Genomic DNA, 113944 nt, shown 5'->3' on the forward strand with positions numbered 1-113944 from the left:
TCGTTCGCACGGAAACTTCCATGCGAATTGGCAAGATTCCCGCGAAGTCACCGGACGGGTGGCAAAGCTAGTCCCCCGCCGAACCACTCACGCGCAACGCATTGATGATCGCCGGAATGGACGCAATCAGCATGATCAGCGCCCACACGAGGGCAACCACCACAGTGATCAACGCCCAGAACTGATCTCCAATGGACACCAGCGGCCCTGGGAGAAAACCATGGATCAGCCCCAGGATCACCTGAAGCAGCACGGATACCACCAGCAGCACCACCAGCCCTGTGACTTTGAGGAACTTCGGCTGACTGAGAATCAGCAACACCGCGAACACGATTTTCAGGACCAACAGCAAACCCAGGATTGCCGCCGCCTGTCCTTTCGGAAAGCTCCCCCACAGCGCCAGATACGCAATGGTTCCAAACGGGGTGGCCACGAACAACCCGATCATCAGGAACAACTTCGCCAAGGCCAACATTGCGGTGAGGAAGGCCGCGATAACCCACAGCAGCGTCACGATGAACGTCGTGAGGCCCTGGATCCGACCATAGGTTCGCAGGTCGATGATCAGGCTGAGTCCCAGCATCACCACCGTGAACAGCAGCAACCCATCCAGGAATGCCAGGAATCCAATGCCCGCGCCTGGCGGTTCGGCATCGGCGCGCTGGGTCTTGAGGAAGACATCCAGCGGAACGCCCAGGTTGTTGGCACCGCTTGCGGAGACGGGGTCGACGGCGGTCTGCCCCAGCAAGAGCGACATACCCACCTCGGCCAGGACTACCAGGGCAAAGACAACGACGGCCGCAATGAAGAAGGGGCGGCGCAGGGCATCAGGGTCAGGCCCGCTGCGGAACCCCTCACGAATTGACCACGCTGCGGCCATGGCTCAATTGTGGCACCGGGGGTTTCAAATACAAGCGCCCCACCAACAGTGCCGCAGCACCCAGCACGGTCGGGACCAGCAGGGTCCAGCCGCTGAAGAGCAACACCACGAGCATCACGACGGCGGCCAGGATGACTCCGTACCAGGCCGCGGTTCCACGGGGCAACAGGAGCACGCCGGCGGCCAGGCCAAAAGCGGTCACGGCCGTGAAGCACGCCGAGGCGGCGCCGATCTGGTATTCCATGCTGAGGAACCCCACAGCTGCGAGGGCAAAGGAAAGTGACGTCATGACAGCGAGTGCCGCCAGGCTCACGGAAGGCACCTCCCCGGCACCCACGCCACGTGCCAAGGGTCGCGGCAGCACGCCGTCGGACGCCAACCTGGCGCCAAGCTTGCTGGCCCCGGCCACGAACGTATTGAGTGGTCCGAACGTCAACACGGCTGCCGCAACAGCCGTCACGGGAGCCGCCGCCGGTCCCAGTCCTTTCGCCAGCAGTTCGGCCACCGGGACGCTGCTGCCCGCGAGTCCTGGACCAAGGACGGCGACGCATGCCGCCACCAATCCGATGTAAACAACGCCGACGACGACGAGCGTCAGCCAAGTGGCCCGCTTCAGGTCGCGTTCGGGGTGGCGGAACTCCCCGGCCAGATGCGTTACGGCCTCCCACCCGGCGAAACAGAAGAAGAGCAGGCTCGCTGCACCGCCCACTGCCCAGTAGCCATTCGGGGCGAAGGGCACGAAGTTTTCTACCTTGGCGGAGGGCGCTGCCACGGCTACGGCCAGTGCCAGCAACGCCACGAGCAACACCATGAGGAGGAGTTGGAGTTTGCTCGAGACGCGGATCCCCACCGCGTTGCTCAGGAAACCTGCCGCAAGGATCAGCCCCGCCGCGATCAGGGCCGTTTCACGCCCACCGCCCATGGCGTGCGCGATGTACTCCCCGCCGATCACCGCGGTGGCGGGCGCCCCGAACGGGATGGCGAAGTAGAAGAGGTAGCCGGCCACAACCGAGGCTCGCTGCCCGAAAGCGCGGGTCACGAACGTGGCGATCCCACCGGCGTCGGGCTGTTGCCTGGACATTTCAGCAAAACTGAACGCCACCGGGGTGCAGAAGACCAACAGCAACGCCCACGCTAATAACGACGCCGGTCCGGCAACTTGGGCGGCGATGGCCGGCAGGACCAGCACACCCGAGCCCAGAATGGCACCTACATAAATCCCCGTGGCCCTGAAGAGTCCAAGGCCCGAATTACTGACAGCTCTACTCACCCCTCTACTGAACAGTGTTCGGGGCAGGTGCAACAAGCGGGAAAACTGCCTGCTCGAGGCAATATCCTGCCGAATTCTTGCTGGGCGTTTTGCTTCCTGACCCTCTTTGGATTCTTTGGCGGGCACTGCGCAACTCAAGAGGGCTGATTACCGGCTTAGCTGGCGCCGAAGAAGGTCAGGAAGCAGCGGCCATTTGTACCCGACGCCGCAGCCGTGCCACCAAGGTAGCGGCGAGTAGCGCCGTCGTGATTTCCAGTCCGATCACCAGCAGCAACCCGGCAGCGCCGGAAGTATCAACAACGCTCGACGCCCGTCCCTCACCGTGCGCGTGTCCGGCACCTCCCGCTCCCAACAGCAAGACCGAATGAAGGGCAATCATTGCCACAGCGGAGACCGTCACTTGGTGGAGAGCTCCGACGCGGCTGTGGCGCCAGATGTGAATAGTGCAGGGGACGCAGATGGCCGCCACAGCAATCATGAGGACGCCGAGCCATGCGCCGTGGTGTCCCCACGCCGCGACCCCAAGGTGGACCAGGCACGAGACAGCCGTGAGGGCTGCGCAAATCCTGGGATGGAGGACGGGCCCGGCTGACCGGATCCGTCCCGTCGTCGTGGTCATGTGCCTGGGTGTCCGTTTAGTGGCAGTGTCCGTGCTCATGGTGGCTTTCGCCGTGTTCATCCGTAGCGGCGGTGGCCGGGCTGTGGCAGCTCGAACCTGAAGAGTTGGCGGGCACATCCAATACGGGGCTGCGGTCGAAGAAGCCCTCGGGGCGCAGCTTGAAGCCGACCGTGTCCACCGGCATGATCGGCCAGTCCTCCACGCGGGGGAAGTGGGTGAGGCCGAAAGTGTGCCAGAGAACGATGTCCTGGCCGTCGATGTCGCGATCCTGGGCAACGTAGGCCGGTAAGCCTGCTCCGCCGGAGTGCTGGTTCACGAAGTCGCCGGTCGGATAGCGCTCCTCGTCGGAGTATCGCGTAACCCAAAGGTCCTTCGTGGCGAATGCGGCGCGCTTGGCGATTGAGGAACCTGGATCGGCCAGCAGCGTGGGCTGGTTTTCGGCGTGGAGCTTGTAGCCAACCGGCTCGCCGAGTCGGTTCCGGGACTCGGGGTTGGAGATGATCCATGTCCGGCCTGCACGCGCGTCGGCTTCCCGGACGGCTTCGGACTCTTTAGTGAGGAGCGTCCGCTTGCGGGAGAAGGCGTTGCCGCGCTCATTCCCCGCACCCATGGCTTGACGGACTACGTCCTCTTCCTCCACGCGGTTGGTAAAGCCGTCGATTGCCATGTCCAGGCGAGCGCTGAAGAGGTGCTGGTGGAACGGGGCTCCGAGTCCTGGAGCCAACTGCGAGATGTTGTCAGAGCCACCCTCGGGGAAGGCGCTGGTGAACACGATGCCGGTGGCCTTGGCTTCGAACTCGATGGTGCCGTCGAGGTAGAGGTACCAGTAGAAGCCGTAGTCGTAGTTGCCGATGGTGGTGAAGAAGGAGATCACCAGGCGGCGGTTGCGTCGCGTGTAGTTGATCCCGGTCCAGAGGTCCGAGTGCTTGGAGAGGATGCCCCAGTCTTCCTCATGCATGCAGATGCCGTTGCGGATTTCCCGGGGGTTGCCGAAGGCGTCGCTGATGACGGGGCTGAGGTAGGTGATGTCACCAAGGCAATCGCAACCGAGTTCCAGGGAGTTTGCATACTGGCCCACGAGGTATTCGCCGGTGTCGAAGTAGTTCTGCCAGGACCGGATGGGCGAGGGATCACCGTAGGGCACCACCATTTCGGCGATGGAGGCCCGGTTGATGATGGGCCTAAGGCGGTCTCCGTCCTTGAAGGCCAGGTTGTGGAGGACCACTCCTTCACGGACATCGAAGCCGACATCCACACTCCATTTTTCCCATTCCACATGGTTGCCGCCGGTGACTGTGAAGCTCGGGCCTTCGGGTTGGGTAATGCTGATGGGCTTTTGAGTGGTCCGGAGCGGGCCTGTGAGTTGGGGATCGGTGTAGTTTCCGTGCTCTTCCGGAATCGGCATGACGCCAAGATCGATCACCTGGGTGACTTCCTTGTTGACCACATCCACATACGCCACCAGCCCATCCACCGGGTGCGCCCATGCGCTGTCTTCAGGGAAATCCTGCACAAATGCCAGTCCACGGAGGATGCGGCGGCCCCTCTCGTCGTCGTACTCAAACACGCCGGCGGAGAGGGGAGCGACCCGCACTTTGGCCACATCCAAGTCCCGGGCTGCCAGAGCGGCGAGCCACCGCTCATCCGTGGCAAGCAGCGTCTCAACAACTTCGAACTCTTCCTCCAGCACGGGAAGTTCGCCGGAGACTTTGGTGTCCAGTTCTGTTGCGGACAGGATCTGGCCGTGGGTCACGGACACCAGGACGTCAGTAGGAGCCCCGCCGGAGACGTCGTGGATGAACACACGGAACCGGCGGTCTTCTATTTCTTGCCCGCGGGACGGATCCACAAGGCCAAGGTAGGCGATCCGCTTGGTGTCTCCGAGGTGACCGGCGGCTTGCAGAACACGCTTCACCTCGGAAATTTCAGCGCCCGTGGCCAGGCGGTACTGGGTTTCCTCGACGGCGGCTGCGTCAGTTGCTGTCTGGGTTGCTGTGGGCGTCATGGCTGCCTCTTGTCCGGGACCTGTGATGGGTCAGGATTTATTTTCTATAGGTGTAGAGAATAACTTACGTGTTAGCTCAGTCACAAGGCCTGGTCCACATATTGTTTCTAAGAAACTGCAGCACTCCCCGCCGTCGCCGACGTCCCCAGATCACTCGTTTCCAGTGCCCGCCCGGCTTGGAGTGCCTCTGCCCATACATCCGTCGATGCAACAGCGGCCCAGTTGGAGTTCAACAGCGCCATCAGTGTGGTGTGCACGGTTTTCGCGTCCGCCGCACCTGCATCATTGACGAGGTTGATGGCGCCAGTGGCATCCGAGAGGACTTCAGTGGTGAAGCCAAGGAACTCCGCTTCAACGGCCGAGGCAAGGATGCAGTTGTTCGTCATGTAACCCACCAAGGTGACGGTATCGACGTCGTGCTCCCGCAGCCAGCCAGCAACGTCCGTGCCAGCGTAAACCGAGCCGTAACGTTTGATGACCTCTTTCCATGAAGCAGTCCGGCGCGCTTCGACGTCCGGGTGGAGATCAAATTCAGGCGTTCCAGGGGCGAAGACTGGCGCGCCTTCTCCTTCGCTGTGCTGTATCGCCAGGATGGGAATTCCTGCGGCGGCCGCGGCATCGATGGCCTTCACGATCATCGGAAGTGATTCCTGGTGCTTCGGGTACTGGATCTCAAGGGGTCCGCTGAAGTACTGCTGCTGGACATCGACAAGGACAAGGGCGCGGCGGGGTGTGCTCATACTTTTCTCCCAAATAGCGGATCGTTGCTCGCCAACCGGCGACCCTTCCATCATTGGCGCCCCAGCGAGTAACCACCAGTGGCACAAATGCCCATATACGATGGATTCAGGCCAAAAGCATAGAGGAGGGCCGTGTGCGGATCGCTGTCTACGCATTCGATGACGTCACGATGTTTCATCTGGCGGTTCCGCAGATGGTTTTCGACGAGGTCACGCGGCAAGGCCTGGCTGAGTGGACCACAGTGCTCTTCTCAGACGAGGCTGGCCATATTCGAACCACCGAGGGCTATCAACTAGGGGAAATCCAAGGCCCGGATGCCGCAGAGCAGGCAGACGTCGTGGTGGTGCCGTCGTGGTTCGCGGACGGACGTGAAACCAGCGAGGCTCTACGCAAGATCCTTCAACAGGCTCACGAGCGCGGCGTAACTATCCTGGGGCTTTGCCTTGGCACGATCCCCGTCGCGGATGCCGGCCTCCTCAGCGGACGTTCTGCCGTCACACATTGGCAGGCCTTTGACACCCTCGCCAACCGGCACCCAGATGTCTTCCTCGATCAAAGAGTGCTCTACATCGATCACGGAGACGTGTTGACTTCCGCGGGGACAGCATCCGGACTGGATGCTTGCCTCCACCTGGTTCGGGGCCGGCTGGGGGCGGAGGCAGCGAACCGAATTGCGCGCAGCCTGGTCATCGCTCCACACCGTGAGGGCGGACAGGCGCAGTACATTGAGCACCCCCTTCCACCTCGCTCCTCGGATGATCCTATGGCGCGCCTGCTGGAGTGGGCCTTGGGCCGACTCGGCGAGGACCTCAGCATCGATCGCCTCGCAGCCCAGGCCCACATGAGTCGCCGAACCTTCGTCCGCACTTTCCGTGCGTCAACAGGAACGACACCGTCGGCATGGATCCGCACACGACGACTCGATGCTGCCCGGCGATTACTGGAAACCACAGACTTGTCCGTAGATCAGATTGCGGCTGACTGCGGATTTGGCAGCCCCGTGACGCTCCGACAGAACTTCGCCAGCGCGTTTGCCATCACACCCACCGAATACAGACGCACCTTTGACGCTCAGTCAGCGCCCGCCTGAAACGTAAGATGAGACCCAAGACCTGTCTGCCATATATTTCTCCGGGAGCCCCCTAAAGTGCCAAAGATTGTGGACCACGATCAACGACGCCTCGAACTGGTGGACGCTACCTGGCGGATCATTGCAAGGCTGGGCATTGAAGGCGCCACCATGCGGGAAATCGCCGAAGAAGCCGGCTTTGCCAACGGCGCCCTTAAGCCCTACTTTCCCACGAAGGATCTGCTGCTGACGTCAGCTTTCGGGCACGTTTTCAACCGCACCAACCAGCGCATTGCCGCCGTGACGTCTGGTCTGGCCGGCATCGCTGCCCTCCGCGCCTTCTGCGCCGAAGTCCTGCCACTGGACGAGGAACGCGTCAACGAAGCCCGCATCGTTATCCCGTTTTGGCAGAAGGCACTCAACGACGCAGAGATGGCGGCCTTGCACAGCGAGTCGATGAACCAGTGGCACAACACCATCGCTGCCCATTCGGCAGCAGCCCGCGCGGCTGGCGAGATTGCCGCCCCCATTGGGGACGCCGCCGTCGCCGATCATCTGCTCAACATGATGCTGGGCGCCCAGATCGTGGCGGCACTTTCCCCCGCAGAGCACTTTGCCCAGGACCTTGAAGGGCAACTGGACAACTATCTGAGGTTGCTGGCTGGCTAACTAACTGGTGGCGCCTGATGCCACCACGCCGACGCCCAGTCCGGCGATAACCCCGCTGCTGACACGCTCGACGACGGTACTCACGTTGGGGCGCTTGAGCCACCGCATCGCCTTGAACGCCACCACTGCGATCATCGAGAGGTAGGCAAAGGCAATGACGGCAACCACGATGCCCAGGATGAGTGACGTGCCCATGGTGTCGCCGCCGTGCGGGATGAACTGCGGGACCACAGCCAGGTAGAACAGGCCCACCTTGGGGTTGAGCAGGGTGGAAAGGGCTCCTGCCCCCAGTGCCGCGAGCCGGCTGTACGGGAGGGGCGCCTCCTCAGATGGTCCGCCTGCCGTGGCAGCTTTACGGGACTTGATGAACGAAGAAACGCCGAGGTACAGCAAGTACAGGCCGCCCGCGATCTTCAGCCATCGGAAGAGCTCAGCCGACTGTTCCAACAGCGCGGCCAATCCGATGCCCACCAAAGCAGCCCACACAATTGCGGCACCTGCCGATCCTGCCGCCGCAGCGATTCCGGCGCTGGGCCGGTTCAGGGCAATACGCAGGACCAGGAACGTATCCGGGCCCGGGGTCACGGAAAGGACCAGGCAGAGACCGGCGAAGGCGGCGAGGGAAGCAAGAGTCACCCGCCAAATTATCCGGCACGCAGGGGCCCGCTGGAAAGCGTTCGCTTCCCGTCAAGGGCTGTTCGTGCATAGACAAGGCAACCGCCCGTGACGCCCACCACACTGGAAACATCGCCGCGTGCCTCACTGGCCGCCAAGACTTACTACCCGAGCGGAGTACCAATGGAGACTTACGACGCCCTCCTGGCCTCGATCACCCCGGCCCCCGGCCAGAACAGCCGCACGATTCTTGACCCCGCAACGGGTGAGGCTGTCGGTGAAGCCCCCGTCCACACTGTTGAAGATCTTGACGCCGCTGTTGCGGCTGCCGCAGCTGCACAGCCGGCCTGGGCTGCCTTGGGCCACGACGCGCGCTCCGCTGCGCTCATGAAGGCCGCCGACGCCGTCGAACGCTCTGCTGAAGAGCTCGCCCAGCTGCTCTCCCGCGAGCAAGGCAAGCCGCTGAATGGCCCGAACGCCCGCTTCGAAGTCGGCGCTTGCGCCGCCTGGCTCCGTGCCACGGCCGCCACGCCGCTGGACCCTGAAACCGTGGTGGACGATGGCGAAACCCACGCCGAACTGCACTACCGGCCCATCGGCGTCGTGGGCGCGATCGGCCCCTGGAACTGGCCCATGATGATCACGGTGTGGCAGATCGCCCCTGCCCTCCGGATGGGCAACGCAGTGGTGGTCAAGCCCTCCGAATACACTCCGCTGTCCGTGCTGGCATTGGCCACAATCATCAACCAGGAACTGCCCGAGGGTTTGCTGTCGGTGGTGTCCGGTGGCCGCGACGTCGGCGCCCGGCTGGCTGAACATCCGGCCATTGGCAAGGTCATGTTCACCGGCTCCACCGCCACAGGCAAGGCGATCATCCGTTCCTCGGCGGATACGGTCAAGCGCCTCACGCTGGAACTCGGCGGCAACGACGCCGGCATCGTCCTCCCGGACGCTGACCCGAAAGCTATTGCTGAAGGGTTGTTCTGGGGTGCGTTCATCAACACCGGCCAGACCTGCGCCGCGCTGAAGCGCCTCTACGTCCACGACTCGCTGTACGAGGCAGTGTGCACGGAACTGGCAGCTGTTGCTGCTTCGATGCCGATGGGCAACGGCCTGGACGAGAACAACGTCCTTGGCCCGCTGCAGAACCGCCAGCAGTACGACATCGTGGCCCGTCTGGTGGAGGCTGCCCGCGCATCCGGTGCACGCGTCCTCCTCGGTGGCAACCCCGACGCCGATCAGCCCGGCAACTTCTACCCCACGACCCTGGTGGCCGACATCGACAACGACAACCCGCTGGTGGCCGAGGAACAGTTCGGCCCTGCCCTGCCGATCATCCGGTACAGCACCGTTGACGAGGCCGTCGCCAAGGCAAACGCGCTCGACGTCGGACTGGGCGCCTCAGTCTGGTCCTCCGACGTGGCTGCCGCCCGCGAGGTTGCCTCCCGTATCCAAGCCGGAACCGTATGGATCAACAAGCACGGCGCAGTGGACCCCCGCATCCCGTTCGGTGGCGCAAAGCAGTCCGGCTATGGCTTGGAGTTCGGCGCGGAAGGCCTCAAGGCCCTGGGTGTTCCGCAGATCATCAACGGCTAGTCCCGGCCCGTGGCCCAACTGGGGGACAGATAACGTCGCTCTGAACCGTCATAGCGCCGTTATCTGTCCCCTAGTTGGGTTTGAGGGTGCTCCGCGTGAAAGCATGAGCACCATGGCCCAGAAGATTGCGTATCAAGGTGAACCGGGAGCCAATTCGGATCTCGCGTGCAAGGAAATGTTCCCCGAACTCGAAAGCGTGCCGTGTGCCAGCTTTGAGGACGCGTTTGAACTGGTTTCCACGGGCGAAGTCGAGCTGGCGATGATCCCGATTGAGAACTCCATCGCCGGACGCGTGGCTGACATTCACGTGCTGCTCCCGCAGTCCAAGCTGCAAATCGTGGGCGAGTATTTCCTGCCAATCCGGTTCGACCTCTTGGGCATTCCAGGCAGCACGATTGAAGGCGCAACCGAGGTTCACAGCCATATCCATGCTTTGGGGCAGTGCCGCAAGATCATCCGTGAAGCAGGCCTCAAGCCAGTTATCGCCGGAGACACGGCGGGATCAGCCAGGGAAGTGCGCGACTGGAACGATCCCCGCAAGCTTTCCCTCGCTCCTCCATTGGCCGCAGGCTTGTACGGTCTGGATGTCCTGGCCTCCGGCGTCGAGGATGACCCCACCAACACCACTCGCTTTGTGGTTCTGGCGCGGGAACGCGAAATCCCTACCAAAGAGGAGCTCCCGGGTCCCGCGATCACGAGCTTCGTGTTCCGTGTGCGCAACGTCCCCTCAGCGCTCTACAAAGCGTTGGGCGGTTTTGCGACCAACGGCCTGAACATGACCAGGCTTGAGAGCTACATGGTGGGCAACGAGTTCGCGGCCACCATGTTCATCTCCGACGTCGAAGGGCATCCTGGGGACGCACGTCTCCGCCGGGCGCTGGAGGAGCTGGAATTCTTCACCACGGAAGTGCGGATTCTGGGCGTCTACGCCGCCGACGGTTATCGCGAACGGAACACCGTCAACGCCTAGCTGCTAATTCCCGGAGCGGCCGTGCGCGAGTCCAGTCGGGAAGCCGAGGAAAGCTGGTTCGGGCAAAGCACAGCAGCCCGACTCCGCTTCTTCGTTGATGGCCTCGATCGGAACATCGCAGCTGGTTCCGGCGTCCGTGGAGCAGACTCCGGTTTCCGGCAATTCCAGATGCACCAAGTCCGCTGCTTGGTGGTCACCAGCCAGTGCAGCAGCGACGGAACGGACCTGCTCATAGCCCGTGGCCAGCAGGAAGGTCGGGGCACGGCCATAGGACTTCATGCCTACGATGTAGAAGTCTTTTTCCGGATGTGCCAACACCCTGGCACCGTGTGGAGGGACAGTGCCGCAGGAGTGGAATTCGGGGTCAATCAGTGGGCCGAGTTCAGTGGGTGCTTCAACGGCAGGATCGAGGTTGAGGCGGAGTTCGCGCAGGATCTCCAGATCCGGGCGGAAGCCGGTGCAGGGAACGATGACATCGACATCCAGCGTGCGTCCGTCAACGGATTCAACGCTCACTCCGGAATCGAGCGTTTTCAGGCCAACTATGCCGAAACGTGTGTGCAGTTGGATGTTGCCGGTTTGGACGAGCCTGCGGAGCCTCGCGCCGAGCTGGCCCCGGGCGGGCAGTCCATCGGCGTCTCCGCCACCGTACACCTTCTCTGCGGAGCCGCTTCGCACGGCCCACAGGATCCGGGTGTTGGGTTCGTCCTTGGCGAGGTCGGCCACATTGATCAGGGTGTTCGCAGCCGAGTGTCCAGCGCCCACGACGAGGACGCGACGGCCGGCAAAGCTGGTCCGGTCCCGCCCCGTGACGTCAGGAAGGGGCGAGGATATGCGGTCCGCCGCCGTGTCTTCGCCAATGGCGGGCAGACCTGAGGTGCCCAGTGGGTTACGGGTTGACCACGTTCCGGAGGCGTCGATGACGGCAGCCACTACGTGATCGCGCGTTTCGCCGTCTGCGTGCTCCACCCTCACCAGGAAAGGAGTGGTGTCCCGGTCACGGACGTGGGTCTTATCCAGTCCTACGCGGGTAACTGCGATAACGCGGGCGCCAGTCTGCAACCGAGACGCCATGACGGGCATAGCTGCCAGCGGGGTGAGGTAGTTGTCGATGAGTTCCCGGCCATAAGGCAGTGCCGTGGGGCGGGGAGATTCCCAGCCTGATTGTTCCAAGAGGCGGACGGCGGCGGCATCGATGTTGAACCGCCAAGGCGAGAAGAGCCGGATGTGGCGCCATTGTTCGATGGCGGCACCTGCAGCAGGTCCAGCTTCAAAGATGACTGGCTCGAGGCCACGTTCGAGCAAGTGCGCTGCTGCGGCCAAACCGACCGGGCCGGCACCGATCACCGCGACGGGAAGCTTCTTCGCTGGCTCCATGGTGTCCTCTTTCATCGTTGAAGATCCTCAGGCGCTTAAAGATCCTCAGGCGTGGGTGGGTTCTTCCACCAGTGCCGTAGCTATGCTGTCTGCGTCCTCAAGTGCCGCCAGAAATCGTTCAGCATCCAGCGCTGCAGCACACCCCGTTCCGGCGGCGGTGATCGCCTGGCGGTACCGGTGATCCACTGCATCCCCGCATGCGAAGACCCCGGAGAGATTGGTGCAGGTGGTGGGCGAATCGACTTTGATGTAACCCTCGGCGTCGAGGTCTACCTGCCCGGCGACAAGTTCGGTGCGGGGCAAATGACCGATGGCAACGAAGATCCCTGTGGCAGCCTGTTCCCGGGTTTCTCCAGTGCGGGTATCAGTGAGAGTCACTCCGGTGACTTTGGTGTCGCCGTGGATCTTGGTGACGGCGGAGTTCCAGGCGAAGCTGATCTTGGGATTGTCCTTGGCGCGCTGGGCCATGATGCGCGAAGCACGAAGTTCGTCCTTCCGGACCACGACAGTGACGGACTTGCCGAAACGTGTCAGGAACGTGGCTTCTTCCATGGCAGAGTCTCCACCGCCGACCACGATGATGTCCTGCTCCCGGAAGAAGAAACCGTCGCACGTGGCGCACCAGGATACGCCGTGCCCGCTGAGCTTTTTCTCCTCCGGCAGTCCGAGTTCTTTGTAGGCCGAGCCAGTAGCGAGGATGACAGCGGGCGCTTCGTGCGTCTCCCCCGCGCCGGTGACCACCCGCTTGAGGTGATGTTTCAGATCGACTTCTGTGACGTCGTCGAACACGATGCGGGCGCCGAACTTCTCGGCCTGCTCCTGGAGTCCGTCCATCAACTCGGGACCCTGGATACCGGCGGGGAAGCCGGGGAAGTTTTCGACCTCGGTGGTATTCATCAAAGCGCCACCCGCAGTGACCGAACCGGCCAGGACGAGCGGTTTGAGCCCTGCCCGGGCGGCGTAGATGGCCGCGGTGTAGCCAGCCGGACCCGAGCCGATGATGATCAGTTGTTCGGCGCTGATGTCATTACTCACGAGAATCTCTCCTATGGGGGAAGCCGGATTACCTGGAGGCAGGGATGAGGGAGTCGATCAGGCCCTCGATACGTGTCTTTATTTCATCCCGAATAGGCCGGACCGCGTCAACACCCTGGCCAGCTGGGTCTTCCAGGACCCAGTCTTCATACCGCTTGCCAGGGAAGTACGGGCATTCGTCGCCGCAGCCCATGGTGATGACGACGTCGGATTCCTTGACGGCTTCGGTGGTGAGTACCTTGGGGATTTCGGCCGACATGTCGATGCCCAGCTCGGCCATGGCCTCGACGGCGGCCGGGTTGACCTTGTCGGCGGGCTGGGAACCGGCGGAGCGGACCTCGATCTCGCCCTTGGCAAGAGTGGTCAGGAACGCGGCAGCCATCTGGGATCGGCCGGCATTGTGGACGCAGACGAACAGGACGGAGGGCTTCTTGCTGGTTTCAGTGGTGGTCATGCTTCTCCTCCAAGGGTGGGGCAGCGATCATCGCGGGGGTGAAATAGCGCTTGCGCGCCCAGAGGGCTACATACACAAGTGCAACAAGGACGGGCACTTCAATCAAGGGCCCAACGACGCCGGCAAGTGCCTGACCCGACGTGACCCCGAAAGTGCCAATGGCCACTGCGATGGCCAATTCAAAGTTATTGCCGGCGGCAGTGAAGGCGAGTGTGACGGTTTTGGCGTAACCGAGGTTCAGCCATTTGCCTATCGCGATTCCCGCCCCGAACACCACGAGGAAGTAGACCAGCAGTGGCAGCGCGATCCGGAGGACATCCAGGGGCCGGGCCATGATGGTTCCACCCTGCATGGCGAAAAGCAGCGTGATGGTGAACAACAACCCGTACAGCGCCCAGGGCCCGATCCTTGGAAGCATGTGGCCCTCGTACCAGTCGCGGCCCTTCGCCCGTTCACCCAGCCCCCGGGTGAGGAAGCCAGCTAGCAGTGGAATGCCCAGGAAGACCACTACCGATGCCGTGATCGCCAAGAAAGAGAAGTTCGCGCTGGTGGTGGGCAGGCCCAGGAGTGCCGGAAGCCACTGGAGGTAGAACCAGCCAAGGCCTCCGAATGCGATCACTTGGAACACCGAGTTAACGAATACCAGCACGGCGCCGGATTCGCGATCACCGCAAGCGAGATCGTTCCAGATCATCACCATGGCGATACAGCGGGCCAAGCCGACGATGATGAGTCCTGTGCGGTATTCGGGCAGGTCAGGAAGGAAAATCCATGCCAACGCGAACATGAATGCTGGGGCCAAAAACCAGTTGATAACCAAGGAAGTAACCATCAGCCGACGATCCGTCAGCACGCTGCCTGCTTGGTCGTATCGCACTTTCGCTAGAACCGGATACATCATGACCAATAGCCCAACGGCAATTGGCAAGGACACCTCGCCAACTTTCACCGCTTCCAACCACGAATTGAGGCCCGGGACGAGACCTCCCAAAAGCAGGCCGAGCGCCATGGCGGCGATGATCCACACCGGCAGCAAACGGTCCACTGCCGAAAGCCGTCCTACGACGGCGGCGCCGCCCTCAGGCTTACGGGCTGCGGTCTGCGTCGACGTGCTCACTAGGCTCCTGGAATTCTGCCCGGCAACAGCCAAGGCATTAGATTGATGAAGTTCGATATAAGTATCAGCATCCATATCGATGATTGTCAATCTATGTGCATAATGGGTGTATGGACTCCCCGCAAACCCTTCAGCTGCTACACGCGGACGAACTCCCAGCTGTGGATAGGCCGGCAAGTACTGGCGATGAAGCTTGCTGCGAGCCTTCAGCCCAGCCCTCCCTCGATGCTTATGAAGCCCAGGTCCGCGCCTCTGTGTTTAAGGCACTCGCTGATCCCAACCGGCTCCGCCTGTTGTCCATCGTCAAAAGCGCACACGGCGGCGAAGCGTGCGTCTGCGATCTCACCGAGCCCCTGGACCTCGGCCAGCCGACGGTCTCACATCATTTGAAGATCTTGGTGGATGCCGGCCTTCTGCACCGCGAAAAGCGGGGCACATGGGCGTACTACTCCTTGGTCCCGGGTGCCATTGAGCGGACTTCCGGCCTGCTGGAGACCCTGTGAGAAGCGAGACAACAGGGGCAAGGGAGACGACACCCAACATCCCGTCAATGCGCAACAGCGAGGTCCGGATCCGCAAAATGACCCCGCCCGATTGGCCGGTGGTCCGGGAGATCTTCACTGAAGGCATCGAGTCCGGGAACGCCACGTTCGAGCCCGCTGCTCCTGAGTGGGAGCAATTCGACGCTACAAGGCTCAAGGATCACCGGCTGGTCGCGGAAGCAGAAGGCCGGATCCTCGGTTGGGCAGCCGTATCAGCCATCTCCTCGCGTGCAGCGTATGCGGGCGTCGTGGAGCATTCCATTTATGTGGCCGGGGAAGCCCGTGGTTTAGGTGTAGGCAAGGCCCTTCTCCGCGCCCTGATCACATCCACGGAAGAAGCAGGAATCTGGACGATCCAGGCCAGCGTCTTTCCCGAGAATGAAGCGAGCCTCCGGCTGCACGTCGCGGAGGGCTTTACGGTTGTCGGCCGACGGAATCGAATCGCACGAATGCCTCTTGGCCCACTCGCGGGACAATGGCGCGACACCATAATGATCGAAAGACGCTCCGCGACTGTCTGAAACCGCCACTGTCTGAAACCGGAAGTGTCTGCGAAAAGGGAGAGCCATGGCTATGAGCGAGTTTCCGCAGCTTGGCTCTGCGAGCGCGGACCGCACGGTGCTGGGCAGCAAAGCAGCCACTCTTTCCGAACTCACGGCAGAGGGTTTCAAGGTGCCAGCGGGGTTCGTCGTCACATCGGAGGCGGTGGGGCAGGTCGGCAACAGTCTCCCCGGCGCTCTGAAAGTCGCTGCCGGCAGGATAGGCCCGGGGCCGTACGCTGTCAGGTCCTCTTCCGCCGCCGAGGACCTCGCCGGCGCTTCTTATGCAGGTCTCTACGAAACCTTTCTGAACGTTGAGCAGGATGACCTCGAGCATGCTGTGCGGCAATGCTTGGCTTCGGCAGGAGAACATAGAGTTGCAGCGTATGAGTCTGCGCTCGGAGCAGCGGACCCCAGCGATGCGGCAAGCCATTCCATGGCGGTACTCGTTCAGCAGATGGTTCAGCCCCATGCCGCAGGCGTTGCCTTTACTGCCAACCCATTGACAGGCGACGCCGAAGAAACCATTGTCACCGGAGTCGCCGGTCTTGGGGAGTCGCTGGTGTCGGGTGAAGCAGTCGGAGAGCAATGGACAGTCCGCGCAAGCGGGATCAAGTGCAACAGGGACGGCAACATCCTCACCTCGGACCAAGCACAGCAAGTAGCAGCGCTAGCCCGTCGGATCCAGGACCGAGCCGGGGTGCCGCAAGACATCGAGTGGGCGCTGGACCATGACGGTGCGCTATTCCTCCTTCAGGCCCGCCCCATGACGGCGCTTCCCACGCCAGCAGTGTGGACAGCTCCGGGCGAAGGCCTATGGGCAAGGAACTTCAGGCTCGGTGAATGGCTTCCAGATCCCATGACGCCCCTGTTCGAGGACTGGCTTCTGCGCCGGATCGAGTCCGGGTATCTCGACGGCATGGAAGACGATATTCAGGTGCGGGTGCCGTTTCGTTATGGCTCCGTCAATGGCTGGTACTACAACGCCCCGCCGATTCCGTCCCCACGGATTGTGGCGCCGTTGATAATTCGAAGCCGTGGTCGTCTGCCGTGGTTCCTTTTCAACGTCCTTCTCCGGGTCTCCCACAATCCGGCTGCGGCACACCGGGCTGTTCTCCATGCGCTGGAGTTGAAATGGCGCCACCAGCTGCTGCCGGAATATCGGGAACTCGTGCGCAGTGCCGAGCAGGAAGTGGACACCGCATCCCCGGCAAAGCTCATCGAGCTTGTGGATGCTATCGCCCGACATGCGGGAATCTACCTGTGGTCACTGGCCGTGGTGGGCGGATCTGCTTGGAAAATCGAAGGGGCCCTGGCCAGTTTCTGGAAAAAGCACCTGGCCGCTCCCATGGGCGACAAACCCGCCGGGCTGCTCGGTCATCAGGCACTCCTCCGCGGCCTCAGCGGCAGCACTGGCCTCAGCGACGGGACGACGACACCTCCGGACTCGGCCGTTTACTCCCTCGACTGGTACCACCCGACCTTCGGCGAGGCCGGCATCCGCAACCAAGAAGCGGATTCAACCACCGCAGGAAAGGATGCGCTTGACGCACAACGAAAGGCAGCCGAAGCCGCGGCGAGGGAAGTGCTGCTTGATAGTCCCAGGGCCTTGACCCGCTTTGATTCCCTCCTGACGATGGCCCAGTACTACGCCGCCCTACGGGAAGAACAGTCCCTTTACCTCACCTTGGGATGGCCGGTCTTGCGTCGTTGCGCCCAACGGCTGGGAGAAAACCTCGCCACCGCAGGAGCCATCGAGGACCCGCAGGACATCCATTTCCTCCACCTGAGTGAGGTGATGAACGCCTCGACGGACCAAAGCGAGCTGGTAGGAAACCGCCGCGCAACCTGGCAGATGCAACGGCGGCTGGACGCACCACTCATTATTGGCGAACCGGGCAGGTTCGGAGCTGATCCGGTGGCAAGCGCAGTTGACGCAGCCAGGACAACCCACGAGATACCCGCCGGTGCAATCGTCGGCCACCCGGCCAGCACTGGACGCGCCACGGGCAGGGTGCGGGTTATGTCAGACCTGGAGGAATTCGACAGCTTCCTCGATGGCGAGATTCTCGTAGCGCGATCCACCGCACCAGCATGGACGCCCCTTTTCGCTCGGGCCGCCGCGGTGGTCACTGACGGCGGAACCCTCGCCGCGCACGCGTCGCTGGTTGCCCGGGAGTACGGCATACCTGCAGTCGTGGGAACCGGCAACGCCACCAAGCTGCTCAAGACGGGCCAACGAGTCACCGTGGACGGAGGCGCGGGCTACGTCGTCGTGGACGAATGATTAACTGCCGCCATCGGCTCCTCCTCACGGCGACGCGTAAGCGCATGAGGCTGACGGCCAAGCTTCCGTGGCCACCAAATCCGGTCTCCGATGTCGTACGCGAGTGCGGGCACCAGTAGAGAGCGGACCAGAATCGTGTCCAACAGCACCCCGAAGGCCACGATGAACGCCAACTGCACCAGGAACATGATGGGAATGACTCCGAGCGCGGCAAAGGTAGCGGCCAACACAACACCCGCGGACGTAATTACTCCACCCGTTACGCCCAAGCCCCGCAGGATTCCAGGCCGTGTCCCGTGCTTCAGCGATTCCTCGCGCACCCTGCTCATCAGGAATATGTTGTAGTCCACACCCAATGCCACCAGGAACACGAAGCCGAAGAGGGGAACTGTGGCATCGGCGCCCGAGAAACCGAAGACCCCGTTGAAGACCCACGCTGAAACACCCATGGCTGCCGCATAGGACAGGACCACGGACAACACCAGCAGTACAGGCGCCACAACAGAGCGCAGCAGGAGAATCAGTATGAAAAGGATGACCACCAGGACGATGGGGATGATGACCACCAAGTCGCGCTGCGCGGTGGTGTTGGTGTCCAGCGCAGTGGCAGTGACCCCACCTACCAAGGCGCCGGCGTCGACCTCTTTGACCGCCACCCGCAATGACTTCACCGTTTCTTCTGCCTCCATCGAGTCGGCGGCAGAGTCGAGCGTCGCATTGATTAGCACCTTGCCCTCACGAACGGCAGGATCGGCCGGAGTCCCCGGAGCGCCGGTGATGGGCACATTTCCGTCGGCCAGGAGATAGGCGTCACCCACACCGTCGGCAGCTTTGACCTTGTCCAGCACTTCCTGCACGGCATCTTCGGAGGCGACCACGACGGCGGGGCTGCCGCTGCCGGCGTCGAAATGCCGCGCCAGCGCGTCCTGGCCGTCCACGGCGTCGGAGGCCGAGAGGATAACGTCCGTTTGAGGGACGCCGTTGGCCTTCAACTGCAGGACGCCTGCTGAGGCCACCAGGAGCAGCAGAACTGAAACCACCCATACGGTGCGCGGCCGGCGGGAAACCAGGGAAGCAGTTGCGCGCCACAGACCCTTTTGCCCCTCAAGTCCAGTAACCAGCTCGGGTTCGCGTTCGTCGTCGGGCAGGAGCTTAGGACGGAAGGGCCAGAAGGCTGCGCGGCCCAACAGTGCCATGAGCGCCGGCAGGAGGGTGAGCGCGGCGAAGAGCGAGCAAAGGATTCCGGCAGCTGCCACAGGGCCCAGCGCCTTGTTGGAGTTCAGGTCGGAGAAGAGCAGGCAAAGCAGGGCGATGATGACGGTCGCGCCGGACGCGAGGATCGGCTCGAAGGAGGCCTTCCATGCCGTGAGTACTGCCCTCGTACGGTTAGTGGTGTGGGTCAGGGCCTCGCGGAATCGGGCCACATACAGCAGCGCATAGTCGGTGGCCGCGCCAATCACCAGGATGGACAGGATGCCTTGGCTCTGGCCGTTCAGCTGGATCCAGCCCAGTTTGGCCATCGCGAACACCAGGAGAATGGCCGCGCAAAGCGCAAAAACCGATGTCAGGAGGACCGCCAGTGGCAGCACGAGTGAGCGGTACACGAGCAGCAAAATGACAAACACGGCGCCGAGCGCGACGAGGAGGAGGATGCCGTCGATGCCACCGAACGCGTTCACGAGATCAGCGGTCAGGCCCGCGGGACCCGTGACAAACGCTCGCATTCCCTCCGGGGCACCCGGCTGAACGACGTCCCGGAGCTCCTGGATCTTGTCGCGCAGTTCATCCGAAGACGCTATTGGCACAATGAATTGGACCGCTTTGCCGTCCTCCGAGGGAAGAGGCCCGACGACGGTGTCCCCCAGTTTGAGTGCCTCAATGTCGGCTTTCAGCTGGGCTGCTTCGCTGAGCTGGGCCGGGCTGAAAGCAGTCCCGTTCTCGACAATGACCACTGCAGGGATCTCCTTGGAGTCCCGGAACTTCGCCTGCCAGTTGCCTGCTTCCGTCGCTTCGGCGCCTGCTGGGAGGAACGAAGCCTGGTCATTGGAGGAGTCCTCGTCCAACCGCCCGAACGTTGGGCCGCCAATGCCGGCAATGCCAAGCCACGTGATGACAAGCGCCACAGGCACCAGCCAACGAAGCCAGAAAGGTACCTTCTGCGGGTTCATGAGTCCTTCTTCCGAGACGTGGGGAAGTCTTTATTCCATCACAGAATATCTCTACGATGGAACTATTCCAAGAGTGAACCATTTTACTGATGCCGGGTTCCTGTTTGGCGGGGAGTAATATCCGACAGGGCAGTTATTAAAAGCAATCGGGAGGGCAGGATGTCTGAGTTTCCAGACCCGCAGCCCGGTGTCGAACGCCCGGAAACAGCGGCACCCCAGGACTTGGTGCGGCTCCTTCAGGACTTCACTCTGGAAGCCAACCACTATGTCGACGCAGCCGGCGGCCGGAACGACATGCACCGGACGGATCTCAACGCCCTGGCAGTGATCATGCGACATTCTGCCGCGGGTCGTGTTGTCACACCTGGCGTCCTGCGCAACGAACTACGTCTGAGTTCTCCAGCCACTACCGCGTTGGTGGACCGGCTTCACGCGTCGGGACACGTAGTGCGCGAACGTGTCGGCACGGACCGGCGCCAGATCCAGTTGGTCATGACGCCGAAGGCCTACCGGGATGGAAGTGCCATGTTCATGCCACTGGCCATCCGCATGGGCCAGGCCATGGGCGCGTACAGTGCTGACGAACTGGATGTTGTCCGACGCTTCATGTCCGACATGATCGAGGCCACCGTAGCGGCCCGCACGGAAACCGCGGAGAACGGCAACTAACCGCATTCCGCCGAAATCCACCGGCGAAGTTGTAGCGTTTCCCTATGAACGCGCAGCAGCCTGAAGATGTCTACACCCACGGGCACCACGAGTCGGTTGTCCGGGCCCACGCCTCACGGACGGCCGAGAATTCGGCCGCGTTTGTCATTCCGCATCTCACCCCGGGGACGTCGGTCCTCGACGTCGGGTGCGGACCAGGCAGCATCACGTGCGATTTCGCGGGGCTGGTCGCGCCAGCTCAGGTCATCGGCCTGGACCGCTCGGCGGACATCGTCGCCCAGGCAACGGAACTGGCGAAGGACCGTGGCGTGAACAACGTAGAGTTCCGCACGGGCAATATCTACGATCTCGAGTTTGAGGACGAGACCTTCGATCTCGTCCATGCCCATCAAGTCCTGCAGCACCTCACCGATCCCGTCGCCGCCCTGCGTGAGATGCGCCGCGTGGCCAAACCGGGCGCGATCGTGGCAGTCCGAGACGCCGATTTCCACGGCATGAGCTGGTACCCGGAAGTCCCCGAGCTCGATGACTGGATGGAGCTCTACCAGAAGATCGCACGGCGCAACGGTGCCGAACCGGATGCCGGCCGTCGATTGGTCTCGTGGGCACAGCAGGCAGGCTTCGCCCAGGTGGCGCCCAGCAGCAGCAACTGGCTCTATGCCACAGCCCAACAGCGGGCATGGCAGTCCCGCGTGTGGAGCGAACGTGTCCTCCACTCCGCCTTTGCCGAGCAAGCCCTCGAGTACGGGTTCGCCAATGAGGCCGATCTCGCCCGGATCGCTGCGGGCTGGCACCGCTGGGGAGCCACGGACGATGGCTACTTCCTGATTCCCAACGGCGAGGTGATCGCCCGGGCCTAGGTTGCACGTGAAGGAACTTTCCAAAAAAACTTTGCCGAACCATGTAGAAAAGCGCCCCGCAGTTCCGACCCATGAGTGAAAGCACCCAAACAGGGCGCCACTTCATAAGGAGTTTGAGATGAAATACATGATCATGATGTTCGGGTCCGCCGAGGGCATGATGGAAACCGCCGATCCGGAGTGGATCAAGGAAATGATCGGGTTCATGATCCAGATCGACAAGGATCTCCGCGATTCCGGTGAACTCGTCTTTAATGCAGGCTTGGCCGATCCCGGCACAGCGAAGCTCGTCAAGCAAACCCCGGACGGCATCATCACCACCGACGGCCCGTACGTCGAATCCAAGGAATCGCTGATCGGGTACTGGGTGGTGGACGTGGCCAGCGAGGAACGCGCCGTGGAAATCTGCTCGAGCATCGTCAAGTACTCGCAGGTAGTGGAGCTGCGCGCTATCCCGGACGGTCCCCCGGAGGTCTAATTTGGCCGTTGCCCCACGCGAGGTTCCCCCACGCGACATTGAGGACCTGCTGCGCACCTTGGCGCCGCAGGTCCTCGGCGTGCTGGCGCGCAACCACGGACAGTTCGACGCCTGCGAGGACGCGGTGCAAGAAGCCCTCATTGAGGCCGCACTCCAATGGCCATCCGAGCTGCCTGCAAATCCGAAGGGATGGCTGCTGGCTGTCGCATCGCGCCGGCTGGTTGATGTGTGGCGCAGTGAAAGCGCGCGCCGCGCCCGGGAGGAACGCGTCGCCGCAATGGAGGTCAATTTCCAGGACGGCGCCGCGTCTGAAGCCGACGACACCCTGACCCTGATGTTCCTGTGTTGCCACCCCTCGATCAGCGCACCGTCGCAACTCGCCTTGACGCTCCGGGCCGTAGGAGGACTCACGACGGCGGAAATCGCCTCTGCTTTCCTCGTCCCCGAGGCGACCATGGGCCAGCGCATCAGCCGTGCGAAACAAGGGATCCAGAAGGCAGGCGCCCGGTTCGACATGCCGCCGGAGTCCGAGCGGAAGGCGAGGCTCGGCGTCGTACTTCACGTCCTGTACCTGATCTTCAACGAAGGCTACGCCGCAAGCTCGGGCGACTCACTGCAGCGCGAAGACCTCACCACCGAAGCGATCCGCTTGGCACGCCTGTTGGTGAGCGCGGCGCCGGGAGAGCTCGAGGCCACCGGTTTGCTCGCTCTGATGCTGCTGACGGACTCCCGTCGTGCCGCGCGCACCCTGGCTGATGGGATGCCCGTGCCGCTGTCCGAACAGGATCGGAGTTTATGGAACCGCGGGCAGATAGAGGAAGGCATCGCACTCCTGTCTTCCGTGCTTGGACGTGGCGCGGCTGGGCCGTACCAACTCCAGGCCGCGATCGCTGCGGTGCATGCGGAGGCGCCGTCTGATGCCGAGACGGACTGGCCGCAGATTCTCGCCTTGTACACAGTCCTTGAAGCCGTAGCGCCGAGTCCTGTGGTGACGCTGAATCGCGCCGTGGCTGTGGCCATGGTGAATGGGCCAGCCGCTGGGCTTGAGCTGCTGGCCGGGCTGGATTCGGCAATTGGTCGGTCGCACCGCCTGGATGCGGTGCGGGGCCACCTGCATGAAATGGCAGGCTCGCATGGGGAAGCTCGTGCCGCCTACCTCGCCGCCGCCAAGAAAACGGGCAGCCTGCAGGAGCGGCGGTACCTGATGGGGAAAGTTGCGCGAATGGACGAGCATTGACCCCATATAGTCGAACCCATGGAACAGCGCATACTTGGTAAGACCGGCAGGTCGGTGTCCACCGTTGGACTAGGCACGTGGCAACTCGGAGCGGACTGGGGCGATGTCACAGAGGAAGACGCACTTGCCGTCCTGGAAGCCTCGGTTGACGGCGGCGTCAGTTTCTTCGACACAGCCGATGTCTACGGCGATGGTCGAAGCGAGCAGCTGATCGGACGCTTCCTCCGCGCCAATCCCGGGCTGGACCTGATGGTTGCCACCAAGATGGGCCGGCGCGTGGACCAAGTGCCCGAAAACTACACCCTCGCCAACTTCCGCGAATGGACTGACCGTTCGCGCCGGAACTTGCAGCAGGACACCTTGGACCTCGTCCAATTACATTGCCCGCCCACCGCCGTCTACACGCGGGATGAGGTGTACGACGCCTTGGACACCCTCGTCAGCGAAGGCGTTATCCGCAACTACGGCGTCAGTGTCGAGCGGACTGACGAAGCCCTTGAAGCCATCAACCGCGGGAACACTGCGTCCGTGCAGATCATCCTGAACGCGTTCCGGCTCAAGCCGCTCGATGAAGTCCTCCCGGCAGCAAAGCAGGCCGGAGTCGGCATCATCGCCAGAGTGCCGCTGGCCTCCGGACTGCTGTCCGGAAAGTACACGCCGGAAACCGAGTTCGCGGAGAACGACCACCGCAACTACAACCGCGATGGGTCCTCGTTCGACGTCGGCGAGACCTTCTCGGGTGTCGATTTCGCCACCGGGGTAAAAGCCGCCCAAGAGTTCAGCGCATTAGTGCCCGACGGCGTCAGCACCGCCCAAGCGGCCCTCGCCTGGGTCATCGCCCAGGACGGCGTCAGCACGGTCATCCCCGGTGCCCGTTCTTCAGTCCAAGCACATGCGAACGCGGAGGCGGGAGCGATGCAGTCCGTAGGTTCAGGGCTCACCGCTGGGGTCCAGGACATCTATGATCGGTATTTCCGCGAAGCGATCCACCCGCGCTGGTAGCCGGCCTATCGCCGTCGGGCATGTACACAGGCGCCGCTGTCACCATCCACTGCGGGTGGGGGTGTGTCCTCTTCGGGCGTCATCGGGCATCGACATTTCAGCGCGTAGTCCCAGAAGCCGGATGGGACGGTCGGGCTCGATCCGCGCCGTAACGTCCAAGGCTTGCGCGAGGACTTCGTCCCGATCGAAGGTCTCTGGAATCTTCCTTGCGTAGGTCTTGGTGAAGAACGGGGCGTACCGGACTTTGAGGGTCAGCCCCACCACCGGCCGCCCCTCGGCCGCCACGTCTTCAAGGACCCGCGCTGTCAGCTCCTTGATGGCGTCGCTGATCTGGGAGGGCTCGGTGAGGTCCTGCTGGAACGTGGTCTCGCGGCCGTGTGCCCGGGCAACCCACGGGGTGTCGTCCACTTCGTTGGCACCCTCGCCTCGTCCGAGCTGCGCATACCAAGGGCCCATCTTGGGGCCGAACTCCGGGACCAAGTCCTGGGGATCGGACGCAGCAAGCTCGGCGACTGTGGTGATGTGGTGCTTTGCCAGCCGTTGCGACACCTTGGGTCCGACGCCCCACAGCTCCTTGGTGGGCTTACTGCCCATGACGTCGAGCCAGTTCTCTTTGGTAAGCCGAAAAATGCCAGCTGGTTTACCGAAATCCGTCGCATTCTTTGCCCGGACCAACGTGTCGCCGATGCCCACGCTGCAGTGCAACTGGGTTTGTTCCAGGACGGCAGCTTGGATCTGCCGGGCATACGCTTCCGGGTCCTCGGTCTCGATGCCAACAAAGGCCTCATCCCAACCGAGCACCTGAACCGTGGCTCCCGGCTGTGCGCGCAAGGTGGCCATCACTACGTGCGAGGCCGCCAGGTAGGCGTCCTGGTCGACAGGCAGAATGATGGCATCCGGTACTTTGCGTGCCGCTATCCGCAGAGGCATTCCGGAGCCGACGCCGAATGCCCTGGCTTCGTAGGATGCCGTGGATACCACGGCACGTTCCGTCGGATCCCCGCGACCACCCACAATGATCGGTTTGCCTGCGAGCTCGGGGCGCCGGAGGACCTCGACAGCCGCAATGAATTGGTCGAGGTCAACGTGCAGTACCCACGGGATTCCGCTCACGGCACCAGTTTGCCCTAAGCCGCGGCCTCCTGACCCTCTTTGGGCTCAGGGTGCGCTGAAATCAACCCGTTTGGGCTTCAATTGGCACTCTGGACGGCCAAACAAGGTCAGGAAGCAACGCGTCCAGACCACCCACCTCACCGGCATAAGCTGACATGGTGCAGTTTTCACTTTGGCTGGCCCTGGTTGGTGCCGGCACCCTGATCAGTTTCACTCCCGGCGCCGGTGCCATTTTCACGATGAGCAACTCGCTCAATTCCGGATTCCGTCGCTCCATCTGGGGCATACTCGGCCAGCAATTGGCCTTGGTTATCCACATCGTCATCGTGGCCCTGGGCGTTGGCGTGCTGGTTTCCAACTCGCCTGTGATCTTCAACATCATCCGGTACGCGGGCGCGGCTTACCTCGTATACCTGGGCATCCGGCAGTTCCTGCACAAGCCCGACCTGGACAAAGAGCAAGTCGACAGCCGCAAGAACGAGTCCGGGCTGTCCATGTTCCAACGCGGCATTTGGGTGAACCTGCTGAATCCCAAGGCAATTGTGTTCTTCCTTGCCTTCATGCCTCAGTTCATCAGGCCGGAGCAGCCGCTGCTTCAGCAATACGCAGTGCTAACCGCCACGATTCTGTTCATCGACATCATGGTCATGTGGTTCTTCTTCGCTTTGGCAGCACGTTCTTTCCAGCGGTTCACCCATGATGAGCGCGGCCAGAAGGTCCTCAACCGTGTCTTCGGCTGCCTGTTCGTCCTCGTGGGCATCTTGCTCGCCGTCATCCACTAGCCAGAACGACCCCAAGCGGATGCGGTGCTACCGTCAAGGGCATGGGACCGGACTGGATCGAACACCGACGCGCGGAGGACGGCGAGCACGTTGGATGGGTGAAGCCCGTCAATGATGGCTTCGTCGCCATGGACTTATTGGGCCGTCCGCGGACCGACGTTGTGGACTGGTTGAGCGCTGAAGAAATTCTCGATGATTTGGGGCTGCGCTACCTCGCTGACCCGCACGAATTACGGCTCGACGACGGCGACTGGCTGAGGGTCCGAATAGCCGAAGTCACTCCATCTGTGGTGCGAGTGAAAAAGGAAGATTGGGGCGATATGACGGCGCCCCAGGTCTATTTCACGGTGTCTCTGCCCGTCACCGAGGACCAGCTCCGCCCGCTATTGCCTAACCCAGCGTCGTAGACCCTCGAATCACCAGCGAGCTCTCCAGCGTCACGTGCGGCTCCTCCAAATCCCGGCCTTCCATGAGCCCGCGGAGTTGCTCTCCGGCCCTTCGTCCAAGCGGGGTGGCCGGCAGGTGCACGCTCGTGAGGCTCGGATTGCTGGTGGCTGAATACGGGAGGTCATCGAAGCCAGCCACAGCCAGTTCGGCAGGAATCCGGACGCCTGCCACACGCGCTTCCTGCAGCACGCCATAGGCATGGGTATCGGTACCGCAGACGACGGCGGTCACCCCCTCGCGCTGCCACGCCGGCCAGGCGCCGGCGAACGCGGCAGCGGCAGCACCGACGTCGATCGCGGTGCTGATGACATGCCCCTCGGCAACCAAAAGCCCGCAGGTGGCTGCTTCTTCAAGGAAGGCTTCCCTGCGGAGGTGGAAAGTGGTGGTGCCGGTGATCCCGTCCATGTAGGCGGCGCGGGTATGCCCGGACGCTGCGAGGTGACGCGCCAACTCACGCGCGCCTTGGGCGACGTCGAGGTTTACGGATGGTGCGTACGACTCGAGGCCGGGCGCGTCGAGGAGCACAAGCGGTCCTGCCGCGGACAGGTCCTCCAGAAACTCAGCACTGGGGGCGCCAACCAACAAGCCAGCCGGACGGAGTGCCAACAATCTGCGGACATCCTCAGCTTGCGGCGACTCCCCGGCATCGGTCACCGAGAGCAGCAATTGGTATTCCGGGCCAAGGGATTCCCGGACGCCCGCGATCACGTTGGCGAAAAACGGGTTGGACACGTCCGGCGTCACGAGGATGACGATGGAGCTGACCCCGCGAGCCAGCGAACTCCCAATGCTGTCCACTACATAGCCAAGTTCGGCGATCGCCGAGCGGACGCGTGAAATGTTGTCCTCGGATACGCGTCCTTGCGTCTTGCCGTTGGCCACCAAGGAAACGGTTGCAGTGGAAACCCCGGCCCGGGCGGCCACCATCGCAGCCGTTACACGGGGCGAGCGGGGGTTCCGCCGATCCAAGGTATCCATGCATCGATCGTAGCGTCGTTGGAGTGTGAACAGGGGCCCAAGGCATCAAGCGCTTAACGTGATGCACGTTAAGCGCTTGACGTAACCCTTGAAGCAGTGCCAGAATTCCCATGAATGCTTACTGCCCTGCTTTGGTTAGAACCTGGCAGGCCCCAATGACGTGGAGACAAAACGTGGACCCCAATCCGATGACAGCACGCAAGAAGATCATTCTTGACTGCGACCCCGGCCATGACGACGCAGTGGCATTGCTGCTGGCCCACGGCAACCCGGACATCGAGCTGCTTGCAGTGACAACGGTGGTGGGCAACCAGACCCTCGAAAAAGTCACGCGCAACGCCCTCTCGGTAGCCACCATCGCTGGCATCACCGGCGTTCCGTTCGCCGCCGGCTGTGACCGCCCCTTGGTCCGCACCATCAAAACCGCCCCCACCATCCACGGCGATTCAGGCATGGATGGCCCGGAACAGCCTGAGCCTGCTATCGAGCTGGACCCGCGCCACGCCGTCGACCTCATCATTGAAACCGTCATGGCACACGAACCGGGCACCATCACCCTGGTACCTACCGCGGGCCTGACCAACATCGCCATGGCCGCCCGCAAGGAGCCGCGAATCGTTGAGCGCGTCAAGGAAGTTGTCCTCATGGGCGGCGGCTACCACGTGGGCAACTGGAGTGCCGTGGCGGAGTTCAACATCATCATTGACCCCGAAGCCGCACACATTGTTTTCAACGAAAAGTGGCCGCTGGTGATGGTTGGCCTGGACCTCACGCACCAGGCGCTGGCCACGGACGAGGTGGTGGACCGCATAGCAAAAATCGGCACCAAGCCGGCCAAGTTCGTCATGGAACTCATGGACTTCTTCCAGAAGACCTACAAGGACGCGCAAGGGTTCGACTTCCCCCCGGTCCACGACCCCTGCGCAGTTGCCTACGTCATCGACCCCACCGTAATGACAATCCGCAAGGTGCCCGTGGACATCGAACTGCAGGGCAAGCTCACCCTCGGCATGACCGTGGCCGACTTCCGCGCACCCGCCCCGGAGGACTGCCACACGTCCGTGGCCGTGGATCTGGATCACAAGAAGTTCTGGGATCTTGTCACCGATGCGATCGAACGGATCGGCGAACCAACGCTCGACGGCGCCGCTGACGCCACCGCGGGTGCGAAAACCCCCGACAAGCAAGCCACCCTCGCAGTTGGAGAGGCAAAGTAATGTCTGTCCTCGCACCGGAAACCAAGTCCACCCGGGGTAACGTCACTGCACTCACGGTGGCCTTGCTGGCAGCCTGTGTTGCCTTCCAGCTCAACGCCTCCATGCTCAGCCCCGCTTTGGTCACCATCGGCAATGAGCTTCATACCGACCAAGCCACCATCGGCCTGTCCCAGACCTGGTTCTTCACGGCCGCAGCACTGTTCTCCCTCTTCCTCCCCCGCCTCAGCGACATCGTGGGCCGCAAGAAGATCCTTGTGGGCATGATGCTGCTGATGGCTGTCGGTTCGGTCATCGCGGCACTCGCACCGGATGTCACCTGGCTCTTCGTAGGCCGCATCATCCAGGGCGTCAGTGGTCCCACCGTGCCGCTCTGCCTCATCATGCTCCGCTCAGCCGTGAGCAACCCACGCAAATACGGCACCCTGATGGGCCTTATCACCGCGGTCAACGGTGGCGTGGCTGGTGTCGACTCGTTCGTGGGCGGCTACTTCGCCGAGAACTTGGGATTCCGCAGCATCTTCTGGCTCATGGTTGCCCTGGCCCTGGTGGCGACGGTCCTGATCGCCGTGCTGGCGGGAGAGAGCAAACCTGCTGCCGGAACCACCATGGACTGGCTGGGCGTGTTCTTCATCGTGATCGCGGTGGGCGCCCTCCTGACAGCCTTGAACGAAGGCTCCAAACTGGCCACGGCCTTCGACGCGGGGACGCTAACGTTGGCCATCGGCCTGATCCTGGTTGCCGGCGTCGCGTTCTTCGCTTTCTGGACTGTTGAAAAGCGCGCCAAGCAGCCCATGGTGGAAACCGTGCACCTGCGGCAGCGTTCCACGTGGGCGCCGCTTTTGACCACCACGCTGACCATGACGGGTATCTTCGCGGTCATCAATGGGATCGTCCCGGCATTCGTTCAGGCGGCCGAACCCGGTTTCGGCGTGGGCCCGACCGAAATGTCGCTCATGATCCTCACGCCGTACGCATTGCTGGGTTGGCTCTTCGGCCCGATCAGCGGCAGGCTCGCCCCTGTCCTCGGCTACACGAAGGTCCTTCGCATCGGCCTGCTGGGCAGCCTTGTGGCCCTGGCTATCATCGCGTTCTTCGGCTTGAACAACCTGCCGATGATGATCGTGGGCACGGCCTTGCTGGGCATCATGTACGCCGGTACCGTCAACATCATGCTGAACGGACTGGGCGTGGTCCTCTCGCCCCAAGGCAACCCTGGCTTCCTCCCCGGAATGAACGCGGGCGCCTTCAACCTCGGCGCCGGTCTGAGCTTCCTGGTCCTGCCTGCGGTCCTCGTTGCGACGTCCGCACTGGGCGACGCCAAGGCGTCGTACCTCACCGTCGTGGTGGTGGGTCTCGCCATCACCCTGGCCGCCTTCGCAGCCTCGCTGTTGATCCCGAAACCTCTGGATGCAGAAGTCGCCGAGGTTCCAGAAGTTGCCGAGGCAGAAGCCGTCGAAGCCGAGGCAAGCAAATGAGCACCGACACCAGCGCGCCCACGGCGGGGATCGTCGTCCTCGGGTCCCTGAACGCTGATCTGACCATCTACTGCGACCGCCTTCCCAAGCCCGGCGAGACGGTCCACGGCAATGGTTTCGCCGTCAACCCTGGCGGCAAGAGCGCCAATCAGGCGGTGGCGGCCAGCAAGCTCGGCGGCCAGGTCAGCCTGGTTGGCGCGGTGGGCGACGACGCCAACGGCACGATGCTCCTGGACTCCACCGCCAACGCCGGTGTGGACGTCACCCGCGTCCGGCGCTCGGACGCCGCGACGGGCGTCGCGGTCATCTCGGTGGATGCCAGCGGCGAGAACAGCATCATCATTTCGGCCGGGGCAAACGGGACTCTGACCCCGGCAGACGTGCGCGCGGCAGCGGACGCCATCAACAATGCTGCCGTTGTTTGCCTCTGCCTTGAGGTCGCGATCGATACCGTGATCGCCGCTGCACAAGCAGGGCACGACGCCGGCGCTACCGTCATCTTGAACCTCTCGCCTTACGCGGAGGTACCCGAGGTTCTGGCCGGGTTGAGCGACGTGCTGCTGGTCAATGCGCACGAGGCCTCACTGTTCCTGGGCGGCGAAGCCGACGTTCCTGACGCCGACGCGGAGGCCGAAGCATGGGAACCTGTTCGCAGCCAGTTTGCCGACAGGGGTTTGCAGCGCGTGCTGGTAACGCTGGGCGCCCACGGCTCTGTTGTGCTGGATTCGTTGGCCCGGGGTACCCAGGACCAGATCACCCGTATTGCCCCTACCCGCGTTTCGGCCGTAGACACCACCGGTGCGGGTGACGCATTCACGGGAGCTGTCGCGGCACGACTGGCTGCCGGGGAATCCCTCGCCGACGCCGCTGGCTTTGCCTCAGTGGCTGCCGCGTTGGCCGCCACGAAGAAGGGCACCCAGGCCGCTTACCCGACCATTGCCCAGGTAGAGCAGCTGCGGGGCGTTTAGTCCCAGCGCTCCCACCCAACTGACTGGCAGTTGTGGTTGTTCTCAACGCTCAGAGCAACCACAAATGCCAGTCAGTTGGTCTTTAAGCAGACTTACGGGCGGCGCGCTCCACTGCCCTGCGCGTCAGTGCACCGTGGCCGGCAAACAGCCGTGGGACCACAAAATAGACGGCAGCCGGGACCACCAGGGCTGTCAGCAAGAGTGCCCGCAGAATCGGGTGCCACGGCTCCATGATCGGCCCGAGCAACAGCATGCCGATGGAAACCAAGGGGAAGATCGCCATCCAGGTGATGAGGGCCCGCATGTGCACGGACGGCGCTTTCGGCTGGGCCGGTGGAGCGATTTCAGCAGCGTCCGTTTGGGCAGTAGCTTGAGGGGTCATGGCATTCTCCAACCAGATAGTTGTAATTAGCTTGGTCTCACAATAACCACACTTGCCAATAATTACAACTACTTAGTTGGGAAATGGTAATCTGATACTTATGGCATGGGACACAGAGCGCACCAAGTCACTCCTGCTCGAGGCGGCGACCTCGGAGTTTTGCACCCGAGGACTTGCCGGGGCGCGGATCGATCGAATCGCCGCAGAGGCCGGCGTCAACAAAGAACGCATCTACCAGTACTTCGGCAACAAGAACGGCCTTTTTGATGCGGTTATCGTCGCTGCGCTCAGCTCCCTCATGGATGAAGTACCCATCCACGGCGAGGGCCCAGCGGCCATGGCGGACTACGCCGGCCGCCTGTTCGATCATCATCAAGAGGACGCCACCGCGCCACGCCTCCTCTTCTGGGAAGGCCTGGAACGCGGCACGGAAGTTGTGGGCCTGCCCAAACGAATGGCCAACTGCGCCTCCAAGGTCAACAGCACCATTGCAGCCCTCCCCGGAATCTCAAGGGAAGACGCCGGCGATCTCCTCATCACCATCGTGAGTCTTTGCGATACCGCCCCGGTGTTGCCTGCACTTGATGGACTCATGGCCGGGAACGACCCCGGCCGCCTCGAGAGGCGACGCGCCGCCGTCGTACGCACCGTCTATCTGGCCGCCTCCGCGCTGGTTGCCGAAGCAGCGTCGGACGGGTCAGCAACCACAGAAACGGTGCCCACCCCCTACACCCTGTGACAGCTTTGACAGGAAAAGTGACTCCGTTGTGAAGTGGCCCCTAGCCAAGAAGGGGTGCCATCAACCATGCTTGCTGCATGTACTCAACGACGAGCCCATACCGCATCATCACGGTCTGCACTGGCAACATCTGCCGCTCGCCCATGGCAGCGCTCATGCTTACCGAAGCCTTCGAAGCGGAAGGGCTCGGCAAGCTGATAGTGGTGGACTCAGCGGGCACCACCGGGTACGAGGTGGGGCACCCCATCGATCCCCGGGCAGCCCGCAAACTGGCCGCCCACCACATCGCTTCGGAGGACCACGTCGCACGCCACTGGAGGCGCGAGTGGTTCGCTGAGCGGGATCTCATCCTGGCACTGGACGTCGATCATTTCGGCTGGCTTCAGGAGGGCGCCCCGGATCGCGACTCCTTGGCCAAAGTCCGGATGCTGCGCAGCTTCGATCCCGTGATGGTTGGGCGCAGCTCCCTGGATCAGGGCATCGAGGATCCCTGGTACGGCGGTCATACCGACTTCGACAACACCTGGACCCTTATCAAAGCCGCTATTCCAGGCATCGTGCGCTACGTGAGCGCCGCAATTACAGAACAGGCAACAGGAGACTCCGGACGTAGCGCCGGCGATGCCCGAAACGAAGCCAGCGAGCACCAGCAGGTAACCTCTATGTCATGACCCCTGCACCCGTGATCATCGCCGTGGACGGGCGGTCCGGCGCGGGCAAGACCACGCTGGCCGTTGAACTGGCGGCCCGCCTTCGGGAGCACCACAAGGTTTCCCTTTTCCATCTGGAAGACATCTATCCCGGATGGAACGGCCTTGCCACAGGCATCGAAAGATACGTCGCAACGGTCCTGACACCTTTGAGCCAAGGCGACGCGGCGGAGTGGGTCAGCTGGGATTGGGAACGGCATTACGACGGCGCGCTTCACGTAACGTTGCCAGCCGAAATCGTGATCGTGGAGGGCGTTGGCTCCGCAGCGAACGCGGCACGCCCCATGCTGGACGCCGTCGTCTGGGTCGAATCCCCCGGTGACGATCGCCGTCGTCGGGCTTTGGCTCGTGACGGAAATACCTACGAACCTTATTGGGACAGCTGGGCTGCCCAAGAGGATATTTGGCTGGAAGCTGACGAGGTAATCGGCGCAGCAGACATCCGGGTCCAGAACCTCGCGGATGGCAACGCCCCGGACGACGTCCTGCAGGCAATGCGGTACTTGCCGTCGTTGTCAGCGATCCTCTCGCCGGAACTCAGCGCGCGTCGAGGCCTGCAGCTCCGGTCCGAAAAGATCAGCGCAGTTCCTGACGCCGAGGCGCTCTTTCAGAACCTCTACGGTTCCTCGACCAATGCTGTTTGGCTGGATTCCTCCAACGCTTCCGCGGTTTCAGGGACGTCCCAGGCGGCTGCCCGCAGCCGCTTCAGCATTCTGGCGGACGACGGCGGCACGTTCGGCCAGTCCGTCCAGCACCGTCAAGGAATCACCAAAGTGACCGCCGGAACAGCCACTGTGGAAACTTCCGGACCGTTCTTCCGCTGGCTCGATTCTGTTTGGGGACGCCGGGCCGTGCGGGCACCCCGCGGCTACGATGGCCAGTTCACGCTCGGCTGGCTGGGCTATCTGGGCTACGAGCTCAAGCGGGAAACCGGTGGCAACGACGTCCAACCCGACACTCCCGACGCAGCTCTGCTCTTCGCTGGGCGGGCCGTGGTGCTGGATCATCGCGAGCACACTGTGTGGCTGCTCGCCCTGGAAGCGCCCGACGCCGATGAGTGGTTGCGCCAGGCACGAACCGCCGTCGGGGCTGCTTCAGCCGCCCCGGCTGCCGCCGTCGTGTCCGCTCAAGGGGCGGCTCCGGAATTTACCTGCCGGGATAGCGCGACGGACTATAAGAGCAAGATCGCCGACGCCCAGCATGAAATCAGCGAAGGCAACTCGTACGAGATTTGCTTGACCACCATGCTTGAAGCCCCTGCCGGCGGGCTTGATCCGTGGCAGAGCTATCGGGCGTTGCGCCGCCGCAATCCGGCACCATTTGCCAGCTACCTTCGGTTCGGCGAGCTGGTTGTCGCGAGCACCTCGCCCGAGCGCTTCCTGCGGATTCTCTCCGACGGCGGCATGCGGGCCGAGCCGATCAAGGGCACGCGTGGGCGTTCCGCCGACCCCACGGAGGACGCCGAGCTGCGCCGCGACCTGGAGACCTCGCTGAAGGACCGCGCGGAAAACATCATGATCGTGGACTTGCTGCGCAATGACTTGAGCCACTTCGCGATTCCAGGCTCGGTGACGGTCAGCAGGCTGTGCGCGATCGAAAGCTACGCCACGGTCCATCAAATGGTCAGCACCGTGGACGCGCACCTTCGACCGGGCGCTCCGCGGGCAGAGGCTTTGGCTGCCGCCTTCCCGGCTGGGTCAATGACCGGTGCGCCGAAGATCAGCACCATGGACATTCTTGACCAGCTTGAGGCGGGCCCCCGCGGTATCTATTCAGGAGCGATCGGCTACTTCTCCCTGAACGCTGCCACGGACCTCGCCGTCGTGATACGCACCCTGGTGGTCAATCCGGACGATGACGGTGTGCGAACACTCAGCCTTGGCGTCGGCGGGGCAATTACTGCAGATTCTGTGGCAGATGACGAGTACGAAGAGATCCGGACCAAGGCGTTTGGCGTGATGTCGACGCTGGGGGCTGACTTCCCAGGCTGAGCAGCCTATTGGAGCGTCGCCGTCAATCTCGCGACGTTATCCACATACTTGGCCAACGGGGGTCTATCCATCCAGTCATCCAACGTAAGCTCACGGGATACCTCGCGATACGTGGATTCCACGGCCCGCATGAGGTTCACGGTTTCGGCGCCCAGGAGCATCACCGAAACCTCCATGTTCAGGGAGAAGGAGCGCATGTCCATATTGCTGGAGCCGAGAACCGCAACTTCGTCGTCGATGGTGAAGTGCTTGGCGTGGAGTACGTACGGAGCGCGGTACAGGTAGATGCGAACACCTGCTCCGAGGAGAGCCTCGTAATAGGACCGCTGGGCGTGGTGGACCAGGAATTGATCGCCCTTTTCGGAGACAAAGAGCTCCACATCAACGCCACGCTGAGCCGCAGTGGTGATCGCATAGAGCAGGGAGTCATCAGGCACAAAGTATGGGCTGCAAATGGAGATCCTGTGCTGCGCCGAGTAGATCAGCGTATTGAACAGGCGAAGGTTGTTTTCCGTGGCGAACCCCGGCCCGCTCGGGACCACCTGGGCCGTGACACGTCCCGGGGACGGTTGGGATGGAAGACGAAGCTGGCTTTCGAGTGACTCGTCGGTCTCGCTGAGCCAGTCCGTGGCGAAAACTACGTTCAGGGTGGCCACAATCGGGCCCTCAAGCCGGGCCATGAGCTCCACCCATTGGCGGCCGGCGCGGCGATGCTTGGGGTTGTTGTAGGACGGTTCAATCAGGTTCTGCGAGCCCGTGAACGCCAAGGTACCGTCGATGACCAGGATCTTGCGATGGTTCCTGAGGTCCGGGCGGCGCCATTGGCCGTGGATCGGAAGCAGGGGCAACATTCGCTTCCACTGGATCTGGCCTGCCTTGAGCCGGCGGACCAGCCGACGGTAGCCCTTGATGCGCAACGTTCCGATGTGGTCGAAGAGCAACCTGACGGTGACACCGCGCTCGGCGGCCTTCTCCAGTTCGGTGAGCAACTCGTCCGTCACGAAGTCGCTGCTCATGATGTAGAACTCCGCGTTGATATAGTCCGTAGCTTCCCGCACGGCCTCGGCCATGGCTTTGATGGACTCCTCATAACCAGGAATAAGCTCCACCTTGTTGCCGTCAACCATGGGCAGCGAGCCAAGGCGGTGGTTCAGCTCACCTGCGGACTTCACCCACTCCGGGCCGGAATAGGTACTCACGGGGTCGGACAGGTCAGAGGTCACCGCCCGAACGCGATGATTAACTTGTTCCTGCTGCTGACGCCGCCGCTTGGACAAGCGGAAATTTCCAAAAAGCAGGAAGAGCACGAATCCTACGGTCGGGACGAGGAAAACAGCCAGAAGCCAGGCCATGGCCGTAGTGGGGCGACGGTTACCGGGGATGATGCCCAGCAGAACGATGCGCATGATGACTTCCGCAATGGCCCAAGCACCCAGAAGCCACGTCCACTCCAGGCCAATCGGAAAAGGAAAAAGCACTCCACAACCCCCACGGTCCAAGAACTAACGGTAACCACAGCCTATCCGCCCGGCCCTTTGGAGGGCCGCACTAAGCTTGGAGCATGACTTCTCCTGCCCCTACGGTCCTCGTTTTCCTGGACCCGGCCTTCGAAAACGGCCGCATTGCCGATTCCAGCCAGCCCCAGCTCATGGCCACTGACCTCGGCGCTACCCGTGGCGATGGCGTGTTCGAGTCGCTGCTCGCCGTCCAGGGACGCGCACGCAAAGTGCAGGCACATCTGAACCGTCTGAGCAGTTCTGCGGCGGCTTTGGACTTGGCGATCCCGGAGCAGGATGCCTGGCGACGAGCAATTGACACGGCGATTACAGAGTTCCGCGGTAATTACCCGGCACCCACGCCCGAAGAGGACGAAGTCGTCGTCAAGCTGATCGTCACCCGCGGAATTGAAGGCGCGGCGAGCCCCACATGCTGGGTACAGGCTTCACCCTCACCCGCAGGCAGCCGCCGACAGCGCGAGACGGGTATCGACGTCGTGCTTCTGGACCGTGGCTTTGACACCGAAGCCGGCGAGCGCGCGCCGTGGCTGCTGCTGGGAGCAAAGACACTGTCCTACGCGGTGAACATGGCGGCGCTGCGCTACGCGCACAAGCAGGGTGCCGATGACGCCATCTTCACCTCCACGGATGGTCGTGTCCTCGAGGGGCCGACGTCCACCGTGTTGCTTGCCCACCTGGACACAGTCGACGACGGCGACGGTTCCGTCAGGACGGTTCGCCGGCTCATCACGCCGCAGCACGATAGTGGAATCCTTCCGGGCACATCGCAGGGCGCACTGTTCGCCGCCGCGAAGGCTGCAGGGTGGGAGCTCGGCTATGGTCCGCTGGTGCCGCAGGACCTGTTCGATGCCGACGCCGTTTGGCTCATATCGAGCATCCGCTTGATCGCGCCGGTGAATCACATTAACGGCCAGGAGATCGGTACGCCCGCTGTCCGGAAGCAGCTCACAGAAGAACTGAATGAGTTGTTTGCCGGAATCGAGTAATTCCGGCCGGCCAGACTGAGGCCTACTTTGCTCCGCTTGGAACTTAGCAGATCACAAGTAGAGTAATTGCTCGCATGACTCATTGATAAGGAATTCTTTGCCTCAGCATTGAGCTTCACAGAGGTTCAATCGCGTTCCTTATCCTCCTTGAAATGGGTGTCCGTCGTGTGATGAATCTTGTTCTCGTGTTAGTTGGATCACGTCCGCCTGACACCACTTCAGACTTTGCTGGCTAACTTCCCGGAGGGAATATGGGACACAGCTCCCCCACAACAGCCGAGGCATCGGCACCCGAGGCCCAGTCGGAGACTGGCGCCTCACAGACAGGACTTCGCCGGTCCATGGAGGCCCGGCACCTGGTGATGATTGCCATGGGTGGCGTCATTGGCTCAGGCCTGTTCGTCAGCTCGGGATACACCATTGCCACCGCGGGCCCCTTGGGCGCCGTTCTCGCGTTCCTCATCGGAGCCGTGGTGGTCTACCTGGTGATGGCATGCCTCGGGGAACTCGCCGTTGCGTTCCCCGTTTCAGGCGCCTTCCACATCTATGCCGCCCGAACCATCGGACCTGCCACCGGCTTCGCCACGGCCTGGCTGTACTGGCTTTGCTGGGCCGTAGCGTTGGGTTCGGAATTCACTGCCGCCGGCCTGCTCATGCAACGCTGGTTCCCGGGCGTCGACGTCTGGATCTGGTGCTTTATTTTCGCCACCGTCCTGTTCACCCTGAATGCCATCTCATCGCGCGTCTTTGGTGAATCAGAGTTCTGGTTCGCGCTCATCAAGGTTGCCGCCGTCGTCGGCCTGATTCTCCTGGGCGGCGCCGCTTTGATGGGCTTCCACCCGCTCGCCGCTGGCGAATACCCCTCGCTCACGAGCAACTTCAGCACGCCCGAAGGGCTTTTCCCCAACGGCTTCACGGGCGTGTTCGTGACCTGCCTGGCAGTGTTCTACGCCTTCTCGGGCTCCGAACTGATCGGTGTGGCCGCCGGCGAAACATCCAATCCCGGCGCCAACATCCCCAAGGCCATGCGGACCACGGTCATCCGTCTCATGATCTTCTTTGTCGGGGCCATTACCGTCATCGCAGCGACCATCCCGTATGAGAAGGTCAGCGTGGACGAAAGCCCGTTCGTCACCGTCTTCTCCATGCTCGGCATTCCGTTCGCCGCGGACATCATGAACTTCGTGATCATCACTGCGCTGCTGTCGGCGGGAAACTGTGGACTCTACTCCTGCGCCCGCATGCTCTTCTCGCTGGCCGACGAAGGACACGCACCCAAGGCGTTCAGGAAGCTGACCAAGCGTGGGATCCCGATGATTGCCCTGTGCGTCAGCATGCTCGGCGGCTTGGCCTCGCTGATCAGCAGCATCGTTGCGCCGGCAACCGTGTACCTGGTGCTTGTCTCGATTGCCGGCTTCGCCACTGTGGGCGTGTGGATGTCCATCGTTGCCTCGCACTTCGTGTACAGGCGCACGTTTATCAAGAACGGCGGCGACCTCAGCACGCTCCCGTACAAGGCGCCGCTCTTTCCCTTGGTTCCGATCCTGGCGTTCGCGCTATGCGTAGTTTCCTTGATCGGCATCGCGTTCGACCCCAACCAGGTGGCGGCACTGCTCTTCGGCGTCCCATTCGTAGGCGCCTGCTACGCGTTCTTCTACTTCAAGTACGGACGACGCCGGTCGCTCAAGAAGGCTGTCGGCGTCTAGCAGCCGTGGCTTCCTGACCTTCTTTGACGGCAGATCAGCCCCTGCGCAACCATTTCGGGTTGCCCAGGGGCTGATGTTCTTTGAAAGTAGGTCAGGCCGCCACACGGCCTGCTGAATTCAGGACTTCGGCTTGACCGTCCTGACCGGGTGCTCGCTCAGGATGGACAGTCGGTTGAAGGCATTGATCCCAATGGCTGCCATGCAGAGGACACTGATTTGCTCGTCGCTGTAGTGTTCACGGGCCCGCTCGAAGAGTTCCGTGCTCGGCCGTGACGTGCTCATCCGGGTGATCTGCTCCGTGATTTCCATGGCCAGCCGTTCGGCCGGCTCAAACAGCGCCACTTCCTTGTAGACAGCTACCAAAGACAGACGCTGTTCCGTTTCGCCGTACCCCAACGCCCTGCGATGGTGCAGGTCCAGGCAGAATGCGCATCCATTGATCTGCGAGGCAAGGTAGTTCAGAAGTTCGATGGTCCGGCGTGGGACACCTGTCCGGTCGGCTTCCCCAATCACCTGCTGGGCATAGTGGCTCAGTGTTGCGTAAAGCTCGGGCTGTTGCTTATCCAGATAGCCGGCGAGACGTGCTTTTGTTTCCTGTTCAGGCATGCTTGGAGCCTAGCGCAACAGGCAGGGAGTGCTGGTCCGCCCAGGGAGCATCCCCGCTTTGGAATGCCAGCCTCATCCAGTGCAAACGCGTCCCACCAGCCCGCATTATTGACTAATTTATGACCACTTCATCACATACTGAAAATGATACTTGACTACTAATCATGGCAAATGACGCACGCACCCAACGACGCAAATAAATACGCTCCCAGTATCTATTGCGTGCCCCTTCCAACAGTGGTTCACTGAGGCGCAGTGATCCCTGCTGGGGCGGGAGAACTCCCTCTCTGTCCGGCAGGACACACTGTTTTCACTACGCCGTGAGAACAGAATGTTGATGGAGGGCATCATTGTGAGTGCAGTTTCTTCGTCCCAGAATTTCAATCACGGATTTCCCACGCCCGGACCCCAGGACCCGTCTCCGCAGAAGGTCATGGATCACGTATTCTTCCTCAGCCAGGAAGAATGGAAAGACGTCCGCGAAACGGAACAATTCGACCATATAGTCATCGGCAGCGGGTTCTGCGGGTACGCGTTCGCAGAGAGGACCCTGACGATTAACCCGCAAGCCAGGATCCTGGTTATTGAGCGGGGCCCGTTCTTCTTGCCCCAGCATTTCCAAAACCTTCCGTTGCCCTACCGCGAAACCCTTGGCGGGCTTTCTGAAACATTCCCCTGGACGCTGGCTGCAGCCACGGCCAACCAACCCGCTGGCAAGATCTCCTGGCAGCACGGCATGGTCCCCTTCTATGGTGGCCGCTCCATTATGTGGAGTGCCTGGTGTCCGCGCCCTGAGGAGGATGAGATGCGTGGATGGCCACGCGCGGTCATGGATGCCGCAAAAGCGCATTTCACCACTGCAGAGGACCTGCTGAATGTGGTCAGCGCCGACCAAATCGACGCCGGGGCGTCTGCCGACGTCGTGGATCTCATCAACAACGTGCGTCCCGTTTACGGGATCATGCAGAAGGCACTTCAGGATCGGCTGGCGGTCGGTTTGCACAAGATCGATTCCGCCACACGATCCATGCCAGCACCGCTGGCTGCAGCTTCGGGCGCAACCTCAGGCATTGACTTCGCCAAATTCTCCACGCCGTCGGTCCTGCTTGAGCTGTCGGACAAGCAGCAACGGTTGGCAGCGGCGGGCAAGGGATCGCCGCTCCGCATCATTACCGACTGCACGGTGAACACCATCATCCAGCAGGACGGCCGGGCCACTGCGCTGGATACCACCCGGGGCGTGGTGAACATCGGGAACGCAAATCTGGTACTTGCCATGGGCACGTTGCCACCTGCCACTCTGATCCTCAATTCCTTCCCGGAAGTACCTGGAGTTGGCGAGCAGTTCAGCGCCCACTTCATCACGTCCATCGTGGCCAGGGTCCCCCGCAAGGACTTCGACTTCAGCGAGGCCCTGGGCGAGTTGGAACTGGCCGCCATCTACCTGGCAGGCATGAGCCCCGCTGGGATGCAGTACCACGTGCAGCTTTCAGTGCTTTCGGACCGGAGCCCGGACAAGAACGCCCAGAAGTCTGAGCGTTACGCACCAGACGTCGTTGCCACCGCATCGTTGGCCCAGCTGCAGTCGTCAGAGGATTACTTGGTGTTTGTATGCGCCGTACTGGGCGAACTGGACATCGATAACCCGGAAAACCACCTGCGCTACTCCGGCGGATCCGACCCCACCAACAACGTGACTCTTCAAGTCCTGGCCAACTCCACGGACGATGCCACATGGGACACCATGGACGAAGGCACCTTCCAGATGTTGGAGCGCGTCTTGTCACCCGATGGCGCGGATCATGTGGAGTATTGGCACGGCGACCCGGACACCGGAACCTGGGGATCGGACCGGCCCGGCATTCCCGAGCGCCGCGTTCCGGGACTGGTGCACGAGAGCTCCAGCCTTCCAATTGGGGAGGAAGAGGACTCCACCGTCGGCACCGACTACCGCCTCAACGGCGTCGAAAATGTCTACGTAGCGGGTGGTTCACTATGGCCGACCGGCGGGTCCTGGAACCCAACCATGACAATGGTTGCGTTGACGCAGGACCTGGCCGAGCGGTTGGAGGCCGACGGCGGCACGGGACTTGCGCTGTGACCGCGGTTCCGGCTCTGGATCCGGCAGTCCTGCCCACCTTGCCCCCGATGACAGTCGCGGACGTCCTGGACAGGCAAGACGGCGTGTACTGGGTAGTCAAGGACGCGAACTCCGTTTTCCTGTGGGTGAACCAGAACTTCGCCGACCTCGTGGGGATGACCAAGGACCAACTGATCGGGCATCAGGACTCACGGGCGGCCCATGTTGCCCATGACAAGGAGGTGATGGCCAGCGGCAAACCGTTGCTCAACTTCCATGAGGTCATTGAAGTCCCGCTGAAGGATGGCGGGACCGTGAATGTGGACATCGTGACCCAGAAGGGGCTCCTTCGGTCGCTGGACACGGGCGCGATCATCGGGATCACCGTCTGCTTCTCACTGGCGGATCCTCCCAATGACTGACGTGGATCTGGCAGGCGGAAGCCCCGGCATCCACTCCGCCAGCCCGGACGCAGCCAGCCCGGATTCAGCCAGCCCCGACTCCACCAGCCCCGACGCGAAGGAGTGGATCAAGCGTTTGGACATGACGCCGTCGGGCGTTGGCGGCTGGTTCGCGCCGGCAATGGTGAGCGACGAGTTGATCGCTGGCCCGGCCTTGCCACCTCGTTTCGGCAGTGACCATCCGCTGTACAGCTCCAACTGGTACTTGCTGCAGGCGGGCGAAGTCCTTCAGTTGCACACCTTGAAGCAGGACGAGTTGTGGTTCTTCCATCTGGGTGCATCAATACGGCTGCACGTCTTTTCGCAGACGGAGGGGTACTCATCAACGGTCTTCGGTCCGGATCCGGAGGCTGGTGAGATTCTGCATGGTGCGGCACCGCATTCCACCTGGTTCGGGGCTGAGTTGGCTGGGGACGGCTTTGTCCTGGTCAGTTGCAGCCTGTCGCCCGGCTACGAACCGAGCGATTCCGCGAAGCCCACGAGTGAAGATGTGGAGGCACTCGTGGCGCAGTTCCCTGGTCAGTCGGAGTTGATCAGGAGGCTGGCGGCCGGCTAAGCGCCGCTCGGGGTGCGCCTGTTGGAGGGCGGGTGCACCCCGTGGCGGTGCGGACGTGAGAGAGCATCCGTCGGAAAGCCGCGTGATGTGAGAGAGGGACCGTCCGAAAGCCGGTGGATGTGAGAGAGGAACCGTCCGAAAGCCGGTGGATGTGAGAGAGGAACCGTCGGAAAGCCGTTGGATGTGAGAGAGGGTGCTATTCGGTGGCGTCGCGGGCCAGGTGGATTCCGTTCTCTGCCAGCCACACCGGGTTGAAAGCCTTGCTCAGGTAGTTCGTTCCGGCGTCGGGCGCTATGGCCACCACCACTGAACCGTGGGGTGCGGCCCGCGCCACCCTCAGGGCAGCGGCCACGGCGAGCCCGGATGATGGGCCCAGCGCAAGCCCTTCTTCGTCGAGGAGCCGATGCACGGTGGAGTAGACCTCGTCGTTGGGAATGCGCAGGAAGCGGTCAACAATGGGGCGGTCAAAGGCCTTGGGCCACTCAGCCTGGGGCCAGGAGTTACCCACCCCGTCCACCAGGATCTCGCCGGGGTGTCCCCCACTGTAGGCGGAGCCGTAGGGGTCGGCGCCCACAACTTCAAGATGCCCGCCCGGCCGCGATGCCGCAACCTTCTCCTTCAGGAACCTGCCATTGCCGCTGATGGTCCCGCCAGTTCCGATTCCGGCCACGAAATGCGTCACCAGGCCGTTGGTCTGCTCCCAGATCTCCGGCCCGGTGGTTTGATAGTGGGCCGCGGGATTGGCAGGGTTGTCGAATTGCATGGGCCGCCAAGCACCGGGCGTCCCGGCCGTGATGCGCGCCGCCACGGCGCGGGCGTTCTCCGGGGATTCGGAGGGCGCGCTCCAGTCCGTCAGGACCACGCGCGCACCGTAGCTGTGGAGCGCGGCGAGCTTCTCCTGGGAGATGGTGTCGCCGGTAACCACCACCACGGGATGCCCCGTCAGCCGCCCAATGAGCGCCAGACCGATGCCGGTATTGCCGGAGGTGCTTTCCACAATGGTTGCGCCGGGCTGTAACTCTCCGGAGCGCTCGGCCGCCCGGACCATGCTCAGCGCAGTACGGTCCTTAATGGATCCGCCAGGGTTCTCCGACTCAAGCTTGATGTGGATGGTGCTCCCCAATCCACGGCCCAGCGCCTCCAATTTCACCAGCGGAGTGTTGCCCACTTTGTCCAGGACGGAGGCATCCAGCCCATCAGGCAGCCCCGCCGCCAAGTGGGCGCCATGTCTGCGGATTGCGGTACTCACGTTGTTCCCTTCCCTTCAGCGGTCGCCAATTCCTGCGCCACCACATCGTGCAACTCACGTCGCGCACGCTCCACCAGGTCCGAAGCCGACGGCCGGTCCGCCAGCACATCAGCCAGCCGACCCACTACGGCGCCAGTCCCCTTTCCGAGCGGTTGCGCGGCTCCCGTTTCGAGCAGCAGATATGACGCCGTCAGAGCCTCAATAGCAAGCAATTTCTCCAAAGCGTCCAACGACTTTTCGAGTTGCTGCAACGCCAGCGGCGCCAAGGTGGAGTGGTCCTCGACGTCGGCCGAGAGGGTGGGTGCCCCGAGCGTCGCCGGCGCTGCCAGGAACTTCAGTTCGGACAGCAGTCCCGCTGCTGAGTACCAGAGCAGCCCAGGCAACTCCTCCTGCACAAGGCCTGCGGCCGGTCCGGACTCAGAAACCGCATCCTCCAGGTGCCTGGCGGCAGCTTCCAGATGCCTCGCCCGGATCACCCGTTGTGGCGGATACAACTTGGCGATGCGCCGCTCGCTGGAAATCCCCACATGCGCCAAGGCAAGCCGCAGGCCCTCAAAGGAAAGCGCCAGCTGCATCGGTTGAAAGTTCCCTCCGGACACCATTTGCCCCGTTTCGATATCAACCAACGGATTGTCGCCGCGTCCGTTCAGCTCCACGTTCAACGCAGCGCCGAGCTGTGAAACCAAGGATCGAAAAGCGCCATGCGTCTGTGGTGCAGAACGGAATGACAAAGCATCCTGCACGGATACTTCGGGGCGAACGTCCTCCAACCATCCGCCGCGCAACAGGTAACGTACTTCGGCCGCCGAGTCCTTCTGCCCGTCCACCGCCTTGCCCGCCTGAATAGCGGGCGAAAACGGGCTGAGGTTCCCGCCGGCGTCGTATCTCGCAATGGTTTCCAAGGACAGCGAAAGCGCGACGTCGGCAAGTTCCGCCAGCTGCTGCAGGCGCACCAAGGCGAGGGTGCCGGCCCCCACCGAGTAGGCGTTTGCGCTGACCAGGGCCAGGGCCTCGCCGGGCGCGAGCCGCAGCGGCTGGAGACCGGCGTCGGCGAGCGCTTTCGCCCCGGGCACCAAGGTGCCGTTCGCATCGATCGCTTCACCTTCACCGATGGCGACGGCGGCGACGGCTGCGAGCTGGGTGAGGTCCGACGAGCCGACCGAGCCTTCGCGCGGGATGGCGGGAAGAACTCCACGGTTGAGCATTTCGGCATAGAACCTGGCCGTCTCGGGCCGGACACCGGAGCCGCCACGGCTGAAACCGACGAGGCGGGTGAGAATCACTGCGCGGGAGGAGGGCCGGTCCAGATAGTCGCCCACACCACTGTTGTGGTACCTGACTACCTGAATTTGATAGGCAAGAATCGACTTCTCCTCTACAGCCGTATCGCGGCCCGACCCAAGGAGGGTGTTGAGGCCATAGATTCTCTGCCCGGACGTTGAAGCGCGCTCCAGCACTTCCCGCGACAGGCCAATCAAAGACAACGCATCTTGGTTGAGTTTCACGTGAAACCCCGGATCCAGGGCAGCCTGCGCCACGCTTTCAGGGTCCACCGGCGATGTGCCGATCAGCAGGGTTCTGGACTCGGAGGAAATGGGCTCGGAGGACATCAGAAGTCCAGAAGATTCTGGCGGAAGCCGCCGTTGCCGTAACTCTTCCTCAACAGGCCACGGCGTCGCAGTTCTGGAGTGAGCTTGTCCAGCACTCCGTGCACGGTGACGGGGTCCACGAACCCCGAGAAGAGGAAGCCGTCCCCACCCACGGCCTCGCCGGTCTCCTCGAAGTAGTCCACGATTTCACCAACCGTGCCGATGATCGAATCGCCGGCACCACCGCTGCGTGCCTGAAGGATCTGGCGCAGGGTAGACCCCGGAGGCGCTGCCTTGGCGAAGTGCTCCAACGTGCCTTGGTTGCTGTTGGTGCTCAATTCGGGCAACGGCGCATCGAGGTCGAACTGCTTAAAGTCGATAACGGACAGATAGGAGATCGAGTTGAGCTGGCTGTCGATATCACGCTGGGTGAGCTCCCGGCGCTGCGCCCGCAACTCCTCGGCCTCGGCTGATGAGCCAACCACGGTGGGCTTGAGCACGAAAAGGACCTTGACGTCGTCGGGGTTCCTGCCAGCCTTGGCAGCCTCGGCACGGATGGAATCCCGGTAGGCCTTCATGCCGTCAGCGCCACGCGCCAACGCGATCGCGACGTCGGCGTGCCCACCTGCGAACGCTTTGCCCCGAGGAGAAGCACCCGCCTGCACCAGTACGGGCTCCTCCGGCAGAGGTGCGGTGTTAAGGGGACCGCGGACCTTGAAGAAGTCGCCCTGGTGGTTAATAGGGTGCACTTTGGTGTGGTCGGCGAATCTGCCGGCCTCAACGTCCTCGAGCACCGCGTCAGGTTCCCAGCTCCGCCAAAGCCTCCGTACGACGTCGACGAATTCCTCCGCCTTCTCATACCGAAGGTCGTGTTCAATCTGCTGGTCCAAACCGTAATTCTGTGCTGCCAGGTCACTGCCGGAAGTGACAACGTTCCAGCCCAGCTGCCCCTCGGAGAAGTGCTGCAGCGTGGCCAGCAGCCGGGCGGCTGTGAAGGGCGGATAGAAGGATGCGCTGACGGTCGGCACAATCCCAAGGTGCTTGGTGGCGGACAGAAGGTACGGGACCAGCGCCAAAGGATCATGCTTAGGCGCAAAGGAGGCGTGTGCCAGCGAGACCTCGGCAGTGCCGCCATAAGTATCAGGAACAGTAAGGGAATCCTCGATGATGAAAAGGTCAAGGCCGGATTGCTCGAACGCGCGCACGGCGTCTTGATACAGGGCAGGTTTCTTCCAGTCGTAGCCCAGGCTGTAGGCGGGAGTTCCCCAGCCCTGGACACCGAAACCGTGCCCCACGAACCATCCAAAATGCAGCATGGGCTTGAGTGTAGGGCTGCCTTGTCCGTTCACCGCTACCTGATTTCTTGCGAAGTTACAGGGGGTCGTACTGCGTCAATTATGCTCCCGGGACGTCACATTTAGGCTGCTACTCCAGCATGGGCCGGTTACGCAACATGACGACCGCGTAACCGCTTGCAAGTGCGGGCCGCCGCCGCGGGATGTTACGTTTTTCTTGAGTAATGAGCACCAGCGCCAAGCCCTGACTTGCTGGTCGGCAACCCTCTCTCCGGCGGGGTGCCTCAGGTGACTACTCGGCGTATCGACACTTCGAACTGCAAGCGTGACTGAGGAGCACCAGCCAATGCCTGAACCCACTGAAGAAAAACTCTCCTACCGCCTGATTACAGGTCCGGATACCCGTGAATTCTGTGAGCGGATCACCACGGCCCTCGCCGACGGCTACGTGCTCCACGGCAGCCCGGCAGCCACGTTCAATGGCACGGATGTCATCGTGGCGCAGGCCGTCGTACTGCCCGTGGCCATCGCCAACGCAGACGCCGCCGTCGCGAATGCAGTTGACCAGTTGGAGAACGACGACGACGAAGAAGCATTCGAGGGACACGCATGAGTTACGCAGGTGACCTGACCCCGCAGGACGCGTGGGCCAAGCTTGAAGATGGCGCCATCCTGGTAGACGTCCGCACCGAGGCCGAGTGGGCACACATCGGCATTCCGGACACCAAAGCCACAGAGAACGATCCCCTGTTCATTCAGTGGAACCTCGCCGGCGGCATTCCCAACTCCCGCTTCCTCGAGGACCTGCAGCAGCAGGCACCTGAGGGCGAGGGCGTGGAACTCGTTTTCATCTGCCGCTCAGGCCAGCGCTCCATCTCTGCTGCCATCGCCGCGACGCAGGCCGGATTCACCGCCTACAACGTCCTCGAGGGCTTCGAAGGTGACCCGGACCGGTATGGCGAACGCACCATCAACGGCTGGAAGAACCGTGGCCTGCCGACCAACCTGGGGAACGACTAAGTGACTTTCAATCCCGATGCCGCCAGCTGGAGCCCTGACACCCAGGCAGTACGCGGTGGCCTTGACCGTACCAACTTCCAGGAGACGTCCGAACCCGTTTTCCTGAACTCCGGCTTCGTCTACGAATCCGCTGCCGCCGCCGAACGCGCCTTCACTGGCGAGGACGAACGCTTCGTTTACTCCCGCTACGGCAACCCGTCCGTGGCCACGTTCCAGGAGCGGTTGCGGTTGCTCGAAGGAACCGAGGCTTGCTTTGCGACGGCGTCCGGCATGTCCGCGGTGTTCACCGCCTTGGGTGCCCTGTTGGCTGCCGGTGATCGCGTGGTTGCCGCCCGCTCCCTGTTCGGCTCGTGCTTCGTGATCCTCAATGAGATCCTGCCGCGCTGGGGCGTAGAGACCGTGTTTGTCGATGGTCCCGACCTCGATCAGTGGCGTGCTGCCCTCTCCGAACCCACCACCGCTGTGTTCTTCGAGTCGCCGTCCAACCCGATGCAGGAAATCGTGGACATCGCCGCCGTCAGCGAGCTCGCGCATGCAGCGGGAGCGACCGTCGTCGTCGACAACGTCTTTGCCACTCCCCTGCTGCAGCGTTGCGGCGACTTGGGCGCAGACGTCATTGTTTACTCCGGCACCAAGCACATCGATGGCCAGGGGCGCGTCCTCGGCGGCGCGATCATGGGCACCAAGGAATTCATCGATGGCCCGGTCAAGCAGCTGATGCGGCACACCGGACCGTCGCTCTCCGCGTTCAACGCGTGGGTATTGACCAAGGGCCTGGAGACCATGGGGCTGCGCGTGAACCACAGTTCGGCCTCCGCTTTGAAAATCGCGGAATGGCTCGAGCAGCAACCTGCCATTAGCTGGGTCAAGTACCCCTTGTTGAAATCGCACCCGCAGTACGAACTGGCGGCGAAGCAGATGAAGGCCGGCGGTACTGTGCTGACGTTCGAGCTGCTGCCCTCTTCCGGGCGGTCCGCCAAAGACGCCGCGTTCGCGTTGCTGGACGGTCTGCGCGTCATCGACATCTCCAACAACCTGGGCGACTCCAAGTCCCTCATCACGCATCCGGCCACCACCACCCACCGGGCCATGGGGCCTGAAGGTCGCGGGGCCATTGGGTTGAGCGACGGCGTGGTCCGTTTGTCCGTGGGCCTGGAAGATGTAGACGATCTCATTCTGGATCTGGAGAAGGCCCTCAAACAGGTCTAACCTGTCTCGCATGAGCGGGAATCATCCCTATCGCCGTGCCGGAGCGGTCATCGTTGCCGGCACGGCGATCTGGTTTGCAGGTATTTCGCCGGTGTCGCGCGTTTACATCACCCCCGACGCCGCCGAACGTCTTCGTATGCTTGAGGCCGGCCAGCGTGGCTGGGTTATTGGGCAGCACCTCGCAGCGGCTGGAACCGTCGCGGTGCCGGTGGGATTCGCAGCCTTTGCCGGTCGTCTTCCGGGCGGACGGGCGAAGCGGTGGGCTGTTGCAGCCGCGGCCGCTTTGCTGGCAGGGGCCCCGCTCTTTGTGCCGAGTTTGTCCCGCCGGGCCTCGGACATGGAACGCTTTGCCTACGGCCGGGGATCCAATGCGCCATTCCTCGCTTACTCCGGGCTCCACGTTCTTGCCTTGGCTGCCCTGGGCGGAAGCCTCCTGGCGTCGCCCGCCAAACGATGGATCGGGGTCACGGCCGCAGCCAGCGCGCCCATCTACGGCGCCATCCTTGTGGCCAAGAAGGACATCCCGCCTTTCGTGTTCTACCTGGTCGAGGGCTTGACTGGGGCGTACCTGATGACATGGGAAGAGAGAGACCCCACTGAAGCCTAGGGCCGGCGGACCCTGGTCAGGATGGGCGCCGGATCCTTGTGCGAGTCTGCGGTAGCGCCACGAAGCGTCACCTTCACCGCATGTCCAACGACCGCCCCCAGCGCCTCATTGCTGGGCGGACTCCCCGGCGGATTCTGTGCCTCACGTTGCCGATTGTTGAAACGCTCTGCTGCATCGCGTTGCTCCCGGGCTCCGTTCCCGCGCTCAAGGATGTCCGAGATTCCAGCCTTCACCAGTCCCAGTTCACCTTGGTCGTCCAGGACGGGGCTCAGATAATCCACCAATGCCCAGACCACATCTGCTGCCGGTTGGGGACGGAAGTCGCCAAAGTCCAGGAGGTCTCCGCGAAGTCCCGAATTGCTCGCTTGCCAACTCGCCATCCGCAGCAGGGCCGTCGGCACCGAGGCGGGCTCAACGCCGTCGAGCATTTCCAGGGAAGCGGTCTCAACCAATGCCCTCACAAGCACTGCTATCAAAGCTGCGTCTTCCGAGCGGAGGCACACGTCAGCCACCCTGACTTCCACGGTGGGATGGTTGCGGGAGATGCGGGCGTCGAAATAGATCATGCCCTCGTCAAGGAGCACCCCTGTGTCCAGGAGTCGCTGGACCATGCGCCGGTAGGCAGTCAACGAGCCAAAAACGGCAGAAGGCCCAGACGTTGGCCAACGGTTCCAGGCCTGGATCCGGTAGCTCTCGAAACCCGTGGGCAGCCCACGCCAGTACGGTGAATTGGCGCTGATGGCCGTTAAAACAGCAAGTTTGTCGCGAATGTGATCGAGGACCACCACGCCCTCTTCAGGCGACTCCACGGCAGTGTGCACATGGAAGCCGCACGTCAGTTGCTCGTGGGCCGTCAACCCGAAGCGTTCAAGCATCACGGCAAAGCGCGGATCTGGAGTCGTGTGGGTGTTCTTAGCCAGGGGTGATGTGGCAAGCGCGGCCACCCGGGCGTTGTGTTTCCTGGCACCGTCATTGGCCATCGCACGTCCGCGCCGGATCTGCTGGAGGAGCTCACTGTAGCTATGGCACGGGCGGGTCTGGGTTTCGATTTGTTCCAGCTTCAGTTCGTGGCTCAGCCCCATCCCTGTTTCAGGCGCGGGTTCCGTGCCTGCCAGCAGCGCATCCGCGAGGGCCAAGGGCTCGCCCGTCACAGGATCGACGATGAGTAGCTCTTCCTCCACCCCGAAAGTCCGCATGGCACCATTCTGCTTCATGCGGCCCGGGAAATTCTGCTGGATCATCGCTCCATTGCCGACGTGGCGTCCAGGGAAATCCGGGCTCCACCCCACGTGGGGAGCAGGATGATCCAGCAGAAAAGCGTGTCTAGTCCTGGAAGTACTCCACTTTGGCGCCAATGGTGTTCAGGCGCTCGGCCAGGTCCTCGTAACCACGTTCGATCACGTAGATGTTGCGAAGCTCCGAGGTTCCACGGGCAGCCAACATCGCCAGGAGCAGGCAGGCTGCCGGACGCAGGGCTGGTGGGCAACCGATCTCCGCGGCCCGCCACTTGGTGGGACCGTTGACGTAGATCCGGTGCGGGTCCAGGAGTTGCACCTGGGCGCCCAGCTTGTTGAGCTCCGTCAGGTAGATGGCGCGGTTCTCGTAGACCCAGTCGTGGATCATGGTCTGGCCCTCGGCGTTGCCCGCAATCACGGCGAAGAAGGGCAGGTTGTCGATGTTGAGCCCAGGGAACGGCATGGGGTGGATCTTGTCCTGTGGCGCGTGGAGCTCGGAGGGCTTGGTGGTGACATCCACCAACCGCGTCCTGCCGTTGCGGGCCATGTATTCACCCGAGATTTCCAGCTTCTGGCCCATCTGTTCCAGGGTCGCGAGCTCGATTTCCATGAATTCGATGGGCACGCGGCGTATGGTGACCTCGGAGTTCGTCACGATGCCGGCGGTGATCAGGCTCATGGCCTCGATGGGATCCTCGGACGGGAAATACTCGATCTCCACGTCGATGGCTGACCGGCCCGTGATCTTCAATGTAGTGGTCCCGACGCCCTCGATGGTGACGCCCAAGCCCTGCAGGTAGAAGCAAAGATCCTGGACCATGTAGTTGGGGCTCGCGTTGCGGATCACAGTGGTGCCCTCGCGGTGCGCGGCAGCCATGATCGCGTTCTCAGTGACGGTGTCGCCACGTTCGGAGAGGACGAAGGAACGGTCGTGCCCATCGGCAGGGGGTGCCACCACGGAGTAGAAGCCCGACTTCGCGCCAACCGTGAGCCCGAACTGGCGCAATGCCTGCATGTGTGGTTCAACGGTTCGCGTTCCAAGGTCGCATCCACCGGCATAGGGAAGCAGGTACTCGGCGGTCTCGTCCAGAAGCGGGCCGAGCAGCATGATGACGCTGCGTGTGCGGCGCGCCGCCTCCACGTCCATCGATTCAAGGTCAAGGACCTCGGGCCTGCGGATGCGGAGATCACTGCCGTTGAGCCAGGTGCATTCGACGCCGATGGACGTCAGCACCTCAACGATCCTGTTGACCTCCTCAATGCGGGCCAAGCGACGCAGTGTGGTGGTTCCCCGGTTGATCAGGCTGGCACACAGCAGGGCAACGCCGGCATTCTTACTGCTGTTGACATCCACTTCGCCGGAGAGCGTATGACCACCCTCCACCCGGAGGTGCGTCATCTGCGGTTTGCCGACCTTGACGATGGAGCGGCCGAAGATGGCCTCCAACCGTTCGATCATTCGGAGGCTGAGATTCTGTTTGCCCTGCTCCATTCGGGCGATAGCGCTCTGGCTGGTTCCCAGCTCAGAAGCCAACTGCCCCTGCGTCCAGCCCTTTTCGCTTCGCGCGTTGCGGAGCAGGAGGCCTACATGTTCGGCGGTAGGTTGCGTCATACTCAAAAAAATATCACAAATGAGTTAGAAGCGGACAACAAATCGCTGATTCAGCGGCAAACATCACATGCTACCCGCATAGTGCGATATCTGTAGTTGGAAGCGCTAACGCCAGACGAAACTCCACGTTCCAGCGCCGACGGCCGTGAGTACCGCAGCTGCAGCGATGACGACGCCGCCCAGGAGCACCCAGGCGTCCAGAAGTGAGTAGGTGGATTCCCGGGCCCACGTTCTCTGCCCGCCGCCGAAACCACGTGCCTCCATGGTGATGGCCAGCCGGGACGCCCGCCGGACCGCCTGGACCAGCAGCCCGAAGCTCTGTCCAAGTGTTGCCTTCAGCCGTTGCAGCGGGCTGCCCTGCGAACCCACTCCGCGGGCGCGTCTGGCCATGCCGATGGTCTGCCATTCCTCAGCCATCAACCCCACCAGGCGCATCGCGGCCAGCGATCCAAGGACAAAGCGGTGTGGCAGCCTTGCCTTCTGCGCCAGAGCATCAGCCAGATCGGTAGGATCCGTGCAGGTCATCAGCAGGATCGCTGGCAGCGCTATCGCCAAACCGCGCAGCATGAATCCCAGTCCCAGCTGAAGGGAACCTTCACTGATGGACCAGAGTCCGACGTCGAGCAGTACAGCCCCGCTGTCGGCCGCCACGATTGCGGTGCTCCAGCCGCCAATCGCTGCAGCGATGATAAGCGGCCAGGCGCGCTGCCATAGAAGCCGGAGCGTGAGGCCAGCCAGCGGGAACAGGGCCAGCTCGGCGATGAGGGCAGTCGAAGCGGATACCCAGTCGATCGACAACGCGAGCACCAGCGAAATGAGGAACACGGACACGAACTTCACCAAGGGGTTGGCCCGTGTGAGGAGGGCGTGGTTGCCGCGCAGGTTCAGGGCGTCCCTCATGCGGCACCAGCTTCCTGGTGGGCTGCCTCGTTGTGTGGGTCGGGGACGCGCGGGTCCGGGACGTGCGACGCCGCCGGATCCAGCCGCAGCTCTGTGCCGCCAAGGACCGCACTGAATTCTGCGTCGTGCGTCACGGACACAACCGCGGTTCCAGCATCGAGCAGTTCCGACAGGAAGGATGCCAGTTCGGCCCAGGTGTTCGCGTCCTGGCCGAACGTGGGCTCGTCCAGCACGAGCACCTTCGGATGGGCCGCAAGGACCGTGGCCACGGACAACCTGCGCTTCTCACCGCCAGACAACGTGTAAGGGTTCGCTTCTACCAAATGCGTGAGCCGCAAACGCTCCAACAATTCATCCACGCGTTCTTCACCATGTCCCAGATGCTTTGGTCCGAACATCAGCTCGTCCAGGACCTTGCCCGTGACGAACTGGTGCTCCGGTTCCTGGAACACGGTGCCGATGCGGGAAATCAGTTGATCGGCCTTCCACTTGAAAGGGTCGATTCCCGCTCCCTCGGAAAGTTCGACGGCGGCACTCACCTTGCCGTCCACGGGCGCCAGAAGGCCGGCCAATGTGAGCGCAAAAGTGGACTTGCCGGCGCCGTTGGGGCCCGTGACTGTGAGCGCCCTTCCAGCTCGTACTTGTGCACTGATACCCGATTGCACGGGGAGGGGTGGGATGGTTTTGAAGCGGCGACGGCGTGGCTTTTCACGGGAAACAGCCAGGTCCTGTGCCACGAGGAGAAGTTGGGCGGTGGATTCTTGGCCACCTGACACGGTCCTGCGGGCGCGAGTTGCCGGAACATACCCCGGCACCCACACTCCCGCAGCCATCAACATGGCGCGGGCTTCACTGAGCACCTGATCCGGAGGGCCGTCCAGAAGCACACCGCCCCCGGCCGAGGGTGGCTGGAGGACCACGATCCTGTCCACCAGGTCCTTCCACACGGACACACGGTGTTCCACGACAACCAACGTGGCGCCGGTCTTGTCCAGGCAGCGCTGCACGGCGTCGCGAACCTCAAGCACACCCACTGGATCCAGGTTGGCCGTGGGTTCGTCCAGCAGGATCAGCCCGGGCCGCATCGCCAGGATGCCAGCCAACGCAAGGCGCTGCTTCTGCCCGCCGGAGAGTGCCGCCGTCGGGTGATCCAGTGCCAAACCGCCGCCTGCAGCGCTGCGCAACCCAACGTCGTCGAGCGCTTCATGGACGCGGGCCCAAATTTCATCCCGGGGAACGGCCAGGTTTTCGGCGCCGAACGCGACGTCGTCACCCACCCGGGAGAGCACCACCTGGGTCTCCGGATCCTGCTGCATCAGACCTGCGCGGCCGCGCTGTTCGCGGGGAGCGACGCCGTCGATCAACAGCGAGCCGGTCTCGTCCGAATCGTCTTCCTCGTCACCCAGTACACCGGCGAGGGCATGGAGCAGTGTGGACTTCCCTGCGCCCGATGGACCCAGCAACAGCACACGCTCGTCGGGCTCGATCCGGAGATCGAGGTCCTGGATGGCGGGTGTGGAACGCCCGGCATGCCGCCATCCCCACCCTTGGGCGGTGATGGCGGCAGGCCGGACCTGGCCGCTGCTTTGCTGGTTGCTGCCTTCTTTCGCAGGCATTAGTTGAAGACGGGCTCCGAAGCAGCCTTGCGCGACGCGAAGGAGCTGAGGACGCCCGTCTTGGCCAGCCCGCGGGTGGCAACCCAGGACAGCGCGCCGGCGATGATCGCACCCGAAAGCGTGCAGAAGGCGATGTAGGCCAGCTTGTCGATCGCTTCGTAGGCGATGTTCCAGCCCCAAGGCAGGAAGGAATCGTTCAGACCGCAGAAGAGGCCCGCGCCAGCACCTGCGAGGAGTGCGGCGGACAGGTCGAACTTCTTGTACCTGAACGCAGCGAAGACGAGTTCTGCGCCCAGTCCCTGGAGGATGCCGGAGATGAGGACGGTGGTGCCGTACTGGGAACCCATGATGAGTTCGCCGGTGGCGGCGACGGCTTCGCAGAACAGGGCTGCGCCCGGCTTGCGGATGATGAGCATGCCCAGGACGGCCGGGATCATCCAGCCACCGGCGATCAAACCGGTGAGCGGCGGATACGTGGCGTTCATGGGGATGGATACGATTGCGGCGCCCTGGGACCAGGCCCAGAAGATCACGCCGCCGGCGATGGCAATCAAAGCTGCCACCACGATGTCTACAACACGCCAGTTATAACTGGTTTTCTTCACGCTTGCCGTGGTCATTTTTCTGCCTCCTGAGGTACAGGAGGGGAAAGTGCTCCCCGGAACTCCCGGCCGGCTTGCGCCGCCCGGTTCCGGACACTCTGAGAAGCTCGACTCCCTTGCGCCGGTACTAACCGGATCAGGTTCGAGGGTCTGCGGCTGTCCGCACTCTCAGCGCCCTCGCGTCTCCTGCATCTCTGCAAGGTCCGACGGCGGCGCTCCCCTGTCGTTATAAATCTGCCCTTATGGGCGTGTTTCAGTTTACACCTGTGGGTGTTCGTGGGAGGTGGGGGTTAGTCACAAAACGGTTGGTAACGAGACCTGAGAGAATGATCCAGCAGAATCGACGCGGCAAAGGGGTACTTCATGACGGACCTTCCCACTACGGACATCCCAGTTCCCCCAGCCCGCCTTGCCGCGAGCGTCATCCTGCTGCGGGACACCCCGGGCGGGCTCGAAGCCTTCGTTCAGCACCGGGTTACCACCATGGACTTCGCCGCAGGAATGGTGGTTTTTCCTGGAGGTCGCGTTGATGCCGCAGACCAGGGCGGATGGGATTACCCGGCGGAGTTGCTTGAACGGCATGCTGCAGACTGGCACTTGAGCTCCATCGCCGTCGATCCCGAACACGCCACAGCAAAGTCAGGCATGGTTCTCACGGCTGCCCTTCGGGAGGTTTGGGAGGAGGCCGGACTTGGCCTTGATGCCTCGGACCTGCGCCCTTGGGCCAACTGGGTCACGCCAACGGACATGCCCAAGCGCTTCGACACGTACTTCTATGTAGCCAAGCCTGCTCCGGAAGCAGAACCCCAGCATCAAACCACCGAAGCGTGGCAATCACTCTGGATGCCTGTTGGCGGGATCCTGACGGCTGAAGCTTCCGGTACATTGCAGCTGATGCCACCCACGTATTACCTGCTCAAGGAAATTGCCGGCCTCGGAACAGTGGATGCCGTCTGGGAAGCCGATCACGACGTTGTTCCTGTCCTCGCACCACGCGGTTCCATGGCAGCTTTCCTCAAAGAACGGGAAAACCGCCGCTAGTCCCAACCCACCTGGAAGTGAGGCTAGGCTGGGGGCATGAACCTCTTTTTCAAGCTGCTGGGTGCCGGAGTAAGCCTGGCAGCCGGATTCGTCGGCACCAAGTTGGTCAACAAGGGCTGGGAAAAGGCCACGGGCAACAAACCGCCCACGGGCCACGACGATATGGAAACGAGCCTCCGCTCAGCGTTGTCCTTCGCGCTGATTTCGGCCTTCGTCAGTACGCTCATCCAGGTTTTCGCGAGCCGCGGCACCCAGCGTGCCATCGCCCGCTTCGCCAAGACGCAGGACATCGTCTAGGCCGCGCATAGTTGTTCCAACGCGGGGTCAGTTAGGGTCCCTCACCGTCGTCGGGAGGGAGCTTAAGTGACCCCGCGTTGTTCTAAGTGTCCGGGGTGGAACCGTCGGCGGCTGCCCTTTGGACAACCGCTTCAAGCTCATCCTTGGTGAGCAGTTCGCGGTGCCCATGCTTGGTCCGGTAAGCGGAGCGGCCCACCATATGTGCGGAGACCGGCGCAGTCAGCAGCTGGAAAATCCAGGCCACCACCAGAACCGGCCAAACCCACCATGTGCGCATTTGCAGACCCATGGCTGCAAGCATGAGGAATAGGCCCAAGACCTGCGGCTTGGTTGCCGCGTGCATGCGGCTCATGAGATCGGGAAACCGCAGGAGGCCAATTGCGGCTCCGAGCGACATCAGGGCACCCACCACAAGAAACACGGCCGTCACCGCATCAATGACTGCATCCACTCCGGTCGCTTCAGGACTCATTGCTGTGATCCCTCCGATCCGCTACGAATCGGGCAAATGTTACCGAGCCTACGAAGCCGATTACCGCAAGAGCCACGAGCAACACCAGGTTGTTCAGGTGCCGGTTCATCGCCATGTCGATGGCAAGCGCTGCGCCAAGAATGGCCAGCAGGACGTCCGATGCCAAGACGCGGTCCAACAAGGACGGGCCGATGGCGATGCGGATGATCGCGCCCACCGCAGCCAAACTCAGGATCACCGCCGTTACCAGCAGAACAAGTTCTTTCACAGGGTTGCCCCTTCCATGCCCGCACCGGGTTCAGCCTGGAGTGCGTGGAGTTCCTCGCGCGTTCCCATGATCCGGATTAGCGCGGCCTCGATGTTCTGGACTTCCTGGCGGATCTTAGTGATATCAGCATCCTCATAAATGTTGAGCGCGTGCAGGTAAAGCGTGGACGTCGAGCGGTCCACTTCCACCACCAGCGAGCCCGGAATCAGCGAGATAACGTGCCCGGTTGCCGTGACTATGAGGTCAGAATGGCTGCGCAACGGAACACCGACGACGGCGCTGCGCACCTTTGGACCCTTCACTACGGCCAGGTAGAGGACCAGGAAGCTCGCTGCCGCCACTCTGCCCAGGAACATCAGGGCGAAGGACATGGCGCGCAGCACGTTGAACCTGCCCCCGAGCTCCACTGGCGGAAGGTAGAAGAACTTGGCCACGAGCACGGCGATGAGCGCACCGAACAGCAGGTTTCCCGGACTGAAGTCCCTCCACAGGGCACCCCAGACGATGACCAGCCACACCAGCAGGGGCAGTTCAGTGCGGAAGGAGATCGGTTTACGGCTCATTTGGCAGCCCCTGACTGACCCACCGCTGGTACCTCCGCGGAGTCCCCCAGAACTGAATGGATGTAGGCAGTGCGGTCCAACATGATTTCCGCCGAGCCGTCGGCGAGGTGAAAGAGTGGGCCAGCAAAGACTGTGAGCGCAACACCGAAGGCCACAAGGCCAGCCGTGGAGCCCACCATTGTCCGGGGCAGTACCCCAACATTGCCTGGAGTCTGAAGCACGGGGTCCGGGTACTCGGCGTCCTCGGGCTTGCGCCAAAATGCCCTGTTCCAAACACGCGCAATTGCCAACAAGGTGAGGAGGCTGGTGACGACGCCGCCCACCACCAAAACGATGGCCAGCGGCGTACCCAGTTGCACGCCCGCTTGGAGGAGCCCGAGCTTGCCCAGGAAACCCGAGAATGGCGGGATGCCCGCAAGATTCATCGCAGGGACAAAGAACAGCAAGGCAAGGAGTGGCGAGAGTTTGGCCAGGCCACCCAAGCGGTCAATGGACGACGATCCGCCCCTGCGCTCAATCAGGCCAGTGACCAGGAACAGGCTGGTCTGCACTGTGATGTGGTGCGCCACGTAGAACACGGCAGCGCCAAGCCCCGCGACGGACGACATTGCCAAGCCGAACACCATGTAGCCGATGTGGCTGACCAGGGTGAAGGACAAGAGACGTTTGATATCGCTCTGTGCCAAGGCACCCAGGATGCCCACCACCATGGTTAGCAGCGCCACCACCATTAAGGGCACGTTGAGGGTGTCCCCGGGAAAGAGGAGTGTCTCGGTGCGGACCATGGCGTAAACACCCACCTTGGTCAGCAAGCCAGCAAAGACGGCTGTGACGGGAGCCGGGGCTGTCGGATAGGAGTCGGGAAGCCAGAAGGACAGAGGGAACACGGCCGCCTTGATCCCAAACGCCACCAGCAGCATCACGTGCAGGAGATTCTGGGTTCCTTGATCCAGTTCGGCCAGCTTGATGGCGAGGTCCGCCATAGTGATGGTCCCTGTAGCTCCGTAAATCATGGCGATAGCGATGAGGAACAAGACGGACGAAACCACGGAGACCACCACGTAGGTGACGCCGGCACGGATGCGCGGCCCCGTCCCGCCAAGGGTCATCAGCACATAGCTGGCCGTCAACAGGATTTCGAAGCCCACGTACAGGTTGAAAAGGTCACCTGTGAGGAAGGCGTTGGATACGCCCGCCACCAGGATCAGATAAGTGGGGTGGAAGATCGAGACTGGCGCTTCCTTGTCGCCATCTGCCATGCCCTGGCCGGTGGCGTAGATCAGGACCGCGAGGCTGACAACGGTGGAAACCACGAGCATGAGTGAGGAGAACTGATCCACCACTAACACCACGCCCCATGGCGGCAGCCATCCACCGAGCGTGACGGAAGTGGTGCCTCCCTCCCACACGGACGCCAGGAGCAGGCATTCGAGCAGGAGTGTCGCGCTGAGGATCACAATGCTGACTACCCGCTGCGCAGCCGTATGCCGGATCAGCACGAACGCGAGGGCCGCCCCGAGAATCGGAAGGAGGACGGCCAGTGGCGACAGGTTGGCGAGGTTCACGGGCTGCCTCCTTCCTTGGTCCTTACAGTGTTGGGCTTTTCGGTCGCGTCCGGCTGGGCGCGGTCTTCGGGGCTGGCCGGAGTGATCGCGAACTCCGATGTTTCCAGCGGGACAATGGCGTCGTCTTCCTTGTCGAAGCTGGGAGTCCGGGCTACGCGGCGGTCTTCGATGTCATCCTGTATCTCGTCTTGCCGTGCCAAGGCCCAAGTCCGGTAGATGATGCCGAGCATGAAGGCAGTGACGGCGAATGAAATGACGATCGATGTGAGGATGAGCGCCTGTGGCAGGGGGTCGTTGTACTCACTGGAGCCTGTTTCCTTGTCGAATAAAGGAGCGAGTCCGGCGTACCCTCCCGTACTGAGGATCAGCAGGTTGGTGGCGTTGGCAAGCAGCATCAAGCCAAGCAGGACGCGAGTCAGGCTTCGCTCCAAAATCAGGTAGATACCGCAGGCATACAGGACGCCCATGACGATCAGGAGGGTCAGGTTGATGCTCATGGGTTGCCCTTCCCGGAGGCGGCCGTTTCGGCGGACTCAGACTCGGCGGCTCGGGTCTTTACGGCCCTTGGCACCTTCCCTTCAAAATGTTCGTCGATCTCAGCGCCCAGGCTGCGTAGAACGTCGAGCGCCAGTCCCACCACCACGATGTAGACACCGATGTCAAAGATCGTGGACGTTACGAACTTGACGTCTCCGAATACGGGCAGCCAAAACTCGATGATCGCGCTCTGGAACACCTGGCCGCCGAGGAGGAGCGGCACGAAACCGGACGCTGCCGCCGTCGCTAGTCCTGTCCCCAACAGCGTTCCTGCACTCACTGTCGCCGCTTCACTCAACTCGAAGCGTCCTCCGGCGAGGTAGCGGATGGTGAGCGCGAGGCCTGCGGTCAGACCGCCTGCGAAGCCGCCGCCGGGCAAGTTGTGACCCGCAAGGAGTAGATAGATGGAAAAAACGATCATCGAGTGGAAGATCAGCCGGGTGACCACTTCGAAGATAATGGACCTCCGTTCGGGAGCCAGCGTCCGGCCTGCTACGAGCCAGGCATCGCGGGTAACGTCCGTGAACTTCCTTGCCACGGCCAGCCGGGCACCGTCGCGGGAGTCGCGGTCGACGCCGGTGCGCCGCCCCACGCTACCTTCCGGTACTGCCTCTGAGGTTTTGATGCGATCGCCGCGGCTGCGCACGAAGATCAGGCTGGCAACGCCAGTGGCGGCCACGGCCAGGACCGAAATTTCGCCGAAGGTGTCCCACGCGCGGATGTCCACGAGGGTCACGTTGACCACGTTCAGGCCACCGCCGCCTTCGTAGGCCAGGCGTGGGAATTCAAGGGAGACAGGCGTGGCCACCCGGGCACCCATGGCGTAGATGGCAACGAAGATCATGGTGATGCCGAAAGCAGCACCTACGATCACGCGGATCACCCGGAGGCGGCCACCCGTTCGGTCCCGTAGTTCGGCGGGCAGGCTGCGCATGGCCAAAACGAAGGCCACCAGCACGATGGTCTCCACCAGCATCTGGGTCAGTGCAAGGTCAGGCGCTCCTTGCAAGGCAAACATGAGCGCGATGCCGTAACCGGTGACAGACACCATGAGCACCGCCAGGAAGCGCTTGTTGGCGCGGACAGCGGCCAGCGCGCCCACCACGATGCCCACTCCCGCGATCAACTGCAACGGTGAGTTCGGATCGATGAAATAGATGCCGTCAGGCAACGGTTTGTTGGTCACGAGCAGAGCTGCGAGGGGCACTGCGAAGGCAACCGTGAGGATGACCGTCAGATAGAAATACAGTGAACCACGCTGGGTGCGGCCCGTGACCCACACTGCGACGTCATCCAAAGCGCCAATCGTATGTTGGTAGGCGCGGTCGCCGTCCACCCAATCGGGAACCAGGCCTTGCACGCGTGAAACGACGTTGCGGCCGTAGAACATGGCGGCACCGACAACAAAAGTGATCGCGGTCAGTCCCAAAGCCGGAGTGAGCCCATGCCACAAAGCCAAGTGCCCGGCGTCGACGGCTTCCTCCCCATCTGCGAACAGCGCTGCGTAAGGCTGGATCCAACTATCCACCGGCGCGGGCCACAGTCCGTAAACAATGGTGAGGAAACTCAGAAGGGCAGGCGCAGCCAGGAAGGCGGGCTTGATGGCTTTGAACGGCGTGTGCTCTATACCGGGCTTCGTGGCAAAGGCACCCCACATGAAGCGTGCGCTGTACGCGAAGGTAAGGATTGAACCGATCACGAGCCCGATCAGAATCCAGATGCCCCAGGCAGGTGCGTCATGGCCCATGCCGTAGTGCACGAAGGCTTCAAACACGGACTCCTTGGCCACGAAACCCGCCAGCGGCGGCACGCCCGCCATGGAGGCGGCGGCAATCGCGGCCACCACCCCGAGGGCTCGTGAGGAGCGGAAGACGCCGGAGAGTTTCCGGATATCGCGTGTCCCCGACTGGTGGTCGATGACGCCGACCACCAGGAACAGTGCCGCTTTGAACAAGCCATGGGCCAGCAGAAGCCCAAGCCCGGCAAGGGCGGCGTCAGGTCTGCCCAGGCCCACCACCATGGTCAGGAAGCCGAGCTGGCTCACCGTTCCATAGGCCAGGATGAGCTTGATATCTGTCTGTCGGAGGGCCCTGTATCCGCCAACCAACATCGTGGCCAAGCCGAGGCCGAGGACCATTGGCGGCCACAATTGCGATTCCGCGAAACCTGGCGCCAGCCGCGCGACGATGTAAATACCGGCCTTCACCATGGCCGCGGCATGCAGGTAGGCGCTCACGGGAGTTGGAGCCGCCATGGCACCCGGAAGCCAGAAGTGGAAAGGGACCAGCGCCGATTTGGTCACTGCACCCACCAGGATGAGAACGACGGCGGCCCCCACCATCCCACTTGTGGTGCCGTTAACGAGCGTCCCGGCTTGGTCCAGGATGGAGGAGATCCGGTAGGTTCCTGCCGCTTGGCCAAGGATGATGAGACCCACGAGCATCGCCAGCCCGCCGGCTGTTGTAACCATCAGCGCCTGAAGGGCAGAACGCCGCGCGGCCAGGCGGGTCCGGGCATAGCCGATGAGCAAGTATGACAGGACGGTGGTGAGCTCCCAGAAGATGAACATCATCAGGAGGTCGTCGGACGTCACCAGGCCGAACATGGCACCAGCAAAAGCCAGGAGCTGGGCGCCGAACCCACCGAGCCCAGGGTCCTTGTTCTTGAAGTACCGGGCGCAATAGACCAACACCAGGGCGCCAACGCCGAGGATGAGCAGTGACATGACCCAGGCGAGTGCGTCCATCCTGAACCCAAACTCGAGCTTCAGGTTCGGAACCCAGGGGAATACTTCTTCTATACCGCCGCCGGAATATACGGGGCCATACTGCAGGACCAGCCAAACGAAGGCGATCGCGGGAACCGCTGCCAGGACATAGAAGGCGTTCCGACCAAGTTTTCTGAAGATCAAGGGCGCCACAGTTGCCGCTACAAAGGTGGTGGCGAGAACTGTGATCACTGTTTTCTCCGCAAAGTCAGAAACGAATTGTCAAAAGTTGGAGCAGGCGGTCATACGTTGGGTTCAGTTGGACCAGTTTATCAAGGGGCCCGGACAGTTTTTGGCCGGAGCCGATGGGGCCTGCGAATGAATTCCCACTGCGTTATTCACATAGCGGTCTGTCATCTGCCCGCCACTGTCCGAGTCCCGATAGCATTCAGGCTATGAACGCGGCCGCAGTTCCCGAAGCCTCCCACCCAGCATCCGAGCTTGCCTCCGGACCTGCTTCCTCCAAGAAGGGCCAAATCCTTGCCTGGGCGTCCTGGGACTGGGGCTCGGCTGCCTTTAACGCGATCATGACCACATTCGTCTTCACGGTGTACCTGACCTCGTCTGCCTTCGGTGGAGAGGACGCCGCGTCTGCCGCACTTGGTGCTGCGTTGGCCGTCGCGGGCCTGGCCATCGCACTGCTGGCCCCGGTGACGGGCCAACGTTCGGATGCCGGCGGCCGGCGCAAGCTCTGGCTCGGAGTCAACACCGCTGCCACAGCCGTCCTCACGGCCCTGTGCTTCTTTGTGTTCCCGCAGCCGGGATTCCTTCTTCTTGGTGTCTGCCTGATCGCGCTTGCCAATATCTTCTTTGAGTTCGCCGGCGTGAACTACAACGCCATGCTGGCCCAAATCTCCACACCCAAAAACATCGGCAAGGTCAGCGGTTTTGGCTGGGGCATGGGATACCTCGGTGGGATCGTGGCCCTGTTGCTGGTCCTGCAACTCTTCGTGCAGCCATCTTTCGAATGGTTCGGTGCTTCCACTGACGAATCATTGAACATCCGGCTTGTGGCCATTTTCTCGGCTCTGTGGTTCTTCATCTTCGCCCTGCCCGTGCTGTTCGCCGTTCCGGAAGTTTCCGTGAAGAAGGACACCGCTTCCCTGGGCTTCATCGCGTCGTACAAGCTGCTGCTCCGGCGGATCGTGGCCATTTATCGCACCAGTCCCCACACCATTTACTTCCTGCTGTCCAGCGCGATCTTCCGCGACGGCCTTGCTGCCGTCTTCACGTTCGGCGGGGTGATCGCTGCCGGGACCTTTGGTTTCGAACTCAAGGAAGTTATCTTCTTCGCGATTTTCGGCAACGTCGTCGCAGCCGTTGGTGCCATCATCGGCGGCTTCCTGGACGACAAGATCGGACCAAAGGCAGTCATCGTGATTTCCTTGGTGGGTCTGCTGATCGCGGGCACCTTCATCCTGGTGCTTGGTAACGGAAACTACGTGTTCTTTGGAAACAGCTGGCCTGCCGCCAATACTTTCTGGATCTTCGGCTTGCTGCTGTGCCTTTTTGTTGGGCCAGCCCAGTCTTCGTCAAGGGCCTATCTGGCCAGGCTCGCCCCCGACGGCGAGTCGGGAGAACTCTTCGGGCTCTATGCCACCACGGGCCGGGCTGTCAGCTTCCTTGCTCCCACCCTCTTCACCCTGTGCATCACAATTGCGGCTCCAATTGTTGAAGAAGGTGGAGCCCAGCGATGGGGCATCCTCGGCATCATGGTTGTCCTGCTCGCCGGCCTTCTGGTGATCCTGCCGGTAAAGCCGCCCACCAGGGTGGAAATAGCGGTGGTACCAGAACGTTAACTAGATAAGACCGGCTGAATACGAACGCCGTACCAGACGGTACAACAGAGTTAGGGTGGAGATATGAACGTGGATGAGACTGAACTCCCGGGCCTTGGGATCCGTAAGGATTTCGTCACGGCCTCGGGCCGTCGCATCGGTGTCGTTGAGCTTCGCGAAGGCGAGACAGAGCTCTTCGTGTCCACCTGGGATGACCCGGACACCTGCCAGGCTTCCATTCCCCTCACAGCCGATGAAGCCGCCACCCTGGGCAACCTCCTGGGCGGGCAGCACATCGCCATGCGTCTGGCAGAAGCCCACCGCGAGATACCTGGCATCGTAACCCGCCAGTTCTCCATCACCCCTGATTCCCCATTCGTGAACCAGCCCATGGGCAAAGCCCAGATCCGTACCCGCAGTGGCGTTTCGATCGTTGCGATTATGCGTGAAGGCGAGGTCGTCCCGTCGCCCGCACCCGACGTCGTACTTCACACTGGTGATTTGCTCGTTGCGGTTGGCACCCAGGAAGGCCTCGACTCGGCGGCCGATATCCTCCGCAACGGCTGACCCGCTATGGATCCGCTCGCACTAGCCCTCGTTGAACTGGGGGCCGTCGTCTTCTGCCTCGGTCTCCTTGCTCGACTAGCGGGCCGGATCGGCATGTCCCCCATTCCGCTTTACCTGGTGGGTGGCTTGGCCTTCGGTGCAGGCGGCTTCGTCAAATTGGATGGCATGCATGAGTTTTCGCATCTGTCGGGCGAAATCGGGGTCATCCTGCTGCTGTTGATGCTCGGATTGGAATACACCGCCTCTGAACTCGTCACCGGGCTTAGACGTTCATGGCAGGCCGGTGTCCTGGACTTCGTGCTGAATTTCCTCCCGGGCGCCGGGATTGCCGTTCTTCTGGGGTGGGGTCTTGTGGGCGCCATCGTGATGGGTGGCGTTACTTACATCTCGTCCTCAGGAATCGCCGCGAAGGTCATCACTGACCTCGGCCGGATCGGTAACCGCGAAACTCCCGTAGTGCTTTCCATCCTCGTTTTCGAGGACCTCGCCATGGCCATTTACCTTCCCATTCTTACTGCCATCCTGGCCGGTGTCGGGTTCCTGGGTGGGCTGCAGACGGTGGGCATCGCGCTGGCTGTCGTCACAGTTGTTCTGATGATCGCGCTCAAGCATGGGCACCGCGTCTCCCAAGCCGTTCACAGCGAGAACTCCGAAGTGTTTCTGCTGAACGTGCTCGGGCTGGCTCTTCTGGTAGCCGGGATCGCCTCTGCCCTCCAGGTCTCAGCCGCAGTGGGTGCATTCATGTTGGGCATCGCCATCTCCGGCGCCACAGCCCACAATGCGACCCGCATCCTTGAGCCCCTCAGGGACTTGTTTGCCGCGATCTTCTTCGTTGCCTTCGGCCTGAACACGGACCCCACGTCCATCCCACCGGTCCTGGGCTGGGCACTGCTGCTCGCCGTGCTGACAACTGCCACCAAAATGTTCACAGGTTTCTGGGCAGCCAAACGTGCGGGCATCGCAATGCCTGGCCGCTTCCGCGCGGGAGCGGCCCTGATTGCGCGTGGCGAATTCTCGATCGTCATTGCTGGCCTGGCGGTAGCTTCGGGAGCTGTGCCGGACGAAGTCGCCGCCTTGGCTACGGCTTATGTCCTCATCATGGCCATCACGGGTCCGCTGGCCGCTCGCTTCGTGGAGCCTGTGGTCAAGGCACTCCGCAGGAGCCCCCGCACACCGCCGCGGGCGGCCGAGCGCGCCACGGCCTGACGGGTCAGCGCCGGACGGGTCCGCGCCGGACGGTTAGCGCCTGAGACTCTGGGCCTGACGATTCGCGCCTGAGGCCCGGCCCATTTCCGGCTAGATGGCGGTCTGGTGGAAATTCTGGTGGCTGCGGCTGGCGGTAGGTCCTCGCTGGCCCTGGTAGCGGTTACCGTACTCACCCGAACCGTAGGGGTGTTCCGCTGAGGATGTCAGGCGGAAGAAGCACAGCTGGCCGATCTTCATGCCCGGCCACAACTTGATAGGCAGCGTCGCCACGTTGGAAAGCTCCAGCGTGACGTGCCCTGAGAAGCCAGGATCGATGAAGCCCGCGGTGGAGTGCGTCAACAAACCAAGCCGGCCGAGGGACGACTTACCCTCGAGGCGGGCAGCGATGTCGTCGGGCAGGCTCACTGTCTCGTACGTAGAGCCCAGTACGAATTCACCCGGGTGCAGGATGAAAGGCTCATTGCCTTCCACCTCCACCAGCCGGGTCAGCTCGGGCTGCTCCTCGGCGGGATCGATGTGGGCGTATTTGTGGTTATCGAAGAGCCGGAAAAACCGGTCAATCCGCACGTCCACGGAAGACGGCTGAACCATCGCGGGATCGTATGGTTCAAGGACAATCCGTTGGGAGTCTATTTCGGCACGAATATCGCGGTCAGAGATCAGCACAGCATCAAAAATACCCCATGCCTTGTCCGGGCCATGCATTGTCCGGGCCGCCCCATGGGACTATAGTTCCCGGACATGTAAAGCCGCGCCCGTACTTGGGGGCAACGAGCATTCGCGGGGTAATTGTGGGGAAATTGTCAGCGCCTGCGGCTATCGTGCTGGCTGGCGCACTGGCCATATTGGTAGCCGCGTCCAGCCAAATCCTGCCAGCGACAGACGCCGTACCGGGCGGCGGCACTACTTCTTCGGGCAGTGTTCCTTCCGGCCTCACGGTCCCTGAAACGAGTACGACGCCGGACGCCGCACCTTTGGGGGCGACCCCCGCGGCCAGCGAAGGAGCCGGCGTCGACTCTTCGCCAGGGCCGGGTTCGGGGACCAGCCCCGGTTCAGAAAATGGTGCGCCGACTAGACCGGTTGCGATAGATCCGACTGTTGAGACGCCCCCTCCGGTGCCGAACATCGGACCCTCATGGGGTCCGGACAATCCTTCCTCGGACGGCACTCCCTCCGGCCCTGAGGCCAACGAGCCACCCGCCCCAAGTCCTCCCGCCGCGTCCGCACCGTCGTCGGCTTCCCCCACCTCCGTTCCAACGCCAACAGCGCCTGCCGCAGGACCTGGCCCGTCGGAGTCACCGACGCCAACAGCGCCACCGACACCGACGCCGTCGCCAACACCCTCACCAACTCAAACACCGACGCCGTCACAAACGGCACCCGCGCCGTCACCAACGCCGGTCACACCGACACCCACTCCATCGTCAACGACGTCCTCGCCCACACCAGCCCCCACGCCCTTCCCCGGCAAGACCCCGAGCAGCGATGCGGATCCGGACAACGGTGCCCTCGCGCTTCTCCCGGACGACAACACCGCGGCCATCCTGACCGTGTTCAACGCGATCAACAGCTACCGCGCTTCTCTGGGCCTGGCCCCGGTGAAGTATCACGCCACGGTGGCGAGCATGGCGCAGGAATGGTCGAACAGCATCGCCAGCCGTGAAGTGATCCAGCACCGGGCGAACTTTTGGACGGATCCGCGGGCGCTGAACCCGAACAACGGCGCTGGTGAGGTCATTGCTGTCCGATGGGATCGTGACGCTGCCCAACTGGTGGAGTGGTGGAAGGGCTCCCCCGGTCACGACGCCCTGCTGCGTGATCCACGCTTCAATGTGATGGGCATTGGAATCACGTACACGGATGGCACTTGGCAAACGACTCCCAACCGCTACACGCTGTGGGGCGTGGTCAATTTCTTCGGCTACACCACGCTGCCTGCCGGAACCACCACGCGGCCAGGCGGGACGGTTACGCCGCCCACGGATCCTGTGGGTGTGTGCGAACCCGGCGGCAAGTACCAGCCGCCTACCGTGAATCTCAGCGCGGCAGCCATCGGCAGCGCTGCAGACCTTGTATCCATCAGCTCGGACGGAACGGTGTATTCCTACCCCTCCTTGGGTAACGCCAAGTACGGCACGGCCCGCAAGATCGGAATCGGTTTCACCGGGCTCAAGGAGTTGTTCGTATCGGATTGGGACCGCGACGGCGTCTTTGACCTCATCGCCCAGCGCCTGGATGGAGCGCTCCTGGTGTACCCGGGCAGACAGTCAGGCGGCTTCGGATCCCCGGGAGTCCTGGGCCAGGGATGGGAGTCCCTCAACATAGCCGTGGGCAATTGGTGTGCAAACAACCGCCTGCCTCAAATTGTCGCCATGGATGCATCCGGCGGGCTCTGGCTCTACAAGAATTCCGGAATGACATACATACGAACCCAGGCGGCAATCGGAACAGGCAACAAGGCCGTCCGGCTGAGCATGGTGGACTATAACGCCGATGGTTTCCAGGATCTCCTCACGGTGGAGCCCAACGGATACCTGAGGCTGTACCGGGGCACCGGGCTGGGCACCCCGAAGCAGGAGGTCAGGCCTGTGGTGGGTGCCGCGTGGACCGACTACACCGGTTTGCGTTCACTTCAAGGAGTGGCCGGCGCAAACACCACAGGCGTCGCTGGCCTGGGCACCAATGGAGTATTGGAGTATTGGGACCTCACGTCGGGAGGACTGACGACGCCGGTGATCATCGGCAGTGGTTGGAGCGGCTTCAAGCTCGCCCAGTAGGGAACCGCCCAGTAGTCAAACCGCCTGGCCGGACTCGATGACGGTCTTGAGTTGCTCCAACTGGGCAACTTCACTTTCCATGGTTTTCTGGATCATGCCGTTCATGAGTTTTTGCAAGCCCTTGGGGTGGTACTCCAGAGCAAACCTGAGCCGCGTCGTCTTGCCCTCGGTGCTGAGGTAGTAGCCGCCCGTGGGCCGGGCCGGTCCGGCCACCACCGCGAAGCGCACTTCTGCGCCCGGCCGGGCCTCTGTGATTTCGAAGTCGGCCGCGATCGGCCGGCCTCCCGGGCCAGTGAGCGTCTGCTGATAGACCGCGCCCTTCTGGCCGCGCACCCCGGATCGAACCGATATGCTGCGGATGCCGGAACGCCAAAGGGAGTTGTTCATGCCATCCATCAGAAATCCATAGACGGTCATGGCATCCCTGCTGATCACCACTTCGTAAGCTGCAAATGCCACGGAAACCTCTTTCGGCGTACGGTTCGAATGTCGTAGCCCGGTTCCCCATACACTGCAGCTAACACCTTCAGAATAGTCAGCCTCGCTTGCCTGCGACACAAGACAAACGAGCCTTGACCGAATGGTTACCTGGCGGCGTATCTGAGACACAGCTGACACATAGTCCCGGGCCGGGTAGAGTTCGTGCCGCTGGCAAAAACCAAATTGGGGGCGTAATGCGAGTACTGAAACATCCGTTTGTCCACGGCAATGCACGACGACGGCTGGCCGCCTGCGCGGCATTCCTCGCCATGGCGGTGGCTGGCGGAGTCATGACCGCGGCGCCTGCGTCGGCACTTCCAACAACGGCACCCTCGGCGGCGGCATCCACAGTCGCGAACAAAGTGGCAGTGCCCACCACTGTGAATCCCCTGCCAAGCCTGGACCCCATCGGTGACCCTGCAAGCTTCTCTGTCCTGGTCAATAAATCCAGGCCGCTGAATCCCGTCAGCTACGCCCCGAACGACCTCATCAATGCCCGTGGCTCCGGCCAGTACATGCGGGCCGAGGCCGCCGCGTGGCTCAACGGTTTGTTCCAGGGAGCAGCCGATGCTGGTACCGGCGGTCTGTCGATCGTGAGCGGCTACCGTTCGTATGCTCAGCAGCAGGAAGTGTATGCCTACTACGTCAGGATCTACGGCCAGGCTTACGCGGACACCATCTCGGCACGTCCCGGGTACAGCGAACACCAGACCGGCCTCGCGATGGACATCGGCAATGCTGCCGGTTCCTGTGGCCTAAGCACCTGCTTCGGAGATACAGCGGCCGGCAAATGGGTGGCAGCGAACGCGCACAAGTACGGCTTCATCGTCCGGTACCCCAACGGCTACACGGGCACCACCGGGTACAGCTATGAGCCGTGGCATCTGCGGTACGTTGGCGTAGCGCTGGCCACTGACATGAACCGTCGCGGATTCCCGACGCTGGAGCACTACTTCGCTGGAAACCCGGCAGCGGCCGCCAGCATCAAGTCCGGCGCCGACCTCGTAGCTGCCGACTCTTCAGGCCGGATGCTGCGTTACCCCGCGACGGCGGCAGGCGGGTATGGGGCGCCCGTCCAGATCGGTTCGGGCTGGACGGGTTTGAAGCAAGGCTTCGTGGTGGACTGGGACATTGATGGCGTTTACGACATCCTTGCGCAGTGGAACAACGGCGTCCTGGGCGTTTACCGCGGCCTTCCCGACGGCGGCTTCGCTGGCCAGGTTGTCGTGGGCAATGGCGGTTGGGATCGCATGACCATCACCGTGGGTAAGTGGACGCACGCGCACCCCCGGCCCGGCGTCGTCGGGTATTTTCCGGATGGTGTGCTGCGCTACTACCCCAACACCTTCGGCGGTGCGCTGAGCGCTCCGCAGGTCATCGGCAAGGGCTGGAACGGCATGGAACTGACCATGGCCGACTGGGAGGGCGATGGAGCCAACGACATCCTGGCGAGGACAGCTTCCGGATCTTTGGTCAACTATCGGGGAGACGGCTGGGCTGGTTTCTTTGGCCCGGCCACCACCGTAGGTACGGGTTGGCAGTACATGCGCACGCTGCTGCCTAGCTTCGGGCTGACGGGCGCAGGCACACGCGGCATCACTGCCCAAACTGCTGACGGCAACCTCTACAACTACGGCCTCGGCAGGGGTTCCTGGACTACCTACGAGCAGGTTGGATCCGGTTGGAACAGCTTGAAGCTCTTCAAGTAGACATGGCGTGTGCGCCTGTCATGAGGACCGTCGTAACTGCGCTAAGCTAGGACTCGCTCCGGCGAATAGCCGACAGCGATGCGGGCGTAGCTCAATGGTAGAGCGCTAGCTTCCCAAGCTCGATACGCGGGTTCGATTCCCGTCGCCCGCTCCATCATGACCCCTTGCCTCCGGGCAGGGGGTCATCTTGTTGGGAACCCGTATGGTCCTGACCCTCACAATCACCAGATAAGGCCCCGCACCCGTCGACCCCGGCGGCCACCGAGCCTAAACTCGTAGATACATCCACCTATCCGGGAGGTCCCCCAATGACTCTCACCGACGATGCTGAGGCGGCTCCACTCGCCGTCATCCACCGCCTGCTGGAAGCCACGAACAAACATGATTTGGAAGCCTTGGCCGAATGCTTCGCGCCCGGCTACGTCAATGAGACGCCTGCCCACCCCACCAGGGGCTTCACGGGCAGGGACGCTATCCGAAGCAACTGGGAGCAGCTCTTCACGGGAGTGCCGGACATCAAGGTTCGAATGGTGTCCCATAGTGTGACCAGCAGTCAGGTCTGGACGGAGCTGCACATGCAGGGCGCGTGGCGGGATGGCACGCCGCATGAGCTCACAGGTGTCATCATTTTCGGCGTGGAAGAGGGCGTCATTAACAGTGCCCGGTTCTACATGGAGCCTGTGGAGCACTTCGTCCGCGTTGACGACACCGCGGATCGCGTCAGCCACCGTGTGACCCATGGTCGGCCCGCCGTCGAGCGTGTGCAGTGAGTCAGCCCGATACACAGCGGCTCAGGTGCTGGGTGTATCGTCAGGAGTCAGGAGCCATTTCGGCTCCGCTCTAGGGAGCGATCATGGGCGACAAATCACCGCGCCAAGCTGCATCGAAGAAGTCCAGTAAATCCATCAAGGAAAAGCGCGCGGACAAACGGGCTGCCGACTCGCCCGACACTGCGGCCGCGAAACCCGCAACCGGCAATAAAAAGTGATTGGGGCGCAAAGTCCGCTAAGCATTGGCGTCCTGGGTTCTTCGCTGAAGCCCAACGAGCAACGGCTACCGATCCACCCGGAACATCTTGAGCGCATCGCTCCGGAACTGCGCCAACGGCTGCACCTTGAATATGGCTATGGCGAACGCTTTGGTGTTTCGGACAGCAAACTCGCCGGACTTGTCGGCGGACTGGGCACACGGCGAGAGCTCATCGCCCAGAACGACGTTATTCTGCTGCCCAAGCCGCAGGCCGAGGATCTTGCTGAACTCCGGGACGGGCAGACCCTCTGGGGTTGGCCACATTGCGTTCAGGACGAGGCCATCACGCAGCTCGCGATCGATAAAAAACTAACGCTGATCGCGTTTGAAGCCATGAACCACTGGGCTGCCGATGGCGGTTTCGGACTTCATGTCTTCCACAAAAACAACGAGCTTGCCGGATACTGCTCGGTGCTGCATGCGTTGGCTTTGACCGGGTCGACGGGTGATTACGGCCGCCGCCTGACGGCAGTGGTCATTGGTTTCGGCGCCACTGCCCGAGGTGCAGTGACAGCCCTGAATGCTCACGGCGTCCATGATGTCCAAGTGCTGACCAACCGCGGAGTCGCCGCGGTCGGATCTCCGATTCATTCGGTGCGGATCGTGCAGTTCGACCACGACAACAATGCACCATTCCTGAGCGAAGTCATCACAGACGGGGGCCGCAAGCCACTGGCCCCGTTCCTTGCTGCCGCGGACATTGTGGTCAACTGCACCTTGCAGGACCCAAACTCGCCGCTGACGTACCTGCGGACCGAGGACCTGGCCGATTTCCGGCCGGACAGCCTGATCGTGGACGTGTCCTGCGATCCCGGCATGGGATTCAGCTGGGCAAGGTCCACAACATTCGATGAGCCCATGTTCCGGGTGGGCGGGCATGTGAACTATTACGCCGTTGACCACAGCCCCTCCTACCTGTGGAACTCGGCCAGCTGGGAGATCAGCGAGGCCTTGTTGCCATTCCTCGAGACTGTGGCCGCCGGTCCTGACGCATGGGACGCCAACGAGACGATCTCCCGCGCGATCGAGATTCGCGACGGCGTCATCCGCAACCCGGATGTGCTCGAGTTCCAGGGACGCTCGGCGGAGTACCCACACCTGCCGACTGCGGTCCAAGCGCCCGTAGCCTAAAGGCCCACGAAAAAGGCAGTGCGTGCGGCTTCACCGCAGGCACTGCCTTTTCGTTTGCGTGCGGTTATGCCGCTTGCGTCCGTTATGCAGTCTGTGTCCGTTATGCAGTCTGTGTCCGGTCCACAATCCGGAGCACACGACGCCTGTCCCGCAAGTCCACCTTGATATGGAGGGATGCCTTCCGGGCCAGCACGACGGCGACCACGGCCGCCGCCGTTGCCGGCACACCGCCAGCCACCAGGATGGCCAGGTGCGGACCAAGGTGCTCAGCGAGCCAACCCATCACTGGGCCGCCAATTGCCTGGCCGCCGATGAGCACCACTAAGTAAAGGCTCATCACGCGGCCTCGAATGCTCATGTTGGAACTGGTCTGCACCATCTGGTTTGCCGCGGTGAGGAACATGAGGCACCAGAATCCGGCCAGGACCATCGAGACGCTGAACCAGACCATCGACGGCATCACGGACGATAGGCAGAGCATCAGGCCGTACAAGCCTGCCGACAGCACCACCGACCGCAACCGAAGCTGACGACGTCGGGTGGATGTCACAGCGCCCGTCAGTGCACCGAGCGCAACCATCGCGTTCAGCAGGCCGTAGCCTCCGGCCCCGGCGTCGTACACGTGGTCCGCAAAGGCGGCCAGCAGCACCGGGAGGCTCATAGCGAAAACGGCCACGAACCCGGCCATCAACCATGGCCAGTAGATGGTGGGTTTGCTGAGTGCGTACTGGAGGCCTTCGCGCAGCATGCCCTTCTTGCGCGGTGTCGGTCGGCTAAGGTGCAGCTGGTCTTTGCGGAGGATCAGGAGCATAGTCACGGTCGAGCAGCATGCCACGGCATTGGCCGCGAATGCCCAACCAGCGCCCACAGCAGTGAGCAGCCATCCCGCGAGTGCCGGACCGATCAGGCCACCGAGCTGGAAAGTTGTTGAGTTGACGCTGATGGCGTTGCGCAGGTACTTGGGACCCACGAGTTCATTGACGAACACCTGCCGCGCCGGCTGGTCCAGGACGGTCACAAAGCCCAGGACCAGGGCTATTGTGTAGACGTGCCAGACTTCTACGCGCTGGCTGAGGGAAAGCGCCGCCAATGTCGCAGCAAGCACGGCTGCCGCCGACTGGCAGATGATGAGGATCTTTCGCTTGGCGAAGCGGTCGGCCATCATGCCACCCCACGGGCCAAGGAATAACGAAGGCATGAACTGCAGCGCCACGGTAATTCCGACGGCGGTGACGGACCCGGAGAGCTGGAGCACCATCCAGTCCTGGGCGATGCGTTGCATCCAGATCGCAATCACGGCAATGAAGTGGCCGATTGCGAAGATCCTGAAGTTGGGTACCTTCAGGGAGATACAGGTGTGCCGCCAGGGCAGCTTTTCGCTTACGACGGCGAGTGGCTGGGTGACGGTGTCCGGCGTCTGCGGCGCGGACAGGGAATCGATGACGGGCTGGCTGACATTTGCCGCTGAAGGCGGTGGGGGTGCCAAAGGTAGTCCTCGGATCGAGAGTTTCGGTGGGATGCCTTTAACGCTATGGTTGCCAGCAGCAATTATGGAAGCGTATTACGTCTATAACTAGCATTGCGGATTGCAATGAGGCTCCCGCACTTCCGCAGTAATTCGACCCAGCGCTAGAGGAGTTCCGTGTTTGAACCTGTCCAGCTCCGCTCCTTCCTGGCCGTCGCCGAAACGCTGAGTTTCACCAAGGCGGCCGAACGATTGGGACTAGCCCAGCCAACGGTGAGCCAGCACGTCCGCAAGCTCGAAACCGCCGCCAAGCGGGTCCTCGTGGCCCGCGACACCAGGGAAGTCCGGCTGACGGACAATGGCGATGCCATGGCCGGGTTTGCCCGCAGCATCCTTGCAGCCCACGATTCCGCAGCACGATATTTTTCCGGTTCCGCAATGCGAGGGCGCCTCCGGTTTGGCACTGCCGACGACCTCGCCATCACAGGCCTTCCCCGTATCCTGCGCGAATTCCGCCAACTGTATCCGCAGATCAACCTCGAATTGACCGTCAGTCAGAGTGACCAACTCTACAAGCGCCTCAACGCTGGCCAGCTGGACCTCGTGTTCGTGAAGTGGGTGGCCGGCGCTAAGGAAGGCACGGTTGTTCGGCATGACAACTTCGCGTGGGTCGGCGTTGAGCAAACAGTTCTGGAACCCGGGGCGCCCGTGCCGCTGATTGCCTATCCCGCACCAAGCCTGAGCCGGAAGTTGGCCATCGATGCTCTGGAAGCCGCGGGCCGGACGTGGCGCATTACGTGCAGCACCAAGCAGATCAGCGGCGTGCTGGCCGCAGTCCGGGCAGGCATCGGTGTTGCCGTGATGCCCGCATCCCTGGTCCCCGAGGACCTCAAAGTCATCACCCAGCGTTTCGACCTCCCGCCCGTGGGAGACGTCGACTTCACCTTGATCCGGAATCCGTTGGCCAACGCTGAAGTCATCGATGCACTTACCCAGGCGATCATGGGGAGGGCGCTGAGTAAGTCGAACTAACGGCTGAGTCGGCCCACCTCGTGGCGGCGACGTTGCGCGGCCCACCATCGTGCGATGCGGAGGTCGTCCAGCGTGAAACGTCCATCGGGCAGAGCGGCCTGGATCCGATCGGCGTCGAACCTCAAAACTGGGCGAATTTCGTCGGGGAGCTCGGACGCGAACGGCGCGGGCTCGCTGACACCTTCCGCCAGCATTTGCGCTTGTGCTTTCGCCACGAGTGGGACCACCATTGTCCACTCGGTCAGCTGGGCAAGCATACGGATGGCCCACACCGGGACGGGTACGTAGACAGGGCGCCTACCCGCCACTCGCGCAATGCGACGAACAGCCGCGCCAAGTTCCAGCTCCTCGGCTCCAACAACGGCGACCGTCGGGCTTGGAATGCGCCCCTCAAGGGCAGCAAGCAATACGTTGACGGCTTCCTCGACCGGTATAGGTCGGACTGTCCGCTCGCGAAAACCTACGGTCGCGAATACTGGAAAGGTGCGCACGGCGCGAGTTACATGGTCCACCATATGATCACCAGGGCCGTAGATCATGCCCGCCTTAAGGATGGTGTGGTCGATCCCGGACCGCCGGACGAGTTCCTCGGCAGCCCACTTCGTCTCGTGGTAGGGCGATCCGCAGTCGGGCCTTGCCCTGAGAAAGCTCAGCATAACGATCCGCTTCACGCCCGCTCGTCGGGCAGCCTCAATGACAGACTGGGTACCGTCCACATGGACACGCCGGAAAGTCTGGTCTCCGATCTCACGGTTTATCCCCACGCAGTGCACCACCACGTCACACCCGGCGAATGCCACCGTCAGAGCGTCCGCATCATTGATCTGCACGCCAGTCCGACGAGAGATCACCACCACGTCCTCGCTGCCAAGACGCGCCGCCAAGTGACGACCAACAAAACCGGTACCACCAGTAATAGCCACACGCATAACCTTGCTCCTTCGCTTATTAGCAATGAAGCTAAACTGTATATAGCAATCGTGCTATATTGCAAACATGGCAGATACAGCATCCGATATCTTCGCTGCGCTCGCGCATCCTACGAGGCGGCAGATCCTGCAGGACCTCAAGGACGGCGAGATGGCCGCGGGCGAGATCGCTGCGAGATTCAGCGCTACGGGCCCGACCATTTCCCGACACCTGAGCGTTCTCCGCCAAGCAGGCCTGATCTCAGAGCGGCGCGATGCCAATCGCATCCTGTACTCACTCGTCGGCGAGCGGCTCGCCCTCTCAGTGGGCGACTTCCTCTCGACAGTCTGCCCAGAGCAGATCGTGTTGCGTGAGGTCCGGAAGCGCAGCACCAGCCGCGGAGCAGAGGCGTAGCGTCCAGCCATCGGTCTCATCTATTCGGGTAAGCGCATTCCAGCTATCCTGAACCAATGATCGACCTCACTACGTTGGCGGACCTCACGCCGGGCATTTGTTCCGTCACACTGCGGGAGTCGGGGATTGACGACGTCGTCCGTATTTCTTCCGAAGCAGGCTTGGCAGGCATCGAGTGGGGTACGGATGTCCACGTCAGTGACGCTGCATCCGCTGCCCATGCCAAGGAAGCAACGGAAGCTGCTGGCCTCACGGTCCTTTCGCTTGGCTCCTACTACCGCGCCGGCGACTTCGGCGATTTCGGCCCGACATTGGAGCTGGCGGCGACCTTAGGCGCACCTCGAATACGCATCTGGGCTGGGGAGCTTGGTTCGGCAGACGCCCAAGACAGTCATTGGGATGCTGTCGTCAAGGACACGCAACGGGTGGCAGACCGGGCGGCCGAGCGAGGAATAGCCATCGCCTTCGAGTATCACGGGAACACCCTCACCGACTCCCCCGAAACGACACTTGAACTCCTGCAGCGGGTAAGCCATCCCAACGTCGGCACTTACTGGCAACCCGCCGTCGGGCTTTCCGACCAACAAGCGCTTGAGTCGCTCCACCGGGTGTTGCCTCACGTCATTGGCGTCCACTGCTTTTCCTGGGGACCCAAAGCCGAACGGTTCCCGCTCCGGAACAGGAAGCTGTTGTGGCAGACAGTGTCGGACGCCCTGCGGGGAAACGGCAAGGACATGGACATCATGCTGGAGTTCGTTGAGGATGACCTCCCGGACAACGTGCTCAACGACGCAGCATTCCTGCACACCATCACTCTCGGGGAAGACTAGCGCCGATTCAAAATGCCGTTCGTGAGCGTTATCGCGGACCGGCTAATCCCGCCGTCCGTCAACACCTAGTTCAGCGAGATTCGCAGACGTTCCACGCCCTCGGCACCTTCCGGCACTAGTTCCATGAGCTCCGGTTCATTGGCAAGGCGACCAAGCATGTTTGCCAGATGGTCCCGTTCAGCGCGCTTGTAGGTGACGTTACGAAGGTCAGAGGCTCGGACAACAGAGGCCAAGGTAAGGAAGTAATCGATGTGTCGTTGCCGTAGGGGGTCATTGATGATGGTCAGCGCTCCCGCTTTGCCGATGAGGCTGCCGAGGATCGTGGGCCGGTTGACGCTTCCTGCTGTTCGATGAACATTGCGGGAAGTTCAATCGGCATGGACGCTCCTGAGGATTTCGCGTGCGGCTTGTTGTTCACGAACACCGGGCCGTTCGGCCAGGTCTGCCGCCACCACTAGTGGGGGAAGTTCGTCGGGGACTTGCTCGGCGGCGCGGAGGATTACATTCGGCCTCTTGCCGGGGAATGGCTCAACCAGGAACCAGTCCTTGATGACGGCCTTGAGTTCGTCGCGTCGCACGTAGGCTTCAACCTCTGAGGTGGCCAGCAGCCCAGAACGCGGGTGAGAGACTCCGGAAAGGTGGATTCGCTTGTCCCCCCGAAGCTCGGCGATGTCGTCCGGGCTGGAAGAGAACTCGAATTTTTCGGCGCGATTGGGCAGCCATGCTGCGAGAAGCTTGAGTAAGTCCGAGGAGTCCTGCAGCCGGTTGATGCGCTCTTTCAGGCGATGCTTCTCGACCGGCGAGGGTTCGAAGTCATCGAGGAGAGACGGCCGCGAGCTGTCTTCCCGGAAGCAGGATATGAGTTGCCAGGCACTCCGTTCGGACAGGGGCCGGCCAGCAGGCTTACCAGGCCGGTACTGGACAGCGTCGGCTTCGTCAACGATCCAGCGTCCGCCGACCCGTTGGCCCCGAATGCGTCCGGATTGGACGAGCTGCCGTGCACGGCTCTCGTTGACGTTAAGGCGCTTCGCCAGCTCGGGGATACTCAATGCCATTTCATAATCCTAGCGGTATCGCTATGAATATGTAATCAGGTCGCACTTGCGTCGATTACATATTCATAGCGTTATCGCCACAAATGTGTAATCACCGGATGCCGTCAGCTAACCAGAGCCACCGCTTAGGCCCGGGCTGGGTGCTAGGGCAGCAACTAACCCGCCTGGCTCTCCACGGGAAGCTCCGTACTTCGGCGGAGCTTGACGGAGCCAACAACAGGGCCGCCCTCCGGGTCGCCGGCCGCAAGCCTTCCAATGTCCTCCAGCGGCAGATAGACCGTGGACAAGGCGGGACGGAAGTCACGCAGGGTTTCGATATCGTCAAAACCAGCGATGTTTGCATCGCGGGGAATCCACACGCCCTCTGACCGCAGCGCGGCGGTCACGCCGATGGCCATGACGTCGTTCACCGCGAAGATGCAGAGGCGTTCTTCGGAGGCCTTGATTCGTTCGGCCAGCGCCAGCCCGGCATCGTATCCTCCCGCACGGTTGAAGCCTGTACGGATAACCTCGGCGCGGGGCCGGCCGGCGTCGGCGAGTCCGCGCTGGAAGCCGCGGATCCGGTCATCGGAGGTAAAGAGTCCCTCAGGGCCACCAACAATGACGAAGGCGCCCTCATGGGAGGCAGCCAACTCGTCAGCAAGCTCCGCGGCGAGGTCCTCGTTAGGTACCTCAACTACGTGGTAGCCCTCGTCCGCAGTGGAGCCCACGATCGGGTGGCCCACTACGCCGACATGCCCGCCATTACGGCAATAGCGGTCCAACTCGGCAGCGAGCTCCAGGTTGCTTTGCTCGTCCTCGGGCCGTGCCGAGCGTGAACCCGCAATGACAATTGAATCTGCGCGACGGGCAGCGAAGGCTGCCACGGCTTCACGCTCATCCGAAGGGGCGCCGGACGTGCTGGCCAACAGCACCATACGGTTCTGTTGGCGGGCTGCCTCCTGGACGCCGCGGGCAATGGCGGAAAAGTAGGGGTCGGCGATGTCGTGGACAATCAAGCCGATGAGCCCTGAGCTGGACTTTGCGAGCGCCTGGGCTTGGGCATTGGGGACGTAGCCGAGCTTTTCCGCAGCCTCCCGGACGCGCTCCGCAATATCCTCCGCGGGTTTACGGGTGGAACCGTTGAGGACACGGGACGCTGTGGCCAGGGAGACCCCTGCCAAACGGGCAACTTCACTTAGTGTGCTGGCGGCCACGAGGCCCTCCTTTTCTGCAAGCCTTCGAGACTGGCGCTAAAGAAATTATGGCAGTCTTCACCCATTTTTGGGAAAGCGCTTGCCAACCCATCCGAGGATGGTGCATGATCGAAGCAATGGGAATGCGCTTTCCCACCCTTCGAATTGCAAACACCGGTAACGCAAAGCGGCCGGCACACAAGGACCTGGAGAAAACATGGGCTACGAAACAAAGACGATCCGCATCGCCATGAACGGCATCACCGGCCGTATGGGTTACCGCCAGCACTTGCTGCGATCCATCCTCCCCATCCGCGACGCCGGTGGCTTCACGCTCGAAGACGGCACCAAGGTACAGGTCGAACCGATCCTCGTTGGCCGCAACGAAGCCAAAATCCGCGAACTCGCCGAACTCCACAAGGTCTCCGAATGGTCCACCGACCTGGACGCCGTCATCGCCGATCCCACCGTGGACATCGTGTTTGACGCCTCCATGACCAGCCTTCGCGCCGCCACCTTGAAGAAGGCCATGCGCGCCGGCAAGCACATCTTCACCGAAAAGCCCACGGCTGAGACTCTCGAAGAAGCAATCGAGCTCGCACAGATCGGCAAGGAATCCGGCGTCACTGCTGGCGTCGTGCATGACAAGCTGTACCTCCCCGGCCTGGTCAAGCTCCGCCGTCTGGTGGACGAAGGCTTCTTCGGCCGCATCCTCTCCATTCGTGGCGAATTCGGCTACTGGGTCTTCGAAGGCGACGTCCAAGCTGCACAGCGTCCGTCCTGGAACTACCGCAAGGAAGATGGCGGCGGAATGACCACGGACATGTTCTGCCACTGGAACTACGTGCTTGAAGGCATTATCGGCAAGATCAAGAGCGTCAACGCCAAGACCGCCACGCACATCCCCGCACGCTGGGACGAGGCCGGCAAGGAATACAAGGCCACCGCTGACGACGCTTCCTACGGCATCTTCGAACTCGAAACCCCTGGCGGCGACGACGTCATCGGCCAGATCAACTCCTCCTGGGCCGTCCGCGTCTACCGCGACGAACTGGTTGAGTTCCAGATCGACGGCACGCACGGTTCCGCCGTCGCCGGTTTGAACAAGTGCGTTGCACAGCAGCGCGCCCACACTCCCAAGCCTGTCTGGAACCCGGACCTGCCCGTCACCGAGTCCTTCCGCAGCCAGTGGCAGGAAGTTCCGGCCAATGCTGAGCTCGACAACGGCTTCAAGCTGCAGTGGGAAGAATTCCTGCGCGACGTGGTCGCTGGCCGCGAGCACCGCTTCGGCCTGCTCTCCGCAGCCCGCGGCGTGCAGCTCGCCGAGCTCGGCCTGCAGTCCTCGGCAGAGCGCCGCACCATCGACATCCCGGAGATCACCCTCTAATGACGTCACTCATTCTTCCTACCGACGACGGCGGCACCCGCGAGTACCGCCTCCAGCCCGCCACTGCCTGGGTCAAGCCGAGCGCTCCCCTGACGGCCCGCCGCGCTTACGCCGCAGCCCACGTCATCCCGGAGGTCGCGGCTGACAACACCCCTGGTGCCCCGGCCCAGCTCGACTGGGATGCAACGCTGGCGTACCGGCACGAACTCTGGTCCTACGGATTGGGCGTCGCTGACGCCATGGACACCGCGCAGCGCGGCATGGGCCTGGACTGGGCAGCCACGCAGCAGCTCATCAAACGAACCGGCGCCGAGGCCGCTTCGGTAGTGGCAGCAGGCAACGCCGCGACAGCAGGCAAGTCCGTCCGCGACCTCGTCTCCTGCGGCGCAGGCACCGACCAGCTGGATATCGCTGTACTTCCCGAGGGCGCTGCCGGCATTCAGGCAGTTATCGATGCCTACCGCGAGCAGATCGCCGTGGTCAGCGAGGCCGGCCCCAAGGTCATCCTCATGGCCTCCCGTGCCTTGGCAAAGGTGGCCAGCGGCGCCGACGACTACCTGCACGTCTACTCGACGCTCCTGCAGGAAGTTGACCAGCCCGTCATTCTGCACTGGCTCGGCACGATGTTCGATCCCGCACTGGCCGGCTACTGGGGCTCCGACGACGTCTCTGTGGCCACCGAAACGTTCCTTAGCCTGATCCGCGAGCACGCGGACAAGGTCGACGGTGTGAAGGTTTCGCTGCTGGATGCTTCCCATGAAGTCGCCCTCCGTGCCAACCTTCCGGAAGGCGTCCGCCTCTACACAGGCGACGACTTCAATTACCCGGAGCTGATCGACGGCGACGACACCCACCACTCAGACGCCCTGCTGGGCATCTTTGCCGCCATTTACCCTGCCGCTTCGGTTGCCTTGCAGAAGTACGACGCCGGCCAAGGTGCAGAAGGGCGCGCCATCCTGGACTCCACCCGTGAGCTAGGAAAGCACATCTTCAGCGCACCAACGTTCTACTACAAGACCGGCATCGCGTTCATGTCCTGGCTCAACGGCAAACAGCCGGCATTCCAGATGGTTGGTGGCCTGCACTCGGGACGATCCGTCCTGCACCTCGCCAAGACCTTCGAACTGGCCGATCAGGCCGGCTTGCTGAAGGACCCTTCGTTGGCAGCCTTCCGGATGTCCGACTACCTGAGGATCAACGGAGTGGGCGCATGAGCGACTTTTCCAGACTCTCGCTGAATAGCGCCACGACCAAAAAGTGGACTCTTGCCGAAGCTGTGGACGGTTGTGCGGGCGCCGGCATCCCCGCGATCGGGCCATGGCGTGATCGCGTAGCGGAAGCCGGCCTGGACAAGGCGGCCAAGCTCATCAAGGACGCCGGCCTCCGTGTTTCGTCCCTGTGCCGCGGCGGCTTCCTCACAGCGCCTGATGCCGAAGGTCAGGCTGCGGCGCTGGCTGACAACTTCAATGCCGTCCGCGAAGCAGTGGCGCTGGATACGCAGGAGCTGTTCCTGGTGGTCGGCGGGCTCGCTCCTGGCGAGAAGGACGTCGTCGCGGCACGCCAGCGCGTGGCTGACCGCCTCGAGGAACTTGTCCCGTTCGCTTCCGAGAACGGTGTACGGCTGGTGCTGGAACCGCTGCACCCGATGTACGCCGCAGACCGCGCCCTCATCTCCACCCTTGGCCAGGCCTTGGACCTTGCCGCGCCTTACGACGCGAAGGCAGTGGGTGTGGCCGTCGATACGTTCCACGTCTGGTGGGATCCCGAACTGAAGGCCCAGATCGAACGTGCCGGACGCCATAACCGCATTGCCTCCTACCAGGTATGCGATTTCAACCTGCCGATCGCTTCGGACGCGCTGCTGTCCCGCGGAATGATGGGCGACGGCGTCATTGACTTCGCGACCATCGGCACCTGGGTGCGCGACGCCGGATATACGGGCGATATCGAGGTTGAGATCTTCAATCAGGAAATCTGGGACGCCGATGGCGATACCGTCCTGGAAACCATGAAGCAGCGCTACGCGGAACTCGTTCTGCCGTACGCCTAAAACGTGGTCCTCCCGCAGATTCCCTAAGCTCCGCGGGAGGACCGCCCCAAGCAAGCGAGCCCCTGCCCGGTCACGGCAGGGGCTCGCTTTTTCGCACCCTGTTTGTTTCAGCAGCGAGGCCCGGAATGCCCATGTTAGATAAGTGGTACATAGCTGAAACATTGCGTCGATGAGAGGAAACAATGGCCACCTACGCTGGTTTCACCTGGACAAAGAAGTCCAAGAAACCACTGAAAGGACACCACCATGATGCTCTTGAAGACACTCAATTTTTTCCTGGACGCCAGCAGTAGCCACAGCGGGTCCTCGGACGATTCCCCTGAAGAAACGACGCCTGCTGCCACCTTCGCTTTTGAGCGCCTGTCCTCCAGCGCCTGGGAGGGCTGGTGGGATGACGCCGATCAGGGCTTTCCTGCAGGGGCATAATCCGAGCGGGATCCTGAGTCCGGCTACACGTTGGCGGGCACGTGGACCTGGGCGCGCGGAACACCGATCAAGGTGAGAGTGCCGCCGTCGTTGGCTTCTAACTCCAGCCGGATGTTACGGGTTCCCTCCTCCGGCTGGACGGAGCTGACACGGAAAACCTCACCGTGAATTTCCACACGGTCGCCGTCTCGGACGCTCTTGAGCTTCCGGTAGGTGCCGGGCCAGTTGACGCGAGGTTCACTTCTTGTCTTCGGCATCGGCTGTGCGTTCCTGTGATTCGTTGGTGCGTGTTTCGTCATCGTAGTTTTCACGAAGTTCCTGCCCGCGGCGGATAATGTCGTCTTCCTGCTTCTGCTGCTTGTCGCTTCGCTTGGTACCCCGGGGCGGAAGTTGGATTGTCTCTTCAGCTTCAATCCCTCCCTGCAATTGGCGCCCGCGTTCCATTTCGGCGTCAAATTCTGCACCAAAAAGCAGCGACATATTAAGGATCCAGAGCCACAGCAGCATGATGATGACGCCTGCCAGCGTTCCATACGTCTTGTTGTAATTGCTGAAGTTCCCAACGTAAAAGGCAAAGCCCAACGATGCCAGGGCAAATATCACCAGGGCGATGAGGGACCCCGGGCTGATCCAACGGAACTTGGGCTGCTTGACGTTTGGGGTGAAGTAGTAGAGCACGGCGATGACAATGACCACCAGCAGGATCAGGACCGGCCATTTGGCAATGTTCCACACGGTCAGGATCGTGTCGGACATTCCGATTGCCTTACCGATAGCCTCAGCCACTGGCCCGCTGAGGACGAGCATCGCGGCGGCCAGTGCCGCGCCCACAAGGGCGACAATGGTAACGGCAAGCATCGTGCCGCGCAGTTTGACGAAGCCACGGCCTTCATCCACTTCGTACACGCGGTTCATCGCCCTGCTGAAGGCCGTGGTGTAACCGGAGGCCGACCACAACGCCACCAAGATGCCGAGGGCCAGAGCAAAGCCCGCCGCGTTGGACCGCGTCAGTTCCTCGATGGGCTGCCGCATGGCGTCAACACCGGGCCCGGGGGCGAATTGCTGCACGATTTCCAGTAATGCCGTGGCGGTTTTCCCGGCGTCGCCAAAGATGCCAATGAGGGAGACCAACGCCAAAAGGGCAGGGAAAAGGGAAAGCACTGCATAGTAGGTGAGGCCGGCAGCGGCATCAGGACATTGATCCTTGTTGAACTCCCGCAGTGTCCGTTTTGCGATATACATCCAAGTGGGTTTGACGAGGTCGTTGAGACTGTCCGGCTTACGGTCGTCGTCAGGGGCGGGAGCATTGCCCGCCTTCGCTGTGCTGGTGTGTGCTGAATTCTGAGTAGTCATGGGACACCTGTTCGTGGGTTGAGCATGCGCGAACAAACTGACCACTTAATAGTAAGCATACTGATGATTCGCATGGAAGAACCCAGCGCAGAGATCCTGCGAATCCCGGAAAACCTCTTCGGCGAAAAGATGCCCTACGCGGGCTTGCCCAGAAGGAATTCGAACGGCGACTCAATGACAGTGCGGATCACTTGGCCCGCCGCTCCCAGCAGCGTCCCCGAGTGCTCCAAACGGGAAACGGTGAGGCTCTCCGGCTCCAGCAGCCCCGGCGCGTACCTTTCCAAACTCGACAGCACTGCCGGTTTCAGCCAATCGGCGAGGACGGCAAAGTGGCCGCCGAGCACCACGGCTTCGATGTCCATCAGACGCGCAGAAGAGGCGAGCGCGATGCCCAGGTACCGCCCGGCGTCGCGCACTGCACGCTTGGCATGCGGCTCATCGGCGGCCAAGGCCGCGAGCAGAAGTTCGGTTCGCTCGCCAAGTGACCCCTCCGGGATGCGGGCAGCCTCAAAAATAGCTTCCTGTCCAGCGAATGTTTCCAGGCAGCCAGCCCCTCCACAGGAACATGAGGGCCCTTCTGGATGCACCACGATGTGGCCCAATTCGCCGGCTGAGCCGCCAGGTCCCGTGTAGAGCTCCGAACCGATGATGACCCCGCCACCAACGCCGACTTCGCCGGAAACGTAGAGGAAGTCCGCCGGGCCATCGCCGTACCAAAGCTCGCCAAGGGCAGCACTGTTTGCCTCGTTGGACAGCCGGACACCGAGCGGCGCGTCTTCCAGCAACGCCTGCGGATCCAGCTGCTCGTGCTCCCAATGAAGGTTTGGAGCGGACAGGACGATGTTGCGCTGCTCATCAACCAGGCCGGGGACTGCAAGTCCGCCACCCAGGATCGTGATGCCTTCAGCAGCGGCTGCAGCTTTGGCCTCATCGGCGAGTTCACCCAGATGCTCCATGACCGCGCCCGGCTTGAGCCCCCGGTTGCGGGACTCCACTGTGGAACTGAAGCGCAGGTTCCCGCCGAGGTCCACCAGGCCAACGGCCAGATAGTCGACGTTGATTTCCATTCCTACAACGCCTCGGCGGGAGCTGAGCTCAAGGCCCTGACCCGGCCGGCCCCGCTCCCCATCGCGATACAGGCCAACCTCGGAGACGAGCCCTGACTCCACGAGATCAGCCACCAAACTCGATACCGCAGCCTTGGTCAGCCCAGTTCCAGCAGCCACTTGGGCGCGGCTGGGCTTGGCGTCGCCGTTGCGGGCGATCGAATCCAGGACAAGCGAAAGATTACGACGGCGGACATCGCCTACGCGCCCGGGGGCAGCTTGCTCATTCACTCTCGCAGCCTCCTCACGGGGTTGAAAGATTTTTGCCGGTTTCCATTGACCATGATCCATCATCCCCCATATAGTTCAGATTGAAAACTAATTGGAGTGCTTTTCATCCATGGCCTCCTCGCCGCCTTGCAAAGGAGCAACAATGACCCCGCAGCCAACTCCCCAGGACCGTTTCACGTTTGGCCTTTGGACCGTGGGATGGACAGGCGCCGATCCCTTCGGCGTTGCGACCCGGGCAGCCCTGGACCCGATTGAAGCCGTCCACAAGCTCAGTGAACTCGGCGCTTACGGCATCACTTTCCACGACAATGACCTTGTCCCCTTTGACGCCAGCGCATCCGAGCGTGACCTCATCCTGAAGAACTTCAAGGGCGCATTGGCCGAAACGGGCCTCAAGGTTCCGATGGTTACCACCAACCTGTTCAGCCACCCCGTCTTCAAGGACGGCGGATTTACCTCCAACGACCGCTCCGTCCGACGCTTTGCCTTGAGCAAGATCCTGCGCAACATCGACCTCGCCGCTGAACTCGGCGCCGAGACGTTCGTCATGTGGGGCGGCCGCGAAGGCAGCGAGTACGACGGCTCCAAGGATCTCTCCGCAGCTTTGGACCGGATGAAGGAAGGCGTGGACACCGCCGCCGGATACATCAAGGAGAAGGGCTACGGCCTTCGGATTGCCTTGGAACCCAAGCCCAACGAACCCCGCGGCGATATCTTCCTGCCGACGGTTGGTCACGGCCTGGCGTTCATCGCGCAGCTGGAACACGGCGACATCGTGGGCCTCAACCCCGAGACGGGCCACGAGCAAATGGCGGGCCTGAACTTCACCCACGGCATTGCCCAAGCCCTCTGGGCCGGCAAGCTTTTCCACATCGACCTCAACGGCCAGCGTGGGATCAAGTACGACCAAGACCTCGTCTTCGGCCATGGCGACCTCACCAGCGCCTTCTTCACCGTGGACCTCCTGGAGAATGGCTTCCCCAACGGCGGACCCAAGTACGATGGCCCTCGCCACTTCGACTACAAGCCCTCCCGCACCGACGGTTACGACGGTGTGTGGGAATCGGCAAAGTCCAATATGTCCATGTATTTGCTCCTGAAGGAACGCGCCCTCGCTTTCCGCGCCGATCCGGAGGTTCAGGAAGCGCTGACCACCTCGGGCGTGTTCGAGCTCGGCGAGCCCACCTTGAACGCTGGAGAGACCACTGCGGACCTCCTCGCTGATGCCAGCGCCTTCGACACGTTCGACGCCGACAAGACCGCCGAGCGCTCGTTCGCCTTCGTCCGCCTCAACCAGCTGGCCATTGAGCACCTTCTGGGCGCGCGCTAAAGGCATCAGCCTCCAGGAAAAATCAGCCATTCGCATTACCGTCGCCGGGGTCACCAGGATTGCTCCATTTCGGGGCTGCCAGCCCCGGCGACGGTCCGTAACGGAACAAGTCCCCAAAGGAACAAATCGCATGCCTCTCGTCGCCGGGATCGACAGCTCCACCCAGTCCTGCAAGGTAGTCATCAGGGACTCAGACACTGGCGCCCTGGTGCGGCAGGGGCGTGCTTCACACCCTGAGGGCACCGAGGTCCATCCTGATCACTGGTGGACTGCCCTTCAGGAAGCCATCAGCCAGGCGGGCGGTTTCGACGACGTCGATGCTGTCTCGGTGGGTGGCCAGCAGCATGGAATGGTGTGCCTGGACGAATCAGGAAACGTGGTCCGCCCAGCACTGCTGTGGAATGACACCCGGTCCGCACTGGACGCGGAAGAGCTGATCCTGGAAGCCGGCGAAGGTGATCCCGCGGCGGGAGCCGCATATTGGGCCGCCAGCACGGGGACTGTACCGGTGGCATCGCTGACGGCCACCAAACTACGGTGGCTGGCTCGAAACGAACCCGAGAATGCCCGACGCACTGCGGCCGTTTGCCTCCCGCACGACTGGCTGTCCTGGCGTTTGGCCGGTCATGGGCCGGGCACCGGGCCGTCATCTCTGGAGTTGCTCCGGACTGATCGTTCCGACGCTTCCGGTACCGGCTACTTCTCCTCCGAGATGGGGGAATACTTGCCGGAAGTCTTGAAAAGCACGCTCGGCCATGTCCCGGTGCTGCCGGCCGTCGTCGGGCCTTTAGATGCTGCCGGAAAGATGCCGAACGGTGCCTTGATCGGGCCAGGCGCAGGCGATAACGCCGCAGCGGGGCTGGGAGTCAGCGCCGCCGTCGGGGATGTTGTTATCTCGATCGGAACGTCCGGAACTGTCTTCGCTGTCTCGGACGTCCCTTCCCAGGACGCGAGCGGGCTGGTGGCAGGTTTTGCCGATGCCACGGGGAACTATCTGCCGCTTGCCTGTACGCTCAACGCCACCCGGATATTCGATGCCACTGCCGCACTGCTCGGCGTGGATTTGCCGGAACTCGGCAAGCTGGCCCTGTCCGCCGAGGAAGGGGCCGGCGGTCTGACCCTGGTGCCATACTTTGAAGGCGAACGGACGCCCAATCTTCCGGACGCCACAGGTTCACTCCATGGGCTCACAGTTTCCAACTACACGCCCGCCAACTTGGCCAGAGCCGCCGTCGAGGGTGTGTTGTGCTCCCTGGCCGATGGCCTTGCTGCTCTGCAAGCGCAAGGCGTGGCGGCCCGACGCATCATCCTTGTGGGCGGCGGCGCCCAGTCCGAAGCTGTGCAGCACGTTGCTGCGGATGTGTTCGGATTGCCGGTGTTCGTACCCGCTCCGGGCGAATACGTTGCAGACGGTGCCGCACGGCAAGCAGCCGGCGTCCTCACGGGAAAGCTGCCAGATTGGCCCCTTGAAGGAATCGAGGTTGCTGAGTCGAAGACCTCCGGGACGCCCGAGTTCCTGACGAGGTACCGCCATTACGCCGCCAAGGCAGCCATGGGCTGATCATCGCGCAGGTGCTCTATCGTGACAGGGTGAGCACTGAACAATCCGCACCAAGCAGGCCGCCTGTGATGGAAGACGTCGCCCGCGTTGCCGGCGTTTCCCATCAAACTGTGTCGCGTGTTCTGAATAACCATCCCAATGTGAGCCCAAAGACGCGCGAGCGCGTTGAACAGGCCATCACGGAACTTGGGTACCGCCGCAACACCGCTGCCCGCAGCCTGGTGACCCGACGCTCCCAGACCATCGGCGTCCTGGGAAGCGAGTTGGCGCAGTACGGCCCATCCCACACCCTCCTTGGAGTGCAGCAGGCGGCCAGGGAAGCGGGCTATTTTGTCAGTGTCGCGGGCTTGCGGGACGTCACGCCAGAGACCATCAAGGACGCCATGGCGCATTTCATGGACCAAGGCGTGGACGGCATAGTTGTCACAGTGCCGCATCCCGGGACCTTTGACGTCCTCAAGGACATCACCGCTCAAGTGCCCCTTGTGGCAGTGGGCTCTCTCGGCGACGAGCACCTCAGCGGCGCCACTGTGGACCAGCGCGAGGGAGCCCGTCTGGCGGTCCAGCACCTCCTTGAGCTGGGGCACAAGCACATTGGGCATCTTTCCGGGCCCGCTGATTGGATTGACGCAGTTGCCCGCACCGAGGGTTGGCGGGACGCCCTGCGTGAGGCCGGCCTGGAACCAGCGGCCCTGATCGAAGGCGATTGGAGTGCCGAATGCGGTTATCGCGAGGGCCTGAAAATCGCGGCCGAACGTTCCATGACGGCGTTGTTTGTGGCCAACGACCAAATGGCTCTCGGGGTGCTCCGGGCGTTCAATGAAGCCGGCGTTCAGGTCCCCTCCGATATCAGCGTTGTGGGCTTCGACGACCAACCCGAAGCCGCTTACTTCATCCCGCCGCTGACCACCGTGGCCCAGGACTTTGAGGAACTCGGCCAGCGCTGCATCGGCTTGCTGCTTGATCGCCTGGAGACCGGCAGCACGGGTACGCCAGTGACGGTGAAGCCCCGCCTGGTCATCCGGTCCACGACGGCGCGGCTCGCTAACTAAACCCAAGTAGGTCGCAGCAGAGCGCGTTCTGGACGTTCAAACGCGCTGATCTGCGACCTACTTGGGTCGGAGTGCCTGAAACAGTCCCACATGACGCGCATCCTCTTGACATCAAAGTTGTGAGCGCTAACAATTGCATCAGACCTTCTTCATTTCTTCCACCCCGACCCCCGGCAATGAGGCCTTGGCCAGCCGGATGGAGACCTCATGAATACCACTGAAAACCTCCCGCTCGACGAGCAGTTCGTCATCGGCGTGGACTACGGCACTTTGTCTGGTCGCGCCGTCGTCGTGCGCGTCTCGGACGGTGCCGAACTCGGCAGCGGCGTGTTCGAATACCCGCACGCCGTCGTGTCCGACCGACTGCCCGCTACGGGCCAGCGGCTGCCCGCCGACTGGGCGCTCCAAGTGCCCAATGACTACCGCGACGTCCTGCGCAACGCGGTACCGGACGCCGTCGCCGATGCCGGAATCAACCCGGAACATGTGGTGGGCATCGCTACAGACTTCACCGCCTGCACCATGGTTCCGACGACGGCGGACGGCACTCCGCTGAACGAACTGGAACGCTTCGCGGACCGTCCCCACGCTTACGTCAAGCTGTGGCGTCACCACGCCGCGCAGCCGCAGGCCGACCGCATTAACAAGCTCGCCGAGGAACGTGGAGAGGCCTGGCTTCCCCGGTATGGTGGCCTGATCTCCTCGGAATGGGAGTTCGCCAAGGGACTGCAGCTGCTCGAGGAAGATCCCGAAGTTTACGGCGCCATGGACCATTGGGTTGAGGCGGCCGACTGGATCATCTGGCAGCTGTGCGGCAGCTACGTTCGGAATGCCTGCACCGCTGGATACAAGGGCATCTACCAGGACGGCAAGTACCCGTCGGAGGATTTCCTCGCCGCGCTGAACCCCGACTTCAAGGGTTTCGTTTCGGAAAAGCTGGAGCACACCATCGGGCGCTTGGGCGACGCCGCAGGCTACCTGACGGAAGAAGCAGCGGCTTGGACCGGGCTCCGAGCCGGAATCGCAGTGGCAGTCGGTAACGTTGACGCCCACGTCAGTGCCCCTGCAGCCAACGCTGTTGAGCCGGGGCAACTCGTGGCCATCATGGGCACGTCCACGTGCCACGTCATGAACGGTGACGTCCTGCGCGAAGTCCCGGGCATGTGCGGCGTCGTGGATGGCGGCATCGTGGACGGATTGTGGGGCTATGAAGCCGGACAGTCCGGAGTGGGCGATATCTTCGGCTGGTTCACCAAGAACGGCGTCCCCCCTCACTACCACCAAGCTGCAGCCGCCAAAGGCCTGGGCATCCACGAATACCTCACCGAACTCGCAGAGAAGCAGGCAATCGGCGAGCACGGCCTGATTGCCCTGGACTGGCACTCAGGCAACCGCTCAGTGCTGGTGGACCACGAACTCTCCGGCGTCGTAGTGGGCCAGACCCTTGCGACCAAGCCCGAGGACACCTACCGCGCGCTGCTGGAGGCCACGGCCTTCGGCACCCGCACCATCGTGGATGCATTCCGTGATTCCGGAGTACCGGTGAAGGAGTTCATCGTGGCTGGCGGACTGTTGAAGAACAAGTTCCTGATGCAGGTCTATGCAGACATCACCGGCCTGCAGCTGTCCACCATCGGCTCGGAGCAGGGACCCGCCCTCGGCTCGGCAATCCACGCCGCTGTAGCTGCCGGGAAGTACAAGGACATCCGCGAAGCGGCGGCATCCATGGCAGCTGCCCCGGGCGCTGTCTACACGCCGATCCCTGAAAATGTCAGGGCCTACGAGGCACTTTTCCAGGAATACCGCACCCTGCACGACTACTTCGGCCGCGGGACCAACAGCGTCATGCATCGCCTGAAGGCAATTCAGCGCGCTGCCCACACGGCCATCACAGAAGGGGTCAACGCATGAGCACGCTCTTGGAAACCATCGCAAAAGTCCGGCGCGAAGTCTGCGACCTCCACGCTGAGCTGACCCGCTACAAGCTGGTTGTCTGGACTGCGGGCAACGTCTCCGGACGGATCCCTGGCTACGATCTCATGGTCATCAAGCCCTCCGGCGTCTCCTATGACGACCTGACGCCCGAGCAAATGGTGGTCACGGACCTCTACGGAACTCCCGTCAGGGGCATCAACATCGGAAGCGGCGGAACCGTTGACTGGGGCAACCCGGACCTCTCGCCGTCCTCTGACACTGCAGCACATGCCTACGTCTATCGGCACATGCCCGAGGTTGGCGGTGTGGTGCACACGCACTCCACCTATGCCACGGCCTGGGCCGCCCGCGGTGAAGAGATCCCCTGCGTGCTGACAATGATGGGCGACGAATTCGGTGGCCCGATCCCGGTAGGCCCGTTCGCGCTGATCGGAGACGACTCGATCGGACAGGGAATCGTGGAGACCCTCAAGAACTCTCATTCCCCCGCCGTGCTCATGCAGAACCACGGACCTTTCACCATCGGCAAGGACGCCAGGTCCGCGGTGAAAGCAGCCGTGATGTGCGAGGAAGTGGCAAAGACGGTGCATGTCTCCCGCCAACTCGGCGAACCCCTGCCCATTGACCAGGCCAAGATCGACTCGCTCTACAACCGCTACCAAAACGTCTACGGCCGCTAAAGCGGACGTCTCAACACTTTCAGGAGCCATGAAAATGCCCAGCGCCAACACCACGTCCCTTGATCAGTACGAGGTCTGGTTCCTCACCGGAAGCCAGCACCTCTACGGCGAAGATGTCCTCAAGCAGGTCGCCTCGCAATCGCAGGAGATTGCCAACGCGCTCAACGATTCCTCGGACGTGCCGGTCAAACTCGTGTGGAAGCCGGTCCTCACGGATTCCGACGCCATCCGCCGCACTGCGCTGGAAGCAAACTCGAACGACTCCGTGATCGGCGTGACCGCCTGGATGCACACGTTCAGCCCGGCCAAGATGTGGATCCAGGGCCTGGACGCCCTGCGCAAGCCGCTCCTGCACCTGCACACGCAGGCCAACCGTGACCTGCCGTGGGCCGATATCGACTTCGACTTCATGAACCTGAACCAGGCAGCCCACGGGGACCGCGAATTCGGGTATATCCAGTCGCGCCTCGGCGTGCCACGGAAGACCGTCGTCGGGCATGTCAGCAATCCTGAGATCGCCCGCCAGGTGGGCGCTTGGCAGCGCGCCTCGGCAGGTTGGGCCGCTGTGCGGACGCTGAAGCTGACCCGTTTCGGTGACAACATGCGCAACGTCGCCGTCACCGAAGGCGACAAGACCGAAGCCGAGCTGCGCTTCGGCGTCTCGGTCAACACTTGGTCCGTCAACGAGCTCGCCGATGCCGTTCACGGCGCTGCGGAGTCCGACGTCGATGCCCTGGTTGCCGAGTATGAGCGCCTCTACGAGGTGGTTCCCGAACTGCAAAAAGACGGCGCGCGCCACGAATCGCTGCGCTACAGCGCGAGGATCGAACTCGGGCTCCGCAGCTTCCTGGAAGCGAACGGCTCAGCCGCGTTCACGACGTCGTTCGAGGACCTGGGCGAACTCCGCCAGCTTCCCGGCATGGCAGTCCAGCGGCTCATGGCTGACGGCTATGGCTTTGGCGCCGAGGGCGACTGGAAGACCGCAATCCTTGTTCGCGCTGCCAAGGTGATGGGCGCCGGACTGCCCGGTGGTGCCTCGCTCATGGAGGACTACACGTACCACCTCGAGCCCGGCTCGGAGAAGATCCTGGGCGCGCACATGCTGGAGGTTTGCCCCTCGCTGACCGCCAAGAAGCCGCGCGTGGAGATCCACCCGCTGGGCATCGGCGGCAAGGAAGACCCCGTTCGCATGGTCTTCGATACGGACGCAGGCCCCGGCATCGTCGTCGCATTGTCCGATATGCGCGATCGGTTCCGCCTGGTAGCTAACGTGGTGGACGTCGTCGATCTCGACCAGCCTCTGCCCAACCTCCCGGTGGCCCGCGCACTGTGGGAGCCCAAGCCCAACTTCGCTACGTCGGCCGCAGCCTGGCTCACTGCCGGTGCCGCCCACCACACGGTACTCTCCACGCAGGTTGGCCTGGAGGTGTTCGAGGACTTCGCCGAAATCGCCAAGACCGAGCTCCTGACCATCGACGAGGACACCACCATCAAACAGTTCAAGAAGGAACTGAACTGGAACGCCGCCTACTACAAGCTGGCCGGCGGCCTGTGAGCACCGAATTCACCCTGCAGTCCGGCGGCTACCGGGCTGTCATCACGGCCCGGGCCGCGGCGCTGCGTGTTTTGCAGTTCCAGGGCCGCGACCTCGTGGTTCCCTTCCCCGAGGGTGGCCCGATTCCGGACTACCGGGGAATTATCGCGGCGCCGTGGCCCAACCGGATTGCGGATGGCGCCTACCGTTTCGATGGCAAGGTGCATCATGTACCCGTCAACGAACCGGACCGCGGCACATCCTTGCACGGCCTCGCGTTCCCGCTGGATTGGGCATTGAAGGAGTCCGACGCCGGTTCACTCACGTTGACCTGCACGGTGGGGCCCACGCCGGGATATCCGTTCGCGGTTGAGCTCTCGGCTCAGTACATGTTGGACGACGCCGGGCTGCACACGCGGCTAACTGCCTTGAACGTAGCCGACGCTCCAGCACCGTACGGCGTTTGCCCACACCCGTATCTGGTGGCCGGTTCTTCGCCGCTGGCTCAGTGGGTCCTCGATTTTGCTGCAGATAGCTTCCTTGAGGTCACCCCTGACAGGCTGCTGCCGGTTGGTGTTGTGGAAGTTGAGGGCCACGCTTTCGATTTCCGGACCCCGCGGGCCATTGGCACCACTGAGATCGACCATGCGTTCACAGGAATAGCGTTCGACGGCGGGCTGGCGCGGCTTTCGCTGCGCGACCCGGCGGGCACCGGCGTCGGGATGTCCTGGGACGAAAGCTGCCCATGGTTGCAGATCCATACGGCAGACAAGCCGGAACCACTTCCGAATCGGCTGGGCTTGGCCGTAGAGCCAATGACCTGCCCGCCGGACGCGTTCAACAGTGGCACGGACCTGATCCGGCTGGAACCCGGCGCTGAGCACACCGCTGCGTGGAGCATCTACGCCCTGTAGTTACTCAACTCGGTCGCAGTAGTGCGCGTTTTGACCGCTCATAACGCGCACTGCTGCGACCTACTTGGGTACGCCGGCCGTGCTTTGACGCACCACGAGCTCCGGCGTGAACACCACGGCCCGGTGTTTGGTTCCGCCGCTGTCCTGCTCCTCCGCCAGCAACTCGATCGCCGTGCGGCCCAAGGCCTCCGTTGGCTGGCGGATGGAGGACAAGGGCACGACGGCGGAGACGGCGAAGTCGATGTCGTCGTAGCCAATCAGGGCGATGTCCTCGGGGATTTTCACAGTTCGGAGCATGGTCAGCGACTGCATGACGCCGAGCGCCAGGAGGTCGTTGGAACAGAAAACGGCTTCCGGCCTTTCGACTGGCGACCGCTCCACCAGGTCGTTGCCCACTTGGCGGCCGGCCAGGACTGTCTGTCCAGCGGAGTCCAAGACCTCGATTGTTGCCCCTGCTACTTCGGCGACGGCCCGCTGCGCGCCGGTAAGCCGGTTGGCAACCTGACGGATTGAAGGGGTACCTACAAAGGCCAGACGACGGCGGCCCATGTCCAGCAGGTGCCGGGCGGCAAGATATCCGCCTTCTTCGTCATCCACCGAGACTGAGCTGCAGCGGTCGGTGTCGGCGAGTTGATCCACCAGAACGGTTGGCACGCCACGTTCGCGGAGCATATCGATCCGATCACCAACGTCCCCTACAGGCGAGATCAGCAGGCCCTGGACCCGCTGTTCCTGGAACAGGTCCATGTAATGCGCTTCCCGGGAAGCGTCCTGGCCGCTGTCCCCTACCAACACCACGCTACCGAGGGCTGTGGCTGCATCTTCGGCGGCACGGGCAACCGAGGAGAAGAACGGGTTGCCCACGTCCAGCACAATCAGTCCGATGGTCCGACTTTGGCCTGCGCGGAGTTGGCGGGCGGCGTCGTTGCGCACGAAACCGAGTTCGGCGATGGATTTGAGGACGCGCTCCTTGGTCCTTTGCGATACGCGGTCCGGATAATTCAGCACGTTGGAAACAGTTCCCACGGCTACTTGGGCGTGGGTGGCAACGTCTTTGATGCTCGCTGTCTGGGACATGCTTTCCAATCTCCGCTGGTTGTCATCGATTTGCAGGAAACGCCTTGACACCCTCCTTCTAACGAGGGTAATTTGAATCGTAACAAATGAAACGATTCAAAGACGAGTGACCTGGAGAACCGCACATGAGGGTCTGTTTCCGCTCCTCCGTCCAGCCAGAGCTGATGGACGAATACAAGCGCCGGCACGCAGCCGTTTGGCCGGAGATGCTGCACGCCCTCAAGGATGCGGGATGGAACAACTACTCGCTCTTCCTGGCTTCCGATGGCCAATTGATCGGGTACCTGGAATGCGATGACTACCAGGCCGCACAGGCGCGCATGGCCATAACGGACGTCAACGCCCGCTGGCAGGCCGAGATGGCAACCCTGTTCTCGAACAGCGACCTGCCTCCAGACCAGAGCTTCGAAATCGTCGAAGAAGTTTTCAATCTTGAGGATCAACTGGCCAAGGCCAGCACCGTCGCAACCCAGCAAAAGGAACAAGCATGAACACCACAGAATCGGCCGCCACCGAATCGGCCTTGGGCCGCTTGGGAGAACTGGCCATCGAAGTTCCATCCTGGGCCTACGGAAATTCGGGGACCCGGTTCAAGGTCTTCGGCACTCCGGGTACGCCGCGCACCGTCCAGGAAAAGATCGCCGACGCCGCCAAGGTCCACGAGCTGACGGGCCTGGCGCCTACAGTCGCGCTGCACATTCCGTGGGACAAGGTTGATGACTACTCTGCGCTGCGCGAATACGCTGCAGGCTTGGGCGTTGGACTGGGCACCATCAACTCCAACACATTCCAGGACGACGAGTACAAATTCGGTTCCCTGACCTCCTCCACCGAGTCTGTCCGCCGCCGGGCGATCGACCACCACCTTGAGTGCATCCAGATCATGCATGCCACCGGATCAAAGGACCTGAAGATCTGGTTGGCCGATGGCACCAACTACCCCGGCCAGGACGATATGCGCGGCCGTCAGGACCGCCTCGCGGAATCCCTCCAGGAGATCTACGCTGCCCTCGGCGACGAGCACCGGCTGGTCCTGGAGTACAAGTTCTTCGAGCCGGCTTTCTATCACACCGATGTTCCGGACTGGGGCACTTCCTACGCGCAGACCCTTGCCCTTGGCGAGAAGGCCTTCGTCTGTCTGGACACCGGCCACCACGCGCCAGGTACCAACATCGAGTTCATCGTCATGCAGCTTCTGCGGCTGGGCAAGCTGGGATCCTTCGACTTCAACTCCCGCTTCTACGCAGACGACGACCTCATTGTGGGCGCAGCCGATCCGTTCCAGCTGTTCCGAATCATGTACGAGGTGATCCGCGGCGGCGGCTTCGGGAAAGATTCAGGCGTTGCCCTGATGCTGGACCAATGCCACAACCTGGAAGAGAAGATCCCGGGCCAGATCCGCTCGGTCCTGAACGTCCAGGAAATGACGGCCCGCGCATTGCTCGTGGATACCGCAGCATTGTCCGAGGCCCAGCGTGCCGGGGATGTTCTGGCCGCCAACGGCATCTTCAACGATGCCTTCTACACCGACGTCCGCCCTGTCCTTGCGGAGTGGCGTGAATCCCGCGGCCTGCCCGCCGACCCGATCGCTGCCTACAAGGCCAGCGGCTACCAGAAGAAAATCAACGAGGACCGCGCTGGCGGCCAGCAAGCCGGATGGGGCGCATAAAGCATGAACGTGCAAGAGACCAACAAGACCGTTGAAGACCTGATTTCCCGCTCCAACCGCCTCGGCGCGGACAAGCGGAACACCAACTTCGCCGGCGGCAACACCTCCGCCAAGGGCACCGAGAAGGACCCAGTCACGGGCCAGGACGTCGAGCTCCTTTGGGTCAAGGGCTCCGGTGGCGACCTCGGCACGCTGAAGGCGGAGAACCTCGCTGTACTCCGGCTGGACCGGCTGCAGGCACTGAAGTCCGTTTACCCCGGCGTCGAGCGTGAAGACGAAATGGTGGCCGCCTTTGATTACTGCCTCCACGGCAAGGGCGGCGCTGCGCCGTCGATCGATACTGCCATGCACGGCCTGGTGGACGCTGCGCATGTTGACCACCTGCACCCAGACTCGGGCATCGCGATTGCGACGGCGGTGGACGGCGAAGCGCTGACGTCCAAGGTATTCGGCGACAAAGTGGTGTGGGTTCCGTGGCACCGCCCCGGTTTCCAGCTCGGTTTGGACATCGCCGCGATCAAGGAAGCCAACCCCCAGGCCATCGGCACCATCCTGGGTGGCCACGGCATCACTGCGTGGGGCGCCACGAGTGAAGAGGCTGAGGCCAACTCGCTGTGGATCATCGACCAGGCAGAAAAGTTCATCGCGGAGAACGGCAAGGCCGAGCCCTTCGGCGCCAAGCTCCCCGGCTACGGCGCCCTCCGCGAAGCTGAGCGCAAAGCCAAGGCAGCCGCCCTCGCCCCGGTGATCCGCGGCCTGGCCTCCACGGACAAGCCGCAACTGGGCCACTTCAGTGATGACGCCGTCGTTCTTGAATTCCTTGAGTCCGCCGAGCACCCGCGCCTCGGCGCGCTGGGCACCTCCTGCCCGGACCATTTCCTGCGCACCAAGGTCAAGCCGCTGGTCTTGGACCTGCCCGCCGATGCTTCCATCGAGGATTCCGTCAACCGTTTGAAGGACCTGCACGCGGACTACCGCGAGGACTACCAGGCGTACTACGACCGTCACGCCGACGAGAACAGCCCCGCCCTCCGCGGCGCCGACCCGGCCATCGTGCTGGTCCCCGGCGTCGGCATGTTCTCCTTCGGCAAGGACAAGCAAACCGCCCGCGTGGCCGGCGAGTTCTACATCAACGCCATCAACGTGATGCGCGGTGCTGAGGCGATCTCCACCTACGCGCCGATCGAGGAATCCGAGAAATTCCGCATCGAGTACTGGGCCTTGGAAGAAGCCAAGCTCGCCCGCATGCCCAAGCCCAAGTCCCACGCCACCCGCATCGCGCTGGTGACCGGCGCGGCGTCGGGCATCGGCAAGGCGATCGCAACCCGCTTGGCGTCCGACGGCGCGTGCGTAGTGATTGCCGACCTGAACCTTGAGAACGCCCAGGCCGTCGCCGCGGAACTGGGCGGACCCGACGTCGCCATCGGCGTCCAGGCCGACGTGACGGACGAAGCCCAGATCGCAGCAGCGATCCAGGAAGCCGTGCTCGCCTTCGGTGGCCTGGACCTGGTAGTCAACAACGCCGGACTGTCCATCTCCAAGCCCCTACTGGAAACCACCGAAAAGGACTGGGACCTGCAGCACAACGTCATGGCCAAGGGCTCATTCCTGGTGTCCAAGGCCGCGGCCAAGGTCATGATCGAGCAGGGCATGGGAGGAGACATCATCTACATCTCCTCCAAAAACTCGGTGTTCGCCGGCCCCAACAACATCGCCTACTCCGCAACCAAGGCCGATCAAGCCCATCAGGTCCGTCTACTCGCCGCTGAACTGGGCGAGTACGGCGTGCGCGTCAACGGCATCAACCCTGACGGCGTGGTCCGCGGCTCGGGCATCTTCGCTGGCGGCTGGGGCGCCAAACGCGCAGCTGTGTACGGCGTGGACGAGCAGGAACTGGGCAAGTACTACGCCCAGCGCACGCTGCTCAAGCGGGAGGTGCTGCCGGAACACGTCGCCAACGCAGCCTCCGTGCTCACCAGCAACGAACTGTCCCACACCACCGGGCTGCACATCCCCGTTGACGCGGGCGTGGCTGCCGCATTCCTGCGATAAGGCCAAGCATGAGCAACGGTTCACCTGCGAAGCCAGTCTTCGCAGCAGTCGATATTGGCGCCTCCTCCGGCCGCGTCATGCTCGGTCGCGTCTCGCCTGAATCCGGCGTGTCGCTCGAGACGATCCACCGCTTCCCTAACGGAGTGGTGGAGCTCGACGGCGGCCTCCGCTGGGACTTCGACGCCCTGTTCGCGGAGGTACTCAAGGGCTTGACGGCCGCCGCTGCCGTTGCGCGTGGGAATGGCGAGCGCATCGTGAGCATCGGCATCGACACCTGGGCTGTGGACTACGGCCTGGTGAACGACGCCGGCGAACTCACCGCGCAGCCGTACAGCTACCGGGACGAGCGCAGCCGCGCGACGGTGGAACGCGTGCATGCCGCGATCTCCCCGGAGAAGTTGTATGCCACAACGGGTTTGCAATACCTGCAGTTCAACACGCTGTACCAGCTGGCGTGCGAGCCCACACTGGAAGGGCGCCAGGCTCTCCTCATCCCGGACCTGATCGCTTTCCTCCTCACGGGAGAGCGCCGGACGGAGGCTACAAACGCCTCCACTACAGGGCTCTTTGATGCTGTTGCGGGAGAGTGGGCTACACAGTTCCTGGATGCACTCGGCCTGCCGAAAGACATCTTCCCTCCCCTCATTCAGCCTGGTGAAACCGTGGGCACCCTCCTGCCTGGCATCCTCGAAAAGACGGGATTGCCCGCGGACACCAGGGTGGTTGCGGTTGGATCGCACGACACCGCCTCAGCCGTGGCCGCCGTGCCCGCCGAGCAAAAGGACTTCGCCTACATTTCCTCGGGAACGTGGTCCTTGGTGGGTGTTGAATTGGACAGCCCAGTGCTGAGCGAGGCAAGCCGCAAGGCCAACTTCACCAACGAACGCGGTGTGGATGGAACTATCCGGTACCTGCGTAATGTCGGTGGGCTCTGGCTGCTCAGCGAGTGCCAGCGTGCTTGGGCGGCACAGGGGTTCAGCCAATCGTTGACGTCACTGCTGGACGCAGCCTCGGCTCTCCCCACCGGCGGCCCACGAATCAACGCCGATGACCCGGCCTTTACGGCCCCGGACAATATGCCGGACCGCATCCGCGCAGCCGTGCGGAACACAGGCGCCGTGCTCGCGGACCGGCCTGCCGCCGTCGTGCGTTGCATCATGGACAGCCTCGCGGGTGGTTACGCCCGCACGCTGGCGGACGCTGAACGGCTCGCGGGCCGGAGCGTGGATGTGGTTCACATTGTGGGCGGTGGTTCGCAGAACCGGCTCCTGTGCCAACTGACGGCTGACGCCACGGGCAAGCCGGTGGTTGCCGGACCTGTTGAGGCGACTGCACTGGGCAACGTCCTGGTTCAGGCGCGCGCTGCCGGTGTGGTGGAAGGTGGGCTTCCTGAACTGCGCGCGTTGGTGGCCGCCGGGACGAATCTCGAACGGTACGAGCCGGCCCAGGCGATCAGCGGCGTACCTTCCTGACCGTTTTGAACTGGTGGCGGCCCCGAAACAACCGAAATAGGGTGTTTCGGGGCTGCTTCCTTGTCCAGCTCCTGTGAATGTCTATGAATGTTGTGAATCTTTTGAATCTGTACCTGTCTACAAGCAACGCCGCCGACGCCCGCCGAACGTCTGGTACGTCACAGCGCCGGATGAGGGTGCCGCGCTAAACTGATCGCATTATGATCCGCACAATGTTCAAGTCCAAGATCCACCGCGCAACGGTGACCCATGCCGATCTTCACTACGTCGGTTCGGTCACTGTCGACCTTGACCTGCTGGACGCGGCTGACATCCTTCCGGGCGAACTCGTCTCCATCGTTGACGTGACCAATGGCGCCCGGCTGGAGACCTACACCATCGCCGGCGAGCGCGGTTCCGGCGTGATCGGGATCAACGGCGCGGCTGCCCACCAGGTTCATGTGGGGGATGTCGTCATCCTCATCACCTATGCCGAGATGACCACCGAAGAGGCGCGCGCTTATGAGCCCAGGGTTGTCCATGTCAGCAAGGACAACAAGATCCTCCAGCTCGGAAACGACCCCGCGGAGGGCCACACACCCGGGCTGATGCGTCCGCCGCACGCGCTGAGCAACGCCGCGCACATGAGCTAACCCGGCCAAAAGCCAAATCTCGACGTCGGTACCCATGTGAGTGCCGACGTCGCGCTTTGGGTGTCCGTATGACGGAACTCTCGCCAGAAAACGCTTACTCAGCACGGCGATGTGGCTAGGCTGTTGTTCGTGACCCACCACCTCCCCGCCCGCACGCCCTCATGATCGGCGTCCTGTCCGGGTTCTTCGTGGTGTGGGCCATCATCCTGGTGGGCATGTTCGTTGGGCGCCGCGGGATCCTGGGTGAGAATGCGCGCACGGTCCTGAGCTCGTTGACATTCTTCGTCGCAAGCCCGGCGTTGCTGTTCGAAACCCTGAGCAAGGCGAAGTTCCACGAGGTGTTTGCCGCCCCGCTGTTGGTCACCGCAGTGGGTGCCATCATCACGGGCCTGCTGTTCTTCCTGATCGTGAAATTCTGGCTCAAGCGCACTCTGCCCGAAGCCCTGATGTCATCGATGAGTGCCTCACTGGCGAACTCCGCGAACCTGGGCATCCCGATTGCGGTCTTTGTGCTGGGTGATGCAAGCTACGTGGCGCCGCTGCTGATTTTCCAGCTCGCGTTCTTCACGCCCCTGTACCTGATGGCCCTGGACGCCAGCACGAGTAGCCACCGCACCACTCCCCTGCGCTTTCTGCTCATGATCGTGAAGAACCCGATGATCGTGGGCTCAGGGCTTGGGCTTCTGGTGGCAGGAACGGGTTTTCAGGTGCCCACCCTCATTCTGGAGCCGATCCACTTGATTGGCGGCGCCGCGATTCCCGCCATGTTGATGGCGTTCGGCATGAGCCTGAACGGATCACGGCCTTTGCAGAAGGACGCGGGACGACGCCTGGACACACTGCTGGCCAGCGGGTTCAAGCTGTTCGTGCACCCATCCATCGCCTATATGTTTGCCCGCTTTGCCTTAGGGATGGATGGTCACGCCTTATTCGCCGTGGTGGTGACGGCGGCGCTCCCGACGGCCCAGAACGTGTTCGTGGCAGCCACCCGCTACCGCGCCGGCATCACAGTAGCCAAGGACACCGTGCTCATCACGACGATCGTGGCGGTGCCCGCGATGATCGCCGTGGCCTTGCTCCTCACCTAGCGCCGTCCGGCCCAAGTAGGGGACAGATAACGCTCTACTCAGGCCTGGGAGGAGCGTTATCTGTCCCCTACTTGGGTTACTCCACGTCTGCGCTGGCCAGGTAATGGTCCAGGAGCTGCGCACACCGGATGAAGCCCAGATGCGAGTACGCCTGTGGATGATTACCCAGGTGGGTTTCCGAGGCAGGATCATATTCCTCCGGCAGCAGGCCTGTAGGACCAAACAAAGCCACCAGCTGGTTGAACAGTTCAAGCGCATCATCCAAGCGTCCAACAGCAAGGTATGCCTCGATCAGCCAGGTGGTGCAGATGTGGAAGCCACCCTCCAAACCCGGCAGGCCGTCGTCGTACCTGTACCTGAAAACGGTGGGACCCACACGCAACTCGCGCTCAACAGCCGTTACGGTATCCAGAAACCGCTGGTCCTGGACATCCAGCAGGCCGGACAAGCCGATATGCAGCACGGCGGCATCCAGGTCGGGGCTGTCGTAGGCCACGGTGTACGAGGCCGCAGATGAATCCCAGCCCTTCCGGAGGACTTCCTTGCGGATCTTGGCCGCAATAGGCGCCCAGTCCTCGTGTGCCACGCGACCATGCAGGGCAGCAGTCCGCAAGGCCCGGTCCAGCGTCACCCAACACATGACCTTGGTGTACACGTGGTGCCGTGGTGGTCGACGCGCTTCCCAGATCCCGTGATCGGGCTCGTGCCAACGGGCAATGACGGCGTGGGCCATCTGCTCCATCAGGAACCAGTGCTCATCCGGCAGGTAGCCGCGCCGCTCGCCAAGATCGTGAATCAGCTCGGCAATCGGCCCAAAGACGTCCAACTGCACCTGGTGGTCGGCCGCGTTCCCGATCCGCACCGGACGCGAACCGGCATAGCCCGGGAGGCTCTCGACGATCGCTTCCGTGGACAGCGGAGCACCCGTCACGGAGTACAGCGGGTGGAGCCATTCCGGCCCGGGAGCAGTTTCCAGGATGCGGCCAAGCCAGCGAAGGAACCCGTCGGCCTCGTCGGTGGAGCCCAAGCTGACCAAGGAATTAACGGTCATGGAGCCGTCGCGCAGCCAGCAATACCGGTAGTCCCAGTTGCGCGTCCCGCCGATGCCCTCCGGCAGCGATGTGGTTGGCGCGGCAAGGACAGCACCCGTGGGCTCGTGCACCAGCGACCTCAGAACCAGCGCCGAGCGCCGAACCAGCGAGGTCTTGATGGTGGGTAGCTGCAGCGCTTTGACCCACTCCCGGGCGGACTGCCCGACGGTGGCACGTCGGGTCGGCTCCCCAGTCGGGTCTGCCCGTGGCGGCTCTGTATCACCGCATCGCAGGTTCAGCACAACGGGGCCGTACTGGAGTGGCACTTCTGCGGTGGCGGTGGCGTACCTGCCATCACTGGTGATCTGGAAGGCAACTCCGGGCGCCGAGAGAATGATGGGATCCGAGGTGCCCATGATGTGGACTTCCTCGCCACGGATCTCCATGCTGAACGGCGCAGTGGCATAGTCCGGCCGGGGCGCGAACACTACCCGCGCGGTGCCCGTGCCGGACAGAACGCGGACCAGGCTGGTGATGCCTTCCGGTGCGGGCTCAAGATAGTCCGTCACTGTCACGTCTGCCCAGCGGGTCTCCACGATCATGGTGTTGTCCACATAGCGCTGAGCGAGTACTTGCGAACGCTTGACTGGCTCAATACTGAAGTGGCCCGCCGGGTCACCGCCCAGGATATGGGCAAACAGGGACCCCGAATCCGGCAAGGGGTGGGTCATCCAGCAAACCTTCGCGTCAGGGGTGAGCAACGCAGTCGACGTGCCGTTCCCGATCATCGAATGCCGCTCAAGCCCCACGGCGTCCTCGCCAAACAGCCATGCCCGCCGCAGTTCGAACAACAAAGCCAGCACACGCGCAAAGGCTTCCGGATCCGGAATGGTGTGTGCCGCCGTCGTACTTCCGGGGCCGACGTGAAGGCCAAGGTCGGGGCCCCGCAAGGTGGCGAGCGCCATTTCGTCGCTTGCTGCGTCGCCCGCGTAGAGCGCAGCGCTCACCCCCAGGCGGGAGCGAAGCTGCTCCAAGGCCTGGCCCTTCGCCGGTTGCTCAACGGTGAGGTCCAGCACGGAGCCGTCGATGATGAAGTAGAGCCCATACTCAATGGCGATCTGCTGGGAACGGAAAATAACGCGCTCCACCACTTCCGGCGTCGCAGGCCGGGTGTGGACAGCAACGCCCACCGGCTTGCGGACGATGCTGACGCCTTTCTCGAAGGCGACGGCCTCAGTCAATGCCGTGGCTACCTGCTGGAGCAGGGTTTCCGTGGCCAGGGACAGGTTGTAGGCATAGCCCATGTCGAACTCAACGCCGTGCGAGCCCACCAAATGGACCTCAGCCGGCAATCTGGACACGGCAGCAAGGTCGCGCAAGGACCGGCCGGAAATGATGGCCGTATGCGTGTTCGGGAGGGCTGCGAGCGCACGGAGAGCAACAGCTGCACTATCCAGCGGTAGAGTTTCGGTGGAGACGCCTTCAGCTGCACAGAGCGTGCCGCCGTAGTTGCACGCCACCAGCAGGCCCGGCACGCGGGCAATGGCCCTCAGCTCCGCCATCAACTGCGGCGTGATGCCCTGCTGCGCGTCCGTCCGGAGCAAGGTCCGGAGCAGGCCAAGCGGCAGCGAGTTCATCAGCAGCGCGGAGTCTGCGGCTGATTGATTTAAGGGCGTGGGCATAGCGGATCCTTCCACTGCGGATAGCTATAGTCTCCGCCTGTGGGGTTTCGGCGTCATGCCTGAATCATTGCAAATGCGTAAAGCTTTCGAATTTATTTTCGATGCCAGCGCCTACGCCGTTACAAGCCCCGCAACCTCGGCAACCAACTCCACCGAGCTCAGGCGTTCCTCGGTGCCAATGCTCTGGTGGGCAACGATGAGTTCGTCCGCATCAGCGTGCTTGGCGAATTCGTCAAGGTAGTCGCGCACAACGTCCGGCGTACCGACGGCGGAGAACTTCATCATTTGGGAGATGTGCTGGCCTTGAGGGGAATCCAGGACCATGTCCGCTTCGTCATCCGTGAACTGTCGGCCGCCGCCGAAGAACAGGGAGACACGGGCGCGCTTCACGGCGAGGTGGATCGCCTGCGCCTCGGCATTGCTGTCAGCTGCCGTGACGTTGACGCCTGCGATCACGTGCGGTTCCGATAGTTGTTCCGATGGCTTGAACTCCCGGCGGTAAATGGCCACGGCGTCCTGCAGGGCGGCAGGCGCGAAGTGCGAAGCGAAGGCGTAGGGCAGCCCAAGCTGCGCAGCCAGCTGTGCTCCGAACAGCGATGAACCGAGGATGTACAGCGGCACGTTGGTGCCCTTTCCCGGAGTCGCTTCGACACCCTGGATGCGGGTAGGTCCAGTGAGGTAGCCCTGCAGTTCCAGGACATCCTGCGGGAAAGCATCCGAGGACGTATGGTCGCGGCGAAGCGCGCGCATGGTGTTCTGGTCACTGCCCGGAGCCCGGCCAAGGCCAAGATCGATGCGTCCCGGGTGCAGCGTCTCCAAAGTGCCGAACTGCTCAGCAATAGTCAGAGGCGAGTGGTTCGGAAGCATGACGCCACCTGCACCCAGCCGGATGGTGTTCGTGTGTGCGGCGACGTGGGCAATCAGCACGCTCGTGGCCGAGGAGGCGATCGCTGACATGTTGTGGTGCTCGGCGTACCAGACCCTGCGATAGCCCAGCTCTTCGGCCTTCTGCGCCATGGCCACGCTGCCGGCGAGGCTTTCCGCTACGGTCTGGCCCTTTCCGATGGTTGCCAGGTCCAGGATGGAAAGAGGAACAGTCACGGGGAATGCCTTTCGGTACGTTTCGCGGCACCGCACTGTTGGTTGGCGGGCACTCTAGCGACAACGACGGCGGCCCCCGGCTTATTTCTGTGAGTTGCGTCGCGGCCGGTTCCCCAGAAAGTTTGTGACCTCGTTCGACTCCCGATTAACCGCAATTACCCCCTGTATCCCAGCGTTTCAGAGTGCTTTGACCGTGTTCCTGCCCTGCCGGATAGTTGCAGCAAACAAGCACGCATACGACGTCCCAATCTGGGAAAAATAAGGGGAAACCATGGCACGTTTTGCAGCCAAGACCGGCCTGACCGCGGCGCTCGCCGCTACGGCTCTACTGGGGCTCACGGCCTGCTCGGATCCGGGCGCGACGGCGGCGACAGCACCGTCGTCGGGCTCTTCACCGGCATCCTCCAGCGCGGCCAAAGAGTTCAATCTGTCGCCCGAACAGGACCGCATCAAGGTGACCGTGGACTCTGCGGCGGCAGCCCTCGTTCCGGAAGCGATCAAGGCAGATGGCAAACTGACGGTGGTCTCAACCGGTGGGACGCCGCCGCTGAGCCTGTTCGCCACGGACAACAAGACCCTGATCGGCAGCGAGGTTGACCTCGCGTACGCCATCGGCGAGAGCCTTGGCCTGCAGGTTGAAGTATTGCCGGTGGCGTGGGCCGATTGGCCCCTCGGCGTCGAATCCGGCAAGTATGAGGCCGTCCTCTCCAACGTCACAGTCACCGAAGCACGCAAGGAAAAGTTCGATTTCGCCACTTACCGCAATGACCTCCTGGGCTTCTACGCCAAGTCCGATTCCGACATTTCCGAGGTCAAGGAGGCCAAGGACGTCGCAGGCAAGCGCGTGATCGTCGGCTCCGGCACCAACCAGGAAGCCATCCTGGTGCGGTGGGACGAGGAGAACAAAAAGAACGGTCTGAAGCCGGTTGAGTTCCAGTATTACGACGACGACTCCGCCTCCCAGCTCGCCCTCCAGTCCGGACGCGCGGACCTGACGTTCGGGCCCAACGCCTCCGCCGCCTACAAGGCGGCCAAGGATGGCAAGACCAAGGAAGTGGGCACGCTCAACGGCGGCTGGCCGCTGAAAGCTGAGATCGCCTTCACCACCAAGAAGGACAACGGGCTTGCTGCGGCAGCGCAGGTTGCCATCAACCACCTTATTAAGGACGGCAGCTACGGCAAGATCCTGGACCGTTGGGGCCTGTCCTCCGAGGCCATCCCGACGTCCGAATTGAACCCGGCAGGCCTGCCCAAGAAGTAGGAACCGCTGTGGCAGGGCACACCTGCCGACGTCGAATCCCCGCCGGACACCAACCGGCGGGGATTCTTGCGCTGGATCCTGCTAGAAGTGTGCTGGATCGGTGTTGGCGCCGCAGAGAATGACCGCGACCGTCTCACCATCCTTGGGCACGTACGCGCCGGAAAGCAGGGCGGCATATGCTGCGGCCGCACCATGTTCCACCACCATCCGGTACTCCTCCCACAGCTTGCGGCGGGCCTGGACGATGTCTTCGTCGCTGACCAGTACGCTCTGCACGCCCGTCCGTCGGGCAACACCAAATCCAATCTCGCCGATCCGCCGGGCGCCCAGGGAATCCGCGGCGATACCGGAAACGGCCACATCCACGGGCTCTCCCTTGGCCAAGGCCGTGTGCAGCGTGGGAACCGTTTCAGGCTCAACGCCCACTACATGGGCCCGGCCTTCAACCGCTGCCGCAATGCCTCCCATCAACCCGCCGCCGCCAACAGCAACGAGGATGGTATCGACGTCGGGCAGTTCGTCCAGCAGTTCCAAGCCAACGCCGCCTGCGCCGGCCACAATCTCGGGTTGGTCATACGCATGGCAGTAGACGGCGCCGGTTTCCTCAGCGAACTTCACGGCCGCAGCGTAGGCCTCGGCGTACTCAGAGCCTCCTTGAACTACGCGGGCCCCGCTGGCGAACAACTTATGGACCTTAGTGGCGGGCGCTGCCTCGGGGACGAACACCGTAGCAGGGACGCCGAGCTTGGACGCTGCATAGGCGTTGGCCAGGCCCGCGTTGCCCCCGGAGGCCACCACAATGCCAATCTCCGGGTTCAGTTCGCCATTCTCCCGGGCCGTAAGCAACCGGTTGAAGGCACCGCGCGCCTTGAACGTGCCAGTGTGCTGCATGAACTCGCACTTGAACCACAGGTGATAAGGCTCTTGGTTGCCGCTCTCAGCCACCGGTGTGTGCCTTACCCAGCCTGCCGTCCGTGAGTACGCTGCTTCTACCTCTTCGCGTGTGACCATCGTGTGCTGCACCTTTCGTCCGTTTCATCCTATGGTTCGGACGGTGGTGCTGGGGCTGGAAGTTTCTGCGTTCCGGGTTTACGGGGGTTCGGCGCTCAGGCCTCCGGGATCACCAGGGCGAAGCGCTCCGGGCGGGCGACATCCGGATCCGGGCCATTGCGGACGCCGAGATCCAGACCGTCGATGGCCGCGAGTTCTTCAGCGCTGAGCTCGAAGTCAAAGACATCGAAGTTCTCCGCGATGCGCTGTGGGTTGGTCGACTTGGGAATGGCTGAGCGGCCTTGCTGCAAGTGCCAGCGGATCATCACCTGGGCGGGTGTTTTGGCGTGGGTCCGCGCGATGACTGCGATGGCAGGATCTTCCATCACGTTCCGTCGGTCTCCGCCCCAGCCCGGGTAGAAAGTGATTCCGCCAATGGGTGACCAGGCCTGGGTGAGGATACCGTTTGCCGCATCCGCGTCCTGGACATCGGGCTGCGTGAAGTAGGGGTGAAGCTCGATCTGGTTTACCGCAGGCACGATGTCGGTGGAGGCGAGCAGGTCCTTGAGGTGGTGCGGCATGAAGTTGCTGACACCGATCGAGCGGACGCGCCCCTCCTCGAGTAGTCGCTCAAGCGCCTTGTACGCTTCGATGGTCTTCTCGAACCGGTCCGGGGCGGGCTGGTGCAGGATGAACAGGTCAAGGTAATCGACACCGAGCTTGCCCGCTGCCTTGTCCCATGCATGCAGCGTCTGCTCATAGCCAAAGTCGCTGACCCAGACTTTTGTCTCGATGAAGACCTCCTCCCGCTGCAGGCCCGATGCACGGATGCCTTGGCCCACCTCCCGCTCGTTTCCATAGGCTGCGGCGGTGTCAATGTGCCGATAGCCGGTGGCAAGGGCTGCCGCGACGGCGGCGGTGGTTTCCTCGGGTGCGCTCTGGAAGACGCCCAAGCCGAGTGCCGGCATCGTGACGCCATTGTTGAGGGTTAATTCAATAGTCATGGTGTCCACGCTATGCAGGCCTGCGGGGCTGTGGGAGTGCCCGTCATTACCCCCTTGGGCGTCCCAAGTAATACCAGGCCCTCCCTCGCTCCCTTTCTGACGGCGTAGCGTTGCTCTCATGAGTCATAGCGAGGACGTACGGAAGTTCCTGACCTCCCGGCGTGCAAGGATCAAGCCCGACGCCGCAGGGTTGCCGGCCTATGGGGGCAACCGCCGCGTGGCAGGACTGCGTCGCGAGGAAGTAGCAATGCTGGCCGGGATGAGCATCGACTACTACATACGGCTCGAACGTGGAAACCTCTCTGGAGCCTCGGATAGTGTTCTTGAGTCGCTCGCCCGAGCCCTGCAGCTTGACGACGCCGAGACAGCGCACCTCTTCGACCTGGCACGCGCGGCCACGGCCGCGCCTCGGGTGAGGCGGAAGCACAGCCCAAAGACGGTCCGGCCAAGCGTCCAGCGGGTCATTGATTCCATCACCGCGGCACCAGCGTGGGTTCGGAACGACCGCGGCGATGTCCTCGCTGCCAACGAACTTGGCGCAGCTCTCTACATGGACCTGATGGCCGAAGAAACCACCCCGCCAAACAGCGCACGATTCACCTTCCTCAACCCCAAGGCACGCCAATTCTTCGCAGATTGGGAGCGCAGCGCGGACGATATTGTTGCTGTGCTGAGGTCTACCGCCGGGAAGAACCCCTACGACAAGGACCTCACTGATCTGATTGGGGAGCTCTCCACACGCAGCGAGGAATTCCGGGTCAGGTGGGCCAGGCACGATGTGAAGTACCACCGCACGGGCCGTAAACGCCTCCACCACCCCATCGTCGGTGACCTTGACCTGAGCTTTGAAGCCCTCGAGCTGTCTGCAGACCCAGGGCTGAGGATCAACGTGTACACCGCAGATCCCGGCACACCTTCGGAGGACGCATTGAAAGTGCTCGCCAGTTGGGTGGCGACCCAGCGAATCAGGGACGGGGCCAGCGAAGACGCTGTTCGGGAATAGGAGGGGTCCGGAAGAGGAGGTGTCAGGAACAGCGCTGAAACATCTAGGCTGGGAGACGTGCCTCCAGAGTTCACCTTGCGCCCTTCTTACAGTTCCGATGCCATCTGGATCGCCGAGCTTCGTGCCGTGGTGATGCGTCCCGACCTCGAACGGCTGGGTCGCTGGGATCCGGTGCGCGTCCGGGAGCGCTTCCTGAAAGCCTTCCAGCCGGAGCACACCTACGTGATCCACACTGCAGGCGTGGATGCCGGGGTGATCGCAGTTCGCCAAGAGCCGGACGCCCGCTGGATTGAGCACTTCTATGTGGCTCCAGCCCATCAGGGCAGAGGGCTGGGCGGTGCCGTACTTCGGCACGTTATGGCGGCCTCCGTGGATGAGAGGCCCTTCCGTTTGAACGTGCTGCAGGGAAGCGCGGCGCGCCACCTGTATGAGCGGCATGGTTTTGTTCTGGAATCCGAGGACCAGATCGACGTCTTCATGCTGGCGGGGGGCATCCCCTAATCAGCAGACTTCCGGACCCGGCAACCCCTGACCAGCGCACCCCAAGTGCGGTAACGTCAACACATCGACGCCAGCTTCCGGGGGGAACATCATGGGGGACGTTCAAGCGCGCACCAAACGATTCACAACGGGCTCAGCGATGGCGATTGCCATGGCTTTGGCAGCAGGGCTGCTGGCCGCCGGAGCACCACCCTCCGTCGCCGCGTCCCAGCCGACACCCTACATCGACGGCGTACCGTACGTCGGCGCGGAACTGCGCCGCCAGTACAACTACGACTACTCCGCTTGCAGGAATCCGGACGGCACGGGTGAGGGCATCACCCTGGAGTGGTTGAGGGATGGCGTGCCGCTTCCTGCTGAGCGGCAGGGGGAAACCCTGCAGGTCCTTCCCGAAGACCAGGGCCACCGTATTTCGATGAAGGTCTACCCACTTACCCCGGGCCAGTCGGGTTGTCCGACGGGTTCCCAGGTAAGCCCGGAAACACTGCCCATCAAAGCCTCCAGCAGGGCCATGGGCTGGACCGGCCGCGGCAACTTCGAACCACTCGCCCGAACCCACGATGGCCGCCTCATCCTGTATCCGCGGACTTACACCTATTACAAGGGAAGTTGCGAGGGCGCGTGCCCTACCTACTGGGGTGCGTGGGATGAGCCCGTGCAGGTTGGCCAAGGCTGGAACGTGTTCAACATCGTTTTCTCACCCGGCGACTTCGATGGTGACGGCTTCAATGACCTCCTCGGCAGGGATGCGGCAGGCAACCTCTTCCTCTATCCGGGTGATGGCGAGGGTGGGTGGCTTGAGCGCCAACAGGTGGGCCAGGGTTGGAACGTTTTCAACGCGATCGTCGGACCGGGTGATTTCAATGGCGACGGAACCAACGATGTCCTTGCCCGAAATCCGGCTGGAG

The 113944-nt window shown here is 62.6% G+C and carries 108 protein-coding genes, 1 tRNA gene and 2 riboswitches (1 of these 111 cut by a window edge); of the genes, 64 read left to right on the forward strand and 45 right to left on the reverse strand.

The window, feature by feature from the left end:
• Positions 1-67 precede the first annotated feature (67 nt).
• The 5 genes from AC1DD5_RS14595 to AC1DD5_RS14615 form a co-directional block, all read right to left on the reverse strand.
• Positions 68-880, reverse strand: a complete 813-nt coding sequence (locus AC1DD5_RS14595) for a hypothetical protein (protein ID WP_477521913.1) — start codon at positions 878-880, stop codon at positions 68-70.
• Positions 855-2150 (reverse strand): APC family permease, encoded by a 1296-nt coding sequence (locus AC1DD5_RS14600; RefSeq protein WP_477521914.1) that lies wholly within the window; start codon positions 2148-2150, stop codon positions 855-857. The genes AC1DD5_RS14595 and AC1DD5_RS14600 overlap by 26 nt, the downstream gene beginning before the upstream one ends.
• Positions 2151-2325: 175 nt before the next feature.
• The gene (locus AC1DD5_RS14605) at positions 2326-2769 is read right to left on the reverse strand and encodes a hypothetical protein (protein WP_477521993.1); all 444 of its coding nucleotides are present in this window, start codon (positions 2767-2769) and stop codon (positions 2326-2328) included.
• A 16-nt stretch (positions 2770-2785) separates the two neighbouring features.
• Positions 2786-4774 (reverse strand): primary-amine oxidase, encoded by a 1989-nt coding sequence (locus AC1DD5_RS14610; protein WP_477521915.1) that lies wholly within the window; start codon positions 4772-4774, stop codon positions 2786-2788.
• A gap of 107 nt (positions 4775-4881) precedes the next feature.
• Positions 4882-5514: an isochorismatase family protein gene (locus AC1DD5_RS14615; RefSeq protein ID WP_477521916.1), complete on the reverse strand. Its 633-nt coding sequence runs from the start codon at positions 5512-5514 to the stop codon at positions 4882-4884.
• Positions 5515-5648: 134 nt separating this feature from the next.
• On the opposite strand from AC1DD5_RS14615, the gene AC1DD5_RS14620 reads away from it, so the two are divergent.
• Positions 5649-6605, forward strand: coding sequence for a GlxA family transcriptional regulator (locus AC1DD5_RS14620; protein ID WP_477521917.1), 957 nt, complete (start codon positions 5649-5651; stop codon positions 6603-6605).
• Between the two features lie 57 nt (positions 6606-6662).
• A complete protein-coding gene (locus AC1DD5_RS14625; RefSeq protein WP_477521918.1) occupies positions 6663-7253 on the forward strand; it encodes a TetR/AcrR family transcriptional regulator in 591 nt (196 codons plus the stop codon).
• Here AC1DD5_RS14625 and AC1DD5_RS14630 read toward each other — a convergent pair whose 3' ends face one another.
• Positions 7254-7889 (reverse strand): LysE family translocator, encoded by a 636-nt coding sequence (locus AC1DD5_RS14630; RefSeq protein ID WP_477521919.1) that lies wholly within the window; start codon positions 7887-7889, stop codon positions 7254-7256.
• Positions 7890-8051: 162 nt separating this feature from the next.
• Here AC1DD5_RS14630 and AC1DD5_RS14635 point away from each other — a divergent pair, with 162 nt between their 5' ends.
• Together AC1DD5_RS14635 and AC1DD5_RS14640 are read left to right on the forward strand one after the other, a co-directional pair.
• A complete protein-coding gene (locus AC1DD5_RS14635; protein WP_477521994.1) occupies positions 8052-9464 on the forward strand; it encodes an aldehyde dehydrogenase family protein in 1413 nt (470 codons plus the stop codon).
• Between the two features lie 112 nt (positions 9465-9576).
• Complete coding sequence (locus tag AC1DD5_RS14640) at positions 9577-10434, forward strand: prephenate dehydratase (protein WP_477513993.1); 858 nt, start codon at positions 9577-9579, stop codon at positions 10432-10434.
• Between the two features lie 3 nt (positions 10435-10437).
• On the opposite strand, the gene AC1DD5_RS14645 is transcribed toward AC1DD5_RS14640, so the two are convergent.
• The 4 genes from AC1DD5_RS14645 to arsB are packed head-to-tail and all read right to left on the reverse strand — an operon-like array spanning position 10438 to position 14417.
• On the reverse strand, positions 10438-11811 hold the full coding sequence (locus AC1DD5_RS14645) for an FAD-dependent oxidoreductase (protein WP_477514083.1): 1374 nt from the start codon (positions 11809-11811) through the stop codon (positions 10438-10440).
• Between the two features lie 45 nt (positions 11812-11856).
• Positions 11857-12834, reverse strand: a complete 978-nt coding sequence (trxB, locus tag AC1DD5_RS14650) for a thioredoxin-disulfide reductase (protein ID WP_477514084.1) — start codon at positions 12832-12834, stop codon at positions 11857-11859.
• Between the two features lie 40 nt (positions 12835-12874).
• Positions 12875-13300, reverse strand: a complete 426-nt coding sequence (locus AC1DD5_RS14655) for an arsenate reductase ArsC (RefSeq protein ID WP_477513994.1) — start codon at positions 13298-13300, stop codon at positions 12875-12877.
• Positions 13287-14417 (reverse strand): ACR3 family arsenite efflux transporter, encoded by a 1131-nt coding sequence (arsB, locus tag AC1DD5_RS14660; RefSeq protein ID WP_477513995.1) that lies wholly within the window; start codon positions 14415-14417, stop codon positions 13287-13289. The genes AC1DD5_RS14655 and arsB overlap by 14 nt, the downstream gene beginning before the upstream one ends.
• Positions 14418-14527: 110 nt before the next feature.
• On the opposite strand from arsB, the gene AC1DD5_RS14665 reads away from it, so the two are divergent.
• From AC1DD5_RS14665 to AC1DD5_RS14675, 3 genes are all read left to right on the forward strand, one after another.
• Positions 14528-14920 (forward strand): ArsR/SmtB family transcription factor, encoded by a 393-nt coding sequence (locus AC1DD5_RS14665; protein WP_477513996.1) that lies wholly within the window; start codon positions 14528-14530, stop codon positions 14918-14920.
• A 77-nt stretch (positions 14921-14997) separates the two neighbouring features.
• Entirely contained in the window at positions 14998-15480 is a 483-nt protein-coding gene (locus AC1DD5_RS14670; protein WP_477514085.1) for an N-acetyltransferase family protein, read from the forward strand.
• 52 nt (positions 15481-15532) lie between these two features.
• Positions 15533-17785 carry a PEP/pyruvate-binding domain-containing protein gene (locus AC1DD5_RS14675; RefSeq protein WP_477521920.1) on the forward strand — a complete coding sequence of 751 codons (2253 nt, stop codon included), beginning with the start codon at positions 15533-15535 and terminating at the stop codon, positions 17783-17785.
• Here the strand turns inward: AC1DD5_RS14675 and AC1DD5_RS14680 are convergent.
• Positions 17764-19953 (reverse strand): MMPL family transporter, encoded by a 2190-nt coding sequence (locus AC1DD5_RS14680; protein ID WP_477521921.1) that lies wholly within the window; start codon positions 19951-19953, stop codon positions 17764-17766. The two genes, AC1DD5_RS14675 and AC1DD5_RS14680, sit on opposite strands and share 22 nt — an antisense overlap.
• A gap of 159 nt (positions 19954-20112) precedes the next feature.
• Between AC1DD5_RS14680 and AC1DD5_RS14685 the strand changes: the two genes are divergently transcribed.
• The 5 genes from AC1DD5_RS14685 (at position 20113) to AC1DD5_RS14705 (ending at position 24199) form a co-directional block, all read left to right on the forward strand.
• Complete coding sequence (locus AC1DD5_RS14685) at positions 20113-20622, forward strand: MarR family winged helix-turn-helix transcriptional regulator (RefSeq protein ID WP_477521922.1); 510 nt, start codon at positions 20113-20115, stop codon at positions 20620-20622.
• A 44-nt stretch (positions 20623-20666) separates the two neighbouring features.
• Positions 20667-21482 (forward strand): methyltransferase domain-containing protein, encoded by an 816-nt coding sequence (locus AC1DD5_RS14690; RefSeq protein ID WP_442003368.1) that lies wholly within the window; start codon positions 20667-20669, stop codon positions 21480-21482.
• Positions 21483-21600: 118 nt separating this feature from the next.
• Positions 21601-21960, forward strand: a complete 360-nt coding sequence (locus AC1DD5_RS14695) for a YciI family protein (protein WP_477521923.1) — start codon at positions 21601-21603, stop codon at positions 21958-21960.
• 1 nt (position 21961) lies between these two features.
• Complete coding sequence (locus AC1DD5_RS14700) at positions 21962-23197, forward strand: RNA polymerase sigma factor (protein ID WP_477521924.1); 1236 nt, start codon at positions 21962-21964, stop codon at positions 23195-23197.
• A gap of 18 nt (positions 23198-23215) precedes the next feature.
• On the forward strand, positions 23216-24199 hold the full coding sequence (locus AC1DD5_RS14705; RefSeq protein ID WP_477518576.1) for an aldo/keto reductase: 984 nt from the start codon (positions 23216-23218) through the stop codon (positions 24197-24199).
• Between the two features lie 39 nt (positions 24200-24238).
• Here the strand turns inward: AC1DD5_RS14705 and AC1DD5_RS14710 are convergent, their stop codons facing one another.
• Entirely contained in the window at positions 24239-25312 is a 1074-nt protein-coding gene (locus AC1DD5_RS14710) for a DNA polymerase IV (protein ID WP_442015988.1), read from the reverse strand.
• Between the two features lie 155 nt (positions 25313-25467).
• Between AC1DD5_RS14710 and AC1DD5_RS14715 the strand changes: the two genes are divergently transcribed.
• Together AC1DD5_RS14715 and AC1DD5_RS14720 are read left to right on the forward strand one after the other, a co-directional pair.
• Positions 25468-26094: a LysE family transporter gene (locus AC1DD5_RS14715; RefSeq protein ID WP_442015987.1), complete on the forward strand. Its 627-nt coding sequence runs from the start codon at positions 25468-25470 to the stop codon at positions 26092-26094.
• Between the two features lie 41 nt (positions 26095-26135).
• On the forward strand, positions 26136-26501 hold the full coding sequence (locus AC1DD5_RS14720; protein WP_477514004.1) for a hypothetical protein: 366 nt from the start codon (positions 26136-26138) through the stop codon (positions 26499-26501).
• On the opposite strand, the gene AC1DD5_RS14725 is transcribed toward AC1DD5_RS14720, so the two are convergent.
• The gene (locus AC1DD5_RS14725; RefSeq protein WP_477514005.1) at positions 26485-27519 is read right to left on the reverse strand and encodes a LacI family DNA-binding transcriptional regulator; all 1035 of its coding nucleotides are present in this window, start codon (positions 27517-27519) and stop codon (positions 26485-26487) included. The two genes, AC1DD5_RS14720 and AC1DD5_RS14725, sit on opposite strands and share 17 nt — an antisense overlap.
• A gap of 155 nt (positions 27520-27674) precedes the next feature.
• On the opposite strand from AC1DD5_RS14725, the gene uriH reads away from it, so the two are divergent.
• The 3 genes from uriH to AC1DD5_RS14740 are packed head-to-tail and all read left to right on the forward strand — an operon-like array spanning position 27675 to position 31179.
• Positions 27675-28736, forward strand: coding sequence for a uridine-preferring nucleoside hydrolase UriH (gene uriH / locus AC1DD5_RS14730; RefSeq protein WP_477521925.1), 1062 nt, complete (start codon positions 27675-27677; stop codon positions 28734-28736).
• Positions 28736-30211: a uridine transporter UriT gene (gene uriT / locus AC1DD5_RS14735; RefSeq protein ID WP_477521926.1), complete on the forward strand. Its 1476-nt coding sequence runs from the start codon at positions 28736-28738 to the stop codon at positions 30209-30211. Before uriH ends, uriT begins: the two co-directional genes overlap by 1 nt.
• Positions 30208-31179 carry a ribokinase gene (locus AC1DD5_RS14740; protein ID WP_477521927.1) on the forward strand — a complete coding sequence of 324 codons (972 nt, stop codon included), beginning with the start codon at positions 30208-30210 and terminating at the stop codon, positions 31177-31179. The genes uriT and AC1DD5_RS14740 overlap by 4 nt, the downstream gene beginning before the upstream one ends.
• A gap of 82 nt (positions 31180-31261) precedes the next feature.
• Here AC1DD5_RS14740 and AC1DD5_RS14745 read toward each other — a convergent pair whose 3' ends face one another.
• Positions 31262-31561 carry a hypothetical protein gene (locus AC1DD5_RS14745; RefSeq protein WP_477521928.1) on the reverse strand — a complete coding sequence of 100 codons (300 nt, stop codon included), beginning with the start codon at positions 31559-31561 and terminating at the stop codon, positions 31262-31264.
• A gap of 100 nt (positions 31562-31661) precedes the next feature.
• Here AC1DD5_RS14745 and AC1DD5_RS14750 point away from each other — a divergent pair, with 100 nt between their 5' ends.
• The 3 genes from AC1DD5_RS14750 to pabB all read left to right on the forward strand — a co-directional run bounded on the left by AC1DD5_RS14750 (position 31662) and on the right by pabB (position 35001).
• Positions 31662-32300, forward strand: a complete 639-nt coding sequence (locus AC1DD5_RS14750; RefSeq protein ID WP_477521929.1) for a TetR/AcrR family transcriptional regulator — start codon at positions 31662-31664, stop codon at positions 32298-32300.
• A 77-nt stretch (positions 32301-32377) separates the two neighbouring features.
• Positions 32378-32971 carry a low molecular weight protein-tyrosine-phosphatase gene (locus AC1DD5_RS14755; protein WP_477521930.1) on the forward strand — a complete coding sequence of 198 codons (594 nt, stop codon included), beginning with the start codon at positions 32378-32380 and terminating at the stop codon, positions 32969-32971.
• A complete protein-coding gene (pabB, locus tag AC1DD5_RS14760) occupies positions 32968-35001 on the forward strand; it encodes an aminodeoxychorismate synthase component I (protein WP_477521931.1) in 2034 nt (677 codons plus the stop codon). The genes AC1DD5_RS14755 and pabB overlap by 4 nt, the downstream gene beginning before the upstream one ends.
• A 5-nt stretch (positions 35002-35006) precedes the next feature.
• On the opposite strand, the gene cls is transcribed toward pabB, so the two are convergent.
• Positions 35007-36479 (reverse strand): cardiolipin synthase, encoded by a 1473-nt coding sequence (cls, locus tag AC1DD5_RS14765; RefSeq protein ID WP_477521932.1) that lies wholly within the window; start codon positions 36477-36479, stop codon positions 35007-35009.
• A gap of 83 nt (positions 36480-36562) precedes the next feature.
• Here cls and AC1DD5_RS14770 point away from each other — a divergent pair, with 83 nt between their 5' ends.
• A complete protein-coding gene (locus tag AC1DD5_RS14770) occupies positions 36563-37504 on the forward strand; it encodes an aminodeoxychorismate lyase (protein WP_477521933.1) in 942 nt (313 codons plus the stop codon).
• A gap of 251 nt (positions 37505-37755) precedes the next feature.
• Complete coding sequence (locus tag AC1DD5_RS14775) at positions 37756-39210, forward strand: amino acid permease (protein WP_477521934.1); 1455 nt, start codon at positions 37756-37758, stop codon at positions 39208-39210.
• Positions 39211-39327: 117 nt separating this feature from the next.
• Here AC1DD5_RS14775 and AC1DD5_RS14780 read toward each other — a convergent pair whose 3' ends face one another.
• Complete coding sequence (locus AC1DD5_RS14780; RefSeq protein WP_477521935.1) at positions 39328-39816, reverse strand: carboxymuconolactone decarboxylase family protein; 489 nt, start codon at positions 39814-39816, stop codon at positions 39328-39330.
• A gap of 433 nt (positions 39817-40249) precedes the next feature.
• Between AC1DD5_RS14780 and AC1DD5_RS14785 the strand changes: the two genes are divergently transcribed.
• Genes AC1DD5_RS14785 through AC1DD5_RS14795 form a run of 3 tightly spaced genes read left to right on the forward strand, consistent with a single transcriptional unit; the run spans position 40250 to position 42913 of the window.
• Complete coding sequence (locus AC1DD5_RS14785; RefSeq protein ID WP_477521936.1) at positions 40250-41917, forward strand: GMC oxidoreductase; 1668 nt, start codon at positions 40250-40252, stop codon at positions 41915-41917.
• Positions 41914-42318: a PAS domain-containing protein gene (locus AC1DD5_RS14790; protein ID WP_223934696.1), complete on the forward strand. Its 405-nt coding sequence runs from the start codon at positions 41914-41916 to the stop codon at positions 42316-42318. Before AC1DD5_RS14785 ends, AC1DD5_RS14790 begins: the two co-directional genes overlap by 4 nt.
• Entirely contained in the window at positions 42311-42913 is a 603-nt protein-coding gene (locus AC1DD5_RS14795) for a cupin domain-containing protein (protein ID WP_477521937.1), read from the forward strand. Before AC1DD5_RS14790 ends, AC1DD5_RS14795 begins: the two co-directional genes overlap by 8 nt.
• A 196-nt stretch (positions 42914-43109) precedes the next feature.
• Here the strand turns inward: AC1DD5_RS14795 and AC1DD5_RS14800 are convergent, their stop codons facing one another.
• From AC1DD5_RS14800 to AC1DD5_RS14810, 3 genes are read right to left on the reverse strand one after another with little or no spacing between them, the layout of a single operon-like run.
• On the reverse strand, positions 43110-44162 hold the full coding sequence (locus AC1DD5_RS14800) for a PLP-dependent cysteine synthase family protein (RefSeq protein WP_477521938.1): 1053 nt from the start codon (positions 44160-44162) through the stop codon (positions 43110-43112).
• On the reverse strand, positions 44159-45772 hold the full coding sequence (locus tag AC1DD5_RS14805; RefSeq protein WP_477521939.1) for an aromatic amino acid ammonia-lyase: 1614 nt from the start codon (positions 45770-45772) through the stop codon (positions 44159-44161). The genes AC1DD5_RS14800 and AC1DD5_RS14805 overlap by 4 nt, the downstream gene beginning before the upstream one ends.
• Complete coding sequence (locus tag AC1DD5_RS14810) at positions 45772-47100, reverse strand: NtaA/DmoA family FMN-dependent monooxygenase (protein ID WP_477521940.1); 1329 nt, start codon at positions 47098-47100, stop codon at positions 45772-45774. Before AC1DD5_RS14810 ends, AC1DD5_RS14805 begins: the two co-directional genes overlap by 1 nt.
• Before the next feature lie 166 nt (positions 47101-47266).
• Positions 47267-47378: riboswitch (SAM riboswitch) on the forward strand.
• A 14-nt stretch (positions 47379-47392) separates the two neighbouring features.
• Here AC1DD5_RS14810 and AC1DD5_RS14815 point away from each other — a divergent pair.
• From AC1DD5_RS14815 to AC1DD5_RS14830, 4 genes are read left to right on the forward strand one after another with little or no spacing between them, the layout of a single operon-like run.
• Positions 47393-47659, forward strand: a complete 267-nt coding sequence (locus tag AC1DD5_RS14815; protein ID WP_477521941.1) for a DUF1737 domain-containing protein — start codon at positions 47393-47395, stop codon at positions 47657-47659.
• Positions 47656-48066 carry a rhodanese-like domain-containing protein gene (locus AC1DD5_RS14820; protein ID WP_477521942.1) on the forward strand — a complete coding sequence of 137 codons (411 nt, stop codon included), beginning with the start codon at positions 47656-47658 and terminating at the stop codon, positions 48064-48066. Before AC1DD5_RS14815 ends, AC1DD5_RS14820 begins: the two co-directional genes overlap by 4 nt.
• Entirely contained in the window at positions 48067-49275 is a 1209-nt protein-coding gene (locus AC1DD5_RS14825) for an O-succinylhomoserine sulfhydrylase (protein ID WP_477521943.1), read from the forward strand.
• 10 nt (positions 49276-49285) lie between these two features.
• A complete protein-coding gene (locus tag AC1DD5_RS14830; protein ID WP_477521944.1) occupies positions 49286-49882 on the forward strand; it encodes a hypothetical protein in 597 nt (198 codons plus the stop codon).
• Here the strand turns inward: AC1DD5_RS14830 and AC1DD5_RS14835 are convergent.
• The 5 genes from AC1DD5_RS14835 to AC1DD5_RS14855 form a co-directional block, all read right to left on the reverse strand.
• Positions 49879-51078, reverse strand: coding sequence for a glutamate--cysteine ligase 2 (locus AC1DD5_RS14835; protein ID WP_477521995.1), 1200 nt, complete (start codon positions 51076-51078; stop codon positions 49879-49881). The genes AC1DD5_RS14830 and AC1DD5_RS14835 overlap by 4 nt on opposite strands.
• A 127-nt stretch (positions 51079-51205) precedes the next feature.
• Positions 51206-52729, reverse strand: coding sequence for a UDP-N-acetylglucosamine 1-carboxyvinyltransferase (locus AC1DD5_RS14840; protein ID WP_477514019.1), 1524 nt, complete (start codon positions 52727-52729; stop codon positions 51206-51208).
• Positions 52730-52834: 105 nt separating this feature from the next.
• The gene (locus tag AC1DD5_RS14845) at positions 52835-53629 is read right to left on the reverse strand and encodes an energy-coupling factor transporter transmembrane component T family protein (RefSeq protein WP_477521945.1); all 795 of its coding nucleotides are present in this window, start codon (positions 53627-53629) and stop codon (positions 52835-52837) included.
• Positions 53626-55245 (reverse strand): ABC transporter ATP-binding protein, encoded by a 1620-nt coding sequence (locus AC1DD5_RS14850; RefSeq protein WP_477521946.1) that lies wholly within the window; start codon positions 55243-55245, stop codon positions 53626-53628. Before AC1DD5_RS14850 ends, AC1DD5_RS14845 begins: the two co-directional genes overlap by 4 nt.
• Positions 55245-55865: an ECF transporter S component gene (locus AC1DD5_RS14855; RefSeq protein WP_442003399.1), complete on the reverse strand. Its 621-nt coding sequence runs from the start codon at positions 55863-55865 to the stop codon at positions 55245-55247. Before AC1DD5_RS14855 ends, AC1DD5_RS14850 begins: the two co-directional genes overlap by 1 nt.
• 77 nt (positions 55866-55942) lie before the next feature.
• Positions 55943-56079, reverse strand: a riboswitch (TPP riboswitch).
• 131 nt (positions 56080-56210) lie between these two features.
• Here AC1DD5_RS14855 and AC1DD5_RS14860 point away from each other — a divergent pair.
• A complete protein-coding gene (locus AC1DD5_RS14860) occupies positions 56211-56888 on the forward strand; it encodes an NUDIX hydrolase (RefSeq protein WP_477521947.1) in 678 nt (225 codons plus the stop codon).
• Positions 56889-56924: 36 nt separating this feature from the next.
• The gene (locus tag AC1DD5_RS14865; RefSeq protein WP_216926797.1) at positions 56925-57185 is read left to right on the forward strand and encodes a DUF4235 domain-containing protein; all 261 of its coding nucleotides are present in this window, start codon (positions 56925-56927) and stop codon (positions 57183-57185) included.
• A gap of 82 nt (positions 57186-57267) precedes the next feature.
• Here the strand turns inward: AC1DD5_RS14865 and mnhG are convergent, their stop codons facing one another.
• From mnhG to AC1DD5_RS14895, 6 genes are read right to left on the reverse strand one after another with little or no spacing between them, the layout of a single operon-like run.
• Positions 57268-57657 (reverse strand): monovalent cation/H(+) antiporter subunit G, encoded by a 390-nt coding sequence (gene mnhG, locus AC1DD5_RS14870; RefSeq protein ID WP_442015963.1) that lies wholly within the window; start codon positions 57655-57657, stop codon positions 57268-57270.
• Positions 57647-57925, reverse strand: a complete 279-nt coding sequence (locus AC1DD5_RS14875) for an MrpF/PhaF family protein (protein ID WP_442006066.1) — start codon at positions 57923-57925, stop codon at positions 57647-57649. The genes mnhG and AC1DD5_RS14875 overlap by 11 nt, the downstream gene beginning before the upstream one ends.
• Entirely contained in the window at positions 57922-58488 is a 567-nt protein-coding gene (locus AC1DD5_RS14880) for a Na+/H+ antiporter subunit E (protein WP_442015961.1), read from the reverse strand. The genes AC1DD5_RS14875 and AC1DD5_RS14880 overlap by 4 nt, the downstream gene beginning before the upstream one ends.
• Positions 58485-60053, reverse strand: a complete 1569-nt coding sequence (locus AC1DD5_RS14885) for a Na+/H+ antiporter subunit D (RefSeq protein ID WP_442006068.1) — start codon at positions 60051-60053, stop codon at positions 58485-58487. Before AC1DD5_RS14885 ends, AC1DD5_RS14880 begins: the two co-directional genes overlap by 4 nt.
• Positions 60050-60550: a Na(+)/H(+) antiporter subunit C gene (locus tag AC1DD5_RS14890; RefSeq protein WP_442006069.1), complete on the reverse strand. Its 501-nt coding sequence runs from the start codon at positions 60548-60550 to the stop codon at positions 60050-60052. Before AC1DD5_RS14890 ends, AC1DD5_RS14885 begins: the two co-directional genes overlap by 4 nt.
• Positions 60547-63549, reverse strand: a complete 3003-nt coding sequence (locus AC1DD5_RS14895) for a Na+/H+ antiporter subunit A (protein ID WP_477521948.1) — start codon at positions 63547-63549, stop codon at positions 60547-60549. Before AC1DD5_RS14895 ends, AC1DD5_RS14890 begins: the two co-directional genes overlap by 4 nt.
• 203 nt (positions 63550-63752) lie before the next feature.
• On the opposite strand from AC1DD5_RS14895, the gene AC1DD5_RS14900 reads away from it, so the two are divergent.
• The 3 genes from AC1DD5_RS14900 to AC1DD5_RS14910 all read left to right on the forward strand — a co-directional run bounded on the left by AC1DD5_RS14900 (position 63753) and on the right by AC1DD5_RS14910 (position 66908).
• Positions 63753-65156: an MFS transporter gene (locus AC1DD5_RS14900; RefSeq protein WP_442006071.1), complete on the forward strand. Its 1404-nt coding sequence runs from the start codon at positions 63753-63755 to the stop codon at positions 65154-65156.
• Between the two features lie 63 nt (positions 65157-65219).
• The gene (locus tag AC1DD5_RS14905; RefSeq protein WP_442006072.1) at positions 65220-65702 is read left to right on the forward strand and encodes a cation:proton antiporter regulatory subunit; all 483 of its coding nucleotides are present in this window, start codon (positions 65220-65222) and stop codon (positions 65700-65702) included.
• A gap of 6 nt (positions 65703-65708) precedes the next feature.
• Positions 65709-66908: a cation:proton antiporter gene (locus AC1DD5_RS14910; RefSeq protein ID WP_442006073.1), complete on the forward strand. Its 1200-nt coding sequence runs from the start codon at positions 65709-65711 to the stop codon at positions 66906-66908.
• A 90-nt stretch (positions 66909-66998) separates the two neighbouring features.
• On the opposite strand, the gene dcd is transcribed toward AC1DD5_RS14910, so the two are convergent.
• Positions 66999-67574 carry a dCTP deaminase gene (dcd, locus tag AC1DD5_RS14915; protein ID WP_477521996.1) on the reverse strand — a complete coding sequence of 192 codons (576 nt, stop codon included), beginning with the start codon at positions 67572-67574 and terminating at the stop codon, positions 66999-67001.
• Positions 67575-67708: 134 nt separating this feature from the next.
• On the opposite strand from dcd, the gene AC1DD5_RS14920 reads away from it, so the two are divergent.
• Positions 67709-69685, forward strand: a complete 1977-nt coding sequence (locus AC1DD5_RS14920; protein ID WP_477521949.1) for a CAP domain-containing protein — start codon at positions 67709-67711, stop codon at positions 69683-69685.
• 15 nt (positions 69686-69700) lie between these two features.
• Here AC1DD5_RS14920 and AC1DD5_RS14925 read toward each other — a convergent pair whose 3' ends face one another.
• A complete protein-coding gene (locus AC1DD5_RS14925) occupies positions 69701-70144 on the reverse strand; it encodes an SRPBCC family protein (RefSeq protein WP_442006076.1) in 444 nt (147 codons plus the stop codon).
• Between the two features lie 215 nt (positions 70145-70359).
• Here AC1DD5_RS14925 and AC1DD5_RS14930 point away from each other — a divergent pair, with 215 nt between their 5' ends.
• From AC1DD5_RS14930 to AC1DD5_RS14950, 5 genes are all read left to right on the forward strand, one after another.
• On the forward strand, positions 70360-71874 hold the full coding sequence (locus tag AC1DD5_RS14930) for a M15 family metallopeptidase (RefSeq protein WP_477521950.1): 1515 nt from the start codon (positions 70360-70362) through the stop codon (positions 71872-71874).
• 80 nt (positions 71875-71954) lie between these two features.
• Positions 71955-72028 (forward strand) — tRNA-Gly (locus tag AC1DD5_RS14935).
• Between the two features lie 154 nt (positions 72029-72182).
• Complete coding sequence (locus AC1DD5_RS14940; protein ID WP_477521951.1) at positions 72183-72644, forward strand: YybH family protein; 462 nt, start codon at positions 72183-72185, stop codon at positions 72642-72644.
• Positions 72645-72727: 83 nt separating this feature from the next.
• Positions 72728-72862 carry a hypothetical protein gene (locus tag AC1DD5_RS14945; protein WP_442006079.1) on the forward strand — a complete coding sequence of 45 codons (135 nt, stop codon included), beginning with the start codon at positions 72728-72730 and terminating at the stop codon, positions 72860-72862.
• Complete coding sequence (locus tag AC1DD5_RS14950) at positions 72859-74034, forward strand: N(5)-(carboxyethyl)ornithine synthase (protein ID WP_477521952.1); 1176 nt, start codon at positions 72859-72861, stop codon at positions 74032-74034. The genes AC1DD5_RS14945 and AC1DD5_RS14950 overlap by 4 nt, the downstream gene beginning before the upstream one ends.
• Positions 74035-74134: 100 nt before the next feature.
• Here AC1DD5_RS14950 and AC1DD5_RS14955 read toward each other — a convergent pair whose 3' ends face one another.
• The gene (locus AC1DD5_RS14955) at positions 74135-75520 is read right to left on the reverse strand and encodes an MFS transporter (protein ID WP_477521953.1); all 1386 of its coding nucleotides are present in this window, start codon (positions 75518-75520) and stop codon (positions 74135-74137) included.
• 156 nt (positions 75521-75676) lie between these two features.
• Here AC1DD5_RS14955 and AC1DD5_RS14960 point away from each other — a divergent pair, with 156 nt between their 5' ends.
• A complete protein-coding gene (locus AC1DD5_RS14960; RefSeq protein WP_431116895.1) occupies positions 75677-76531 on the forward strand; it encodes a LysR substrate-binding domain-containing protein in 855 nt (284 codons plus the stop codon).
• On the opposite strand, the gene AC1DD5_RS14965 is transcribed toward AC1DD5_RS14960, so the two are convergent.
• A complete protein-coding gene (locus AC1DD5_RS14965; RefSeq protein WP_477521954.1) occupies positions 76528-77460 on the reverse strand; it encodes an NAD-dependent epimerase/dehydratase family protein in 933 nt (310 codons plus the stop codon). The genes AC1DD5_RS14960 and AC1DD5_RS14965 overlap by 4 nt on opposite strands.
• A gap of 67 nt (positions 77461-77527) precedes the next feature.
• On the opposite strand from AC1DD5_RS14965, the gene AC1DD5_RS14970 reads away from it, so the two are divergent.
• Both AC1DD5_RS14970 and AC1DD5_RS14975 read left to right on the forward strand, forming a co-directional pair.
• Positions 77528-77854, forward strand: coding sequence for a metalloregulator ArsR/SmtB family transcription factor (locus AC1DD5_RS14970; protein ID WP_442006084.1), 327 nt, complete (start codon positions 77528-77530; stop codon positions 77852-77854).
• A 56-nt stretch (positions 77855-77910) separates the two neighbouring features.
• Positions 77911-78684, forward strand: coding sequence for a sugar phosphate isomerase/epimerase family protein (locus AC1DD5_RS14975; protein WP_477521955.1), 774 nt, complete (start codon positions 77911-77913; stop codon positions 78682-78684).
• 65 nt (positions 78685-78749) lie between these two features.
• On the opposite strand, the gene AC1DD5_RS14980 is transcribed toward AC1DD5_RS14975, so the two are convergent.
• From AC1DD5_RS14980 to AC1DD5_RS14990, 3 genes are all read right to left on the reverse strand, one after another.
• Positions 78750-78917 (reverse strand): hypothetical protein, encoded by a 168-nt coding sequence (locus AC1DD5_RS14980; protein ID WP_477521956.1) that lies wholly within the window; start codon positions 78915-78917, stop codon positions 78750-78752.
• 135 nt (positions 78918-79052) lie between these two features.
• Complete coding sequence (locus AC1DD5_RS14985; protein WP_477518615.1) at positions 79053-79739, reverse strand: helix-turn-helix domain-containing protein; 687 nt, start codon at positions 79737-79739, stop codon at positions 79053-79055.
• 155 nt (positions 79740-79894) lie between these two features.
• Positions 79895-80935, reverse strand: coding sequence for a LacI family DNA-binding transcriptional regulator (locus tag AC1DD5_RS14990; protein ID WP_477521957.1), 1041 nt, complete (start codon positions 80933-80935; stop codon positions 79895-79897).
• 196 nt (positions 80936-81131) lie between these two features.
• On the opposite strand from AC1DD5_RS14990, the gene AC1DD5_RS14995 reads away from it, so the two are divergent.
• The 4 genes from AC1DD5_RS14995 (at position 81132) to AC1DD5_RS15010 (ending at position 84777) form a co-directional block, all read left to right on the forward strand.
• Positions 81132-82301, forward strand: a complete 1170-nt coding sequence (locus tag AC1DD5_RS14995) for a Gfo/Idh/MocA family protein (protein ID WP_477521958.1) — start codon at positions 81132-81134, stop codon at positions 82299-82301.
• Positions 82301-83515, forward strand: a complete 1215-nt coding sequence (locus AC1DD5_RS15000; RefSeq protein WP_477521959.1) for a dihydrodipicolinate synthase family protein — start codon at positions 82301-82303, stop codon at positions 83513-83515. Before AC1DD5_RS14995 ends, AC1DD5_RS15000 begins: the two co-directional genes overlap by 1 nt.
• Positions 83512-84351: a sugar phosphate isomerase/epimerase family protein gene (locus tag AC1DD5_RS15005; RefSeq protein WP_477521960.1), complete on the forward strand. Its 840-nt coding sequence runs from the start codon at positions 83512-83514 to the stop codon at positions 84349-84351. Before AC1DD5_RS15000 ends, AC1DD5_RS15005 begins: the two co-directional genes overlap by 4 nt.
• Positions 84352-84597: 246 nt before the next feature.
• Positions 84598-84777: a hypothetical protein gene (locus tag AC1DD5_RS15010; protein ID WP_477521961.1), complete on the forward strand. Its 180-nt coding sequence runs from the start codon at positions 84598-84600 to the stop codon at positions 84775-84777.
• 23 nt (positions 84778-84800) lie between these two features.
• On the opposite strand, the gene AC1DD5_RS15015 is transcribed toward AC1DD5_RS15010, so the two are convergent.
• From AC1DD5_RS15015 to AC1DD5_RS15025, 3 genes are all read right to left on the reverse strand, one after another.
• A complete protein-coding gene (locus tag AC1DD5_RS15015; RefSeq protein ID WP_477521962.1) occupies positions 84801-85034 on the reverse strand; it encodes a hypothetical protein in 234 nt (77 codons plus the stop codon).
• The gene (locus tag AC1DD5_RS15020; protein ID WP_477521963.1) at positions 85015-86130 is read right to left on the reverse strand and encodes a YihY/virulence factor BrkB family protein; all 1116 of its coding nucleotides are present in this window, start codon (positions 86128-86130) and stop codon (positions 85015-85017) included. Before AC1DD5_RS15020 ends, AC1DD5_RS15015 begins: the two co-directional genes overlap by 20 nt.
• Before the next feature lie 134 nt (positions 86131-86264).
• On the reverse strand, positions 86265-87527 hold the full coding sequence (locus tag AC1DD5_RS15025) for an ROK family transcriptional regulator (protein WP_477521997.1): 1263 nt from the start codon (positions 87525-87527) through the stop codon (positions 86265-86267).
• Between the two features lie 82 nt (positions 87528-87609).
• Here AC1DD5_RS15025 and xylA point away from each other — a divergent pair, with 82 nt between their 5' ends.
• The 7 genes from xylA to AC1DD5_RS15060 all read left to right on the forward strand — a co-directional run bounded on the left by xylA (position 87610) and on the right by AC1DD5_RS15060 (position 96473).
• Positions 87610-88797, forward strand: a complete 1188-nt coding sequence (gene xylA, locus AC1DD5_RS15030) for a xylose isomerase (protein WP_477518622.1) — start codon at positions 87610-87612, stop codon at positions 88795-88797.
• A 130-nt stretch (positions 88798-88927) separates the two neighbouring features.
• Entirely contained in the window at positions 88928-90358 is a 1431-nt protein-coding gene (gene xylB, locus AC1DD5_RS15035; RefSeq protein WP_477521964.1) for a xylulokinase, read from the forward strand.
• A gap of 68 nt (positions 90359-90426) precedes the next feature.
• Complete coding sequence (locus AC1DD5_RS15040) at positions 90427-91410, forward strand: LacI family DNA-binding transcriptional regulator (protein WP_477521998.1); 984 nt, start codon at positions 90427-90429, stop codon at positions 91408-91410.
• A 207-nt stretch (positions 91411-91617) separates the two neighbouring features.
• Positions 91618-93321, forward strand: a complete 1704-nt coding sequence (araB, locus tag AC1DD5_RS15045; RefSeq protein WP_477521965.1) for a ribulokinase — start codon at positions 91618-91620, stop codon at positions 93319-93321.
• On the forward strand, positions 93318-94025 hold the full coding sequence (locus AC1DD5_RS15050) for an L-ribulose-5-phosphate 4-epimerase (protein WP_477518625.1): 708 nt from the start codon (positions 93318-93320) through the stop codon (positions 94023-94025). The genes araB and AC1DD5_RS15050 overlap by 4 nt, the downstream gene beginning before the upstream one ends.
• Before the next feature lie 34 nt (positions 94026-94059).
• A complete protein-coding gene (araA, locus tag AC1DD5_RS15055) occupies positions 94060-95580 on the forward strand; it encodes an L-arabinose isomerase (RefSeq protein WP_431120334.1) in 1521 nt (506 codons plus the stop codon).
• Positions 95577-96473, forward strand: coding sequence for an aldose 1-epimerase family protein (locus tag AC1DD5_RS15060; protein ID WP_477521966.1), 897 nt, complete (start codon positions 95577-95579; stop codon positions 96471-96473). Before araA ends, AC1DD5_RS15060 begins: the two co-directional genes overlap by 4 nt.
• A gap of 60 nt (positions 96474-96533) precedes the next feature.
• Here AC1DD5_RS15060 and AC1DD5_RS15065 read toward each other — a convergent pair whose 3' ends face one another.
• Complete coding sequence (locus tag AC1DD5_RS15065; protein WP_477521967.1) at positions 96534-97550, reverse strand: LacI family DNA-binding transcriptional regulator; 1017 nt, start codon at positions 97548-97550, stop codon at positions 96534-96536.
• Positions 97551-97675: 125 nt separating this feature from the next.
• Between AC1DD5_RS15065 and AC1DD5_RS15070 the strand changes: the two genes are divergently transcribed.
• From AC1DD5_RS15070 to AC1DD5_RS15095, 6 genes are all read left to right on the forward strand, one after another.
• Positions 97676-98041: an L-rhamnose mutarotase gene (locus AC1DD5_RS15070; protein WP_477521968.1), complete on the forward strand. Its 366-nt coding sequence runs from the start codon at positions 97676-97678 to the stop codon at positions 98039-98041.
• The gene (gene rhaI, locus AC1DD5_RS15075; RefSeq protein WP_477521969.1) at positions 98038-99219 is read left to right on the forward strand and encodes an L-rhamnose isomerase; all 1182 of its coding nucleotides are present in this window, start codon (positions 98038-98040) and stop codon (positions 99217-99219) included. Before AC1DD5_RS15070 ends, rhaI begins: the two co-directional genes overlap by 4 nt.
• Positions 99220-99222: 3 nt before the next feature.
• Positions 99223-101271, forward strand: a complete 2049-nt coding sequence (locus tag AC1DD5_RS15080) for a bifunctional aldolase/short-chain dehydrogenase (RefSeq protein ID WP_477521970.1) — start codon at positions 99223-99225, stop codon at positions 101269-101271.
• Positions 101272-101279: 8 nt separating this feature from the next.
• A complete protein-coding gene (locus tag AC1DD5_RS15085; RefSeq protein ID WP_477521971.1) occupies positions 101280-102743 on the forward strand; it encodes a rhamnulokinase in 1464 nt (487 codons plus the stop codon).
• A 200-nt stretch (positions 102744-102943) separates the two neighbouring features.
• Positions 102944-103375 carry an aspartate 1-decarboxylase gene (gene panD / locus AC1DD5_RS15090; RefSeq protein WP_431116915.1) on the forward strand — a complete coding sequence of 144 codons (432 nt, stop codon included), beginning with the start codon at positions 102944-102946 and terminating at the stop codon, positions 103373-103375.
• A gap of 161 nt (positions 103376-103536) precedes the next feature.
• Complete coding sequence (locus AC1DD5_RS15095) at positions 103537-104463, forward strand: AEC family transporter (protein ID WP_477521972.1); 927 nt, start codon at positions 103537-103539, stop codon at positions 104461-104463.
• Between the two features lie 76 nt (positions 104464-104539).
• Here AC1DD5_RS15095 and AC1DD5_RS15100 read toward each other — a convergent pair whose 3' ends face one another.
• Complete coding sequence (locus tag AC1DD5_RS15100; RefSeq protein ID WP_477521973.1) at positions 104540-107176, reverse strand: trehalase-like domain-containing protein; 2637 nt, start codon at positions 107174-107176, stop codon at positions 104540-104542.
• A gap of 111 nt (positions 107177-107287) precedes the next feature.
• On the reverse strand, positions 107288-108277 hold the full coding sequence (locus AC1DD5_RS15105) for an LLM class flavin-dependent oxidoreductase (RefSeq protein ID WP_477521974.1): 990 nt from the start codon (positions 108275-108277) through the stop codon (positions 107288-107290).
• Positions 108278-108548: 271 nt separating this feature from the next.
• On the opposite strand from AC1DD5_RS15105, the gene AC1DD5_RS15110 reads away from it, so the two are divergent.
• Positions 108549-109538: an ABC transporter substrate-binding protein gene (locus tag AC1DD5_RS15110; protein ID WP_477521975.1), complete on the forward strand. Its 990-nt coding sequence runs from the start codon at positions 108549-108551 to the stop codon at positions 109536-109538.
• An 81-nt stretch (positions 109539-109619) separates the two neighbouring features.
• Here AC1DD5_RS15110 and AC1DD5_RS15115 read toward each other — a convergent pair whose 3' ends face one another.
• On the reverse strand, positions 109620-110549 hold the full coding sequence (locus tag AC1DD5_RS15115) for a threonine/serine dehydratase (RefSeq protein ID WP_442006109.1): 930 nt from the start codon (positions 110547-110549) through the stop codon (positions 109620-109622).
• 95 nt (positions 110550-110644) lie between these two features.
• Positions 110645-111532: an aldo/keto reductase gene (locus AC1DD5_RS15120; protein WP_477521976.1), complete on the reverse strand. Its 888-nt coding sequence runs from the start codon at positions 111530-111532 to the stop codon at positions 110645-110647.
• Positions 111533-111650: 118 nt separating this feature from the next.
• On the opposite strand from AC1DD5_RS15120, the gene AC1DD5_RS15125 reads away from it, so the two are divergent.
• The 3 genes from AC1DD5_RS15125 to AC1DD5_RS15135 form a co-directional block, all read left to right on the forward strand.
• Positions 111651-112535, forward strand: coding sequence for a helix-turn-helix transcriptional regulator (locus AC1DD5_RS15125; protein ID WP_477521977.1), 885 nt, complete (start codon positions 111651-111653; stop codon positions 112533-112535).
• A 57-nt stretch (positions 112536-112592) separates the two neighbouring features.
• On the forward strand, positions 112593-113036 hold the full coding sequence (locus AC1DD5_RS15130; RefSeq protein WP_477521978.1) for a GNAT family N-acetyltransferase: 444 nt from the start codon (positions 112593-112595) through the stop codon (positions 113034-113036).
• Positions 113037-113127: 91 nt separating this feature from the next.
• Positions 113128-113944 carry the 5' portion of an FG-GAP-like repeat-containing protein gene (locus AC1DD5_RS15135; protein WP_477521979.1) on the forward strand. 398 nt of this gene lie beyond the right edge of the window, so the window shows 817 of its 1215 coding nt (coding positions 1-817); its start codon is at positions 113128-113130; the stop codon falls past the right edge of the window.

The organism is Paenarthrobacter sp. 10L420, from assembly GCF_056395385.1.

Coding starts and splice junctions, on each gene's coding strand:
- AC1DD5_RS15010 (WP_477521961.1), top strand. CDS start 84,598: ATGATGCTCTTGAAGACACTCAATTTTTTCCTGGACGCCAGCAGTAGC.
- AC1DD5_RS15015 (WP_477521962.1), bottom strand. CDS start 85,034: ATGCCGAAGACAAGAAGTGAACCTCGCGTCAACTGGCCCGGCACCTAC.
- AC1DD5_RS14740 (WP_477521927.1), top strand. CDS start 30,208: ATGAGCACCGACACCAGCGCGCCCACGGCGGGGATCGTCGTCCTCGGG.
- AC1DD5_RS14785 (WP_477521936.1), top strand. CDS start 40,250: ATGGATCACGTATTCTTCCTCAGCCAGGAAGAATGGAAAGACGTCCGC.
- AC1DD5_RS14695 (WP_477521923.1), top strand. CDS start 21,601: ATGAAATACATGATCATGATGTTCGGGTCCGCCGAGGGCATGATGGAA.
- AC1DD5_RS14985 (WP_477518615.1), bottom strand. CDS start 79,739: ATGGCATTGAGTATCCCCGAGCTGGCGAAGCGCCTTAACGTCAACGAG.
- AC1DD5_RS14855 (WP_442003399.1), bottom strand. CDS start 55,865: ATGACCACGGCAAGCGTGAAGAAAACCAGTTATAACTGGCGTGTTGTA.
- AC1DD5_RS14815 (WP_477521941.1), top strand. CDS start 47,393: ATGCCTGAACCCACTGAAGAAAAACTCTCCTACCGCCTGATTACAGGT.
- AC1DD5_RS14675 (WP_477521920.1), top strand. CDS start 15,533: ATGAGCGAGTTTCCGCAGCTTGGCTCTGCGAGCGCGGACCGCACGGTG.
- AC1DD5_RS14605 (WP_477521993.1), bottom strand. CDS start 2,769: ATGACCACGACGACGGGACGGATCCGGTCAGCCGGGCCCGTCCTCCAT.
- AC1DD5_RS14690 (WP_442003368.1), top strand. CDS start 20,667: ATGAACGCGCAGCAGCCTGAAGATGTCTACACCCACGGGCACCACGAG.
- AC1DD5_RS14820 (WP_477521942.1), top strand. CDS start 47,656: ATGAGTTACGCAGGTGACCTGACCCCGCAGGACGCGTGGGCCAAGCTT.
- AC1DD5_RS14835 (WP_477521995.1), bottom strand. CDS start 51,078: ATGCGGACTTTCGGGGTGGAGGAAGAGCTACTCATCGTCGATCCTGTG.
- AC1DD5_RS14890 (WP_442006069.1), bottom strand. CDS start 60,550: ATGAGCATCAACCTGACCCTCCTGATCGTCATGGGCGTCCTGTATGCC.
- panD (WP_431116915.1), top strand. CDS start 102,944: ATGATCCGCACAATGTTCAAGTCCAAGATCCACCGCGCAACGGTGACC.
- AC1DD5_RS14610 (WP_477521915.1), bottom strand. CDS start 4,774: ATGACGCCCACAGCAACCCAGACAGCAACTGACGCAGCCGCCGTCGAG.
- AC1DD5_RS14970 (WP_442006084.1), top strand. CDS start 77,528: ATGGCAGATACAGCATCCGATATCTTCGCTGCGCTCGCGCATCCTACG.
- AC1DD5_RS14880 (WP_442015961.1), bottom strand. CDS start 58,488: ATGAGCCGTAAACCGATCTCCTTCCGCACTGAACTGCCCCTGCTGGTG.
- AC1DD5_RS14705 (WP_477518576.1), top strand. CDS start 23,216: ATGGAACAGCGCATACTTGGTAAGACCGGCAGGTCGGTGTCCACCGTT.
- AC1DD5_RS15025 (WP_477521997.1), bottom strand. CDS start 87,527: ATGGATCATGGTCAATGGAAACCGGCAAAAATCTTTCAACCCCGTGAG.
- AC1DD5_RS15080 (WP_477521970.1), top strand. CDS start 99,223: ATGAACGTGCAAGAGACCAACAAGACCGTTGAAGACCTGATTTCCCGC.
- AC1DD5_RS15100 (WP_477521973.1), bottom strand. CDS start 107,176: ATGCCCACGCCCTTAAATCAATCAGCCGCAGACTCCGCGCTGCTGATG.
- AC1DD5_RS14860 (WP_477521947.1), top strand. CDS start 56,211: ATGACGGACCTTCCCACTACGGACATCCCAGTTCCCCCAGCCCGCCTT.
- AC1DD5_RS14720 (WP_477514004.1), top strand. CDS start 26,136: ATGGGACCGGACTGGATCGAACACCGACGCGCGGAGGACGGCGAGCAC.
- AC1DD5_RS15095 (WP_477521972.1), top strand. CDS start 103,537: ATGATCGGCGTCCTGTCCGGGTTCTTCGTGGTGTGGGCCATCATCCTG.
- AC1DD5_RS14865 (WP_216926797.1), top strand. CDS start 56,925: ATGAACCTCTTTTTCAAGCTGCTGGGTGCCGGAGTAAGCCTGGCAGCC.
- AC1DD5_RS14805 (WP_477521939.1), bottom strand. CDS start 45,772: ATGTCCTCCGAGCCCATTTCCTCCGAGTCCAGAACCCTGCTGATCGGC.
- AC1DD5_RS15020 (WP_477521963.1), bottom strand. CDS start 86,130: ATGACTACTCAGAATTCAGCACACACCAGCACAGCGAAGGCGGGCAAT.
- araB (WP_477521965.1), top strand. CDS start 91,618: ATGAATACCACTGAAAACCTCCCGCTCGACGAGCAGTTCGTCATCGGC.
- pabB (WP_477521931.1), top strand. CDS start 32,968: ATGACCCCTGCACCCGTGATCATCGCCGTGGACGGGCGGTCCGGCGCG.
- AC1DD5_RS14665 (WP_477513996.1), top strand. CDS start 14,528: ATGGACTCCCCGCAAACCCTTCAGCTGCTACACGCGGACGAACTCCCA.
- AC1DD5_RS15120 (WP_477521976.1), bottom strand. CDS start 111,532: ATGACTATTGAATTAACCCTCAACAATGGCGTCACGATGCCGGCACTC.
- AC1DD5_RS14770 (WP_477521933.1), top strand. CDS start 36,563: ATGACTTCTCCTGCCCCTACGGTCCTCGTTTTCCTGGACCCGGCCTTC.
- AC1DD5_RS15085 (WP_477521971.1), top strand. CDS start 101,280: ATGAGCAACGGTTCACCTGCGAAGCCAGTCTTCGCAGCAGTCGATATT.
- mnhG (WP_442015963.1), bottom strand. CDS start 57,657: ATGAGTCCTGAAGCGACCGGAGTGGATGCAGTCATTGATGCGGTGACG.
- AC1DD5_RS15040 (WP_477521998.1), top strand. CDS start 90,427: ATGGAAGACGTCGCCCGCGTTGCCGGCGTTTCCCATCAAACTGTGTCG.
- AC1DD5_RS14615 (WP_477521916.1), bottom strand. CDS start 5,514: ATGAGCACACCCCGCCGCGCCCTTGTCCTTGTCGATGTCCAGCAGCAG.
- AC1DD5_RS14745 (WP_477521928.1), bottom strand. CDS start 31,561: ATGACCCCTCAAGCTACTGCCCAAACGGACGCTGCTGAAATCGCTCCA.
- AC1DD5_RS14670 (WP_477514085.1), top strand. CDS start 14,998: ATGACCCCGCCCGATTGGCCGGTGGTCCGGGAGATCTTCACTGAAGGC.
- xylB (WP_477521964.1), top strand. CDS start 88,928: ATGCCTCTCGTCGCCGGGATCGACAGCTCCACCCAGTCCTGCAAGGTA.
- AC1DD5_RS15065 (WP_477521967.1), bottom strand. CDS start 97,550: ATGTCCCAGACAGCGAGCATCAAAGACGTTGCCACCCACGCCCAAGTA.
- AC1DD5_RS14965 (WP_477521954.1), bottom strand. CDS start 77,460: ATGCGTGTGGCTATTACTGGTGGTACCGGTTTTGTTGGTCGTCACTTG.
- AC1DD5_RS14900 (WP_442006071.1), top strand. CDS start 63,753: ATGAACGCGGCCGCAGTTCCCGAAGCCTCCCACCCAGCATCCGAGCTT.
- araA (WP_431120334.1), top strand. CDS start 94,060: ATGCCCAGCGCCAACACCACGTCCCTTGATCAGTACGAGGTCTGGTTC.
- AC1DD5_RS14940 (WP_477521951.1), top strand. CDS start 72,183: ATGACTCTCACCGACGATGCTGAGGCGGCTCCACTCGCCGTCATCCAC.
- AC1DD5_RS14655 (WP_477513994.1), bottom strand. CDS start 13,300: ATGACCACCACTGAAACCAGCAAGAAGCCCTCCGTCCTGTTCGTCTGC.
- AC1DD5_RS15050 (WP_477518625.1), top strand. CDS start 93,318: ATGAGCACGCTCTTGGAAACCATCGCAAAAGTCCGGCGCGAAGTCTGC.
- AC1DD5_RS14685 (WP_477521922.1), top strand. CDS start 20,113: ATGTCTGAGTTTCCAGACCCGCAGCCCGGTGTCGAACGCCCGGAAACA.
- AC1DD5_RS14725 (WP_477514005.1), bottom strand. CDS start 27,519: ATGGATACCTTGGATCGGCGGAACCCCCGCTCGCCCCGTGTAACGGCT.
- AC1DD5_RS14595 (WP_477521913.1), bottom strand. CDS start 880: ATGGCCGCAGCGTGGTCAATTCGTGAGGGGTTCCGCAGCGGGCCTGAC.
- AC1DD5_RS14845 (WP_477521945.1), bottom strand. CDS start 53,629: ATGAGGGACGCCCTGAACCTGCGCGGCAACCACGCCCTCCTCACACGG.
- uriH (WP_477521925.1), top strand. CDS start 27,675: ATGACGTGGAGACAAAACGTGGACCCCAATCCGATGACAGCACGCAAG.
- AC1DD5_RS15125 (WP_477521977.1), top strand. CDS start 111,651: ATGAGTCATAGCGAGGACGTACGGAAGTTCCTGACCTCCCGGCGTGCA.
- uriT (WP_477521926.1), top strand. CDS start 28,736: ATGTCTGTCCTCGCACCGGAAACCAAGTCCACCCGGGGTAACGTCACT.
- AC1DD5_RS14830 (WP_477521944.1), top strand. CDS start 49,286: ATGAGCGGGAATCATCCCTATCGCCGTGCCGGAGCGGTCATCGTTGCC.
- AC1DD5_RS14930 (WP_477521950.1), top strand. CDS start 70,360: ATGCGAGTACTGAAACATCCGTTTGTCCACGGCAATGCACGACGACGG.
- AC1DD5_RS15000 (WP_477521959.1), top strand. CDS start 82,301: ATGACGTCACTCATTCTTCCTACCGACGACGGCGGCACCCGCGAGTAC.
- AC1DD5_RS14795 (WP_477521937.1), top strand. CDS start 42,311: ATGACTGACGTGGATCTGGCAGGCGGAAGCCCCGGCATCCACTCCGCC.
- AC1DD5_RS14910 (WP_442006073.1), top strand. CDS start 65,709: ATGGATCCGCTCGCACTAGCCCTCGTTGAACTGGGGGCCGTCGTCTTC.
- AC1DD5_RS14905 (WP_442006072.1), top strand. CDS start 65,220: ATGAACGTGGATGAGACTGAACTCCCGGGCCTTGGGATCCGTAAGGAT.
- AC1DD5_RS14975 (WP_477521955.1), top strand. CDS start 77,911: ATGATCGACCTCACTACGTTGGCGGACCTCACGCCGGGCATTTGTTCC.
- xylA (WP_477518622.1), top strand. CDS start 87,610: ATGACCCCGCAGCCAACTCCCCAGGACCGTTTCACGTTTGGCCTTTGG.
- AC1DD5_RS14640 (WP_477513993.1), top strand. CDS start 9,577: ATGGCCCAGAAGATTGCGTATCAAGGTGAACCGGGAGCCAATTCGGAT.
- AC1DD5_RS15070 (WP_477521968.1), top strand. CDS start 97,676: ATGAGGGTCTGTTTCCGCTCCTCCGTCCAGCCAGAGCTGATGGACGAA.
- AC1DD5_RS15005 (WP_477521960.1), top strand. CDS start 83,512: ATGAGCGACTTTTCCAGACTCTCGCTGAATAGCGCCACGACCAAAAAG.
- AC1DD5_RS14945 (WP_442006079.1), top strand. CDS start 72,728: ATGGGCGACAAATCACCGCGCCAAGCTGCATCGAAGAAGTCCAGTAAA.
- AC1DD5_RS14850 (WP_477521946.1), bottom strand. CDS start 55,245: ATGCCTGCGAAAGAAGGCAGCAACCAGCAAAGCAGCGGCCAGGTCCGG.
- AC1DD5_RS14755 (WP_477521930.1), top strand. CDS start 32,378: ATGTACTCAACGACGAGCCCATACCGCATCATCACGGTCTGCACTGGC.
- AC1DD5_RS14635 (WP_477521994.1), top strand. CDS start 8,052: ATGGAGACTTACGACGCCCTCCTGGCCTCGATCACCCCGGCCCCCGGC.
- AC1DD5_RS14780 (WP_477521935.1), bottom strand. CDS start 39,816: ATGCCTGAACAGGAAACAAAAGCACGTCTCGCCGGCTATCTGGATAAG.
- AC1DD5_RS14680 (WP_477521921.1), bottom strand. CDS start 19,953: ATGAACCCGCAGAAGGTACCTTTCTGGCTTCGTTGGCTGGTGCCTGTG.
- rhaI (WP_477521969.1), top strand. CDS start 98,038: ATGAACACCACAGAATCGGCCGCCACCGAATCGGCCTTGGGCCGCTTG.
- AC1DD5_RS15115 (WP_442006109.1), bottom strand. CDS start 110,549: ATGGTCACACGCGAAGAGGTAGAAGCAGCGTACTCACGGACGGCAGGC.
- AC1DD5_RS14645 (WP_477514083.1), bottom strand. CDS start 11,811: ATGGAGCCAGCGAAGAAGCTTCCCGTCGCGGTGATCGGTGCCGGCCCG.
- AC1DD5_RS14840 (WP_477514019.1), bottom strand. CDS start 52,729: ATGACGCAACCTACCGCCGAACATGTAGGCCTCCTGCTCCGCAACGCG.
- AC1DD5_RS14715 (WP_442015987.1), top strand. CDS start 25,468: ATGGTGCAGTTTTCACTTTGGCTGGCCCTGGTTGGTGCCGGCACCCTG.
- AC1DD5_RS14750 (WP_477521929.1), top strand. CDS start 31,662: ATGGCATGGGACACAGAGCGCACCAAGTCACTCCTGCTCGAGGCGGCG.
- AC1DD5_RS15110 (WP_477521975.1), top strand. CDS start 108,549: ATGGCACGTTTTGCAGCCAAGACCGGCCTGACCGCGGCGCTCGCCGCT.
- AC1DD5_RS14995 (WP_477521958.1), top strand. CDS start 81,132: ATGGGCTACGAAACAAAGACGATCCGCATCGCCATGAACGGCATCACC.
- AC1DD5_RS14775 (WP_477521934.1), top strand. CDS start 37,756: ATGGGACACAGCTCCCCCACAACAGCCGAGGCATCGGCACCCGAGGCC.